Source organism: Oceanicoccus sp. (assembly GCF_029238675.1).
Classification (GTDB): domain Bacteria; phylum Pseudomonadota; class Gammaproteobacteria; order Pseudomonadales; family Dasaniaceae; genus Oceanicoccus.
In genome coordinates this window covers 1-115,343 of the sequence record NZ_JAQWFR010000023.1, presented here as the reverse complement: position 1 = coordinate 115,343, position 115,343 = coordinate 1, and the positions used below count along the sequence as shown (strand labels likewise).

Annotated in this window: 104 protein-coding genes, 6 tRNA genes, 1 other RNA gene and 1 pseudogene; 41 read left to right on the top strand and 71 right to left on the bottom strand. The window is 46.5% G+C overall.

Annotated features, from left to right (window positions below):
* Positions 1–241 precede the first annotated feature (241 nt).
* A complete protein-coding gene (gene cspD / locus P8H32_RS07900; RefSeq protein ID WP_301089087.1) occupies positions 242–514 on the top strand; it encodes a cold shock domain-containing protein CspD in 273 nt (90 codons plus the stop codon).
* A 111-nt stretch (positions 515–625) separates the two neighbouring features.
* Here the strand turns inward: cspD and icd are convergent, their stop codons facing one another.
* Positions 626–1,888: an NADP-dependent isocitrate dehydrogenase gene (gene icd, locus P8H32_RS07895; protein ID WP_297292724.1), complete on the bottom strand. Its 1,263-nt coding sequence runs from the start codon at positions 1,886–1,888 to the stop codon at positions 626–628.
* Between the two features lie 113 nt (positions 1,889–2,001).
* Complete coding sequence (locus tag P8H32_RS07890) at positions 2,002–4,257, bottom strand: NADP-dependent isocitrate dehydrogenase (protein WP_301089085.1); 2,256 nt, start codon at positions 4,255–4,257, stop codon at positions 2,002–2,004.
* A gap of 165 nt (positions 4,258–4,422) precedes the next feature.
* Here P8H32_RS07890 and P8H32_RS07885 point away from each other — a divergent pair, with 165 nt between their 5' ends.
* The 6 genes from P8H32_RS07885 to P8H32_RS07860 all read left to right on the top strand — a co-directional run bounded on the left by P8H32_RS07885 (position 4,423) and on the right by P8H32_RS07860 (position 9,961).
* Positions 4,423–5,022: a pseudouridine synthase gene (locus tag P8H32_RS07885; protein WP_297292726.1), complete on the top strand. Its 600-nt coding sequence runs from the start codon at positions 4,423–4,425 to the stop codon at positions 5,020–5,022.
* A gap of 33 nt (positions 5,023–5,055) precedes the next feature.
* Positions 5,056–5,496, top strand: a complete 441-nt coding sequence (locus tag P8H32_RS07880; RefSeq protein ID WP_297292727.1) for an NUDIX hydrolase — start codon at positions 5,056–5,058, stop codon at positions 5,494–5,496.
* A gap of 12 nt (positions 5,497–5,508) precedes the next feature.
* A complete protein-coding gene (mnmA, locus tag P8H32_RS07875; RefSeq protein ID WP_301089083.1) occupies positions 5,509–6,654 on the top strand; it encodes a tRNA 2-thiouridine(34) synthase MnmA in 1,146 nt (381 codons plus the stop codon).
* Between the two features lie 10 nt (positions 6,655–6,664).
* Positions 6,665–7,291, top strand: a complete 627-nt coding sequence (gene hflD, locus P8H32_RS07870; protein WP_297292729.1) for a high frequency lysogenization protein HflD — start codon at positions 6,665–6,667, stop codon at positions 7,289–7,291.
* A 118-nt stretch (positions 7,292–7,409) separates the two neighbouring features.
* Complete coding sequence (gene purB, locus P8H32_RS07865; protein WP_301089082.1) at positions 7,410–8,774, top strand: adenylosuccinate lyase; 1,365 nt, start codon at positions 7,410–7,412, stop codon at positions 8,772–8,774.
* Positions 8,775–8,806: 32 nt separating this feature from the next.
* Complete coding sequence (locus tag P8H32_RS07860) at positions 8,807–9,961, top strand: cupin domain-containing protein (protein ID WP_297292731.1); 1,155 nt, start codon at positions 8,807–8,809, stop codon at positions 9,959–9,961.
* Here the strand turns inward: P8H32_RS07860 and P8H32_RS07855 are convergent.
* Entirely contained in the window at positions 9,958–10,269 is a 312-nt protein-coding gene (locus P8H32_RS07855; protein WP_297292732.1) for a Rieske (2Fe-2S) protein, read from the bottom strand. The genes P8H32_RS07860 and P8H32_RS07855 overlap by 4 nt on opposite strands.
* Before the next feature lie 158 nt (positions 10,270–10,427).
* Here P8H32_RS07855 and P8H32_RS07850 point away from each other — a divergent pair, with 158 nt between their 5' ends.
* From P8H32_RS07850 to P8H32_RS07825, 6 genes are all read left to right on the top strand, one after another.
* Positions 10,428–11,609, top strand: a complete 1,182-nt coding sequence (locus P8H32_RS07850) for a patatin-like phospholipase family protein (RefSeq protein WP_297292733.1) — start codon at positions 10,428–10,430, stop codon at positions 11,607–11,609.
* A 363-nt stretch (positions 11,610–11,972) separates the two neighbouring features.
* Positions 11,973–12,440 carry a YfiR family protein gene (locus P8H32_RS07845; protein WP_301089079.1) on the top strand — a complete coding sequence of 156 codons (468 nt, stop codon included), beginning with the start codon at positions 11,973–11,975 and terminating at the stop codon, positions 12,438–12,440.
* A 15-nt stretch (positions 12,441–12,455) separates the two neighbouring features.
* Positions 12,456–14,900, top strand: a complete 2,445-nt coding sequence (locus P8H32_RS07840; protein ID WP_301089078.1) for an EAL domain-containing protein — start codon at positions 12,456–12,458, stop codon at positions 14,898–14,900.
* Between the two features lie 33 nt (positions 14,901–14,933).
* Positions 14,934–15,860, top strand: coding sequence for a ribosome biogenesis GTPase YlqF (gene ylqF, locus P8H32_RS07835; RefSeq protein ID WP_301089076.1), 927 nt, complete (start codon positions 14,934–14,936; stop codon positions 15,858–15,860).
* A gap of 195 nt (positions 15,861–16,055) precedes the next feature.
* Positions 16,056–18,386, top strand: coding sequence for a hypothetical protein (locus P8H32_RS07830; protein WP_301089074.1), 2,331 nt, complete (start codon positions 16,056–16,058; stop codon positions 18,384–18,386).
* Positions 18,387–18,536: 150 nt separating this feature from the next.
* The gene (locus P8H32_RS07825) at positions 18,537–18,800 is read left to right on the top strand and encodes a hypothetical protein (protein ID WP_297292850.1); all 264 of its coding nucleotides are present in this window, start codon (positions 18,537–18,539) and stop codon (positions 18,798–18,800) included.
* A 48-nt stretch (positions 18,801–18,848) separates the two neighbouring features.
* On the opposite strand, the gene ffs is transcribed toward P8H32_RS07825, so the two are convergent.
* From ffs to P8H32_RS07790, 6 genes and pseudogenes are all read right to left on the bottom strand, one after another.
* An RNA gene (gene ffs, locus P8H32_RS07820) (signal recognition particle sRNA small type) lies at positions 18,849–18,945 on the bottom strand.
* Between the two features lie 187 nt (positions 18,946–19,132).
* Entirely contained in the window at positions 19,133–19,741 is a 609-nt protein-coding gene (locus P8H32_RS07815) for a DUF4136 domain-containing protein (protein ID WP_297292851.1), read from the bottom strand.
* Between the two features lie 57 nt (positions 19,742–19,798).
* Entirely contained in the window at positions 19,799–20,410 is a 612-nt protein-coding gene (locus tag P8H32_RS07810; RefSeq protein WP_301089073.1) for a PDZ domain-containing protein, read from the bottom strand.
* Between the two features lie 3 nt (positions 20,411–20,413).
* Positions 20,414–20,914 (bottom strand): annotated as a pseudogene (locus tag P8H32_RS11155) (trypsin-like peptidase domain-containing protein); the annotation flags it as partial.
* A 379-nt stretch (positions 20,915–21,293) separates the two neighbouring features.
* The gene (locus tag P8H32_RS07795; RefSeq protein WP_297292609.1) at positions 21,294–21,923 is read right to left on the bottom strand and encodes a TetR/AcrR family transcriptional regulator; all 630 of its coding nucleotides are present in this window, start codon (positions 21,921–21,923) and stop codon (positions 21,294–21,296) included.
* A 106-nt stretch (positions 21,924–22,029) separates the two neighbouring features.
* Positions 22,030–22,674: an MBL fold metallo-hydrolase gene (locus P8H32_RS07790; RefSeq protein WP_301089069.1), complete on the bottom strand. Its 645-nt coding sequence runs from the start codon at positions 22,672–22,674 to the stop codon at positions 22,030–22,032.
* A gap of 218 nt (positions 22,675–22,892) precedes the next feature.
* Between P8H32_RS07790 and P8H32_RS07785 the strand changes: the two genes are divergently transcribed.
* From P8H32_RS07785 to P8H32_RS07765, 5 genes are all read left to right on the top strand, one after another.
* Positions 22,893–22,978, top strand: a tRNA-Ser gene (locus P8H32_RS07785).
* A gap of 235 nt (positions 22,979–23,213) precedes the next feature.
* Positions 23,214–23,288: transfer RNA gene (locus P8H32_RS07780), tRNA-Gly, on the top strand.
* 19 nt (positions 23,289–23,307) lie between these two features.
* Positions 23,308–23,381 (top strand) — tRNA-Cys (locus P8H32_RS07775).
* A gap of 73 nt (positions 23,382–23,454) precedes the next feature.
* A tRNA-Leu gene (locus P8H32_RS07770) sits at positions 23,455–23,541 on the top strand.
* 227 nt (positions 23,542–23,768) lie between these two features.
* Positions 23,769–24,353, top strand: coding sequence for a VPLPA-CTERM sorting domain-containing protein (locus P8H32_RS07765; protein ID WP_301089067.1), 585 nt, complete (start codon positions 23,769–23,771; stop codon positions 24,351–24,353).
* A 27-nt stretch (positions 24,354–24,380) separates the two neighbouring features.
* Here the strand turns inward: P8H32_RS07765 and P8H32_RS07760 are convergent, their stop codons facing one another.
* The 3 genes from P8H32_RS07760 to P8H32_RS07750 form a co-directional block, all read right to left on the bottom strand.
* Positions 24,381–24,839 (bottom strand): hypothetical protein, encoded by a 459-nt coding sequence (locus tag P8H32_RS07760; protein ID WP_301089066.1) that lies wholly within the window; start codon positions 24,837–24,839, stop codon positions 24,381–24,383.
* On the bottom strand, positions 24,839–25,561 hold the full coding sequence (locus P8H32_RS07755) for a matrixin family metalloprotease (protein ID WP_301089064.1): 723 nt from the start codon (positions 25,559–25,561) through the stop codon (positions 24,839–24,841). Before P8H32_RS07755 ends, P8H32_RS07760 begins: the two co-directional genes overlap by 1 nt.
* A 246-nt stretch (positions 25,562–25,807) precedes the next feature.
* Entirely contained in the window at positions 25,808–25,930 is a 123-nt protein-coding gene (locus tag P8H32_RS07750; protein WP_301089117.1) for a hypothetical protein, read from the bottom strand.
* A 483-nt stretch (positions 25,931–26,413) separates the two neighbouring features.
* Here P8H32_RS07750 and P8H32_RS07745 point away from each other — a divergent pair, with 483 nt between their 5' ends.
* Positions 26,414–27,862, top strand: a complete 1,449-nt coding sequence (locus P8H32_RS07745; protein WP_301089062.1) for a coniferyl aldehyde dehydrogenase — start codon at positions 26,414–26,416, stop codon at positions 27,860–27,862.
* Between the two features lie 20 nt (positions 27,863–27,882).
* Here the strand turns inward: P8H32_RS07745 and P8H32_RS07740 are convergent, their stop codons facing one another.
* The 6 genes from P8H32_RS07740 to P8H32_RS07715 all read right to left on the bottom strand — a co-directional run bounded on the left by P8H32_RS07740 (position 27,883) and on the right by P8H32_RS07715 (position 34,223).
* Complete coding sequence (locus P8H32_RS07740; RefSeq protein ID WP_297293090.1) at positions 27,883–28,653, bottom strand: 3-hydroxyacyl-CoA dehydrogenase; 771 nt, start codon at positions 28,651–28,653, stop codon at positions 27,883–27,885.
* A 4-nt stretch (positions 28,654–28,657) separates the two neighbouring features.
* Positions 28,658–29,554 carry a 3-hydroxyisobutyrate dehydrogenase gene (gene mmsB, locus P8H32_RS07735; RefSeq protein ID WP_301089060.1) on the bottom strand — a complete coding sequence of 299 codons (897 nt, stop codon included), beginning with the start codon at positions 29,552–29,554 and terminating at the stop codon, positions 28,658–28,660.
* A gap of 39 nt (positions 29,555–29,593) precedes the next feature.
* Complete coding sequence (locus P8H32_RS07730) at positions 29,594–30,706, bottom strand: enoyl-CoA hydratase/isomerase family protein (protein WP_297293088.1); 1,113 nt, start codon at positions 30,704–30,706, stop codon at positions 29,594–29,596.
* Between the two features lie 138 nt (positions 30,707–30,844).
* A complete protein-coding gene (locus P8H32_RS07725) occupies positions 30,845–31,621 on the bottom strand; it encodes an enoyl-CoA hydratase (RefSeq protein WP_297293087.1) in 777 nt (258 codons plus the stop codon).
* Positions 31,618–32,778, bottom strand: coding sequence for an acyl-CoA dehydrogenase family protein (locus P8H32_RS07720; protein ID WP_301089059.1), 1,161 nt, complete (start codon positions 32,776–32,778; stop codon positions 31,618–31,620). Before P8H32_RS07720 ends, P8H32_RS07725 begins: the two co-directional genes overlap by 4 nt.
* Before the next feature lie 35 nt (positions 32,779–32,813).
* Positions 32,814–34,223, bottom strand: coding sequence for an aldehyde dehydrogenase family protein (locus P8H32_RS07715; protein WP_301089057.1), 1,410 nt, complete (start codon positions 34,221–34,223; stop codon positions 32,814–32,816).
* A gap of 236 nt (positions 34,224–34,459) precedes the next feature.
* On the opposite strand from P8H32_RS07715, the gene P8H32_RS07710 reads away from it, so the two are divergent.
* Together P8H32_RS07710 and gspD (P8H32_RS07705) are read left to right on the top strand one after the other, a co-directional pair.
* Positions 34,460–35,281, top strand: coding sequence for an AraC family transcriptional regulator (locus tag P8H32_RS07710; RefSeq protein ID WP_297293084.1), 822 nt, complete (start codon positions 34,460–34,462; stop codon positions 35,279–35,281).
* An 86-nt stretch (positions 35,282–35,367) separates the two neighbouring features.
* The gene (gspD, locus tag P8H32_RS07705; RefSeq protein WP_301089054.1) at positions 35,368–37,263 is read left to right on the top strand and encodes a type II secretion system secretin GspD; all 1,896 of its coding nucleotides are present in this window, start codon (positions 35,368–35,370) and stop codon (positions 37,261–37,263) included.
* Positions 37,264–37,436: 173 nt separating this feature from the next.
* Here the strand turns inward: gspD (P8H32_RS07705) and P8H32_RS07700 are convergent, their stop codons facing one another.
* Genes P8H32_RS07700 through gspE form a run of 11 tightly spaced genes read right to left on the bottom strand, consistent with a single transcriptional unit; the run spans position 37,437 to position 46,470 of the window.
* Positions 37,437–37,964 (bottom strand): general secretion pathway protein GspB, encoded by a 528-nt coding sequence (locus tag P8H32_RS07700; protein ID WP_297293082.1) that lies wholly within the window; start codon positions 37,962–37,964, stop codon positions 37,437–37,439.
* Entirely contained in the window at positions 37,965–38,939 is a 975-nt protein-coding gene (locus P8H32_RS07695) for an AAA family ATPase (protein ID WP_301089052.1), read from the bottom strand. It lies immediately after the preceding gene.
* A gap of 24 nt (positions 38,940–38,963) precedes the next feature.
* Complete coding sequence (gspM, locus tag P8H32_RS07690; protein WP_297293080.1) at positions 38,964–39,470, bottom strand: type II secretion system protein M; 507 nt, start codon at positions 39,468–39,470, stop codon at positions 38,964–38,966.
* A complete protein-coding gene (gene gspL, locus P8H32_RS07685; protein WP_301089049.1) occupies positions 39,470–40,756 on the bottom strand; it encodes a type II secretion system protein GspL in 1,287 nt (428 codons plus the stop codon). Before gspL ends, gspM begins: the two co-directional genes overlap by 1 nt.
* A 3-nt stretch (positions 40,757–40,759) precedes the next feature.
* Positions 40,760–41,701, bottom strand: a complete 942-nt coding sequence (gene gspK / locus P8H32_RS07680) for a type II secretion system minor pseudopilin GspK (protein WP_297293078.1) — start codon at positions 41,699–41,701, stop codon at positions 40,760–40,762.
* Positions 41,698–42,354: a type II secretion system minor pseudopilin GspJ gene (gene gspJ, locus P8H32_RS07675; protein WP_297293077.1), complete on the bottom strand. Its 657-nt coding sequence runs from the start codon at positions 42,352–42,354 to the stop codon at positions 41,698–41,700. Before gspJ ends, gspK begins: the two co-directional genes overlap by 4 nt.
* The gene (gene gspI / locus P8H32_RS07670) at positions 42,354–42,725 is read right to left on the bottom strand and encodes a type II secretion system minor pseudopilin GspI (RefSeq protein ID WP_297293076.1); all 372 of its coding nucleotides are present in this window, start codon (positions 42,723–42,725) and stop codon (positions 42,354–42,356) included. The genes gspJ and gspI overlap by 1 nt, the downstream gene beginning before the upstream one ends.
* Positions 42,722–43,282: a type II secretion system minor pseudopilin GspH gene (gene gspH / locus P8H32_RS07665; protein WP_301089045.1), complete on the bottom strand. Its 561-nt coding sequence runs from the start codon at positions 43,280–43,282 to the stop codon at positions 42,722–42,724. Before gspH ends, gspI begins: the two co-directional genes overlap by 4 nt.
* Positions 43,260–43,706 (bottom strand): type II secretion system major pseudopilin GspG, encoded by a 447-nt coding sequence (gene gspG / locus P8H32_RS07660; protein WP_297293074.1) that lies wholly within the window; start codon positions 43,704–43,706, stop codon positions 43,260–43,262. The genes gspH and gspG overlap by 23 nt, the downstream gene beginning before the upstream one ends.
* A 19-nt stretch (positions 43,707–43,725) precedes the next feature.
* Positions 43,726–44,970, bottom strand: a complete 1,245-nt coding sequence (gene gspF, locus P8H32_RS07655) for a type II secretion system inner membrane protein GspF (RefSeq protein WP_301089043.1) — start codon at positions 44,968–44,970, stop codon at positions 43,726–43,728.
* 6 nt (positions 44,971–44,976) lie between these two features.
* The gene (gspE, locus tag P8H32_RS07650) at positions 44,977–46,470 is read right to left on the bottom strand and encodes a type II secretion system ATPase GspE (RefSeq protein WP_301089041.1); all 1,494 of its coding nucleotides are present in this window, start codon (positions 46,468–46,470) and stop codon (positions 44,977–44,979) included.
* A gap of 137 nt (positions 46,471–46,607) precedes the next feature.
* Here gspE and P8H32_RS07645 point away from each other — a divergent pair, with 137 nt between their 5' ends.
* The 4 genes from P8H32_RS07645 to P8H32_RS07630 all read left to right on the top strand — a co-directional run bounded on the left by P8H32_RS07645 (position 46,608) and on the right by P8H32_RS07630 (position 50,970).
* Positions 46,608–47,324 carry a type II secretion system protein N gene (locus P8H32_RS07645; RefSeq protein ID WP_301089038.1) on the top strand — a complete coding sequence of 239 codons (717 nt, stop codon included), beginning with the start codon at positions 46,608–46,610 and terminating at the stop codon, positions 47,322–47,324.
* A 93-nt stretch (positions 47,325–47,417) separates the two neighbouring features.
* On the top strand, positions 47,418–49,238 hold the full coding sequence (gspD, locus tag P8H32_RS07640) for a type II secretion system secretin GspD (RefSeq protein ID WP_301089113.1): 1,821 nt from the start codon (positions 47,418–47,420) through the stop codon (positions 49,236–49,238).
* A gap of 273 nt (positions 49,239–49,511) precedes the next feature.
* Positions 49,512–50,489 (top strand): slipin family protein, encoded by a 978-nt coding sequence (locus P8H32_RS07635; RefSeq protein WP_297292161.1) that lies wholly within the window; start codon positions 49,512–49,514, stop codon positions 50,487–50,489.
* A gap of 10 nt (positions 50,490–50,499) precedes the next feature.
* Positions 50,500–50,970 carry an NfeD family protein gene (locus P8H32_RS07630; protein ID WP_297292162.1) on the top strand — a complete coding sequence of 157 codons (471 nt, stop codon included), beginning with the start codon at positions 50,500–50,502 and terminating at the stop codon, positions 50,968–50,970.
* Positions 50,971–51,008: 38 nt separating this feature from the next.
* On the opposite strand, the gene nqrM is transcribed toward P8H32_RS07630, so the two are convergent.
* The 9 genes from nqrM to P8H32_RS07585 all read right to left on the bottom strand — a co-directional run bounded on the left by nqrM (position 51,009) and on the right by P8H32_RS07585 (position 60,186).
* The gene (gene nqrM / locus P8H32_RS07625) at positions 51,009–51,245 is read right to left on the bottom strand and encodes a (Na+)-NQR maturation NqrM (protein WP_301089035.1); all 237 of its coding nucleotides are present in this window, start codon (positions 51,243–51,245) and stop codon (positions 51,009–51,011) included.
* Between the two features lie 112 nt (positions 51,246–51,357).
* On the bottom strand, positions 51,358–52,395 hold the full coding sequence (locus P8H32_RS07620; RefSeq protein ID WP_297292164.1) for an FAD:protein FMN transferase: 1,038 nt from the start codon (positions 52,393–52,395) through the stop codon (positions 51,358–51,360).
* Positions 52,396–52,421: 26 nt separating this feature from the next.
* Positions 52,422–53,639, bottom strand: a complete 1,218-nt coding sequence (gene nqrF, locus P8H32_RS07615; protein WP_297292165.1) for an NADH:ubiquinone reductase (Na(+)-transporting) subunit F — start codon at positions 53,637–53,639, stop codon at positions 52,422–52,424.
* Positions 53,640–53,652: 13 nt separating this feature from the next.
* Entirely contained in the window at positions 53,653–54,267 is a 615-nt protein-coding gene (gene nqrE / locus P8H32_RS07610) for an NADH:ubiquinone reductase (Na(+)-transporting) subunit E (protein ID WP_297292166.1), read from the bottom strand.
* The gene (locus P8H32_RS07605; protein WP_297292167.1) at positions 54,267–54,932 is read right to left on the bottom strand and encodes an NADH:ubiquinone reductase (Na(+)-transporting) subunit D; all 666 of its coding nucleotides are present in this window, start codon (positions 54,930–54,932) and stop codon (positions 54,267–54,269) included. Before P8H32_RS07605 ends, nqrE begins: the two co-directional genes overlap by 1 nt.
* Positions 54,932–55,708, bottom strand: a complete 777-nt coding sequence (locus tag P8H32_RS07600; RefSeq protein WP_297292168.1) for a Na(+)-translocating NADH-quinone reductase subunit C — start codon at positions 55,706–55,708, stop codon at positions 54,932–54,934. Before P8H32_RS07600 ends, P8H32_RS07605 begins: the two co-directional genes overlap by 1 nt.
* Positions 55,701–56,915 carry an NADH:ubiquinone reductase (Na(+)-transporting) subunit B gene (locus tag P8H32_RS07595; protein ID WP_297292169.1) on the bottom strand — a complete coding sequence of 405 codons (1,215 nt, stop codon included), beginning with the start codon at positions 56,913–56,915 and terminating at the stop codon, positions 55,701–55,703. The genes P8H32_RS07600 and P8H32_RS07595 overlap by 8 nt, the downstream gene beginning before the upstream one ends.
* 2 nt (positions 56,916–56,917) lie before the next feature.
* A complete protein-coding gene (locus tag P8H32_RS07590) occupies positions 56,918–58,246 on the bottom strand; it encodes a Na(+)-translocating NADH-quinone reductase subunit A (protein ID WP_297292170.1) in 1,329 nt (442 codons plus the stop codon).
* Between the two features lie 476 nt (positions 58,247–58,722).
* Positions 58,723–60,186 carry a glyceraldehyde-3-phosphate dehydrogenase gene (locus P8H32_RS07585; RefSeq protein WP_297292171.1) on the bottom strand — a complete coding sequence of 488 codons (1,464 nt, stop codon included), beginning with the start codon at positions 60,184–60,186 and terminating at the stop codon, positions 58,723–58,725.
* A gap of 273 nt (positions 60,187–60,459) precedes the next feature.
* On the opposite strand from P8H32_RS07585, the gene mfd reads away from it, so the two are divergent.
* Both mfd and P8H32_RS07575 read left to right on the top strand, forming a co-directional pair.
* Positions 60,460–63,924, top strand: coding sequence for a transcription-repair coupling factor (gene mfd / locus P8H32_RS07580; RefSeq protein ID WP_301089029.1), 3,465 nt, complete (start codon positions 60,460–60,462; stop codon positions 63,922–63,924).
* 47 nt (positions 63,925–63,971) lie between these two features.
* The gene (locus P8H32_RS07575) at positions 63,972–64,997 is read left to right on the top strand and encodes a CsiV family protein (RefSeq protein ID WP_301089026.1); all 1,026 of its coding nucleotides are present in this window, start codon (positions 63,972–63,974) and stop codon (positions 64,995–64,997) included.
* Here the strand turns inward: P8H32_RS07575 and P8H32_RS07570 are convergent.
* Together P8H32_RS07570 and P8H32_RS07565 are read right to left on the bottom strand one after the other, a co-directional pair.
* The gene (locus tag P8H32_RS07570; protein ID WP_297292174.1) at positions 64,957–65,688 is read right to left on the bottom strand and encodes an S-methyl-5'-thioinosine phosphorylase; all 732 of its coding nucleotides are present in this window, start codon (positions 65,686–65,688) and stop codon (positions 64,957–64,959) included. The two genes, P8H32_RS07575 and P8H32_RS07570, sit on opposite strands and share 41 nt — an antisense overlap.
* Position 65,689: 1 nt before the next feature.
* The gene (locus tag P8H32_RS07565) at positions 65,690–66,781 is read right to left on the bottom strand and encodes a mechanosensitive ion channel family protein (RefSeq protein WP_297292176.1); all 1,092 of its coding nucleotides are present in this window, start codon (positions 66,779–66,781) and stop codon (positions 65,690–65,692) included.
* Between the two features lie 410 nt (positions 66,782–67,191).
* Here P8H32_RS07565 and P8H32_RS07560 point away from each other — a divergent pair, with 410 nt between their 5' ends.
* Positions 67,192–67,512: a DUF6763 family protein gene (locus tag P8H32_RS07560; protein WP_297292175.1), complete on the top strand. Its 321-nt coding sequence runs from the start codon at positions 67,192–67,194 to the stop codon at positions 67,510–67,512.
* Between the two features lie 225 nt (positions 67,513–67,737).
* On the opposite strand, the gene P8H32_RS07555 is transcribed toward P8H32_RS07560, so the two are convergent.
* The gene (locus P8H32_RS07555; protein WP_301089024.1) at positions 67,738–67,947 is read right to left on the bottom strand and encodes a cold-shock protein; all 210 of its coding nucleotides are present in this window, start codon (positions 67,945–67,947) and stop codon (positions 67,738–67,740) included.
* 353 nt (positions 67,948–68,300) lie between these two features.
* The gene (gene nfuA, locus P8H32_RS07550; RefSeq protein WP_297292037.1) at positions 68,301–68,918 is read right to left on the bottom strand and encodes a Fe-S biogenesis protein NfuA; all 618 of its coding nucleotides are present in this window, start codon (positions 68,916–68,918) and stop codon (positions 68,301–68,303) included.
* Positions 68,919–69,164: 246 nt separating this feature from the next.
* Between nfuA and metH the strand changes: the two genes are divergently transcribed.
* The 4 genes from metH (at position 69,165) to P8H32_RS07530 (ending at position 76,742) form a co-directional block, all read left to right on the top strand.
* Positions 69,165–72,854, top strand: a complete 3,690-nt coding sequence (gene metH, locus P8H32_RS07545) for a methionine synthase (RefSeq protein WP_301089021.1) — start codon at positions 69,165–69,167, stop codon at positions 72,852–72,854.
* 434 nt (positions 72,855–73,288) lie between these two features.
* Positions 73,289–74,947, top strand: coding sequence for a nitrite/sulfite reductase (locus tag P8H32_RS07540; RefSeq protein WP_297292035.1), 1,659 nt, complete (start codon positions 73,289–73,291; stop codon positions 74,945–74,947).
* Positions 74,937–75,419, top strand: coding sequence for a DUF934 domain-containing protein (locus P8H32_RS07535; protein WP_297292034.1), 483 nt, complete (start codon positions 74,937–74,939; stop codon positions 75,417–75,419). The genes P8H32_RS07540 and P8H32_RS07535 overlap by 11 nt, the downstream gene beginning before the upstream one ends.
* A 153-nt stretch (positions 75,420–75,572) precedes the next feature.
* Positions 75,573–76,742, top strand: a complete 1,170-nt coding sequence (locus tag P8H32_RS07530) for a cation:proton antiporter (RefSeq protein ID WP_297292033.1) — start codon at positions 75,573–75,575, stop codon at positions 76,740–76,742.
* A 180-nt stretch (positions 76,743–76,922) separates the two neighbouring features.
* Here P8H32_RS07530 and P8H32_RS07525 read toward each other — a convergent pair whose 3' ends face one another.
* Both P8H32_RS07525 and P8H32_RS07520 read right to left on the bottom strand, forming a co-directional pair.
* Positions 76,923–77,852 carry an FAD-binding protein gene (locus P8H32_RS07525; protein ID WP_297291077.1) on the bottom strand — a complete coding sequence of 310 codons (930 nt, stop codon included), beginning with the start codon at positions 77,850–77,852 and terminating at the stop codon, positions 76,923–76,925.
* The gene (locus P8H32_RS07520; RefSeq protein ID WP_297291078.1) at positions 77,852–78,601 is read right to left on the bottom strand and encodes an electron transfer flavoprotein subunit beta/FixA family protein; all 750 of its coding nucleotides are present in this window, start codon (positions 78,599–78,601) and stop codon (positions 77,852–77,854) included. The genes P8H32_RS07525 and P8H32_RS07520 overlap by 1 nt, the downstream gene beginning before the upstream one ends.
* A gap of 351 nt (positions 78,602–78,952) precedes the next feature.
* On the opposite strand from P8H32_RS07520, the gene P8H32_RS07515 reads away from it, so the two are divergent.
* Complete coding sequence (locus P8H32_RS07515; RefSeq protein ID WP_297291079.1) at positions 78,953–80,593, top strand: electron transfer flavoprotein-ubiquinone oxidoreductase; 1,641 nt, start codon at positions 78,953–78,955, stop codon at positions 80,591–80,593.
* A 126-nt stretch (positions 80,594–80,719) separates the two neighbouring features.
* Here the strand turns inward: P8H32_RS07515 and P8H32_RS07510 are convergent, their stop codons facing one another.
* The 12 genes from P8H32_RS07510 to P8H32_RS07455 all read right to left on the bottom strand — a co-directional run bounded on the left by P8H32_RS07510 (position 80,720) and on the right by P8H32_RS07455 (position 94,848).
* The gene (locus P8H32_RS07510; RefSeq protein ID WP_297291080.1) at positions 80,720–81,262 is read right to left on the bottom strand and encodes a DUF1285 domain-containing protein; all 543 of its coding nucleotides are present in this window, start codon (positions 81,260–81,262) and stop codon (positions 80,720–80,722) included.
* A 17-nt stretch (positions 81,263–81,279) separates the two neighbouring features.
* Positions 81,280–81,870, bottom strand: a complete 591-nt coding sequence (locus tag P8H32_RS07505) for a hypothetical protein (protein WP_297291081.1) — start codon at positions 81,868–81,870, stop codon at positions 81,280–81,282.
* A gap of 130 nt (positions 81,871–82,000) precedes the next feature.
* Complete coding sequence (locus P8H32_RS07500; RefSeq protein ID WP_301089015.1) at positions 82,001–83,182, bottom strand: phosphoglycerate dehydrogenase; 1,182 nt, start codon at positions 83,180–83,182, stop codon at positions 82,001–82,003.
* Between the two features lie 44 nt (positions 83,183–83,226).
* The gene (locus P8H32_RS07495; protein WP_301089013.1) at positions 83,227–85,107 is read right to left on the bottom strand and encodes a SurA N-terminal domain-containing protein; all 1,881 of its coding nucleotides are present in this window, start codon (positions 85,105–85,107) and stop codon (positions 83,227–83,229) included.
* Between the two features lie 158 nt (positions 85,108–85,265).
* Complete coding sequence (locus P8H32_RS07490; RefSeq protein ID WP_085759730.1) at positions 85,266–85,538, bottom strand: HU family DNA-binding protein; 273 nt, start codon at positions 85,536–85,538, stop codon at positions 85,266–85,268.
* A 203-nt stretch (positions 85,539–85,741) separates the two neighbouring features.
* Positions 85,742–88,156 carry an endopeptidase La gene (gene lon, locus P8H32_RS07485; RefSeq protein WP_301089112.1) on the bottom strand — a complete coding sequence of 805 codons (2,415 nt, stop codon included), beginning with the start codon at positions 88,154–88,156 and terminating at the stop codon, positions 85,742–85,744.
* Between the two features lie 276 nt (positions 88,157–88,432).
* A complete protein-coding gene (gene clpX, locus P8H32_RS07480; protein ID WP_297291085.1) occupies positions 88,433–89,728 on the bottom strand; it encodes an ATP-dependent Clp protease ATP-binding subunit ClpX in 1,296 nt (431 codons plus the stop codon).
* A gap of 164 nt (positions 89,729–89,892) precedes the next feature.
* Positions 89,893–90,537 (bottom strand): ATP-dependent Clp endopeptidase proteolytic subunit ClpP, encoded by a 645-nt coding sequence (gene clpP, locus P8H32_RS07475; protein WP_297291086.1) that lies wholly within the window; start codon positions 90,535–90,537, stop codon positions 89,893–89,895.
* 136 nt (positions 90,538–90,673) lie between these two features.
* Positions 90,674–92,005: a trigger factor gene (gene tig / locus P8H32_RS07470; protein ID WP_301089008.1), complete on the bottom strand. Its 1,332-nt coding sequence runs from the start codon at positions 92,003–92,005 to the stop codon at positions 90,674–90,676.
* Between the two features lie 82 nt (positions 92,006–92,087).
* Positions 92,088–92,172, bottom strand: a tRNA-Leu gene (locus tag P8H32_RS07465).
* 191 nt (positions 92,173–92,363) lie between these two features.
* Positions 92,364–93,749 carry a hypothetical protein gene (locus P8H32_RS07460; protein WP_301089005.1) on the bottom strand — a complete coding sequence of 462 codons (1,386 nt, stop codon included), beginning with the start codon at positions 93,747–93,749 and terminating at the stop codon, positions 92,364–92,366.
* A 31-nt stretch (positions 93,750–93,780) separates the two neighbouring features.
* Positions 93,781–94,848: a beta-N-acetylglucosaminidase domain-containing protein gene (locus P8H32_RS07455; protein WP_297291089.1), complete on the bottom strand. Its 1,068-nt coding sequence runs from the start codon at positions 94,846–94,848 to the stop codon at positions 93,781–93,783.
* 166 nt (positions 94,849–95,014) lie between these two features.
* Between P8H32_RS07455 and P8H32_RS07450 the strand changes: the two genes are divergently transcribed.
* On the top strand, positions 95,015–95,791 hold the full coding sequence (locus tag P8H32_RS07450; protein ID WP_301089003.1) for an ion channel: 777 nt from the start codon (positions 95,015–95,017) through the stop codon (positions 95,789–95,791).
* A gap of 31 nt (positions 95,792–95,822) precedes the next feature.
* Here P8H32_RS07450 and P8H32_RS07445 read toward each other — a convergent pair whose 3' ends face one another.
* From P8H32_RS07445 to P8H32_RS07385, 13 genes are all read right to left on the bottom strand, one after another.
* The gene (locus P8H32_RS07445) at positions 95,823–96,596 is read right to left on the bottom strand and encodes a TatD family hydrolase (RefSeq protein ID WP_297291107.1); all 774 of its coding nucleotides are present in this window, start codon (positions 96,594–96,596) and stop codon (positions 95,823–95,825) included.
* Positions 96,597–96,715: 119 nt separating this feature from the next.
* Positions 96,716–97,075, bottom strand: coding sequence for a PilZ domain-containing protein (locus P8H32_RS07440; RefSeq protein ID WP_297291091.1), 360 nt, complete (start codon positions 97,073–97,075; stop codon positions 96,716–96,718).
* Between the two features lie 95 nt (positions 97,076–97,170).
* Positions 97,171–98,160 (bottom strand): DNA polymerase III subunit delta', encoded by a 990-nt coding sequence (locus P8H32_RS07435; RefSeq protein ID WP_297291092.1) that lies wholly within the window; start codon positions 98,158–98,160, stop codon positions 97,171–97,173.
* Positions 98,160–98,801: a dTMP kinase gene (gene tmk / locus P8H32_RS07430; RefSeq protein ID WP_297291093.1), complete on the bottom strand. Its 642-nt coding sequence runs from the start codon at positions 98,799–98,801 to the stop codon at positions 98,160–98,162. The genes P8H32_RS07435 and tmk overlap by 1 nt, the downstream gene beginning before the upstream one ends.
* Positions 98,802–98,813: 12 nt before the next feature.
* Positions 98,814–99,875, bottom strand: a complete 1,062-nt coding sequence (gene mltG, locus P8H32_RS07425; protein ID WP_297291094.1) for an endolytic transglycosylase MltG — start codon at positions 99,873–99,875, stop codon at positions 98,814–98,816.
* Positions 99,868–100,704, bottom strand: coding sequence for an aminodeoxychorismate lyase (pabC, locus tag P8H32_RS07420; RefSeq protein ID WP_301089002.1), 837 nt, complete (start codon positions 100,702–100,704; stop codon positions 99,868–99,870). Before pabC ends, mltG begins: the two co-directional genes overlap by 8 nt.
* Before the next feature lie 10 nt (positions 100,705–100,714).
* Positions 100,715–101,956, bottom strand: coding sequence for a beta-ketoacyl-ACP synthase II (gene fabF / locus P8H32_RS07415; RefSeq protein WP_301089000.1), 1,242 nt, complete (start codon positions 101,954–101,956; stop codon positions 100,715–100,717).
* A gap of 168 nt (positions 101,957–102,124) precedes the next feature.
* Positions 102,125–102,361 carry an acyl carrier protein gene (gene acpP / locus P8H32_RS07410; RefSeq protein ID WP_297291108.1) on the bottom strand — a complete coding sequence of 79 codons (237 nt, stop codon included), beginning with the start codon at positions 102,359–102,361 and terminating at the stop codon, positions 102,125–102,127.
* A 229-nt stretch (positions 102,362–102,590) separates the two neighbouring features.
* On the bottom strand, positions 102,591–103,328 hold the full coding sequence (fabG, locus tag P8H32_RS07405; protein WP_297291097.1) for a 3-oxoacyl-ACP reductase FabG: 738 nt from the start codon (positions 103,326–103,328) through the stop codon (positions 102,591–102,593).
* 16 nt (positions 103,329–103,344) lie between these two features.
* Positions 103,345–104,274 carry an ACP S-malonyltransferase gene (gene fabD / locus P8H32_RS07400; RefSeq protein ID WP_297291098.1) on the bottom strand — a complete coding sequence of 310 codons (930 nt, stop codon included), beginning with the start codon at positions 104,272–104,274 and terminating at the stop codon, positions 103,345–103,347.
* 141 nt (positions 104,275–104,415) lie between these two features.
* Positions 104,416–105,426, bottom strand: coding sequence for a phosphate acyltransferase PlsX (plsX, locus tag P8H32_RS07395; protein WP_301088999.1), 1,011 nt, complete (start codon positions 105,424–105,426; stop codon positions 104,416–104,418).
* A gap of 22 nt (positions 105,427–105,448) precedes the next feature.
* Positions 105,449–105,631 carry a 50S ribosomal protein L32 gene (gene rpmF / locus P8H32_RS07390; protein WP_297291100.1) on the bottom strand — a complete coding sequence of 61 codons (183 nt, stop codon included), beginning with the start codon at positions 105,629–105,631 and terminating at the stop codon, positions 105,449–105,451.
* A gap of 44 nt (positions 105,632–105,675) precedes the next feature.
* Positions 105,676–106,233, bottom strand: a complete 558-nt coding sequence (locus P8H32_RS07385) for a YceD family protein (RefSeq protein ID WP_297291101.1) — start codon at positions 106,231–106,233, stop codon at positions 105,676–105,678.
* Between the two features lie 146 nt (positions 106,234–106,379).
* On the opposite strand from P8H32_RS07385, the gene P8H32_RS07380 reads away from it, so the two are divergent.
* Positions 106,380–106,958: a nucleoside triphosphate pyrophosphatase gene (locus tag P8H32_RS07380; protein WP_297291102.1), complete on the top strand. Its 579-nt coding sequence runs from the start codon at positions 106,380–106,382 to the stop codon at positions 106,956–106,958.
* Position 106,959: 1 nt separating this feature from the next.
* Here the strand turns inward: P8H32_RS07380 and P8H32_RS07375 are convergent, their stop codons facing one another.
* Positions 106,960–107,592 carry an HAD-IA family hydrolase gene (locus P8H32_RS07375; protein WP_297291103.1) on the bottom strand — a complete coding sequence of 211 codons (633 nt, stop codon included), beginning with the start codon at positions 107,590–107,592 and terminating at the stop codon, positions 106,960–106,962.
* A gap of 5 nt (positions 107,593–107,597) precedes the next feature.
* Positions 107,598–108,587, bottom strand: coding sequence for a 23S rRNA pseudouridine(955/2504/2580) synthase RluC (gene rluC, locus P8H32_RS07370; protein ID WP_297291104.1), 990 nt, complete (start codon positions 108,585–108,587; stop codon positions 107,598–107,600).
* 798 nt (positions 108,588–109,385) lie between these two features.
* Between rluC and rne the strand changes: the two genes are divergently transcribed.
* From rne to P8H32_RS07345, 6 genes are all read left to right on the top strand, one after another.
* A complete protein-coding gene (rne, locus tag P8H32_RS07365; protein ID WP_301088996.1) occupies positions 109,386–112,028 on the top strand; it encodes a ribonuclease E in 2,643 nt (880 codons plus the stop codon).
* A gap of 192 nt (positions 112,029–112,220) precedes the next feature.
* A tRNA-Ser gene (locus P8H32_RS07360) sits at positions 112,221–112,308 on the top strand.
* Positions 112,309–112,354: 46 nt separating this feature from the next.
* On the top strand, positions 112,355–112,666 hold the full coding sequence (locus P8H32_RS11150) for a DUF6538 domain-containing protein (RefSeq protein ID WP_367279176.1): 312 nt from the start codon (positions 112,355–112,357) through the stop codon (positions 112,664–112,666).
* 70 nt (positions 112,667–112,736) lie between these two features.
* Complete coding sequence (locus P8H32_RS07355) at positions 112,737–113,180, top strand: VPLPA-CTERM sorting domain-containing protein (RefSeq protein ID WP_301088994.1); 444 nt, start codon at positions 112,737–112,739, stop codon at positions 113,178–113,180.
* 111 nt (positions 113,181–113,291) lie between these two features.
* Positions 113,292–113,966 carry a VPLPA-CTERM sorting domain-containing protein gene (locus P8H32_RS07350; protein ID WP_301088993.1) on the top strand — a complete coding sequence of 225 codons (675 nt, stop codon included), beginning with the start codon at positions 113,292–113,294 and terminating at the stop codon, positions 113,964–113,966.
* A gap of 556 nt (positions 113,967–114,522) precedes the next feature.
* Positions 114,523–115,212 carry a Bax inhibitor-1/YccA family protein gene (locus P8H32_RS07345; protein WP_297292924.1) on the top strand — a complete coding sequence of 230 codons (690 nt, stop codon included), beginning with the start codon at positions 114,523–114,525 and terminating at the stop codon, positions 115,210–115,212.
* The last annotated feature ends 131 nt before the right edge of the window (positions 115,213–115,343 follow it).

Below are 115,343 nucleotides of genomic sequence, written 5' to 3'. Positions count from 1 at the left end.
GTGTTTACCCATATTCCTACCTTTAAGCACAACAATTACCAAATTAATTGCCCTTATTTTAACTCTATTGGCTATATATCAGCCACAATGCTTGACTATTGGTTAAAAAATGTTAAAAAAGTGACGTTCTATTAGAACTATCAAGGGGGTGTTGGCTAACGTTTTGCGATAACAAACCGTTAAACAACATGATGATATGTAAATATGCCCGTGTACGGGCAATAATAAAAGGACCTTTGCTATGCAAACCGGAATAGTGAAGTGGTTCAACAACGCTAAAGGCTTTGGTTTTATTCTTCCTGAGGGGGGTGGTGCAGATATTTTTGCTCATTACTCTTCTATTGAAATGGGTGGATATAAAACATTGAAAGCTGGTCAAGCTGTATCCTATGAGACTGTGAACGGCCCTAAAGGCCTTCATGCGACCAATATACAAGCTGCCGACTCTGCCAGCGATGCTGAATCTACTGAAGTTACCAAAGCTGTAACAGAAAAGCAGTTAAGCACTGATTAATCGATAACGTACCAGCTCTGTGTATTTCTACAGGCTAAACCGAGAATATCGATTTTTGCACTGGGGCAGTGAAATACGCAAGCTGGTGATTTATTCTGCCGCTATCAACACCTATGCTGAAGGCATTTTGTCGATAATTACATCCCCAAACTCAGAACATTTCAATAAAGTCGCCCCTTCCATCAAGCGCTCAAAATCATAAGTGACCTTTTTAGCCTGTATAGCACCGTTCATACCCTCGATAATTAAGTCAGCCGCTTCATTCCAGCCCAAGTGACGGAGCATCATTTCAGCCGATAGAATTAATGAACCTGGGTTAACCTTATCTTGCCCGGCATATTTAGGGGCTGTACCGTGGGTTGCCTCAAATAAGGCGATGCTGTCACTCAGGTTTGCGCCAGGGGCAATACCAATACCACCCACCTGGGCCGCCAACGCGTCGGAGAGGTAGTCACCGTTAAGGTTCAAAGTAGCAATCACACTATACTCATCAGGGCGCAGCAATACCTGTTGCAGCATGGCATCGGCAATCACATCCTTGATAATAATCTCTTTGCCAGTCACAGGGTTATTAAGACGCATCCAGGGACCACCATCTAACAGCTCGGCACCAAATTCTTCCTCAGCCAACTGGTAGCCCCAATCTTTAAAGGCCCCCTCGGTAAACTTCATAATATTGCCTTTATGAACCAGGGTCAGTGACGGCAAATCCTGGTCAATGGTGTACTGTATGGCTTTGCGTACCAACCGCTGGGTACCCTCTTTAGAGACAGGTTTAATACCGATGCCGCAATTATCAGGGAAGCGAATTTTACTTACACCCATTTCCGCCTGAAGGTACTGAATAATCTTGCTGGCTTGATCCGTGCCAGCCTTCCATTCTATACCTGCATAAATATCTTCGGAGTTTTCACGGAAGATCACCATGTTAGTTTTACCAGGTTCTTTGACGGGAGAAGGCACACCCTCAAACCAACGTACCGGACGCAGGCAGGTATATAAATCCAACTCCTGGCGCAACGCAACATTTAACGAGCGGAAGCCGCCGCCTACCGGTGTGGTTAGTGGGCCTTTGATACCAACGGAATACTCTTTAATAGCATCCAGGGTTTCAGCGGGAAACCAATCGCCGTCATACATTTCGGCGGCTTTCTCACCGGTGAATATTTCCATCCAGCTGATTTTTCTGTTGCCGCCGTAAGACTTTGCCACTGCGGCATCCACGACCTTAATCATCACCGGGCTGATATCAACACCGATACCATCACCTTCAATAAAAGGAATGATGGGCTGATCGGGAACAATTAAAGAACCATCACTATTTACTGAAATTTTCTCCCCTTGTGCGGGAACCTCTATAAATTGGTAAGACATCAGAATCTCCTTTGATAAGTCTGGGAAGTAAGAGATGGAAGTATACTGCCACCTTTATACAGTTAATCAGCACAAACTAAAAGAGCCAGCATAGTGACAGCCCTTTTTTCATTTCAACTAACTAGTCGATTAATACCTGAATAATTGATATTTTCTAACGCATCGTTAAAGGTTGCACTTGGGCGCATAGCTTTTTCAGCCAGGGCATCATCTGGGCGATAGTATGCACCCAGTTCAATAGCTGCACCTTGGGCCGCATTTAACTCTTCAACAATGGCCATTTCATTGCTTGCCAGAATGTTAAATAGAGCTGCAAAAGACCCTTGCAATTGCGCATCATCGGTTTGCTCTGCCAGGGCTTCTGCCCAGTAAAGCGCAAGGTAAAAATGACTACCGCGATTATCTAATTCACCAACCTTGCGAGAGGGCGACTTGTTATTTTGCAATAACTTTGCAGTCGCATCGTCCAGGGTTTTGGCTAGAATTTTAGCTTTTGCGTTATCAGTTTTATCGGCAAGGTCTTCAAGCGAGACGGCCAAAGCCAAAAACTCACCCAGGGAATCCCAGCGTAAGTGCCCTTCTTCCTCAAACTGCTGAACATGTTTAGGGGCAGAACCACCCGCACCGGTTTCAAATAAACCACCACCATTCATCAAGGGAACAATAGATAACATTTTTGCACTGGTACCAAGTTCCATAATGGGGAAAAGGTCAGTCAGGTAATCACGCAGTACGTTGCCGGTAACAGAAATGGTATCTTGACCGAGAATCAAGCGCTCCATGGTATAGCGAATAGCAGAAACAGGATCCATAATCTTAATCACCAGACCATCGGTATTATGATCTGGCAAATACTGCTCAACCTTTTCAATCAACTGAACGTCATGGGCGCGAGCAGTATCTAACCAGAACACTGCCGGTGTATCCGTCGCTCTTGCGCGGTTAACAGCCAGTTTAATCCAGTCTTGAATTGGGCCGTCTTTCGCCTGGCACATTCTCCAGATATCGCCCTCTTCACATTTATGCTGCATAAGCACTGTGTCGTTATTATCTACAATGCGAACAGTACCGTCGCAAGGAAGCTCAAAAGTTTTATCGTGAGAACCATATTCTTCCGCTTTCTTAGCCATTAAACCAACATTGGGAACACTGCCCATAGTGGTTGGATCAAAAGCGCCATGGGTTTTACAGAAATTAATCATTTCCTGATAGAAACGTGCGTAAGTACTTTCAGGAATAACCGCTTTAGTATCATGCAGCTTGCCATCAGGGCCCCACATTTTACCGGAGTCACGAATCATAGCGGGCATAGACGCATCGACAATGACGTCACTGGGTACGTGCAGGTTTGAAATGCCCTTATCAGAATTCACCATCGCTATTGCAGGGCGATCCAGATAACAGGCCTGAATATCGCGCTCAACTTCTGTGCGCCGGGAAGAAGGCAGCTGTTCGATTTTTTCATACACATTACCCAGGCCGCTATTCGCATTTACACCCAGCTCAGCAAAGGTGTCGGCATGTTTTTCAAACAACTCTTTGTAATATACTTTTACCGCATGACCAAATACGATGGGGTGTGAAACCTTCATCATGGTAGCTTTTACGTGCAGTGAGAAAAGCACATCGGTATTTTTAGCGTCTTCAATCTGCTCTTCAAAAAACTGGCAGAGTGCTTTTTTACTCATAAACATGCTGTCGATAACTTCACCGGTCAGCAGAGAGGTTTTCTCTTTCAAAACGGTGGTTTCACCCGCTTTGCTCACCATCTCGATTCTTACATCACAAGGCTTTTCAATAACCACTGACTGTTCACTGGAATAAAAATCACCACCGCGCATATGAGCAACGTGAGTTTTAGAAGCCTGGCTCCAGGCACCCATTTTATGGGGGTTGTTTTTTGCAAACTGTTTTACTGATGGCGGCGCCCGACGGTCAGAGTTACCTTCACGCAATACAGGATTAACCGCGCTGCCTAACACATTGGCATAGCGAGCCTTAATCTCTTTCTCTGCATCGGTCTGTGGCTCTTCAGGGTAATCAGGTACCGCAAAACCCTGACCCTGTAATTCGGCAATAGCCGCCTTAAGCTGGGGGGTTGAAGCACTGATATTCGGTAATTTAATAATATTGGCGTCTGGCTTGAGGGTTAGTTCACCCAATTCAGCCAAGGCATCAGGTATCTTCTGTTCATCACTGAGATTTTCAGGAAAGTTAGCGATAATGCGACCAGAAAGGGAAATGTCTTTTTTCTCAATTACAATATCAGCGGCTTTGGTGAAGGCATTGACGATAGGCAATAATGAATAAGTTGCTAGTGCTGGTGCTTCATCGGTCTTTGTATAAATTATCTTCGATCTTTCTGACATACTATATTCCCGGAATTCAATGAGAATGAGGCAATGAAAGCTTATGCTTGCTTCTTCTTATTAGTCCGCCCCGGTTTTGCGGGCGCGATTATAACAACAAGCAGGAACTTTCGATAGATGATAATATCGTTTAAAACAATCACTTAGCTTAATATCGATCAATAAATGGCCAAAATCATCCTTCTTAACAAACCTTTTAATGTACTTTGCCAGTTTACCGACAAAGAAGGACGCCCCACTCTTGCTGATTTTGTAGATACCAACGGCGTCTATCCCGCCGGTCGACTTGATTATGATTCTGAGGGCCTGGTAGTCCTCACTGATAATGGCAAGTTGCAACACCAGATCAGCCATCCTGACGCCAAAAGCAGCAAAACCTATTGGGTCCAGGTAGAGGGAACCCCCAATCACGTGGACCTTGAGCCCTTGCATAAAGGCATACAACTGAAAGACGGCCTCTGCAGACCCGCTAAAGCCACCCTGATCAAAGAACCAGATATCTGGCCACGTAACCCGCCTGTTAGAGAAAGGGCCTCCATCCCCACCACCTGGCTTGAACTCACTATCAGTGAAGGCCGCAATCGTCAGGTCAGGCGCATGACCGCCGCTATTGGCTTCCCCACTCTGCGGCTGATAAGAGCCACAGTGGGAGACTGGTCCATTGACAATCTAAAGCCCGGCGAATCCAAACAACTGACTATTCATACCCCTGCAAACAATTCACAGCGACCCAGACGTTCAACTCGAGGCAATAGAAGGCTATAATCGCGCATCAGCAATTGGTAACCAGGAATAAAGATGGAATGGCAGCCCCACGTCACCGTGGCTACAGTAGTAGAAAAAGACGGCAAGTATTTATTAGTAGAGGAACGCTGCAACGGCGAACTGGTTTTTAACCAGCCTGCGGGACATTTAGACCCCAACGAAACCCTTGAAGAAGCGGCCGTACGCGAAACCTTCGAAGAAACCGGCTGGCATGTGAAATTAAAAGGCGTGGTAGGTGTTGCTCTTTATACCTCGCCCCACAATCAGGTGACCTATCACCGCACTACCTTTTATGCCACTGCCGAGGAACACGACCCACAGCAGACCCTGGATGATGGTATCCAACAGGCGGTATGGATGAGCTATGAAGAAATGCAAGCCAACAGTGAGCGCATGCGCTCGCACCTGGTTATCCAAAGCATTGAACAGTATCAGCAAGGACATCGCTACCCTATTAACCTCGTGTTTGGTTAAGAGGCTACCCCATTGTCTATAGACTTTAACGCCCCCCTCACAAAAGTCATTGTCGGCATGTCCGGCGGCGTTGACTCGTCTGTATCAGCCCTGCTATTGCAACAACAGGGCTATCAGGTCGAGGGCTTGTTTATGAAAAACTGGGACGAAGATGACGGCACTGAATACTGTACCGCCAAAGATGACCTTGCTGATGCTCAAGCCGTTTCCGACAAACTCGGTATACATTTACATACAGCCAATTTTGCCGCCGAATACTGGGACAATGTTTTTGAGCATTTTCTTGAAGAATATAAAGCAGGCAGAACCCCCAACCCCGACATTCTCTGCAACCGGGAAATTAAATTTAAAGCCTTTTTGGATTATGCGCTGGTATTAGGCGCAGACTTTATTGCAACGGGGCACTATGTCCGCAAACAGCAACAAGGTGATATCGCAAAGCTGGTCAAAGGTCTGGATAACAACAAAGACCAAAGCTATTTCCTGCATGCGGTTAGCGGTAAAGAAATTGCCAAAACACTATTCCCCGTAGGTGAACTGGAAAAACCGGAAGTACGACATATCGCCGAGCAGCACGACCTGATCACCCATAACAAAAAAGATAGCACCGGTATTTGTTTTATCGGCGAGCGACGCTTTAAAGATTTTTTACAGCAATACCTGCCGGCACAACCCGGTGAGATAGAAGATATTGATGGCAATCCTATGGGCCAGCATAGCGGCCTGATGTATCACACCATCGGACAACGTCAGGGCTTAGGTATTGGCGGCGTTAAAGGCGCCGGGGATCAACCCTGGTATGTGGTTGATAAAGACCTGCAGCGTAATGTATTAATTATTGCCCAAGGCAGCCAGCATCCTTGTCTGTTTAAACAAGCGATGTCAGTCAGTAGTATTCACTGGATAGACGGTAACGAGCCAGAACTGCCTTACCGCTGTATGGCCAAGGTACGCTACCGCCAGCAAGACCAAGCCTGTGAAATTATCCGCCAGGACAATGCTTACCAAGTGATATTCGACAAACCCCAGCGGGCCATTACACCGGGGCAATCCGCCGTATTTTATGATGACGAAATCTGCCTGGGCGGCGGCGTTATAGAGCAGGCTTATAACCTGGATCACATTCAAACACCCTCACAGAAACAGCATAATCTTTAGGTCACTATCTTTGGCAATAGACTCCATCACTTCGCAAACTCTCGCTTTAGCAGGCGTCGTACAAACAGCTTATCTAGTAGACCAAATAGCTCGAACAGGCACTGCACCGGCTGAAAGTATCAACCCCTCGCTCAATAGCCTGTTCGCCTTTGATGCTAATAGTACTGAAGCTGTTTACAGCGGTATTCATGGCGTCAAGCTAGGCCTGCAGGTACTAACCGATATCCTTAATGGCGACAAACGCCAGCAATACCGCACGATTATTCGCTACACATTAGGCATGCTCTACCTTCAAAAGAAGTTATCAGCCAATGATGAGCTGTTAAATATTATGCGCAGCCGGCTTGAACATACCTCCATAAAAGCCGAGCACTTTAGTAACAACCCCGCCTCTATCGCCAAAAGTATTGCAGCGATTTACCAGGACACCTTAAGCACCTATAAATTCAGGATCCAGATCAGCGGTAGCATGCAGCAACTGCAAAATAGCCAGAACGCCGATACAATCAGGGCGCTACTCTTAGCCGGCATTCGTAGCGCTGTGCTGTGGCGGCAAACCGGTGGCAGGCGCTGGAAATTAATGCTCAATAGACGCCAACTATTGAATAGCGCCAGAGAGTTACTCAGTACTTTTTAATCAGCATTGATAGACACTGAAATTATAGACACTGAAATTAGCGCTCAAATCATGTATGATTGCGCCCCTTTTCAGGCAATCCCATAATAGACAACCTTTAACAGACACGAGAATTTTCATGGATTTATCAGCACTAACCGCTATCTCTCCTATCGATGGCCGCTATGGCAGTAAAACAGCCTCATTGCGTGGCGTTTTCAGTGAGTTTGGTTTAATTAAAAACCGTGTATTAGTTGAAGTGCGCTGGCTGCAATGCCTGGCTGCACATCCTGGCATTAGCGAAGTTCCCGCTTTTAGTGATAAAGCTAACGCCCTGCTAAACAGCATTACTGACAACTTTTCTGAAGCGGACGCGCTAGCGATCAAAGAAATCGAAAGCACCACTAACCATGATGTTAAGGCTGTTGAGTATTTCCTGAAAAAAGCTGTTGCCGGCAACGAAGAAGTTAATGCTGTCAGTGAGTTTATTCACTTTGCCTGCACCTCTGAAGATATTAACAATCTGTCCCACGCCCTAATGCTTAAAGAAGGCCGCGAGATTATTCTTGAGTCGATGAACGACCTGATTAATAAAATGGTGGAACTAAGCAGCGACTATGCATCTACCCCTATGCTGTCACGCACCCACGGCCAAACCGCCAGCCCATCCACAATGGGTAAAGAATTTGCCAATGTAGTCGCTCGCCTGCGTCGCCAGGTTCAGCAAATCGAGAAGATAGAGTTGCTCGGTAAAATCAACGGTGCAGTAGGTAACTACAACGCTCACCTCTCCGCATACCCGGATATAGACTGGCAGGCCAATGCGCAAACTTTTGTTGAAAGCCTGGGCATCAACTGGAACCCCTACACCACACAAATTGAACCCCACGATTATATTGCCGAATTATTCGATGGTTTTGCCCGCTTCAATACCATCCTGATTGATTTGGACCGTGATATCTGGGCGTATATTTCCATGGGCTTTTTCAAACAGCGCGTTATTGCAGGTGAGGTAGGCTCCTCCACCATGCCCCATAAAGTTAACCCCATTGACTTCGAAAACTCAGAAGGTAATTTAGGTTTGGCCAATGCGGTATTTTCCCATATGGCCACCAAACTACCCGTTTCACGCTGGCAGCGTGACCTGACTGACTCAACGGTATTGCGCAATATGGGTGTTGGTATTGGTTATAGCCTTATTGCTTATGCGGCCACCCTGAAAGGCCTGGGTAAATTGCAAATTAACCCTGACCGCTTAGCAGAAGATCTGGACAATAGTTGGGAAGTTCTGGCAGAACCTATCCAAACCGTTATGCGTCGTTACAATATTGAAGAGCCCTATGAGAAACTCAAAGCGTTAACTCGCGGCCAAACCATTAACCGCGAAACACTGGATGTATTTATTGATACTCTGGATATTCCGGAAGAGGCAAAAGAAAGTCTTAGAAAACTTTCTCCAGACACCTATATCGGCAACGCTATTGCGCAGGCAAAAGACCTATAACCCCCCCACACGTCGTCCCCGCGCAGGCGGGAATGACGAGGTATGAGGAGATAATCGTTATTAATAACTTCGATGCAGACGACTTTCTTCAACATTATTGGCAGCAAAAACCTTTACTGATCAGGCAAGCGATTCCTGATATACAGTCGCCATTATCACCGGACGAACTTGCCGGCCTGGCTTGCGAAGAGGAAGTGGAGTCCAGAATAGTTGTCAATAGAAATGGCAATTACGAGCTGGCACACGGACCTTTTGATGAAGATGTATTTACCTCACTACCTGATAAGGACTGGACCCTACTGGTACAGGCAGTGGATCATTATGATCCAGATGTAGCCAAACTGTTAGATTATTTTAGATTTATTCCCAACTGGCGCATAGACGACATCATGGTGAGTTATGCGCCTGTAAACGGTGGTATTCCAGCTCATGTCGATAACTACGATGTATTCCTGTTACAGGGAGCTGGCACCCGTCAATGGCAGCTGGGCCCCAAATCCGATCATAAAAGCCAAATACAAGATAACGAACAGCTGCGTTTATTGTTAGATTTTCAGGTCGAAGAGGAATGGGTATTAAACCCGGGTGATATGCTTTATGTGCCACCGGGTTATGGTCATAGAGGCACCTCCCTCGACAATGACTGCATGACCTACTCTATCGGTTTTAGAGCGCCCAGCTATAGCGAAATGCTATCGGATTTTTGTGATCATCAAATAAGTCTGCTCAATGAACAAGACCGCTATAGTGACCCACAATTAAAACGGCAACAACACCCCGGTGAAATTACTGACGCAACCATAGAAAAAATTCAGTCACTACTCAAACATTTTACTGAAGATAAACAAGCTATCGCTGAATGGTTTGGTCGCTTTATGACTAGCGAGAAATACCCTGAAGATAATGACAGGTCATATGAAATCAATAATTACAGTGAACAACTGTTACAGCATGAGTACCTTTATCGGGACAATAGCTCCAGGTTCGCCTATACCCAAAGCAATGGCAGTGCAACACTTTATGTTAATGGCGAAGCCTATAACAGCTCATTAGAAACAGCATTACTGCTTGCCAATAACGATCACTACCCTACCCCGGCACTGCCTACAGACACACAAAGCATTAAGCTGATCCAACAACTTATTCGTCAAGGCAGCCTCTATATAGAAGAGACGCCAGCCAATTAAAGCACCACACCGACCTCAGTCCCCTGATAGATCAACTCATAGGTTTTAAGACCACGGCATGGCTCTTCAGTCGCAGCTATTAAATCACCGCTGGCAATATCAAACTGGTAGCCATGCAGTGAACAACGCAAACTCGAACCAACGATATCTGACTCGGATATAGGATGACCACGGTGGGGACAGGTACTTTCCAGTAAATAACGCTCGCCATCCACTTGCAATAAAATCAAATTATATTGATCAATTTTAAAAACCTTGCGATAGCTGTCGTGGAGGTTGATCAGTTTATCCAGTGAATAAAAACGCATAGCGAAAATCCGGCCCTATCAGTAATCATCAACAATGACTGTACGAAAGCTGGAAAATAAGCAATATGCCGTTAAACTGCAAGTACCATATAAAAAATACAGTAATAACTACACCTAAGAAACCATACCTCAGAAACCATACCTAAGAACCCATACCTATGAATCAAACCAAAGAAGACTCCGGCAGCACACCGCTGGTTGCCAATACCGGTACGGCGTTAATCATGCCCGGTGGCGGCGCTCGGGCCGCTTATCAAGTCGGTGTACTGAAAGCACTTGCAGAAATCACCCGTGACCAATACGACCACCCTTTCCCCATTTTCTGTGGAACTTCCGCCGGCGCACTGAATGCTGTGGCCATTGCCAGTAGAGAGCAAACCTTCCACCAGAGTTGTGCCTGGCTGGAACAACTCTGGTTATCACTAGGCACAGAACATGTCTATCGCAGTGACTGGTCAGGCATTTTTCGTAATGCCTGGCGGCTTCTGGCATCGTTATTTAATTCCGGTATCGCCATTGGTCGCCCTGTAGCGCTGTTGGATAATGCCCCTTTAAAACAATTTCTAAGGGATAAAATAGATTTCTCAGGTATTGGCCGCAACATCAAAGATGGCAAACTCTCTGCAGTATGTGTAACCGCCATGAACTATACCGAAACAGTCTCAGTGAGCTTTTACCAGGGCGGGCCCGAGAATGCAGACTGGCAGCGCTGGCGTCGGCAAGGCATTCCAACCCCCTTGCAATTACGGCATTTACTGGCATCAACGGCCATCCCCACTATTTTCCCACCACAACGCATTGGTCGAAACTACTATGGCGACGGTGCCTTAAGACAACTAGCCCCCATTAGCCCTGCTCTGCATCTGGGTGCAAAAAAAGTATTAATTATCAGCACCACAGGCCACAAACGAAATTACGACCGACCCTATAGTCGTATCCACTCCCCGGCCTTTGGCCAGGTCATCGGGCACCTGCTAAATAGCGCCTTTGTGGATAGCCTGGAAACCGATATTGAGTTGCTGGAACAAATGAACCAATTACTGAATATTAGTAACAGTGAGATCACTAATCAGGAAGGCAGGACCTTACGCCCTGTTGATATTCATGTTATTTCACCTTCAGAAGATATTGACGCCCTGGCCGACGAACACTTTAAAGAGCTACCCACTAGTATTAAAACATTTTTAAGGGTTAGCGGCGGTGGCGCCAGTAGCGGCGGCGTCAATATTTCAAGCTATTTACTATTTACGCCTAAGTTCTGCCAGCACCTCATTAACCTGGGTTACAAGGACGGCAAAGATCAGGCGGAAAAGATTTTAGAATTTATAACTAAAGAGTAAATTTTTAAGGTCATATCATTTTTTATGGGATCTTAGAAAGAGTGAAATATTGTTCATTTATAGCAAGAAACCAAGCAAATAAGTCAGAGTTAGCTAAACTTAGTTTTTTATAATGACTAAAAGCTACCTGAACGCATTATGCGCTCAATAAACGAGTAATGCCGACCAATACGATAAGCCTTAATTGCTTGTTACTTTATCTACCGGATAAAACTATGTATTTTGGCAGCTATCGCCAGTAACTTATTGAATTATAATGAATAATAGCTATGGACAGGTATAGGCACTCAAGACATCATGTATAAGCCAAGCACATTCATAACCTGCTATCTATACTTGGTGGCATTTATACCGACATCCGCTTTGGCAAGTGATGATGTCGTCTCCCGAGAATACAAAATCAAGGCTGCCTATCTCTACAACCTGATCAAATTTATAAACTGGCCAGCTTCCAAATTATTATCATCTACCACCACTAATATCTGCGTCTATCGCGCCAATCCCTTTGATGGCCACCTTAATAAGCTATCCTCAAGAAAGGCCAAAGGTCGCGAAATAACAATCAACTATCTTAAGGCCGACGACGACAGGTCAAATTGTCATATACTCTTTATCCCTAATGCTCACGCCGATGAGATCCAGCTGATCGAACAAAGTGATCAATCCATATTGACTGTAGGAGAAAACCAATCATTCCTCACCGATGGCGGCCTTATCAGCCTTGTGGTTGCCAATAACAATGTTCAATTCCAGATCAATCTGACCAAGGCAAAACAGCTTGGCTTTGAGATCAGTGGCAATTTGCTTGAAATTGCCAAAATAGTTACATAAGCAGAACCGATAACCATGCCTATTTCTTCGCAGTCATTCAGGGATTTACCTATAGCAAAAAAGCTGACACTGTTTTGTGTCATTATTAGCCTGGTCAGTTTGGTTGTAGCTATGATTGCTATCATTTTTTACGATCGCTACAACTTTGAAGAGATTCTAAAAAATGAATTAGTAGTACTGGCCTCGGTAATCGGCAACCGAAGTTCAGCTGCTATCGTCTTTGATGACCTGGAACTCGCTAACAACAACCTTAAGAGCCTCTCGCTTCAAAAAGCTGTTGTTGCTGCCTGCATTTACAAAGTGGATGACAACGCGCTGGAACCCGGCGCTACCACACGCCTGGCAACCTACCCCAACGATGCCGTTAACTGCCCCAACTATGCGCCCACCAACGCGCTCCTGATAGACTCAGCAAACCATCAATATGTTGAGCTGGTCCAGCCTATCTTGTTGGACAGCAGCATCATCGGCTATATCTATCTACGATCCAACACCGAAGAACTACAAGACCGGCAAACCAACTATGTTTACGTGATGATTATCGCGTCCATGTTTGCTGTGTTTATTGCATTTTGGCTATCGAAAATTTTTTCACGCTGGATATCAGGCCCACTCCATGCCTTGGGATTAACTGCACAATCCATAGCGGAAGAAGAAGACTATTCACGCCGAGCAAACAAACAACACAATGATGAAGTGGGCCGCGTAGTAGATTCGTTTAACCTTATGCTAGATGTTATAGAACAGGAAGATGTCGAACTGCGGGAGAGTGAAGAAAAATTTCGCTTAATTAGCGCCTCATCCAAAGTGGGTATCTTCCAACTGGATACCGAAGGCAATACTGTCTACGCCAATGATGAGCTGTCACATATAACCGGACTTTCCAATAACGCGATAATCGAAAATAGCTGGCTATCTGTGATTCACAAAGATGATAAGGCACTGATAGAGAATAGCTGGCGCTCAATGCTCTCCAACAATCAGGCCATCAATATCAACTGCCGCTTGCAAAATGGCACCATTAAGTGGATTAGTGGCCACGTAGGCCTACTCACCAGTAACGATGCAGAAGTACTGGGGTATCTGGGCACTATCAACGATATTACTGAGATCAAAAATGCCCAGGTTCAACTTGAGCAAATGGCTTTCTACGACACTCTGACAGGCCTGGCCAATCGACGTTTATTTAGAAATCGCCTGGAACATGTGATTAGCAACCTAAAACGTGAAGGTCATTGCCTTGGGCTTATATTGCTTGACCTCGATAATTTTAAAAATGTTAATGACTCGTTAGGCCATGACTCTGGTGATGCCCTACTCACCATAATCGCCGAACGACTACAGCAGTGTGTACGCGCCAGCGACACCGTTGCCAGATTGGGTGGCGATGAGTTCGCTATTATTTTACCGGGTATCAGCAGTTCGCTGGCGGCATCCCAGGTTGCCAAGAAAATTATTGAGACCTTAAAGTCCTCTATTACACTTAACGAAACCGAGATCAGAATTACCGCCAGCGCCGGCATAGCCATGGCACCTGAAAATAGCGATACTGCAGAAGACTTGATCAAAAACGCCGACCTTGCACTCTACCGGGCAAAAGACCAGGGTCGTAACAATTACCAGTTCTTTACTTCAGAAATGAATACCCAGCTGATCAACCACCTACAGTTAATTCAGGATTTACGCCTGGCTCTGGATGCCAGAGAGTTCCACCTGGTATACCAGCCGCAAATTAATATAACAGACGGCCGCCTAACGGGTTTTGAAGCCTTAATACGCTGGCAGAACCAGGAGCGCGGCTTTGTAAGCCCCCTGGAATTCATTCCTGCCGCAGAAGAGACGGGGCTTATTATTCCGCTGGGGCGCTGGGTTATCTCTGAGGCCTGCCAACAACTTCGTTCAATGTGTGATAGCGGCTTAATCGATGAAGATGTCGTCATGACGGTCAACCTGTCGGTGCTCCAATTCCAGGACGATGAACTTATCCACTTCATCCAGTCCAACCTTAAACGCTACCAGCTAAAGCCCGGCCAGTTTGAAGTTGAACTTACTGAAACCGTATTAATGGAAAACCTTGAAGATGCATTGAAAAAATTGGAAGCATTGAAAGCCCTGGGCATATTAATCTCCATTGACGACTTTGGTACCGGTTACTCCTCACTGGGCTACTTAAAACGACTGCCCGTTAATATTGTCAAAGTTGATCGTTCTTTTGTTATGGATATCCCGGCTGATAAAGAAGATATGGAAATAACTGCCGCGGTTATCGCCATGGCTCATAAGTTAAACTATGAAGTGGTAGCCGAAGGTGTAGAAACCGAAGAGCAACTGCAATTCCTGGAATCCTGTGGTTGCGATTATGGCCAGGGGTATTACTTCAGCCGTCCATTGCCATCATCAGAATTGGAACAGTTTTGCGATGAATTTAATCTTGATAATATACGCAGAGCTTCTGCTTGATAATACCCACACAATAACAATGAGAAAGTCACAATGAGTATTCAATGGTTTCCCGGCCATATGAACAAGGCACGCAAGCAGGTTGAAGAAATCCTGCCGCAAATCCACCTTATTATTGAGGTGCTAGACGCCAGAATTCCCTTTAGCAGCGAAAACCCCATGATCGCAAAACTGCGTGGTGACAAGCCCTGCATCAAAGTCCTCACCAAGAGTGACCTGGCCGACCCCGTGATGACCCAACAATGGATTGACTATCTGGATAAGAAAAAAGGTGTTAAAGCCCTTGCACTAACCACTGAGCAACCTGAAAAAACCCAGGGCCTTATCGACCTCTGCCGTAAAATGCTGCCAGGAAAAGACCAAGGGCACAACGATATTCATGTGATGATAATGGGGATTCCCAATGTTGGGAAATCAACTCTGATAAACACCCTGGCTGGCAAAACTATAGCTAAAACCGGTAATGAGCCCGCTGTTACCAAAGGTCAGCAGCGCATTAATCTTAGAAATGGCATTATGCTATTTGATACCCCGGGAATGCTTTGGCCCAAGGTAGAAAGTGAAAAAGGCAGCTATCGGCTGGCTACAACAGGGGCTATTAAAGATACTGCCATGAGCTATGATGATGTGGCTTTTTTTGCAGCTGATTTTTTGCTTAAGCACTACCCTTCATTACTAATGGCTCGCTATCAGTTGGACGAACTCCCTACGACTGAACTGGATTTTTTAGAATTAATCGGGAAAAAACGTGGCTGCTTACGAGCTGGGGGAAAAGTCGATCTTGAAAAAATATCAACCATTCTGCTGAATGAATTAAGATCGGGAACCCTGGGCCGCATTACACTGGAAAACCCGGAAGAAACCGAGCGTGAAACGGTTATTGTCAAACAACTTATCGCGGAAAAAGAGGCCAAAAAAGCGGCCAGAAAGAAAAATCGAAAAAAAGGCAAGTCCTCTTAAGGCTTAGCGCAAACCAGCTTCCTGCCATATATGTAGCAAAATCAATCCTTTGTGACGCACAACACAAACCCCATCGAACCAGCTCTCACAAAAGCGCATAACCCTCAAAACATCATACTTAAAAACAACATAAACAGGGATTCATTGCTATATTTAAAGGAGCCTAATTGGATCAAGTGCTGACTATTTATAATCATGAGCGACAAGCAAAAACCAAAGCCCAAAGCCGTAACGTCAAAGGGCTATGAAGAGAATAGCGAAGATAAACAAGGCTTGTTAGAAGCGGCTGCCTCAGTGCCCATCAAAGATTACTCAGACTATGAAATTACCATAGAAACCAAAGACGAATACGCTGACGCCCTCTTTGTCGATGAGAGTGCATTAGATTCAGCTTTAAACCAAGCTGAAGACGAAAGAAATGATCCGCAAGCTGTTAACCGCAAAGAAGCTGAGATTGCAGAGCCTAAGATTGAAAAAGCCGAAGTCATCACCACCAGAGACTTTTCCAAGCTGCTAAGCGAGCAATCAGTGGCGGGGACATTTAGCCCCAGTGAAACAGAAAGCCCCAAAAAGCTGGGCATTATCAATAACAGGCTTAACGACTCCCCTGCCCGTAAAACCATTAGCGAGACCGATAAATCAAAGGTCTTTGAGCAGACTCTGGAACAGATTGTAGTAACCATTGCTCAAGAGGAAGCACATGCCGAAGGTGAAACAGAAACGGCTTTACAGCCAAAGCCGATGTCCGATATGGATGGCAGCAAGCTTTCCATTATCACAGCAACATTAAAAGCCAAGGGTAAGGCCCTATCGCAAAAGGTTCTGGCTAAAATGGATCAATCCAAAGCCGAGCTCGACGAATACCTTGGGCGCACTTTACCTGAAAGAAAACTGGCTCTGGAATTTATTCTGCCAAGCTTAAAAAGCAAAAAAGACTGCGGCAACACAATCACTCCAAAAAAAGTTGAAAAACTTTTTAATACCAAAGGCAAACCCCTTAGCAACCTTTTTGCCAAAGCTGAACAAGACCTTGCCAAGCTTTCCAAAACCCCCTTATCCAATAGCAAACGCTTAGCGCTACTCGACAGCTATTTCCCAGCACTTAGCGAGAAGGCCAAATCCCTTATCGCAATGATCGAACGCAAACCTTCCATTTATGATGATGAGAAACGAGCTTCTATGGTAGACGGCTCACTCAATAGCCTCAAACACTTAATTACCGGTTATAAACAGATCTATGCCGACCTTTATGAATCCGCTAATGTGGTTTATGGCCCGCAACGCAAACTGGCCAATCAAGTCGCCTTTACATTAATTGACTGCCTGACCATGGAGCAACTATTGTCTGTTGCATTACACGCACGAGTTTCAGCTGCCTCAATAAAAACAGTTAATAAACTTTACCACGTACTATCTCACTATGAACCCCAGCAGCTCACCATTAAGCGACATGCCTACTCCTTAGCTAAAACAACAACGATTAATCGATTATTCACTCACTACCAGTTATTTGGCGTACTGGATTACCTAAGCATTTCCACAGCTCAACAGCGATTAATGCATGCTTACCTAAACCAGCATTATGCACTGATCCGCACAATACCATTAGCCATCAGCTCGCGCTTACCGGCTATAACTCCTTCTCAACAGCTACTCGCTATTAAACATGACACCAGTACTACAGCCCTATTTATAAGTAACGAGACCGAGCTTCAAGCGAAATCCGACACTGTTTATATTTTCATCCAGGCCTTTTTCAACCGAGTGAAAAAAGACTATGTTGAAGCACTGAAATTGCGAATGAATCGTCGCAACAAGCATAGCTCACCAGCTTTAGCAGATAGCCCTATTGAAAACACACTGCCTATGCTGAGTGCACTTAATCTCAGTATTAGAAACATAGAATCCGGCATCACTAGACCAAGTTATACCCTTTATAGAGCTATTGACCTTAAAGCCTATAGCGGCATAGACGATATCATCGGCTATAACCACTATGCGTATGCGCTACAACAAAAAGGGCCTCTGCAACCGGGCCAACCTGTCGGCAACTTGCCGGAAAAACCCACCGCCAGTAAAAGCACCTGGCAGTGCGCAATGGAAGACGATAAGGCTATCCACTTACAAACCATCGAATGCAAATTAGGCGTACCCATGGATATAGGCCGCCTTGTGCAATTTATTAAAACAATAAAGACTGCAAGCGAGGATGACAAAAAAGAAACAACAACAGATGAAAGCGTTCTAGCCGTCATCACAAGCATTGAAAGAACGTCACAGAGTAAGATTCTGGTAATCGCTAAAATTATTAGCAGAGAATTTACCGCTGCAGCAATCCAGGACAAATATCCGCATGCACTGATCGCTAAAGCCAACCATCAATCAATATTAATCAGCCATCATCAAGCTGACTACTGGAATGACAACATAACCAGCATAACTTTTCCCGATCAAAGCAATGCTTATATTGCAATAGCAGGCTTAAGTTGTGCCACCAACAATATACAACTGTTTCATTTAAAGTAAGTTTAAAAATACAACCCTACCTGATCACAAACATCGCGTGACAGGCCCCACACAAATAAAAATAAACTTTGCCAAGCCGGTTTATGACTAGGGGGCAGTATATTTTATATGCATAATCACTACCCCTAACACGGATCAAAGGAGCGTCTTATGAAACTTATTTTCTCTCAAAACAGTATTTTTCATCTTTATAGATTGGGCTTGGTGGTAACAGGGATAACAAAAAAGAAATATCGCTTAAGAAATGGCGAAGAAATGAAATCCCTGATTCGTTATTGCAATCGTTCCGATAACACCAGCATTTGCAGGCAGTACGATGCATTTTTGCATTCACTGGAACCTGAGATGTTAACTGAAATTGAAATGCTAACCGGCAGCTTGTTGAAAGAGACCAAAACGCGTTTAGTGGGTTAAATCTTATTTAGCTTGAGCATCGTAAACAGAGGGGAAATTGGGTGGCAGTCCAACCAGCCACATCCCGGCACACGTTTTGATAACTACCGTTGCTCCCTTCCGGGCCTGGCGGGGTTTGCTACCTAACGTTGCGAGAGGACCGGAAGGACCACCATAACATCTTTGAAACATCATCTTAATGGCTCAAGGCTAGAGCCCTGCTTCAAAGGCCGCGTATTGTGCTTAAATTTAGCGGCCCTTGCAAGCGCATTTTTTGCATCATCGGTCAATAAATCGCCAGCCTATCAACTTCTTACCAACCGCCTATCAACCGCCTATCAACTACCTATCAACTACATGGCAGGCTGTGGAGGAAACTTTGCCAATATCGCAGCAACCATTTCATCCACGTAGGTATCTCGTTCCTGGGGAGTTCCATTATTGAGCCGTTTACCGGCGACACCACGCCAAATAAGCTCTGTACTGGCAGGCTCAATCACGTCCAGCATAAAGGTGCCCTGCTTATATTGGCGCACTGTAATATCACGCCCAAAGCCAGCACCATAACCGTAACAGCCTCTCCAGCAGGAAGGATAATAACCATAGTTACTGTGAAAACTATTTACGCTAAGTTTGGTTTCTGCGCTGACATGGTAAGTAATAAAAAAGTCTGCGCCTTTTTCACCTTCGGCTTTTACAAAGCCCAGAGCTGCTAACTTACCTTCTACCGCTCGACGAACCCGCTTATTCATCAAGTCATTATCAACCAGGGGGTCGATAACTAGTTTTTGCTTTGGCTCCATCCAGGCGTAAGTACTTAAACGGTTAAAATCACGCTCTGTGTCATAATCTGCACTGACTGAAACTCCAGTACAGGCAGTTAAGCTGACCATCGCTAACAGCAGCGCTGGGAGCATGGCTAATTTGACCAATCGAGCTTTAACTCCAGAAAATCTATTCATAATGTCACCTCTAAAATCCTTCTTTCTGTACCGGGTTAACTTATAACTTCAAACTATCTATTGCAAGACAAGATAAAAAGCAGCATTACCTCGCCGGATACGCAATACCAAACGGCGATCAGAAAGGCTGGCAGCCTTTTCTAAATCCGCCAGACTGGAAACCACTCGACGATTAGCGGATAAAATAACATCACCCTGGCGTAAACCTGAGGATGCAATGGTAGAGCCCTGCTTAATATTTACCACCTCAATACCACCTTGCCTGGCCAGTTGTAATGTAGCGCCTTCTAAAAAGGGATGTATGGCATCACTGATTGCCTGCCGCCCTACCACTTTACCCACTCTGGCCTTAACAACTTTACTTTTACCATCGCGTAACACCGTCAGCATTAAACTCTCATCAATGCGGCGGCGGCCAATTTCATTGCGCAACTGCGCACTGGTTTCAACTGCTTTACTATCAACACTGACAACAATATCCCCCGGCAATAGTCCCGCCTTCTCCGCCGCTGATTCTGACTGCACCTGCGCAATAAGAACACCCCGCTGCTGCTTATCAATATCAAACGCTTCAGCAAGGTCGTGAGTCAGATCCTGAATAATAATGCCCAACTGCCCTCTTCTCACTTCGCCATATTCTAAAATCTGGTCGACACTGGCTTTCGCCATATTAGTTGGGATGGCAAAACCAATACCTACATTGCCACCAGCAGGTGCCAGGATTGCTGTGTTAATACCAATCAGTTCGCCCCTTAAATTAATCAGGGCACCACCAGAATTTCCGGGATTAATTGACGCATCGGTTTGGATAAAGTTTTAATAACCCTCAATACCCAAGCCACTTCTACCCAGGGCACTGACCACGCCGGAGGTGACGGTCTGTCCCAAGCCAAAAGGATTGCCGATAGCAATAACAAAGTCACCTACCTGCAATTGCTCTGAGTCAGCAATTACCAGCTGGGTCAGATGCTCAAACTCCTCTAACTTGAGCACTGCTATATCCACTTCAGGGTCTGAGCCGATTAAGCTGGCCTTATAGCTACGACCGTCTTCAAGACCCACGTAGATTTCATCGGCGCCATCTACCACATGATGATTAGTCACTACGGTGCCCTTCTTTGCATCAATGATCACACCGGAACCCGCGCTTTGAGTGCGCCGCTTTTGGGGCATCTGTTGGCCTTTGGGTATATTAAAGAAGCGCCTGAAAAAGGGATCATTGAGCAGAGGATTTTGGCGCATAGTGCGGGTGGTATAAGTCGAGATATTGACTACTGAGGGGTTAACATTTTTTAGTAAGGGTGCCAGGCTGGGTAACTGCCTGCCCTCGCTATCGGTGGCGGGTAGTACCGCCCAGCTAGCGGGTGCTAGCAGCGACATTACACAAACCAAACAAAAGCGTTGGAACAACACTCGGCTCATTCAACTCTCCTTTCTAATTAACTAATCAATCAACAAATGCTAAACAACGTCCGTTAGATACTTTTTCAAGGGTTTTACTCCCCAAAGTTATACAATTTATTCTTCAATAGAAAAGCAGAAATAGAAAGGGCTAAACAGGGGCCTTCAACATAACAACCATGGCGCGGGTGCAGCGGCGTAGATAGCCACCAATATTAACCAGTTTGGGTTTAAGCAGAGTTTCTACCGTTAAACCGGTAAGAAATACATGGGTAGAGGTTAATACTTCAGATAGGGCCCTATCATCCAATTGACACTCGGGGAAAATCTGGCGAATTCGCCGGCGCTGTTCCACCGCCTGATGTTCGGTAAGCTCAACCAGAGAGACAATCTCACGCTGGCTACGGGTCGCCATCAGGATTTCAATAGTCGCTAAATAAAGTTTACTTTGATAGTGACGCCAGGACATAACTACAAACAGATTAACACGGCTTTCAAGCTTGCCCGACAACAGAGCATCGTCAGCAACCAGCAACAAAAACTCTTGATGACAACGCTGCAATACAATCTCAAATAAATGAGCCTTGGTACTAAAGTGATATTGCACCGTACCGACGGAAACTTTAGCCCGTTCGGCGATCCGACGATTGGTGGCGGCAACAAAACCTTCCTCGGTAATCACCTCAACCAACGCATCAATAATTTCCTCGCGAACACAGCTTCCAGTAACCTTGGCGGCCTGCTTGATTGAAACAACATTATTACTTTGACTATCACTCATAAGTAATCAGATAGGTGCCCTGTAAAATAATTTACGCCTAAATAGGTAAAGCCAGATCATCGCCGAAACTGTTAAATAAGTCTACCGGTACCGCTAACCCCAGCTGTTAACCGAAGCGTGTATCAGCCACAAAGGCATTGGTCTGGCGTTCCTGCCCAAAGGTAGAGGTTGGGCCGTGGCCGGGGATAAATGAGACATCATCACCCAGAGGCCAGAGCTTTTCCCGTATTGAATAAATCAAATCCTCGTGATTGCCTTTTGGAAAGTCCGTTCTGCCAATAGAACCCTGGAATAACACATCGCCGACAATGGCCAGCTTAACCCCAGGGTGAAATAACACCACATGGCCAGGTGTATGGCCGGGGCAATGCTTTACCTGCAAGGTTTGATTACCAAACTTTACTGTATCCCCCTCTACCAGCCAGCGATCTGGTTCAAAGGCATCAGCGTGGGGGAAACCGGACATCTCACACCACTCTGGCAACTTATCTATCCAAAAGCGATCATCCTCATGGGGCCCTTCAATAATAACCCCGTATTTCTGACGGACATCATCCGCAATCGCGCAGTGATCCATATGGCCGTGGGTTAAGAACACCTTTTCCAGCTCTACATCCAACTGTTCCAGGGCATTTTCAATCTTCTCCAGATCACCGCCGGGGTCAACCACGGCAGCTTTCCTGGTCTCTTCACAAACTAAAATGGAGCAATTTTGTTGATAGGCGGTTACGGGGACAATGGCACACTTCATGAAGATACTCTTTTGATTTGCTTGATTTGCTTGATTTGCTTGACTCGAATGCTGGCGTTAAATTTGGACGCTGAGAATACCATACCCAGCAAATAGACAGCAAAAAGGCGTTTAAAAACAGCCAACTAAAATAAGGATTTAGTTGCCTTCAAACCTATTCTCCAGTACATTAGCGCCCCTCTTAATTCGGTGCCTGTCATCGGTTAAGCAGCCCTACTGGTGAGGTGTCCGAGTGGCTGAAGGAGCACGCCTGGAAAGTGTGTATACGCAAGTATCGAGAGTTCGAATCTCTCTCTCACCGCCATATTCAATAAAAGCCCGGCCTCTGCGCCGGGCTTTTTTGTATCCGGGCACGTTTGCGACACCTCTTCTGTCTTTCCCAGCTTAAAAACTGACCGAAAACAAAGGCTTAAACAAGTATTTTCACCAGAAGCACAGGCTTTTCTTGACTCTAAAAGCATTAGCATTAGAATAGGCGCTCTTTTTGGCAGCCACTGGTTTGAACAATCATGCCCTGTCTTAGAAGAGCTAGAAATAGTGCGGGAATAGCTCAGTGGTAGAGCTCCTCGTTGCCAACGAGGTGGTCGGGAGTTCGAATCTCCTTTCCCGCTCCATTTTTAACGGCAAGCTTAAGGCGCGGTGGCAGAGTGGTCATGCAGCTGACTGCAACTCAGTGTACGCCGGTTCGATTCCGACCCGCGCCTCCATTGCTTGCTAAATGAAAGAAGGTATAAGGATAACCAGCACGGCTACCACCGTGGGTAAACAACCTCTCGATATGCCCGGGTGGTGGAATTGGTAGACACAGGAGACTTAAAATCTCCCGACTTCACGGTCGTGCCGGTTCAAGTCCGGCCCCGGGCACCAAAACTTTTCTTTTAAAACTCATTATTCAAAGATTATTGTCAACTTATAGTCGAGGTAATGTGCTGAGATACATCTAATCACCCAGATACTTGAGCCATAGTAAAACCCCGACCCAGTTGAACAGGCTTTATACAAAATGTACACTTAACCTGTAAATAAAAATCAACGCCACTCCTCAAGATGGTGTAAAGAATAAAAACCATAAAAAAGACCCTGGAGAAGAAGGAATGAATACCTATCTATTACGTTTACTAGCATCAGCGTTGCTGATCACCTCTCTTATTACAAAGGCATATGCCCTCACCTTCGATCAAAGTGATAATTCTAACTGGGATAGCTGGATTATAGAGAACGAAACTGTTTCCTGGTGCGGCATGAACTGCACGGCCTTCACCACTAATGATGACATTATGTGGATGGACAAAAATAGCGTTCAGGGTGGTGGAAACCAAAACATGGGCAACGGCAATGATACTCTCGGTTTATTCACTGCTTGGATACCAAACCCTAATACCACTTTAAACGTCAATGGTGACTCAGGGGATGACCTTGTTTTTATCAATAAAAATCGAGGTAATTATTCTCTTAATAACTTTGTTGTCAATGGATCACTTATTTCTACTCAAATAACCGCCGCTAGTAGTAATAAAGGCAATATTGTTGTCAATAATATTGAAGCGTTATGCTTTGCCGATGGTTGTTATGGGAGTGTGCCTGTCATGCCCAGTCCAGTCCCTCTCCCGGCAGGGATTTATCTCTTTATATCGGGATTTGCCGGTTTAGCTGTAGCTAGGTTAAAAAGAAGCAAATAAATAGCAGCATTGTGCTGGACAGGCGTGCTATTTTTGAAGTTTATCCATAATCAAAGCCGCCTTGTCCCCGGTCATAAAACGCTGGGGACTATATGCTTGATAGATATGTTTCAATTGAGAGTCTTGCGCTTTTTGTAATAGCCATAGCCCCGCCATACCTGGCTTGAGCTTAAGTTGATCGCTGATAATAAGATTAGGGTTAGATCGTAAAATAAATACCAATGGTCCAGACTGGCCTTTAACAGTTGCGTTGACATCAATAACACCTAAATACAGTATGCGTCCATCAACAACGATTTTTTGCTGACCAATATACTCACCGTTAATAATAAGATCAGATGAGTCAATTAAAGACTCAGGGCTCATCTCAACAACTGATGCTTTTGAAAAAGTGCCAGACAACACAAGAAATGCGTATAGCCATAAAAACAAAAACCACTTAAGCGTGTGCTCAAGTGATTTTATTTTGCCAGAATATATAGTCATTAATTGCAACGAATTTTACGCTTTAATAGCAGCAATAAACCCGACGCAAAGAAAACGGCGCTGGGAGGCAGCGGTACAGGCGATGGGTTGGCTCCATAGAGGTACTGGATGCCAGCAATATCATCATCACTCAAGCCACTAAAGCTACTACTTGGGTTGAAAGCGGCCTTCATGACACTACCATTGACATTAGAATGATACAGACCAAGGGTATGACCAATTTCATGCAAAGCAATACTGTAGATATCCACGCCGGCACTGCCAATAGTCCAGTTTTCGGCCGAGTCAAAATGGACTTCTGTAGCGTACCATACCGGGGACATTACATAGGCTGAGCCTACAGCATGAGCCAGAACGTTATAATTGCCATCAATAGCTTTCGCCCCCAATCGTATATTGCCCTTGCCACTAATAAAAGGACCTACATCGGTTTCAGTCGACTGCGTAAAAGTTAAATCCGCTACTGCTGCCCAGGTATCAAAAGCCCGATCAATTTCTTCAATAAATCCAGCAGGCATCGAAGGGATCAGGGAGGAGCAGCTACCTCCATCAAGACAAGTATCGTCCAGCATTAAGCTCCATGAGACATTTGCTCCGGTACCAACAGTGCTACTGCCCCATTTGACAGGATTGCCACCTGAAGTTATCAAAGCGTAAGACCAGGCGGAATTAGCCAGCAACAAAGAAAATACAGCAAAGCTTAAGTATTTGATTATTTTCATAATTAAACTCTCCATTCCCAAAGCGGCTCAATGGTGCATTGGAATATGCATAATATCGAAGCGGCGTTATTCGTGAGAGTTAAAACAGGCATGCCCACTAGGGCTAGAGTTATCTTCAGCATGAGGGAGTGCTCCATATAATTATAATAGTTATGCTGTTTTATTTTTATACAGGTAGGATGGCATCAATTAATGCCGGTGTGAATAGGTTTTTCGTAAAAAGTTTCGATAAGCCGGCAATGGCTTTTAATTGGCGCCGCGCAAGCCTTCAAGCACAATGCGAATCTTCTCTTCAGATGAGTATTTTTTACGGGTATGGCGGCGTATATCTCGTACCGTCTTTTCAGCACTGCGTTTCTTTGTCATCATTAAGTCCTCTTAGGGTTAACGATGAACGAAAAGTATCTCTTAGGCAATCAGGCTATTTGGTCCACATGGTGCTGACGGGGTACACCCAAGCAGACAATGGCGTAGACAATTTGTGCCTCTTGACGGTAGCCCTGAGGACGCTAAAGTAGTGATGTTGCTTGTGTACAGGGTGTCATTGGTGCCTTTAGTAGGAGTCTTCACTGGCCCCGGGCACCAATAAAATCAAGTAAGCACTTTGGTTATAATTTAATCCTCTTACCACCATCAAGACTAGACAATCCCTTTATTATCAATAACCTATATAGCTATTCTAGAATTAACCTTAGTTAAACTTTCAAGCATTTTAAACACGCCCAACCTAAAAGGCTAATACCGAACAACCTATTTGGCATAAGTGTTATCTGGTATAGTCGCCTCACGAGCTGTAGCACTCAAAATAAAATGATCGAACCAAATTGATCGAAAAAACCTGAGAAACGAAATATGAATGCGGTAAATGACCCAGCGGTCAAAATTAGCCAAGCAATGAATACTGTACTCGATAAACAGAAGCAGGCATTTATTGATGAAGGCGCGGTCAGCCTGGCAACCCGTGTCGACCGCATGGACCGATCGATTGCACAACTGGTGAAATATACCGATAAATTAGCAGAAGCCATGAACAGTGACTTCGGTCACCGCTCACCCGAGTTCAGCAGAATGTTTGATGTGGCAGCTGGCGTAAGTCCCATGCAACATGCAAAGAAACATGTAAAGCAATGGATGCGCACTGAGAAAAGAAAAACCATGTTTCCGCTTAATTTCCTGGGTGCCAGGTCACGTGTTGAATATCAGCCACTGGGGACCATCGGTATTATCAGCCCATGGAACTTTCCCGTTAACTTAACCTTTGCACCTTTAGCCAATGCTTTTAGCGCCGGCAACCGCGCCATGATTAAACCTTCAGAGTTCACTCCCGCAACCTCTGAGGTAATGAAAGAAATGATTGAAGAAGTTTATGACGAAAGTGAAGTTGCTGTATTTACCGGCGGCCCTGAAGTTGGGCAAGCCTTTAGTGGTTTAGCTTTTGATCATTTGATCTTTACCGGTGCTACTTCTGTTGCACGCCATGTTATGTCAGCAGCTGCCAAAAACCTGGTCCCCCTAACACTTGAGCTTGGCGGTAAATCACCGGTCGTTATTGGCCGCGATGCGGATTTAAAGCTCACTTGCGATCGTCTTATGTGGGGCAAGGTCACCAACGCCGGCCAAATCTGTTTGGCACCGGACTACTGCTACCTCCCAGAAGAAAAACTGGACCAGATAATTGAAGGCTTTAAAGCCTCGGTGGCTGCCATGGTTCCCACTCTGCTGGACAATAAAGATTTCACATCGATTATTAATGAGCGTCATTACTCACGCCTGCAAAGTTATATTGCAGACGCTAAAGCAAAAGGCGCCACCATTATTGAAATCAACCCGGCTAACGAATCATTTGAGGGGCAGCCACACCATAAAATGCCACCTACACTGATTCTTAATGCACCGGATGATGCACTATGCATGCAGGAAGAAATTTTTGGCCCGTTATTACCGGTTAGAACTTATAAAGACTTCAAAGATTCTGTTGCCTTTATTAATAAGCAGCCCCGTGCTTTAGCCCTTTATTATTTTGGTTTTAACGCGCAAGAAGAGCGCTATGTACTTGACCATACCGTTACCGGTGGTGTCACCATTAATGATGTATTAATGCATGTAACACAAGAAGACCTACCCTTTGGTGGTGTTGGCCCAAGTGGCATGGGCTGCTATCACGGCTTTGATGGCTTTAAAGCCTTCAGCCACGCCAAGGCGATTTACAGCCAGCCGAAGATTGACCTCGCCGGTATGACGGGCATGGCTCCGCCCTATAATAAGAAAACCGAAAAAACCATAAAGATGATGCTGAAATAATTGGCTGGCGCGGTGTTCTCTTAACGAGGCTGCATCCGAATACCACCATCCATACGAATACATTCGCCGTTAATATAATCATTCTCAATAATGCTGGCGGCCAGCTGGGCAACCTCTTGCGGACGACCTAAACGCTTTGGATACAAGACACTGCTACTTAGTGCATCAATAGACTCCTGTGGAAAGCCTTGAAATAGCGGTGTATCAATTAAGCCGGGGGCAATGGCATTAACACGAATACCGTAGCCAGAAAGATCGCGGGCAATCGGTAAGGTCATACCAACCACCCCACCCTTGCTGGCACTATAGGCTGCCTGGCCGATTTGACCTTCATAGGCTGCAACAGATGCGGTATTAATAATAACGCCGCGGTTGCCATCTTCGTTGAGAGGTTCGTTCTTTGCCATTTGCTCGGCGGCCAAACGCAGCACATTAAAAGTACCTACCAGGTTAACATTGATTACTAAACTAAAAGTATCCAATGGGAATGGACCTTTTTTACCCAAGGTTTTTGCCGCAGGGCCAATGCCAGCACAATTAACACAGATATGAATCGCACCAAAGGTTGCCATTACATGATCAATACCCTGTTGGACTGAGGCTTCATCCACCACATTCACAGATTGATAGATAACCTTATCACCCAGTTCAGCGGCCAATGCACTACCCGCTTCTTCGTTTAAATCGAAGATAGCCGCTTTGCCCCCCTGGGACACCAGCTTTTCAATAGTTGCACGACCTAAACCTGATGCACCACCGGTGACGATAGCAACTTTGCCTGAAATATCCATGGTCTTACCTCGTTAATGATTTTCCTAATGACTCGATAATACTGGAGAAGTCTTTGCCGCCATTACCCTGTGATTGATGCGCGGTATAAAGGCTTCTGGCTAAAGCTCCCATTGGCGTTGCGGATTGAGTTTGCACCGCAGTATCCATGGCCAAACCTAAATCCTTACACATCAGGTCAACCATAAAACCAGGGTTAAAATCGTTGCTGGCGGGCGCTGTTGCCATCACACCGGGGTAAGGATTGTAAACTTCCAAGGTCCAGTTACGACCGGAGCTGGCCAACATAATTTCGGACAGTTTGGCAGCATCAAGGCCGTTATCGGTACCCAGGCGCAGCGCCTCAGAAGTACCCACCATTAATACCGACAACAACATATTGTTACAGACTTTAGCCACCTGCCCTGCACCGTGATCACCGGCGTGGAAAATATTTTTACCCATAGCGGCTAAAACAGGCTTCGCTTTGGCAAACGATGCTTCGGAGCCACCACACATAAAGGCGAGCGTACCCGCCGCTGCGGCTGCAACACCACCTGAAACCGGTGTATCCATAACGGCTATATTTTTTTCATTAGCGGCGGCAGCCACTTTGCGTGCCGTTGCTGCATCAATGGTGCTGGAGTCTAACAATAGTGCATCTGGCTTTACCGCACCCAGCAAACCATTGTCGCCCATATACACTCTTTCAACATGCTTACCTGCTGGCAACATAGTCACCACCACATCAGCATCCCCCGCCGCGGCTGCGGCCGTATCCGCTGAACTAGCGCCGGTATCAGCTAATTGTTTTACCGCCGCTGGTACTAAATCAAACACAGTCACTTTATGGCCGGCCTTAAGCAGGTTGGCCGCCATGGGACCACCCATATTACCCAGACCGATAAATGCAATTTTAGACATCGCTGTTCTCCATTAATCTGGCGTGATCAACATTAATTTCTATAGGTTTGCCAATGGATTGGTATCCCAGGGTGGCGTAATCATTTGTTCAAGCAGGCTTGAGGGGACATCGTTAACGGTATCAAACAACCAACGAGGCTGTTGGTCCTTATCAATCAACAAGGCACGGACACCCTCGGCAAACTCAGGATGACGAACGATATTGGTGCCCAGTATTAATTCAAACTGAAACACTTCTGCCAGAGTCATAGATTTAGCCTGTTGTAGTGCCTGATAAATATTACAAGCGCTTAGCGCAGAACCGTGAGCCAGCGCTGCAGCACCTTTATTCAGCCACTTATCATCACTCTGGTAGTTTTTAATAGCATCGACAATATCTGATAAATTATCGTAATCCGTCAGCTGCTGGATAATATCGAAGTGAGGCTCGATATTGGCTGCCGGCTTAGCAGCTTCACTGTCAGCGGACACAGCACTCAATAAAGTATCAATAGCGGCAGAATTACTCTCACTATTGGCACTCCAATCCAGGGCCAGTAATTGTTGAATAACAGACTCTTTACGTTCGTGTTCTACAAAGTGATCGCCATAACCTACAAACAGGCAATCTGTAGCATTCATCGAACCTGCAGTTAAAGCCAGGTACAAACCCGTGCGACCCGGAGCACGATTTAAAAACCAGCTACCCCCCACATCGGGGAATAAGGCGATGGTAATTTCTGGCATAGCCATTCGAGTTTTTTCAGTCACTATGCGGTGACGGCAGCCAGCCATTAAACCCAGACCACCTCCCATCACGATGCCGTGTCCCCAGCAGAGCATGGGTTTTTTATAGTCGTGAATCAGGTAATCCAATGCATACTCACGCCCAAAAAAATCTTCAGCGTATTGGCATGGGCCGCCGGGATTTTCTACCGCTGAGCGATAGAGTTTTTGCACGTCGCCGCCGGCACAAAAAGCTTTTTGGCCGGCGCCCTGCAACATCACTGCTACAATCTGGTCATCGTCTTGCCATTGCAGTAACTGGGCAGAGAGCAGGTCGACCATTTCGATGCTAAGGGAGTTTAGGGTTTTCTCTTCATTTAATGTAGCTACGGCAAATTGCTTGCCATTGGCTGTAGGTAGTGTTTCAAATAAAACGGGTGAAATCATGGTCTTTCCTGTGATCTTGCGTTTGTCATAGATAGAAGAAAAAGGGGGATGTTAATCCACTGCTGTCTCATAGTTTTTTACAAGCTGGCAACTAGATTGTCATTCCCACCTGCGCGGGAATGACGGGGTTTATTCGCCCTAGCGGTTTTTCCACTCAGGTTTGCGCTTTTCAACAAAGGCACTGACGCCTTCTTTTTGGTCTTCGCTATCCCACAGTTTTACAAACTGTTCACGCTCAATGGGGAATGCACTATTTAACGGCTGTGAACGGGCTGCCATAATTAACTCTTTACAGTAACGGACTGAGGTTGGGCTTTGTCCTTCAACTTTAGCTGCCAGCTCCAGCGCTTTTTCAACGACTGTACCGCTTCCCACAATCTCCGAGATCAGGCCAATGTCTAAAGCCTTATCGGTTTTAAGACGCTCGCCTAACAAAATCATACGCTTAGCCCATTGCTCGCCCACCAACCATGAAAGATGCTGGCTACCTAAACCACAAGGTAACAAGCCAACGGCAGCTTCAGGCAAAGCCATCTGGGCGTGTGCATCAGCAATACGCACATCACAAGCCAAAGCCACTTCCAAACCACCACCCATGGCATAGCCATTGATCGCAGCGATAGAAACACCGTTATAGTTGGTTAGTGTTTCAAAAGAACGACCAAAGGCATTGGAAAAATCAAAGGACTTGGCTTTATCGTTATGATCAAAGCGGTTTAAGTCAGCACCAGCAGAAAAGAACTTATCGCCGTTACCGGTAATGACCAGTGCATAATTATCTTTGTCGGCATTAAGGTCTTCAACAATATCAATCAGCTCTAACAGACTTTCTGGCGTCCATGTATGGGCTGGTGGATTGTTTAGTGTTAATAAAGCGATATGGCCTTTCTTTTCTAAAATTAATGCATCACTCATCGGATAATCTCCAGGGCACCTTCTATTAGTAAACGGCGAGAAATAATCACCCGCATGATTTCGTTAGTTCCTTCCAGAATTTGGTGCACGCGGTTATCGCGCACATAACGCTCCAGCGGATATTCTTTGATATAACCGTAACCGCCATGCAGTTGCAGGGCATCGTTACAAATAGTAAAGCAGACATCGGTAGCAAAGCGCTTGGCCATAGCACAGTATGTGGTGGCATCACTTTCTTTGTTATCCAGTTTAAAGGCAGCAAGTCTTACCATTTGGCGGGCAGCCACCAATTCTGTGGCCATATCGGCTAATTTAAATTGGGTATTCTGGAAACCGGCAATTGACTGACCAAACTGTTTGCGCTCCTGGCTATAAGCGGTAGCAGCTTCTAATGCAGCCTGGGCGGTACCGATAGAACAAGTAGCAATATTGATACGGCCACCGTCCAGACCTTCCATTGCAATATTAAAGCCCTGCCCTTCAACACCTAACAGGTTGGCTGCAGGTACACGGACATTATCAAAACTGATGGCCCGAGTTGGCTGGGAGTTCCAACCCATTTTTTCTTCTTTCTTGCCGTATTCAATACCGGGCAAGTCTGCAGGGATGGCAAAGGCTGAAATACCTTTTGGACCCTCATCTCCTGTCCGTAGCATAACCACCAGAACATCGGTCGCACCGGCACCAGAGATAAAAATTTTGCTGCCGTTAACAATATAGCTATCACCATCACGTTTGGCGGTACTCCGTAAAGAAGCGGCATCGGAACCCGAACCGGGCTCAGTCAAACAATAGGAGGCCAGTTTCTCACCGGGCACCAAATCCGGACACCACTGCTCAACAATCCCGGGCTGGCCATAGCGGGCAATCATATTAGTGGCCATATTATGTATTGTTAAAAAGGCGGCTGTAGAAGTACAACCCCTGGCCAACTCTTCAACAATAACACTGGTATCCAAACGCCCAAGGCCAAGGCCTCCAGCTTCTTCCGGGGTATAAATCCCCATAAAACCCAATTCACCGGCTTGCTTGAGTGCGTCTTTGGGAAACACATGTTCAGCATCCCACTGCGCTGCATTGGGTGCAAATACGCCCTCGGCAAATGAGCGAGCGGCGCTCTGGAAGGTAAGTTGATCTTCGCTTAAGTTAAAATCCATGGTTTAGCGACTCCATCTAAAATGAACATTAGGGGTTATTTTAGTTTGTCGATCACTGAGCCAAATAACTCTTCATCCACAGGCAATACTTTGGTGGTAGCCAAAGGCCTGGAAATCCAGGTTACGTTGATCAGATCTTGCCAGGTAATATTATTATTGGTGCTATTGTTGCCCCATGAGCCACAGCCCAATGAGAAGGTTTGGCGCATACCATTCCACAAGTTACCACTGTTTGATGGCGCCTGTGGCTGGTTAACCATAACGCGGGAGGTTTTGGTGTTAAGGCCAAACTTCAGGATATTTTCGTCGCTATTAGAGTAGATACCACAAGAGTGACCCTGCCCCTGATAAGCCTGTATTTTATTGGTTAAGGCAATAGCTCCATCAATATCTTTAACTTTGTAAAACGCCATGGTGACGGACATTTTCTCACCCGAGAAAGGGTGATCTTTACCGGCACCGGTTTCCGGAACAATGAGGAAGGTTTTGTCTTCTGCTACATCAAAACCCGCCATACTCGCCAAATTAGTTGCTGGCTGCGCAACGATACGTGGCGCAATATGCCCGTCTTCCCAGATGGTGTTTTGCAGTTTTGCTTTTTCATCTGCAGAAACAATATAACCACCTTCCGCTTGCAGCTTCTCTAGCATCTGGTCATAGACGGACTCTAATACAATAACGGAGTTATCTGAGGAACAGGAAGCCGCTAAATCCAAAGTTTTAGAAATACGAATTTTTTCTGCCGCTTCATCAAGGTCAGCCGTATCGTCAACGGTGATACAGGCATTACCCGCACCTACACCCAAAGCCGGAGTACCACTTGAGTAAGCCGCTTTCACCATCGGTGCACCACCGGTGGCCAATACGCGGTCACACTGTTTCATTAATTCGTCAGTAGTTTCCAGCGCAGGTGTTTCAATGGCGATCACCAGGTCTTCAGGCGCACCCATCTTTTTAAGTGCTTCACGCATCAGATCACAGATCATTTTATTGGTCAGTTTTGAACGCGGGTGTGGCGCGATAATAATGGAGTTACGACCTTTAACTGCAGAGATTGCTTTGATGACTGGCGTCGCTTCAGGATTAGTACAGGGGGTTAAGGCACCCACAACACCTATCGGCTTGGCGATTTTGACCAGGTTGCGCTCTTTATCTTCTTCAATAACACCCACTGATTTATCATCAATAATGTCATATAAGGCAGAACGGGTTTTGCGATTAATCTTAAGGAATTTACCTTCGTAGTTACCCAGCTGAGTTTCATCAATAGTAAATTGGGCAATCTTTTCAGACACCTCTTGTTGGGCGACAGACCACACCATGGCCGTGATCAACTCATTCACCTGCTGCTGAGTGTAGTTTTCAATTTGAGCTTGTGCGGCGCGTGAACGGGCTATTAATGCAGCTACTTCTGCTTGTGGATCAATAGTCTGGTCGGTAGTCATAATCGGTGTTCCTTAAAAGTTCAACAGGGCTCCCTTGGCGAAAGCAAAGGTAGCACAGCTAAGGAAAGGCAAGAATTGATTTAATTGCGGAAATAATGGACTATATTGCGATGTTAAGATCCAATGAAACTAGCAACAAAAAAACTTTAACCCTTAAATATCAATAACTTAAGATGACCATCACTTCACAATGGCCACTCTCTCGGGACGGAATCAGGTTTATAGTACCTGAATTTATGGTGAATTCCCTCGCCGGTCACCCGCTTACCCGGGATTGCTACCCTGTAGCGATGGGTTACTACCCCAACGCCTTTGGGCACCGCATGGAAAGGGAGCAACACCAGGACCATCTGTTGATCTACTGTACCGATGGCGAAGGCACGGTTGATGCGGGCGATACAACGCTCACCATTCAAGCCGGTGATATTCTGGTGCTACCCAAAGGCACCGCCCACCAATACCAGGCCAGGCCCAATACGCCCTGGAGTATTTACTGGATACACTTTGCCGGCCAGTTAAGCCATCTGTTTTTAGAACCCCTTATCAATGAAGAGCAAACACTAACGGTATTAAGTCCCGGCGCCCATACCAAAATCGTTAGCGACTTTGAAACTCTGTTAGAGGTGCGCCAGACAGGCTATAACCAGCGCAATTTTATCCATGCCAGTAACCTGCTTAAGCAATTGCTGAGTTATCTTAGTGCCAGCCACCCTAAAACTAAAACCCGTGAAGGGCTTCACTTTGATTTGGATGCAGTGCATGCCTTGATGCAGGAGAAATTACACGGGCAGCTGGCACTGGAAGAGCTGGCCGAGAAGGTTAACTTATCCAAGTACCACTTCTCGAGTAAGTACAAGGCAATTACCGGCCAGTCCCCTATCCAACATTTTATCCATCTTAAAATGGAGCACGCCTGTTTTTTGCTGGATATATCCGGCAATAATATTAAGGCGATTAGCCGTAACCTGGGTTATGAAGACAGCTATTATTTTTCGCGTTTATTTAAAAAAATTATTGGCGTGTCACCCCGCCAATACCGGCAACTAAAACGAGGCTAAGCGACTGATAAACCAACAAAAAACTTAGCTAAAACTGAAGACTGAACTACACTAACAGCTACGCAACAACAGAAACCGTCACCAGCATGACCGACAGCCATAGCATCCGCTTTAAAACACTGCTCAGGGTATTAACCCTGCTAACGGCGCTGTCAGTAATACTCCCCCTACAGGCACAACAGTCACAACAGTCACAACAGGCCGAACAAGAATTACTGACCATCAATATGCGCGATGCCGATATTGGTGCTGTGATTCAATGGATTGCTGAACAAACTAATAAAAAGATTGTTGTAGACCCAAGGGTCAAAGGCAAAGTCACCGTATTAGCTAACCAGGCGATGAATGCCGAGCAAGCTTATCAAGTCTTTTTAACCACGCTGGATGTCTATGGCTACGCCGCCTCAGAGTCCGGGGGGATTTTGCGGATATACCCTGCCGCACTCAACAAAAATGCACCGCGGGATTTGATCGCCAATTTTGACCAGCTTGGCGGCGGCGAACAGATTATTTATATCTTCCAGGCCAGGCAGGTTTCTGCCATCAAACTGGTTGAATTATTAAAACCGCTGTTACCCGCCACTGGCCATATTGCCGCCTACCCTGAAAGCAACAGCCTGATTATTGCCGACGAGTCCGCCAATGTGAAAAGACTGGTGACCATGGTCAAGCAAATTGATCAGACCGGAGATTTTGATATTGAAGTGATTAAACTCAATCATGCCGATGCCCGAAATGTTGTCGGCTTAGTGTTATCGTTAACGCAAAGCGCAGCGTCTCCCAGTTTTTCAATTACCAGCGATGAACGCTCTAACAGTTTGTTAATGACGGGCGACCCCGCCACCCGCAATCGCGTCAGCCAACTGATTAAGCAATTAGATAAACCCATCACCGATAGCGGCAATACAAGGGTGGTTTACTTACACTATCTGGATGCCGCCGAGTTACTGCCTATTCTGCGCGGCATGGCCACGGCTATGGCAGAGGATAATAAAAATGCGGAAGCTAATAGTTCTATCAGCATTGAAGCCAGCGAGAGCTCCAATGCCTTAATTATGACCGCCCCACCCTATATTCTGGAAATGATGGCCGATGTGATTGCCCAGGTCGACATCCGCCGAGCGCAGGTGTTAGTGGAAGCGATTATTGTTGAGGTCAGCAAAGACTTCTCACAAACACTGGGTGTTGAATGGAATACCAGCCTTAACCGTGATGACGGCGTCGAGGCTATTACCAATTTTGGTCTGAAGTCTGCCGACGAAGATGGCGTGCTATCGCTGATAGGCTCGGGATTAAATCTGGGGTTTTATCGCAATGGCAGTTTACGCGCCCTGGTGCAGGCGGTAGCCAATGAGAATGATGCCAATATATTATCAACGCCCTCTATTATGACCCTGGACAATCAAGAGGCTGAAATTTTAGTCGGCTCAAACGTGCCGTTGATTACCGGTCAAAGTACCGGTTCCTCCTCAAGCACCAACGATCCATTTACTACAATTGAGCGAGAAGATATTGGCCTGAGTTTAAAAATCACTCCGCAAATTAATAGTGGTGATGCCATTACACTGGATGTGTTACAGGAAATTGAAACGATCTCAGAAACCAGCGCAAACACCAATGATATTGTCACCAATAAGCGCAGCATTAAAACCAAAGTGATTGTTGAAGACGATAATATTCTGGTGCTTGGTGGTTTAATTTCTGACGATGTTCAACAAATTGTCAGCAAGGTGCCTATTCTGGGTGACATGCCTTTGCTAGGCGCTTTATTTAGGACCACCACAGATAAGGTGATCAAAAAAAACCTGATGGTATTTATCCACCCGGTAATTTTAGATTCTGACGAAGTGGCTATAGAGCTTAGCCAAAAGAATTATAATTTGATGCAGGACTTACAGAAGAAATATAACAGTGGGGATTTTTCTGCAGAGGATGTTAATCTTTCTGACTTTATTGAGTACACACCTCGCAATAAACAATAAGCCTTTTTTAAGGAGCGTCATTCCGCCCCTTTCCTGTCATTCCCGCGAACCTGTCATTCCCGCAAACCTGTCATTCCCGCGAAGGCGGGAATCCAGCCTGCATGCTCATGCTGTTATTTCCGCTAAAGCGGAAATCGACAGCGCTGGGTTCCCGCCTTCGCGGGAATGACGGGTTACCAGTTCTCTACCACGTTAATAGCAAACCGGTGTTGGCCCTGCCATTGTAAAACCACACCCTGCGGGGTGATAGACTCAAGCAATAAACCTTCAGATACATTATCCCCTTCACGAACTCTACGCTTGTTAATAATGATCGTGCGCCTTGCAGGATTATCAGAATAAACATGAAAGGAAAAAGTCAGGGCAGGAATCGCCTGCTGCACAGGGTCAGGCAACTCAGAAAACTCAGCGATATAGCTGGAGAGTTCTATCTGGGGAGTAACATCCGTTACAAGTTGTGGCTCAACAATAGCTGGTACCGCCGCCACCGGTTCTGCGTCCGGAATCGGTTTATTATAAAAATACCAACCCCCTGCCAACACCATAGCCCCTGTAATTAACAGCAATAACACAATCAGTACACTGCGTTTACCAGCATGTTTATTAATCAGGTGAGGACGATGTACCGTCTGCAGGCTGGGCCCATTATTTTGCTGGCGCTCCTGCTCTGACTTTTTTAAGGCATCTAAAATATACGACATCTAACCCTCTTGCGAACCTCGAATAATAGAACCACTGGCACTTGGGGCTTGTATGACGTCATCCGGTGTCGATTCAGCAGGTTTATAACTTTTAAAAAACACCGATGTAGAAACAATCACAGCAGCCATAACCAGGGAAAACCATATTGGCTTCCAATTAAAACCCTGCTCAGCAGGAAAAACTTCTTTAGCGGCATTGGCAACAATTTTAGCGCTAGCCTGGTCTTGATTGCTGGAATAAACCCCCAACAGAGTACGGTCGCAAATTAAATTGATTAAACGGGGCACACCTTTACTCAATTGGTAGATTTTATTAATCGCCGGTGCAGGGAATAATTCCGAGCGACATCCCGCCACTGAGAGGCGGTGCTCGATATATTGAATAACTTCAGGCTTGGATAAGGGCGAAAGATGATAGCGAGCGGTAACCCGCTGCGCTAGCTGGCGCAACTCAGACTTAGCCAATAAATCATTGAGTTCCGGCTGCCCCAGCAAGACTAACTGCAACAACTTTTTCTCATTAGTTTCAAGATTGGTCAATAAGCGCAATTGCTCTAACACATCGACTGACAGGTTTTGCGCTTCATCAATAATTAAAATGGTATTGCGGCCATCCGCATGGGCATCCAGCAAATAGTGATTTAGCACGTCGATAAGGTCTTTACTGGTCATGCCCCTGTCATAATCAATACCCAGGTCATTAAATATAGATTGCAGGAGTTGGTTAATACTTTGTCTGGGGTTAATAATAAAAGCGACATCCGCATTATCCGGTACCTGCTGTAACAGGCAGCGGGATATGGTGGTTTTACCGGTACCGACTTCACCGGTAAGTAGCACAAAACCACCCTGGTCCCCCACGCCGTATATTAAGTGCGCCAAAGCTTCGCGATGCTTATCGCTTAAAAATAAATAACGGGGATCTGGCGCTATCGAAAACGGCGCTTCGGTAAGCCCAAAGTACTGCTGGTACATCAGCTAAAATCCTTATTCATTGCATTACCCTTGCAGAACCAAACGTACGTTCACCAAACCCTTTTCTTGCTGGCGCTCAACGGTAATTTCATTAACGCTAATACCGTATTTTTTATCCAGTCGCTCAAGCCACATAATCAGGTTATTAAACGATACATTTTCTAACCATAAACTTAAGCCCGAGTCGCCCACAGGTTGGTAGCGCTTAAAACTGAGTTGATAAGATTTAGACGTGCTATTGGCAATGCCCAATAATGACTGCCCCGGATCGCGCTTAGCCCGCTGCTGACTAGCTGCTGCAAAGGCGCCTTTATTGGCTTGCATCCAATGATAGGACTCCAGGCTGCTGCGATAGTGTTGCTGCGCATCCTGCTGGTATTGATTGGCGGGCAATAATAAACCGTAGATAACAAAGATAACGCCAAAAAAAAGCGCCAAACCTTTAATCGCCAACTGGTCACGGGGAGAAAAAGCGGCAAAGCGCTGTTCCAGTTGCTGATAGAGGGCACTGCTTTTTACTGAAGCCAACATTATAAACTCCTGATCACAAGGCGACCCATTACTCGGTCGTCTTGCTCGGTAGCGGAATTAATATCAACCTCTAAGCCGGACTGGGCCAAACTTTGTTTTAACTGATCCAATTGATCTAAGGATTTGCTTTGTACCTGAAATTGCAAATCACCGCGACCACTTTCATAACGCATCTGCTCTACGGTTAGAGCCGCATTGTTAGCATTTGAAAGCTGGCCTGCTGTTTCTGACAGCAGCGGTAAGAAATTACTGCCAGTAGTTGTTGATGTGCGCTGCAAATGATTCTGCATTTGTTTTTTGGGGCTTACTACCCGGCGCTCGTTGGGGAATATTTCTTTATATAAATTTACTGCGTCCGCATCCAGTTGCACAGCTTTATTATCAAAATACCAACCGCTAGTTAGGGCAAACACTAAATAAACAACACCGCTAATTGCCGCCACGGAAGCTGCTAAAGACCATGACTGCGACGCGCTGCTGTTACCGGATTTAATCGCATAGCCGCCCTGTAATAAATTTAACGGAGGAATGGTCTGGTGAGCAGCGCTGTTAGCCAATATATCCGTAACACTTTCCTGGTAGCCGATGGCTTTTAATTCGTAATCACTGCACTCAGTCTGGATATACTCCGTTATCTCAGTAAGGGATTCGGGTTCTTCAGAGGAGTGCATCAAAACAATATTAGGCCGCAGCAAAACATCATCCGCATGTTCGTGCTGCTGCAATACACTGGCAAAAAACCATTTAAAATCTTCCGCCTGAATAACCATACCTGCATAAGCACCACTGCGTACCATAACGCGGTCATCATCCAGCAATAGCGCTATGCTGTTTTCCTGGTAAGGAAGGCATAGACTATCAACCACAATTTGGGATGCCGTTATAGCGCAGGAATGCAGTTGGTCCAGCCAGTTAATTAATAGCTGGTGCTCAACCACCGCAACGTCAATTTTTGGGGAGGTGGCAGAGAAATTGTCGGGGATAGCAATATGGACATTTTCAATATCATCAGCAATCAACTCCTCGACCATAAACGGCAAGGCTTGTTTGATTTGACGCATTTGACGGGAAGGTATTGAGGTGCTGGTTAGCAATAAGGATTCAGCGGGAACAATCACTGTAACGGTGTAACTGACAGAATGATTAGCGACGACTTCATTAAGACTTTGCAGTGATGAAGTATCACTGGCCACCGAGCGGCCAACGGAATCATATAAATCCCAATCAAGCTCTGACGCCCCCGTTAAGGTGCTTTCGAGTAGCCGTATGATCAGTTGATCGCTCATAACCTATTCAATGCCCTGCTGGCGTTTAAGCAGCGTTATACTGCCATCATTATTATTGCGGTAAACCTGGCTACGAATAATACTAATACGCTGGTCGTAGACGGCAGTTACTTTAATTTCAAAAAATTCACTGGCGGTCTTAAGCTGGTTGCGGGCAATCGATAAAGATCCGATATCCCCACTACTCACCCACTCATTCACCGTGCTATACCCACCTCGCTGCTGGATAGCCATAATATCGACAGCGCTATCATCACTAAGTGCTTCTACCATTTTAGCAGCTAGGGTATTGATATTGTATTTTGTGGTGCCTATTTGTTGATCTTTCACTTGATGGGGCAAGGCAACCACATAATCTTTCAACCGAATATAGTCTTCAAAACGCATATCCGTTAATAAACGCAGTTCTGAACGGTCAGCAAGCGGCTGGTTGGCGGTTAAGTAATTCAGGGGTTGGTAGCTTTCATCCTCGGCACCGCCAATAGTAGCTACCGTATTGCTATCTAACCAATCCACTAACGCGGGAGCATAATCGGTTGAAATATCCAGCGCCTCTAACAAACGGCTAAAGTCTGTTAATGCCTGATTGTTAACACGACCGTTGGCCGCCACTACATTATTAAGATTAAAACGCCCTTGCAGGTCACTAATTTCAATGGTCATTTCGCCGTTATCAATATCAAAGATTTGACTAATATCAGACCAGTTGTCGCTGAATTGATCGGATGATGGGTCTTCATCATAATCCCGGAAAAGTATCTGGCGCGCGTACTGCTCCCCGGCCAGTGCATAGTGGTAGGCCTGTTTACTATTGATTAGGTTAGCGGTTTTGCGAATATCACGGTAATTTCTGGAAGCCACTTCGCTGGTGATAATGGCTGCCAAAGCAAAGACCAGCAAGACAGTAATCAGGGCTACTCCCTGTTGATGCTTGACGCTGTTCATTGCAGCACCGGGTACAGGCGACTGAGTTGATCACCATCGTCATTAAGCAAGCTTATTTCGATGGCCAGCGGCACAACTGGATCCGCTTTCTGTTCAGGCAGAGGCCATTGCTGGTGACGCCCCTCTTCGCTAAGCACCGCTACTGTTAAACGGCTGACATCAGCTAATAAGACTTGAACAATGACCGGTGCATCTTCTTCGCGGTCCAGCGCCGACCAAATATGCCGACGTAAATAACTGCGGTCATCACGATAGTATTGGCTATCTCTATTGGAGGACTTAGGGTGTGGGCCAATATCGTAGGCAATACGCTGCATAGAACTGCGGGGCAACATCAGCGGGTTTTTGCGGCCACCGCGAGTAAACTCCAAGGGGTATAGCTCTTGGTTAACCAGTAAAAATTCGGCCCTATCAACTGTCGTATTTCTGATCGAGCGATCTAACACCTGCTGTAAATCGCGATCAATAATAGCCAGGGCTTTTTGCCGCTCGGCCAGCAACTGGGAATAAACCTCACTCACTTGCTGGCTTTGAATTGTTGCGTTTAATACTCGGTATGAGGCCACCCCAATCAGCGAGAAAATACTTAAGGCGATCAACACCTCTAATAATGTCAGGCCGCGCTGCGTTTGTTTAAGACCGGCAAACATCATCAATGTTTACCTCGATAACCAATTAATAAAGCCAATGGTGCATCAAACTGCTGGTCTTGAGTAACTATAACTTCTATTTTTCGTAGCCAGGGGTCTGAAGTTTGAGTCACTTCGGTGGTGACCTGCCACTGTTGTTCGCCCAACTCTACTAAAGTGGTTCGACTTCCCGGACTGGGCCAATCCGGTGCTGCCTGCATTACAGCCAGTTGATTGTCGGCAACGACCATGGCGGAGGTTTTAAGGTGTAGCTGTTCTAATTGGCTAAGGCTTTGACCAGACTGGCTAATAACAGCCAATGAAGAAATAGCCAATATGGCCAGTGCAATAAGCACTTCCAATAAGGTGAAACCGGCCAGCTGTTTGCGTATCACAGTCGTTCAACCCCCGAAACACCATCGCTAGCCAATCTAACGCTATTGGTCAGCTCTGAATGGGATAAGGTGATAATAAAGGGAGTCATTTCGCCGCTGGATAATAATAGCAGTAAAGGCTCGGGACCTTGTTGCTTACCCAGGGATTGAAGTCTTTCTACTTGACGCTCGAACTCAGTGTCATTAGCCCCCTGCAAACTGACCTGCAGGCTTATATTGGGATCAAGGGGATGAAAGGCCAGCAATTTTTCTACTGAGGGCAACCAGGCCAGGCTTTCGGTATCCAGTCTTAAAAACTGGTAGCCCGGTGTTTCATCCGTAGTATCTGTCCCCATCGCTAATGAAAACTCCACCCCTTGCATCACCGCTTCATCAGCTACCATTTGCAAACTGGTTTGTAAGCGACGGGCTTCCCTGTCTAACAATTTCTGTGAGTTGTCACCGATGGAAACCGCCAGCATGGATGCCATCACAGAGATAACAACCAGCACCAGCATCATTTCAATCAGGGTAAAACCCCGAGGCCGGCTGATATCAATTACCGATATCAGCATCATAACCCTCGCCGCCTTCGCGACCATCGGCACCGAGTGAATAGATATCAAAAGCGCCCGTTGAACCCGGGCTAATATATTGATACTCAGTACCCCACGGGTCGACGGGTAATTTACCTTTTTTTAAATAACCTGCCGAATTCCATTTTCTGGGTACTGGCGAGGTATTGGGCTTTTCCACCAAAGCCTGTAAACCCTGATCGGTGGAAGGAAAGATTTGGTTATCTAATTTATACATTTCTAACGCTTGTTCTATGGTGGCAATATCGGTTTGCGCCGCCGTCACTTTTGCCTCGTCGACTCGGCCCAAAATATTAGGGGCCACCAGACCAATCAACACACTGATAATGACGACAACCACCATAATTTCTATCAAGGTAAAACCTTGCTGCCTACGATTGAATGTTTTGCTCACTGAGTTTGTCATTGTTTTTACCACGGCTTAGTTATATCAATTGGTTGAGATCAAAAATGGGCTGCAAGATAGCAACCACAATAATAAGTACTGCACCGCCCATCAATAACAGCATGGCCGGCTCAAAAATACCGATTAAAGTTGTCACCAAATCATCCAGCTCACGCTGTTGGTTTTCGGCTACTCGCTCTAACATGGCATCTAAGTCACCACTGGATTCACCACTGGCTATCATATGAATCATTATCGGGGGAAAGTAACCATTTTGTTCCAGGGACTGATGCAAACTACCCCCTTCCCTGACTTGCTGTGTCGCTTCGGTCACTGCCTGCTGCAAAAAACTATTCTCTATCACTTCTGCAGAAATTTTCATGGCATCCACCAGTGGCACACCGCTGCTGGTAAGAATGCTTAAGGTACTGGTATAGCGGGCGGTATTAGTGCCGCGGGAAAAACGGCCGGTTAATGGTAAACCCAGCAAGCGGCGATCCCAGTGAATTTTTAAGGCTTTGTTTTGCAGTGCATAACGCAAGCCACTAACGGCAAGAATCAGTAAAACAATCACCAGCAAACCATAGCTAACAATAAAATCACTTAGGCTGATCAGAGCCTGGGTTAACACCGGCAAGGCTTGCCCCTGGCCAATAAACACTTCAACCACATCGGGTACAACAAAGGCCATTAAACCCGATACGATAGCGATGGACATCACCAACAAAATCAGCGGATATAACATAGCCAGTTTGGTTTTCTGGCGGGACTGATAGGTGTTCTCGGTATAATCCGCCAAGCGACTAAGCACTAAATCCAAATGACCGGCATGCTCACCGGCAGAGACGGTTGCCCGGTACAAAACAGGAAAGGCTCGAGGGAAGTCTGCCATGCTGTCTGCCAGGGAATGACCTTCCATCACCTTGGAGCGCACAGCCAGCACAACACCTTTTAGTTTATCGCTTTCAGACTGCTGTGAAATGGCTGTTAAGGCCTCTTCCAAAGGCATTGATGACTGAATCAGTGTAGCCAGTTGACGAGTAATGGTGGCCAGCTCACCGACTTTTATTGATGGGCCGCGATTAAATAACGAAGGGGTTGCATAAGCCTCACCGACGTTGGCTCCATCATTGCTCGCAGTTTTTAACTGGGCGCTGTCAACCTGTAAAGGCGCCAGACCCCGGTCACGCAGTATCTGGCGAACCTGACGCGGGGTATCGGCCTCGATAACCCCTTTTTGCTCGTTGCCATTATCGTCCAGTGCCGCGTAGGAAAATGAAGCCATAACCCTTTAATCCTCCAGGGTGACGCGCAATACTTCTTCAACGGTAGTCACACCCTCAAGAACCCTGGCTCGGCCATCGGCTCGAATACTTTGCATACTTTTAATCCGCATAGCCTTAACCACATCTTCCTCAGCTTCTTCGTTATGAATTAACTGACGGATTTGCTCATCCACAATTAATAATTCATAAATACCCGTTCTGCCTTTATAACCTTGGTAATTGCAGCTTTCACAACCTACCGACGTATAAATTTTGCTTTCTGGCTCTAGTAGATCCCCCAGAAACTCTCGGTCCAACATGGTTGGGAAATGTTCTTCTTTGCAGTCTTCACAAAGCACTCGCACTAAACGCTGGGCCATAACGCCAATCAAGCTAGTGGCAAGCAGAAAAGGTTCTACACCCATATCGCGCAGTCGGGTAATGGCTCCCACCGCGGTATTGGTGTGCAAGGTGGATAGCACCAGATGCCCTGTCAAACTCGCTTGCACGGCAATTTCTGCGGTTTCCGAATCGCGAATCTCCCCGACCATCACTACGTCGGGGTCCTGACGTAACATGGCACGCAGGCCACGGGCAAAGGTCATATCCGCTTTTGGGTTAACCTGGGTTTGACCCACGCCTTCGAGGTTATATTCGATGGGGTCTTCAACGGTTAAAATATTGCGGGAGCTATGATTAATTTCTGACAAGCCAGCATAGAGGGTGGTGGTTTTACCGGAACCGGTTGGGCCAGTGACTAGAATAATGCCATGAGGGCGATTTAATAAGTCATTAAATTGCTGGTCTCGCAAGCGCGGCATACCCAGCGAATTTAAACTTAAACGTCCTGCCTGTTTCTCTAACAGACGAAGTACAACGCGCTCAGCGGTATTAGAGGGCATGGTTGACACACGCACATCAATTTCACGGCCGGCAATTTTCAGGGAGATACGGCCATCCTGCGGTACGCGCTTTTCAGCAATATCCAGCTTGGCCATTACTTTGATACGGGAAATCAACAGTGGTGCCAATTCTCTGCGGGGCTCTACTACTTCACGTAACACGCCATCTACCCGGAAACGTATTAATAAGCGCTTTTCAAAGGTTTCAATATGAATATCTGAAGCACCCTCTTTTACCGCCTCTGACAAAACCGCATTGATCAGGCGAATAATTGGCGCATCCCCCTCCTGCTCCATCAAATCTTCTGTTTCTTGCACGGCATTGGCCAGGCTGGCCAAATCCATCTCTTCACCCAGGTTTTCGACCATTTGCATGGCCTCTGAGGAATCTCGTTCATAGGCTGCGGCTAACAGTTGGTCAAAGGTATCAGTTTCAATCTGCTGGCAAGCAAAGCCAGACTGCAGAAAGCGGCGAACCTCTGCGTATAAAGTCGGGCTGATATTGTTCTGGTGGCAAAGTATTGGGCTGGATTGGTCATCCTGAATCTGCAAAAACACGCCATGGCGCTTGGCAAAACCAAAGGGCAAATTGCGCAGCTTAGCGGCGGGGATTTCCATAGAGTTCTCATTTCAAAGCAATACTTACCAAGAATAATAGATATCCAGCTAAATTCCACTAAGTTTGACGCCTAAGTTCTTGTTCCTGCGCTATAATTTAACCAGCTTCACATTCTTAACCGGAATCGCCAAATACCGTGCCAAACCCATTTTACGACAAAGTTCGCCAACAGCTCGAAGACCTCAGTGCTTCGTCGGTAAATCGCTATGCCGCGCTGTTGATTGCAGGCACGCTATTGCTGGTTTTGGCCGTGGAGAGCAACGGCCTGCTGGCGACACTGAACTACCAACCCGCCATCAGCTCGACCGCAAAACCAACGGCATCCAACCAACAATCCAATTATCAGGCCAGCAGTATTACCAATAGCTATTTATTTGGTCGATTGGAAGGTGGCCAGTTTATTAACCAGGCCAATATCCCCGTTACCCGCATGCAACTGATACTGCGTGGTGCCTTTACCTCATCCAACCCACAGCAAGCCAGCGCCATTATTGAGGGACCGGATGGCCAGACTCGGTCTTATAAAACAGGCAGCAGGATTTACGGCCAGGCCAGCTTGCAGCAGGTATTGGGTGATCGTGTTGTTTTATCCCGAAATGGCCAGCTGGAAACTTTGTATTTCCCGCAACCTGACAGCAGCACAGCAACAACATCCAGCGACAATAATTTCTCTGCTGACGCTGTTCCGGACGATATCAAACAACTGGTGCAAGACACGATGAGCGCAGAAGAGATTCAAGCCACCAGCCAACAATTAAAAAGCTCGGCTATGACACCCGCACAAAGACAGGAACTTATTCGCAAACGCTTGCAGGAATTACGCAACCGCTCCAAAGCCGGCCAGCAACAATAGACCAGCAACAATAGCCAAAGGATAACAACGCTGATGAGTGTACAGGCAATAACAATAAAGTCCCTTTTAAGGCAAGTTATCACTGTGCTAGTTATGCTGGGCTGCTTGCTCCAGGCACCGCTATATGCCGCTGAAAAAGTCACTATGAATATGCGCGATGCAGATATTCGCGCCCTGATTCAATGGGTGGCAGATAACACCGGCAAAAATATTGTTGTACACCGCGCAGTTCAGGGCAATGTCACCGTCTTATCTCCCCAACCGCTAACTACCGACGAAGCCTACCAGGTATTTTTATCCGTGCTTCAGGTACAAGGCTATGCCGTTATTGAAACCCCGGAAGCCTTAAAAATTGTACCCAAGGCATTGGCCACCAAAAGCGGCTTACCCGCCGCAGGTAGCAGCGCGAATGCCGATATGGTGGTAAGCCTGATCAATATTGACAATGTATCTGCCCAGAAGATGGCTGGGGTTTTGCGCCCATTACTAAGCGCCGAGGCGGTTATAACACCCTACCCGGCAACCAATTCCCTGGTCATCGCCGATAACGCCACCAGCATTGAATCGGCCAAGCGTATTATTAAGCAGCTGGATAAATCTTCTGACAACACCATTGAGCTGATCACCCTGAAACATGCTGATGCCAAGAGTGTTTTACAAAGCCTTAGCTCACTGATACCCATAACGGGCAATGACGCCATGGAGATTGCTATTTCTATGGATGAACGTTCTAACAGCATGTTAATGGCGGGAGACCCCACCAGGCGCAAACAGTTTAAACAACTGATTGCACAACTGGACACCCCCCTAAATGGTCAGGGCAATACCCGGGTTATTTATTTGCATTATGTCGATGCCGACGAGATATTACCTATTCTGAAAAGCCTGGCACTAAGTATTCAGGCCACGCAAAAAGACGAAAGCAATACCATCAGTATTGATAGCAGCGAAAGCGCTAATGCTTTAATCATTAATGCTCCGCCGGCCATGCTAAATACCATGAAGGATGTTATCCAGAAGCTGGATATCCGCCGTGCCCAAGTCATGGTGGAAGCTTTAATCGTTGAGGTCAGTGGCGATATTGCCAATGATGTAGGCGTGAGCTGGATAACCAACCCGGACCAGGAATTTATTGGGGCGGTTAATACCCTGGGGGATTTACCGCTGGCAAACCCCGGCGGCGATAACAGCCCGCTGGCCTTTGCACCGGGCCAGGGTTTTACCTTTGGGTATTTTAATGACGGTGATTTACAGGCTGCTATACGAGCCTTAAACGCCACACAAAATGCCAATATCCTATCTACTCCAACCATTGTCGCTATCGATAATGAAGAAGCCTCATTACTAGTGGGGCAAAATGTACCGTTTAAAACCGGGCAATCGACCAGCTCCGCTTCTTCTACTAACGACCCCTTTACCACGATAGAAAGACAGGATATTGGTATTTCTTTAGTCGTTACCCCAAGAATTAACCAAGGGGATTCAATTACTTTAGATATACAACAAAAAACAGAAAACATTGCACCGTCCATTGACGTTGCCTCGGATATTATTACCAATAAACGCGAGATCTTAACCAAGGCGCTAATTAAGGATGACCAAATATTAGTGTTAGGCGGTTTAATTAGTGAAGAGGAATCAGAGATTCAGGAAAAAGTCCCTTTTCTTGGCGACCTGCCCCTGATTGGAAAGCTGTTTAGTAGTACGGGTAAAACCAATAGTAAAAAGAACTTAATGGTGTTTATTCACCCTACCATTTTAAAAGATGATGCGCAGATCACCGAAATCACCCAGCGTCGTTATAACTTTATGCGAGGCTTGCAGGAGCAGGTAAAAAGTAAAGAATGGAAAGTTGACCCGGATGACTCAGCGGTGATGGAAGATTTTAATACCTTCACTCCCGTCAACAACTAACCCTACCCAATACCTTGGCGCCCCTAGCGACAAAAGCCATCAGCATTACACAAGAAGGATTATCCCAGACAGCAATACGCGAAGGCGGGAATAACAGTATAGGCATACGATCTGGGTTCCCGCCTTCGCGGGAATGACGTTACTTTGCGGGAATGACGTTACTTTGCGGGAATGGCGATTCAAAAAAACACTTGTTCCAGCCCTACCGATACCCTACATTAGTCCCAACGCGATAAGTATCCGTAAAAACTAAATTGCTAAAGGAACAACTCGATGGATTTTGCTGCAAGTTTAATTTCAAGCCCACTGGTTTGGGTCACTGTTATAGTGCTTTTTACCTTAAAGAAAGGCATTTATTTTGTCCCACAAAACCGTGGCTATGTTATCTATACCCTCGGTAAATACGATAAAACCTTAGGCGCCGGCCTTAACTTTATTATCCCCTTTGTGCAAAGCGTCGCCGCTGACCGCAACCTCAAAGAGCAATCGCTGGATATAGCTTCGCAATCCGCTATCACCAAAGACAATATCTCGCTGGATATCGATGGCATTCTATTTATGAAAGTCACCGATGCCGGTGCGGCCACCAACAATGTTACTGACTATAAAATGGCTGTTACGCAATTGGCCATGACCACTATGCGTAATGCGATTGGCTCAATGGAACTGGATGAGTGCTTCCAAAGCCGGGATACCATTAATGCCACCATCCTTGCGGCTATGACTGAAGCCACCCAGCCCTGGGGTGTAATGGTGACTCGCTATGAGATTAAGGATATTTCTCCACCGCAGTCTATTCGCGAAGATATGGAAAAACAAATGACTGCGGAGCGTGAAAAGCGCTCTGTAATTCTTACTGCTGAAGGTGTAAAAACTGCAGCCATTACTGAAGCCGAAGGCCAAAAACAAGCCCGCGTTCTCGATGCAGAAGCGGCCAAGATGGAACAAGTACTAGCCGCCGAAGCAGATAAAGAAGCCCAGGTATTGGAAGCCACGGGTAAAGCAGAAGCTATCAGGCTAGTTGCCATAGCGGAAGCAGAGGCTCTTGAAAAAGTGGGCCAGGCGGCCGCTACTAATGAAGGTCAAAAGGCAGTGGTTTTAAGCATTGCTCAAGATGCTATTGCCGCGCATAAAGCAATCGCAGACCAAAGTACACTGGTGCTTTCTGACGGTAAGACTGGCGATAATATTTCGAATACAGTGGCTCAAGCCATTGCCGTTTCAAATGCTATTAATCATCCACAAGTTTAAGAGTTAGCCAATGGATATTGTTCAATACTTTTTAGACGATCATGCCCGCCTGCTGTTTTTGTTATCGGGTATTAGCTTTGCTATCGAACTGACAATTATGGGGCTTGGTGGCCCGTTACTGTTTTTTGCTATTGCGACTTTTATCACTGGTATTTTAGTCAGCGCCGGAGTGATTACCGGCTGGGAAAGTGAAATTTTAGTGGTGGGCGTCTTAACCGCTGTTATCGCGATTACACTTTGGAAGCCCTTAAAGAACCTGCAAAACAATGGCGGTGGCCCCGATACCAGCAGCGATATGATTGGGCAGAATGTCGCCTCCTCCAGTGAGATTACCCGCCATGGCGGCACAATTCGTTATTCCGGGATTGATTGGAATGCCCGACTGGATGCAGAGTGTTCAGTGGATAATATTGCTGAGGGGGAGCGGTGTTTGATTACTGCTGTCGATGGCAATGTAATGATTGTCCTGCCTGCCAATTAGATACCCTGTCATTCCCGCCTTCGCGGGAATGACGGTGCCTACTGCCTGGAGGGCTCTGACATGGCATCGTAGGCCAATTCAGCCTTGCCAATAACAGCAACTTCTTTTTGCCACTGCTTCTCATCACCGCCGCATACCATACAGGACTCTTTCATACCCAAGGCACTAAGCCCGCCACAGGAGCCCTTAATAGGCTTGTTAGACAGAATCACGCCCACCGCCATAATGGTAACGATGATTAACATCAGTCCAAATGCGAGAAGTATTGTAGCCATATCAACAAACCTTAATTAAATGCTTAGGGTAATCACTAATGCCGCCATTTTACGCCAGAGCTGTGCTTGTGGCCAACCCTGTTCCCAGCCCTGCTCCCAGCCCTGCTCATAGTTATTGCAGATAGGGTTTAAAGGCTTCGCTATATTGGGCTGCAAAGCCCTGCTCGGTTTTCACCAGCATATAGATAGCCAAGCCCTGCTGCTCAGCCAGTTGCAATGCCTTCTCAGGCCCCAGTACATTTAAGGCCGTGGCCAAACCATCTGCGTAGGCGGAAGAATCCGCGATTACCGTGATAGACGCCAGAGAATGATCAGTAGGATAACCCGTGGTTGGATCGATCGTATGGGAATAACGCTTGCCGTCTTGCTCAAAGTAATTGCGATAGTCACCGGATGTTGCTATTGAAACACCACTGACCTGCACGGCCTTATTCGACTGGCCAAAGGCATTGGCATCAGGCTGCTCTATGGCTATACGCCAGGGCGTACCGCGAGGACTATTACCCGCCAACCTCAACTCGCCACCGATCTCTACCATAAAATCAGTATAACCCGCATAAAGTAATAGCTCAGCGACTTTATCCACACCATAGCCTTTGGCAATAGCCGAGAGATCAAGAATAACCGGCTTGGTTTTGCGGATACTATTATCGTCCAAAGCCAACTCAATCGCCTGGAAACCACTTTGTTCTAACAGCGCTTTAATGTTGCCAGCATCCGGTACGGTTGATGGCATATCCAAACCGTCAGGGCCAAAGCCCCATAGATTAACCAGCGGCCCAACGGTAATATCAAAAGCACCACCAGTCAGCCAGCTTAGCTCCATACTCATCACCAAAATATCAAACAGATTAGCACTGACATTAACCCATTCACCGACCAGAGCCCGGTTAAATTTAGACAGCTCTGAATCATCTTGATAGGTCGACATCTGCTGATTGATTAACAATAACTGTTGATCAATCGCCTGCTGTAACTCCTGTTGATTGCTTTTGATACCTTCTCTTTCAAGCACGGTAATATGATAGGTAGTGCCCATGGTTGAGCCGGCCAGGGTAAAATGCTCTTTACCAGAGTCACCGCAACCCGCTATAAACACAAACAAAAAGAGCAGCGAAGCTGCTCTTTGGTATTGGATGAATAGATTCATAATTTAAGTGCAGTCATAGATAGTACTTAAAATTCATCCAACATAATATTTTCATCTTCCACACCCAGGCTGTGCAGCATATTGATAATCGCTGAATTCATCATTGGTGGACCACACATATAGAACTCACAATCTTCAGGCGCCGAATGTTCACCCAGGTAATTGTCATGTACAACATTGTGAATAAAGCCTGTCATGCCCGTCCAGTTATCTTCTGGCTGCGCATCACTTAATGCCAGGTGCCAGTTAAAATTTGGAAACTCTTTGGCCAAGGCATCAAATTCATCAGCGTAAAATACTTCACGCAATGAACGCGCACCATACCAGAATGAAACTTTACGGTGGGTACCAATACGCTTAAGTTGGTCGAAGATATGTGAACGCATAGGTGCCATACCTGCACCACCGCCAATAAATACCATTTCTGTTTCATTTTCTTTGGCAAAGAACTCACCGAACGGACCGAATACTGTTACCTTATCACCTGGCTTCAGGCTAAATACCCAGGATGACATTTGACCTGCTGGCAGACTGAGGTTATTTGGCGGAGGCGTTGCACAACGGATATTAAACTTAACAATACCCTTCTCTTCCGGGTAGTTAGCCATTGAGTAAGCACGGATAATCGGCTCATCAACTTTTGATTCAACATCAAAGAAACCAAAACGTTCCCAATCACCTTTGTACTCTTCACCCACATCAAAGTCGCTATATTTAACATGATGAGCCGGAGCTTCAAGCTGCACATAACCACCCGCGCGAAATTCTACACTTTCACCTTCGGGTAACTTCAGGGTTAGCTCTTTAATAAAAGTCGCAACATTGGGATTACTTTCAACGGTACATTCCCACTGCTTAATACCAAACACTTCTTCTGGTACTTCAATTTTCATATCCTGCTTAACTGGAGCCTGGCAGGATAAACGCCAGCCTTCGCGAGATTCGCGAGGGGTAAAGTGCGGCTCTTCCGTTGGCAGCATAGAACCACCACCGTCATTAACAATACACTTACACTGCGCACAACTACCGCCACCGCCACAGGCCGAAGCCAGGAAGATATCGTTAGAAGCCAGAGTTTGCAGTAATTTATCACCCGCCGGAACGGAGATAGTTTTCTGGCCATTAATTTCAATATTGACGTTACCTGAACTCACCATACGAGCACGGGCGAATAAAATCACTGCCACCAAAGTGATGACGACGACTGTAAACATGCCTACGCCGAGGACAATTACCTGATTCATACTAATGCGCCTCTTATAGATCAATGCCGCCGAAGGACATAAAGCCTAACGACATCAAACCAACAGTAATAAACGTAATACCCAGGCCTTGCAAGCCATCCGGTACATCGCTGTATTTCATTTTTTCGCGGATACCAGCCAGCAAGATAATAGCTAATGCCCAGCCCACACCGGAGCCAAGACCAAACACTACTGATTCACCGAAACCGTAGTCACGCTCAACCATAAAGAGTGAAGCCCCCATGATTGCACAGTTAACCGTGATTAACGGTAGAAATACACCCAAAGCGTTATAAAGAGCCGGTACAAATTTGTCCAGGAACATTTCCAGGATCTGTACCAGCGCTGCGATAACACCGATATAACTCAATAAGCCAAGGAAGCTTAAATCAACCGTGGCAAAATCCGGGCTTAACCAAACTAATGCACCTTCTTTTAAAAAGTAGGTGTAGATCATGTAGTTAACCGGTACGGTAATACCCAGTACCACGATAACTGCTATACCCAGACCAATCGCCGCCTGCATTTTTTTGGACAATGCTAATAAAGTACACATGCCCAGGAAGAAGGCCAGCGCCATATTGTCAATAAAGACAGAGCGCACAAATAAACTTAGTAACTCTTCCATTACATTGCCTCCTGCGCGTTAGTGGTATTCGAAGTAATCTTAAACTCCGACTCTTCCACTTGCTCTTTCTTCCAGGAGCGTAGTGCCCAAATGAACAGACCGATCAAGAAGAAGGCACTAGGCGGCAACAGTAATAAACCGTTAGGCTGATACCAACCGCCATCATTAACCAGCGGCAGAATTTCAATACCCATCAACTTACCTGAACCAAACAACTCACGCACAATCGCAATAGCAATCAAAATGGCTGAGTAACCTAAACCGTTACCAACGCCATCAAAAAAGCTCGGTAGCGGCGGGTTCTTCATCGCAAAGGCTTCAGCACGTCCCATCACGATACAGTTAGTTATAATCAAACCAACAAAAACTGACAACTGTTTGCTGATTTCATAGAAATAAGCCTTTAACACCTGGTCAACCACGATTACTAATGACGCGATAATCACCATCTGTACAATAATGCGGATGCTATTGGGGATTACGTTACGGATAATCGAAATAGCGGTGTTAGAACAAGCACACACCACGATAACCGACATACACATAACCAAGGTAACTTTTAAACTTGAAGTTACCGCCAAGGCAGAACAAATACCCAGCACCTGTAAAGCTATCGGGTTATTTTTAAAAATGGGATCGACTAGCGAATCCTTAACTGTAGACATTATCCTGCCTCCCCTGAACGTAAATTACTGAGGAATTTCTGAAAACCTTTCTCACCCAACCAGAAGTGCACCAGGTTAGTAACACCGCGACTGGTTAAGGTAGCACCGGCCAGACCATCAACTTCGTAGTCCGCATTGGCGCTGCCAGGTGTGACTGAGCCTTTAATCAAACCGACTTCCACTTCGCCGTTTTGGTAAACTTTTTTACCCGGCCATAGTGATTTCCACTTAGGGTTATCGATTTCTCCACCCAACCCCGGTGTTTCGCCATGCTCGGAAAAACCTAAACCGGCGATAGTATTGCCATCGTTTTCCAGCGCGATAAAACCGCGCATGGTTGACCAAAGACCATAACCGCGAACAGGAAGGATAATTTTCTGTAGTTCACCTTTAGATAACACCAGATAGACCATGGAATAGTTTTCACGACGTGAAATCTTGGCCAGGTCATCTTCGCCACTTAAAGCTTCAGACAGCGAATTATCTTTAACCGCACGACGCTGGTCATAGGTGGCAACATCAACCACATCGGTATAGCGACCGGTTTCCAGATCCACTACTCTAGCGGTAATCAGGCGATTGTATTGATCTTCAATACTTTCATCTTTGTTAAGCATGCCGGCCGCAGCAAGGATATTGCTGTAACGGTCAAGCTTTTTATTGGCGTCCTGCTGGTCTTTTAATAGTACCGCGGCACTGGATACCACCAGCGAACAGACAATACATAGAACCAGCGCAACGATAATCGTCTTGGAGGTAGTTTCTTTATTAGCCACGGGCGAGCCTCCGTTTAATGTTAGCTTGCACCACAAAGTGGTCGATCACAGGAGAGAATAAGTTGGCAAATAGAATCGCCAGCATCATACCTTCTGGGAATGCAGGGTTTACCACACGAATCAGTACCACCATCACACCGATCAATGCACCAAACCACCATTTACCGGCATTGGTCATTGAGGATGATACGGGGTCGGTCGCCATAAAGATCATACCGAAGGCAAAACCACCAACGGTTAAGTGCCAGTACCAGGGCATGGCAAACATCGGGTTGCTATCGGAACCGAGTAGATTCAATAGGGACGATAAGGCAACCATTCCAATCATAACGCCGCTAACAATTCGCCATGAAGCAATACGCGTCCAAAGCAGAACCGCACCACCTAACAGAATCGCCAGGACAGAGGTTTCACCCATGGAACCAGCTTCAAAGCCTGCAAACGAATCCCACCAGGTTAATGAGTTTTGCAGGGCCACAACGCCATCGCTAGCTACAACCGATAAGGCCGTTGCACCGGTGTAACCATCAACCGCAGTCCATACTGCATCACCAGACATAGAAGCCGGGTAGGCAAAGAACAGGAATGCACGGCCGGTTAATGCCGGGTTAAGGAAGTTTTTACCGGTACCACCGAAAACTTCTTTACCGATAACCACACCAAAGGTGATACCCAGCGCAACCTGCCATAGGGGAATCGACGGCGGGCAAATCAAGGCAAATAAGATAGAGGTAACAAAGAAACCCTCGTTAACTTCGTGGCCACGTTTCATGGCAAATAGGACTTCCCAGAAGCCACCTACAATAAAGGTAACCGCATAAACGGGAACGAAGTACCAAAGACCATACCAGAAGTTATCCCACATGCTCGCAGGATCATTACCGGCAAAGGCTGAGATCAGGCCAACACGCCAGTCATCAGTCATTACCAGGCCGGTTTCGGCAAGAATAGTATTAGCCTGGAAACCAATATTCCACATACCAAAGAACATGGCTGGGAAAACACATAACCATACGGTGATCATAATGCGCTTTAGATCAACACCGTCACGGACGTGGGCTGTGGTTTTAGTAGTATGACCAGGAGAGTAGAAAATGGTATCTGCCGCTTCATACAGCGCAAACCAGTTTTCGTATTTACCGCCTTTATGGAAGTGCGGCTCCATATCGTCGAGTACTTTCCGCAATGCGGGGAATTTGACCGCCATGATTAACCCTCCTTCTCTATGCGAGTGAGGTTATCGCGGAGTATTGGGCCATACTCATACTTACCTGAGCAGACATAAGTACACAGCGCCAGGTCTTCCTCATCTAATTCTAAACAACCCAGGTCTTGCGCCATGGCGGTATCGCCAACGATTAGTGAACGCAATAATTGGGTAGGCAAAATATCTAGTGGCATGATTTTCTCGTAGCTACCTACGGGAACCATAGCTCTTTCACTGCCGTTAGTGCTGGTAGTGAAATCTAACAATTTGCTTTTGGTAAACTGGGAGATATAGATGGCAAGGTTTGAGTGCCTGGCAACGCCCGGTGACATCCAACCCATAAATTCACGCTCATCACCTTCCAGTAGTACGCTAACCTGTTGATGGTATCGGCCAAGATAAGCCACGGCACCGCGAGCTGTACGACCGCCTAAAACAGAACCGGAAATCACACGGTTGTTCTCAGGCTTAACTTTACCAGCGGTTAACTCTTGCAGATTGGCACCTAAACGCGTTCTCACTAACTCAGGCTTATCAACCTGCGGACCCGCTAATGCCACCACACGCTCAACCGATAGTTTGCCCTCAGCAAATAGCTTGCCGATGGCGATAACATCCTGATAACCGATAGACCAGGCGATTTTATTGGCGCTGACCGGGTTCAGGTAATGCATATGAGTACCAGCAAGCCCTGCTGGATGTGGGCCGGCAAACTCAACGGCCTCCACTTTGGCAGCACCGGTTGAGATATTGGCGCCTGGGGCTGTACTAACAAAGACCTTATCACTCAGCTTGCTCAATGCGTTTAAACCACCTTCGAAGGCCGCCACCTGCTCAGCGATAATCACTGAAGGGTCAGCCGCTAGTGGGTGGGTATCAATGGCAGTAACGAAGATCGCAGCCGCTGTTGAATCGGGTGCGGGTACGCGACTGTAAGGACGGGTGCGCAAGGCTGTCCACTGTCCTGAGTTAACCAGAGTATCGACAACCTGCTGTCGATCCATGGCATTAACATCGCCTGACGCAAAGGTTTCAAACTCGTCCTCTTCCACATCGATTACAACCGACTGGAATACACGCTTATCACCTCGGTTAATGGCCGATACGATACCGGTAGCAGGTGATGTATATTTCACACCCTCGGTTTTCTTATCGGTGAATAGTAGTTGACCGGTCTTGACGCGATCTCCAACTTGCACGGACATTGTGGGCTTCATGCCTACATAGTCAAAACCGACTAAAGCAACAGAGCGTGTTTTCGCCCCCTCACTAATAACCTGTACTGGTGCACCGGAGATAGGCAAGTCCAAACCACGACTGATCTTAATCATAGATATGCCTGACACTTGATAGTTAAAAAACTTGTAATATTAAGGATCTGACTCAACAGGAGAACAAATTCCATGGCTAAGGATAGACCGGAATCGTACTTTTTTCGTTGATATTTCGGCCCCGCAAGGACATGCCCTTAAAAATGGCGCAAGTATAAAGATCTGGGGGCACAAATGCCATAGCTAGTGGCCGCATTGGGTTGATTTAAAAGGCATTTTTTGTGGGTTCGGAGGCGATTTGGAGCAATTTCATTATTCAGGGGGGAAATGGTGGCAGGTTTACCTCTCATTCCACCGTCGTTCCCGCGCAGGCGGGAATCCAGCACTGTAGATTTCCGCAGCCTGCCGTCGAGTGCTTTAGTCGGGGGCGGAAATAACGGCATAAACATGCAGTCTGGATCCCCGCCCGCGCGGGGATGACGAAAACTACCAGACACAAAAAAGCCGCCCAAAGGCGGCTTTCTACTAAGCAACACTTAGTTTTCTTTAGGAAATACCCGATACTCAACACCAGCCATCTGCTCAAGTACACGGTGAACCTGGCAGCTATAGCCAAACTCATTATCGTACCAGCAGTACATAATGACCTGGTTACCATTCACAATGGTAGCAACTGAATCGTAGATACAAGCTTCGCGAGAGCCAACCAAATCACTGGATACCACTTCAGGAGAGTTTGAATAAGCCACTTGCTTACGCAGGGGTGAATGCAGTGAAACATTACGCATATATTCATTCACTTCTTCAACTGTGGTCTCTTTCTCCAGGGTCAGCTTCAAAATAGCCATAGAGACATTTGGAGTAGGAACGCGGATAGCATTACCGGTTAGCTTACCCTGCATAACAGGCAATACCTTGGCAACAGCCTTGGCAGCACCGGTCGAGGTAATAACCATATTCAATGGCGCGCTACGACCACGACGGTCAGCCTTGTGATAGTTATCAATCAGGTTCTGGTCATTGGTGTAAGCATGGATGGTTTCAATATGGCCAGAAGTAATACCAAACTTGTCATTCATTGCCTGCAATGGCGGAGAAATAGCATTGGTGGTACAGCTAGCCGCTGAAATAATACGGTCTTCATCACGAATCACGTCATTGTTAATGCCGTAAACGATATTCGGTACATCAGAACCAGGAGCAGTCAAAATAACCTTTGAAGCACCTGGACGCAGGTGACGAGATAGGCCCTCTGCATCTTTAAAGATACCGGTATTATCAATAACGATGGCATCATTGATACCGTGCTCGGTGTAATCTACCTCTTCCGGTGAACCGGCATAAATCACTTTAATTTCATTACCATTGGCAACAAAAGAGCTGCGCTCTTCATCAACACGGATGGTGCCATTGAATGGCCCGTGAACCGAGTCGCGACGCAATAAACTGGCACGCTTAACCAAATCATTCTTGGCGCCACCCTGACGAACAACAATCGCTTTAAGGCGCAAATTGTCACCACCACCGGTTTTCTCAATTAACAGGCGAGCCATTAAGCGGCCGATACGGCCAAAACCATAAAGCACCACATCGCGAGGCTCTGGGGCTGGCGTAGTATCGTTGATTAATTCAGCCACTTCTTCACGGACAAACTCTTCAACACTAACACCCTTGGCTTTTGCAGTCTCTTCATATTTAACCGCAATGCGGCCAGCATCAATATGGGCAATACCCAGATTTAGCTCAGCCAAAACTTTGATCACAGGAAAAGTTTCATACTCAGAAAGCTCATTACCCTCAACCTGACGCACAGCGCGGTGAGCCTTCATAATATCCAACACGGAGAGATTGACCAGATTTTGACCATAAACATAGGTCTTAACGCTATTACGGTAAAGCTTACCCACCAAAGGAATCATGCCTTCGGCTAAAGCTTCACGCTCTTTCCAATCACCAAAATAGTCATCGGGACGGCTACGGGTGCTGTTATCAGTGCTCACTGTTGGATACCTTCCATTAAGTATTGATGGGCAAGCAAAATTGGGCCTGCCAAAAAAGCGCGTATTATGTTCATTCACCCCGCTAAGTTCAACCGCTAGCGTGCTTTTTCGAGACAAATTGCCCGAATAAATCACTCCCGATGACTACATTAGCCGGACTTCAGCCACAATCGTTATGAGAGCCTAATAAATTGAAGCAAATCAACACTGTAAATAACACGCTGTCACGCTACAATAAGCGCCCTCGAAATGCAGCCTTAATCACAAGTATCTATGAGTCAAAACTCCTTATTCTCTCCCTCTGTCAGCAACAAAGCCGGTGACCGCCAGCGTTGGGGCAGCCTGTTTGGCAGCGCACCCAGTTTGGCCATTGCCAGTGCGGCCCATCAATCCGAGCGGTTAACCGTTCTAGTCTGTAATGACACGGCCAGCGCCCTGCGCTTTGAGCAGGAATTAAGCTTTTATGGCAGTGAGCTGGAAGTTGTGCACTTTCCCGATTGGGAAACCCTGCCCTACGATACCTTTTCGCCACATCAGGATATTATTTCTGAACGCTTAAATACCCTGCATCGCTTATCACAGATGAACAACGGTATTCTGGTGGTGCCGGTGTCGACCCTAATGCACCGATTATTGCCCAGCGACTACCTGAATGCCCATAGCCTGGTGATTGAGGTCGGCCAGCGGTTTGATATAGAAGCCATGCGTTTAAAACTGGAAGGCAATGGCTACCGCTGTGTGAATACGGTCTATGAACATGGTGAGTTTGCCCTGCGTGGCTCGATTATGGATATCTTTCCAATGGGTAGCAGCATGCCCTTCCGGGTTGACCTGTTTGGCGACGAAGTAGATACCCTGCGTACCTTTGACCCCGAGAACCAGCGTACCGTTGAGCAAATAAAATCAGTAAACCTGCTACCGGGTAAAGAATTCCCCCTGGACGAAACGGGCATCAAACGCTTTCGCAATCAATGGCATGAGCAGTTTGATGTCGACCACCGTCGCTGCTCTATCTATCAGGACGTTAGTGAAGGTATTGCTCCCGCCGGTATCGAATATTATCTACCGCTGTTTTTTGAAAACACCAGCACGCTATTTGATTTTTTACCCAAGGATAGCCTGATCGTTAACCTTGAAGGCCTGGAAGGTGCCGCCGACCAATTTTGGCGAGACCTGCATACGCGCTATGAAGATCGCAATATTGATGCGCAGCGCCCACTACTCAGCCCACAGCAATTATTTATTCCTAATGATCAATTATTTGCTGCCTTAAAGCATTACCCCCGCATTGTTATGCACCGTGATGTACTGGAAGAAAAAGTAGGCCATCATAATTTTGACTGCCAACCCCCTGCTTTTCTAAACATCGATAGCCAGGCAGAAAACCCATTAAAAGATGTCGAAGCACTCATTAATAAAAGCAATGCCCGGATTTTATTCTGTGCAGAAAGTGCGGGACGTCGGGAAAGCTTATTAGATTTATTAAATCGCCATAGCATCAAACCAGAAAACTGCGACAGTTGGCAGGCATTTATTGACAGCAATGAAAGACTGGCGATAACCATTGGGCCACTGGAAGCCGGTTTGCAACTTAGCGACACCATAGTTATCGCCGAGCCACAACTGTTTGGCCAGCGAGTGATGCAAAGCCGCCGCCGTCGTAAAACACAAGATAATAGCGACGCTGTTATTAAAAACCTGACCGAGTTACGCATTGGCGCACCGGTAGTTCATCTCGATCATGGCGTAGGTCGTTATCGCGGACTGCAAGAAATTGGGGTTGAGGGTGAAACCGCAGAATTTTTAACCCTGGAATATGCGGACGGAGCAAAACTCTATGTCCCCGTTTCATCACTGCATTTAATCAGCCGCTATAGCGGTGCCGATGAAGAACACGCCCCACTACATCGCCTTGGCAGTGACCAATGGTCAAAAGCCAAACGCAAAGCCGCTGAAAAAATTCGTGATGTTGCAGCCGAGTTGTTGGATATCTACGCACGCCGTGCAGCACGCCCCGGCGAAGCCTTAGCCAACCCCAAACAGGCCTATGAAAAATTTGCCGCAGGCTTTCCCTTTGAAGAAACACCGGACCAGGAAACCGCTATTGCCGCAGTCCTCTCTGATTTGCAAGCACCAACAGCCACTGACCGCCTGGTTTGTGGAGATGTTGGCTTTGGTAAAACCGAAGTGGCTATGCGGGCCGCCTTTGTGGCCGTACATAACAGCAAACAAGTGGCAATTTTAGTACCTACCACCCTGCTCGCCCAACAGCATTACGAATCCTTTAAAGACCGCTTTGCTGACTGGCCAGTAACAGTAGAAGTGCTGTCGCGTTTTCGCAGCAATAAAGAGGCCGAGGAAGTTCTGGCAAAAGTTAAAGCAGGCAAAGTCGATATTTTAATTGGCACCCACAAACTACTGCAGGGCGATGTTAAATATCATAACTTAGGCTTATTGATAATCGACGAAGAACATCGTTTTGGTGTTAGGCAAAAAGAGAAACTAAAATCCCTACGCTCCGAGGTTGATATACTGACCTTAACTGCCACACCGATCCCACGCACCTTAAATATGGCTATGTCCGGTATGCGGGACTTATCGATTATCGCCACCCCACCTGCCCGTCGTTTATCGGTAAAAACCTTTGTAAGGCAAACAGACAAAGGCATTATCAAAGAAGCTATGTTGCGTGAAATTTTACGCGGTGGGCAGGTGTATTATCTGCACAATGAAGTAAAAAATATTGAGCAAACCGCCAGGGAGCTGCAAGAACTGGTACCCGAGCTACGTATAGGTATTGGCCATGGCCAAATGCCTGAGCGACAGCTGGAGCAAGTGATGTCGGATTTTTATCACAAACGATTTAATGTCTTACTATGTACCACCATTATTGAAACGGGTATTGATGTACCCAACGCCAATACCATTATTATTGATCGCGCCGATAAATTTGGCCTGGCGCAATTACACCAACTGCGGGGTCGTGTTGGTCGCTCACATCACCAGGCTTATGCCTACCTGTTAACACCGGGCATAAAAAATATGACCAAAGATGCCGAGAAACGACTGGATGCGATTAGCCAGGCAGAGGACCTGGGGTCCGGCTTTACCCTCGCCACCCACGACCTTGAAATTCGCGGTGCCGGTGAATTATTAGGGGATGACCAAAGCGGTCAAATCCATAGCATTGGCTTTACCCTCTATATGGAAATGCTGGAACGTGCTGTTAACGCTATCAAGGAAGGCAAAGAAACCAATATTGAAGATGCCTTTAAACCGGGCAGCGAAGTCAACCTGAGGTTGCCCGCTTTAATTCCCGACGATTATTTACCGGACGTACATACCCGCTTGATTTTATACAAACGCATCGCCAATGCCGAAACCAATAACGACTTACGCGAACTGCAAGTTGAAATGATTGACCGCTTTGGCCTACTACCTGACCCGGTAAAAAACCTGTTCAGGGCCACTGAACTTAAGTTACGGGCGCAAGCCATCGGCATTGCCAAAGTAGAAGGCTCTGCAGTCGGCGGCAAACTGGAATTTGCAGAAGACACCCAGGTAGAACCTATAGCATTGGTCCAACTGGTACAAAGCCAACCCGCCACTTATCAACTAGCCGGGGCCACGGCACTAAAATTTAGCGAATCACTGGAAGAAACCGAACAACGATTTGATTTTATTGATAAGCTACTGGATAAACTCACACCCGATACTTTAAAGAAGGCTGTAGCTTGAAACACGGATCAGCACAGAGAGTAACCCTAAAGAGAACAACACTGATAATGAAATCATTAGCCTTTACATTACTGACCGCTGTCCTGATGAGCAATAATGCCGTGTTTGCCCAAGACAGCAAAAACAGGGCAACAGAGGCAAAGTGGTACCAGATTGAGGTATTTATTTTTGCCTATCAGGAAGCTGCCGAAAGTAATACTGAAGTCTGGCCAAAGGAACTGGGTTTAAAATACCCCCAGCGTATTGTCGAACTAAAAAAAGCTGCGCAAACCGAAGTGCTGCTCAACGACTGGTCCGGGAATAATATAGAAACTGCCGAAGAAACCACAGTAGAAAACACAGCAGAAACGACAGCAGAAACCATAATAGAAGCGACAGCACAGGCTCCGTTACCTGAACCACTCTTAGTCACCTTACAAGAACAACCCTTCACCCTATTAGCTCAAGAGCAACTCAGCTTTACCGAGATAAAACAAAAACTATTGCGGCAAAAAGACCTGCGTCAGTTATTTCATGGCGCCTGGCGTCAACCCATCGGCAAACGCAATGATTCTGAAAGCTTGTTGATACGCGGGGGGGATCAATTTGATAATCATTTCGAATTGGAAGGGTCAATTAGCCTGGGACTAGAGCGCTATTTACATATCACCACCGACTTATGGCTGAGTACTTTCGTTAGCAATGCCAGCCGCATGGAAAACCCATGGCCAGTACTCCCCAAAGCACCCATTGCCTCCAGCGCCAATGCCGGAGTGGCGCAGACTAACAAAACAACGGAAGATATTTTTAACCAGACAAACGCCGGCACAAGCTCAGGGACTATTTTTATTAACAATAACGATATGGAAAATCCGTTTCTTGATTTAGCGGGCAATCAATTCGCCGTTGACCAGACAGTGACAATGCGTCAGTCACGCAGAATGCGCAGTAATGAGCTGCACTATATTGATCACCCATTAATGGGTCTGCTGGTAAGAATTACACCCTATGAATTTCCCGAATCTACGGAAGAAGAACCTATGGAAGCGGAGCTCAGTGCAGCTCAGCCGGTGCAGCCGTTAGCAACGCCCTAACCTTTACCATTCCCGTATCGACTACACGGTGGATATCATCCATAGTGATTAAGGTATCGCTGCGCCCCGCTGCCGGGTTAACCACCAAACACAGACTGGCATAGTCCAACTCCAACTCCCTGGCCAAAGCAGCCTCAGGCATTGCGGTCATGCCGACAATATCACAGCCATCCCTATCCATACGATTGATTTCAGCGGCGGTTTCCAAACGCGGACCTTGAGTAACGCCGTAAACGGCTTTGTCTAACAGCGGCAATGAACAATGGGCGGCGGCATTGCTGAGAGCTGTACGCAAACGCTGTGAAAATGGGTAACTAAAATCTATATGTTCCAGCTTATCATCAGCGCCATCGTAAAGAGTGTGTTGGCGATCATAGGTGTAATCAATTAATTGGTCCGGGCATACCAAAGCCCCGGCCGCCATAGATGGGGTGATACCACCTACCGCATTCACGGCCAGTATTTGGCTGACGCCCAACTGCTTAAGCGCCCAGAGGTTGGCGCGATAATTAATCTGATGAGGTGCAATGGAATGGGGATTGCCGTGGCGGGCTAAAAAACAGACCTGATGCCCTTCAATCTCCGATTGAATAATAGCCGCCGAAGTATAGCCATAGTGATTATGCCGCTCACCGACTTCCTCACCCTGACTGAATTCATTTAGGCCAGTTCCGCCAATAATAGCCAGCATCTTAAACTACCGGGCCTGTTTGGCTATCAGGGGAATTAACCGCAACACCATCCGGAATATGGACGGTGGAGGTTGGGAAAGCCACATCGGCATTATGTTTAAAAATAATATCCAGGATTTCCAGTAAAACTCGCTGCTTCACCTGATGGTATTTAACCCAGTCGGTGGTTTTGGTAAAGGTGTAGATAAAGAAATCCAACGACGAAGGAGCAAAGCTATTGAAATTAACAATAATGGTTTGATTCTGGTCGATCTCTTCGTGGTGCCTAAGCAACTCGGTGACATCAGTGACTATGACTTTCATCTTGTCAGCATCTTCATAGCGAATACCAATGGTTTCATAGATACGACGATTAAGCATTCGGGAGGGGTTTTCAACCGAAATATGGCTAAAGGTAGCATTGGGGATATAAAGCGGGCGTTTGCTAAAGGTACGAATGCAGGTCTGCCGCCAGCCGATATGCTCAACCGTACCTTCTATTTCCTGGTCCGGCGAGCGAATCCAGTCCCCTACTGCGAAGGGTCTATCCAAATAAATCATTAAACCGCCAAAGAAGTTAGCCAGTAAATCTTTAGCGGCAAAACCTACCGCTATGCCTCCTACGCCACCGAAAGCCAGCACCCCTGAAATGCTATAACCCAGCGTTTGCAATATCACCAGGGCAACGGTAATGACCACAGCAGCCCTCACCAACTTACCGAGGGCCAACACTGTGGTGGCATCAACAGGCTCTGAGGCATACTCGTCGGACATTAAACGGGTTTCAACTTGCTTGATTAAACGAATTAAAAACCAGGCCAGCAGTAACACAACCGCTAGTTCACGCACTGGGCCAAGTGTGCTAAAAACAAAAGCGTCTGACTCAACCACCAGGATTTCTAACACCCAACTAAAACCAACCATCCACACCAACCAACCTGTCGGTGCGCGGGCAGCTTCCAGTAAAGCATCATCCCACAGCGTGTGAGTTTTCTTTAATTGCTGCTCCAACTTACGTAAAAACAAGCTCAGGACATAGCGCGCCAGCAGTGTGAGTAAAACCAGGGTAAACACTTCCCATAACCATGGATACTCAGTCAGATTGACATCCATAATGGTTGATTCTGTTGCTGGAGATGAAGCTGATGTATTCATAAGTTGTCACACTGTCCAATTTTGTATTGGGATGCTGTATTGAGGTGTTGCGCTGGAGCCGAATAAACATTAGCCGAGAGCAACCCACTGATTTTTAATCGAAAAAACTATAGATATAAGCAAAAAATTTATACAAATTTATTTCGTTTAAACTAATTTTTATAGTAAAAGCCTATAAGAAACTCTTTATAGAACATCGTCCTCCAATTTACAAATCATAAGCCATTGAATCTCATTAGGTTTCCCTGAAGAGGGGATTACTGATGGCTTTTAGGGCTTAATACCACCCAATAAATCAACTATGGACAGCGACGTTTTACATGATACTTTGAACCATAAGCATAAGCACGATAACCAGAGGGCGTGAAATGAAAAGTACTTCTCCTCAAGTTGGCAACTGGTATAAGGAAATTCAGCAAGGCCTGATCTTTGAAGTCGTCGCAGTAGATGAAAATACCCGAACAATAGAAACTCAGCTTATCGATGGTGCCGTGACGGAATATGACCTTGAAAACTGGAATGAAATGCTACTTGAAGAAGTCGAAGAACCGGAAGATTGGCGCAATGCTTATGAGTTAAGCAGCGAAGACTTCCTTAACCCCGATGATACGATTTACCCCGAGGACTGGAATGGCCCGGTTAGCATGATAGAAACCGATATCGTTAACGGTATGCTGGACGAGCTTTAGAACAGGCATTTCTTCAGGCACAAAAAAACCGCGACAAACGCGGCTTTTAGCCCTACTCACATTCGTGAACAAAGCAGGGTATAACGGATTAACAATAACCCGTCATCAGGAATAAAGTGCAGATAATATTACTAGAACTTTATTCCCAAGCAATTTCAGTGTACCTAAAACTTACAACCTACAACCTACAACCTATTACCTATAAAACTTGTAGAGGTGCTTGTTTTATAAAGGTACTACGTTCTCAGCTTGTGGGCCTTTTTGACCCTGAGTTACTGTGAACTCAACTTTCTGGCCTTCAGCTAAAGTTTTGAAACCGTCAGCACTGATCGCACTGAAGTGTACAAACACATCAGGGCCAGACTCTTGCTCGATAAAACCAAAACCTTTGCTTTCGTTGAACCACTTAACAGTGCCAGTAGTTTGATTAGACATATCTTAATCCTATTTTACATTTAGCTATTAGCTAATTTTAACATTCAATATTTAGCCCATACACACGGAGGCATGCAGAGCAATCTAGCTGGGAAATTTGGTGTTGATTATGAAGAACAGGACGAACTACTGCAGATGGAGCATCGTAATGATTGAACATAAAACAAGCCGTATTTTCAAGCTGCGTAGATTGTAACCACTTTATTAGGCCCGTCAATCACTTTATACATTTTTTTTCTACAAGGTAAATACTGAAAAATCAGTACCTTAGAGACAGGAACAGGGAAGAGTTTGTTAGAAATGTTAAAAAAAGGCCGCGATATTGGCAGCCCTTGGAATATAACCGCAATCAATTACTTGAAATAAGCGTGTGAACGGTCCGTATGGTCGGTCATATCCATCACTGCACTTAGCTCGGGAACCTGTTCTAACAAGTTCTTTTCAACACCATCTTTTAGCGTGGATTCCACCATGCCACAACCCTGGCAACCGCCACCGAACTGCAATATGGCAATATTTTCGTCAGTGACTTCCAACAGGGATACTTCCCCACCATGGGCAGCCAGTGAAGGGTTTACTTCATTAAACAGCACATAGTTAATACGATCTTCTATCGGGCTATCGGCATTAACCTTAGGTAGCTTGGCATTGGGAGCCTTAATCGTTAATTGGCCACCCATACGGTCTTTGGCGTAATCAACAAAGGCATCCTCAAGAAATGGAATGCTGCGAGCTTCAAACCTTGCTGTGAACTTTTCAAAGCTAACCAGAGTATCTTCTTCATCCAGGTCGGCCTCCCGACAATAGGCAATACAAGTCTCTGCTGTTGGTGTACCGGGGGCATTAACAAACATGCGAATACCCAATACATCGTCTTCCTGACCTTCCAATAACTCAGCCAGATAATCCTGGGCCGACTCGGTGATAGTCATCTTTAATTCTGTTGCTGCCTGTTCGGCTACTTCTGACATGAGCGATAAGCCTCTGACTCAATGATTTCTTTAATCCAACGCCCCAAAAAACTATATCAAAATATTTCAATATAGTTTAAGATGCGGCCTTTCCGCACCCCGGCTGACTTTTATAAGCAAGTTAGTCAGCTATTATACTGTGATTGCAGGGGTATAGAGAAGCAACTAAGTAAGTTAATTAACTATTCACTGCCAGAATCCCTTTAATTTATAAGGGCTTACAGACTTTTAGCGAACAGGCTACACATGACAGCAAGAGATACACGCATTGCCAACCTCAAGCAGGCCCTGAAAGACCGCATCTTAATTATAGATGGGGCCATGGGCAGCATGATTCAATCCTACGGGCTTGAAGAAGCAGATTATCGAGGTGATCGACTGGCTAATTATGATGTGGATATTAAGGGCAATAACGACCTACTCTCGATAACCCAACCGCATATCATTGAAGAAATTCATACCGCCTACCTGGATTCAGGCGCCGATATTATTGAAACCAATAGCTTCAACGCCACCCGTGTAGCCCAGGGTGACTACAAACTTGAAGACTATGCCTATGAGATTAATGTAGAAGCAGCCAAGGTTGCCCGCGCTGCCGCCGATAAAGCCACCGAAACAACACCGAATAAACCACGGTTTGTGGCCGGAGTACTTGGGCCAACCCCGAGGACTGCTTCCATATCCCCCGACGTTAACGACCCCGGTGCGCGTAATATTAACTTCGATCAACTGGCCGATGATTATTACCAGTCCACTAAAGGTTTAATCGAAGGCGATGTCGATCTAATTATGATCGAAACCATTTTTGATACGCTCAATGCTAAAGCTGCTATCTATGCCGTTAAGCGTTGCTTTAGAGATTTAGGGATTGAATTACCCATTATGATTTCGGTGACCTTCCCCGATATTAGTGGCCGCGTATTATCAGGACAAAGCCCTGAAGCTTTTTGGAATGCTATCGCCCACGCCAAGCCATTAATTGTGGGGACCAACTGTGGTCGTCGTTTTAAAGAAATACGCCCCTTTGTTGAGGAGTTAGCTAACGCCGCTGACTGTTATTTCAGCGGTCACTTTAATGCCGGCCTGCCTAACGCTTTTGGTGAGTACGATGAAACACCAGAAGATATGCAGCAAGATTTAAAAGGTTTTGCTGATCGTGGCTTTTTAAATTTGGTCGGTGGTTGCTGCGGTACTACCCCCGACCATATTAAAGCTATTGCAACCATTGCACTGGATTCCAAACCCAGAGAATTACGCACGCCCTCTCCTGCCTGTCGTTTAAGTGGCTTAGAGCCATTTACCATTAGCGCAGACTCTTTGTTTGTAAACGTCGGTGAGCGTTGTAACGTTACCGGTTCAGCAAAGTTTAAACGTCTTATTATTGATGGTGACTACGATACCGCCCTTGATGTAGCCCGCGAGCAAGTTGAAAACGGCGCGCAGGTTATCGACATCAATATGGATGAAGGCATGTTAGATGCTGAAAAAGCCATGGTGACGTTTTTAAACCTGATTGCTTCCGAGCCGGATATTTCTCGCGTACCCATTATGGTCGATTCCTCTAAATGGGAAATTATTGAGTCAGGCTTAAAGTGCATTCAAGGTAAAGCCGTGGTGAACTCCATCAGCCTTAAAGAAGGCGAAGCGGAGTTTATTGAAAAAGCCCAGCTATGTCTGGACTATGGCGCTGCCGTTGTCGTTATGGCCTTTGATGAAGAAGGTCAGGCGGATACGCTCGCCCGTAAAAATGAAATCTGCGAGCGCTCTTATAAAATACTGGTCGATGTTGTAGGCCTACCGCCACAGGATATTATTTTCGACCCGAATATTTTTGCAGTGGCTACCGGTATCGAAGAGCACAACAACTATGCCGTGGATTTTATTGAAGCCTGCCGCTTTATTAAAGAGAACTTACCCCATGCGATGATTTCTGGTGGCGTTAGTAACGTATCGTTCTCTTTTCGCGGTAATAACCCGGTACGCGAAGCGATTCACTCGGTGTTTTTATATCACGCAATCAAAGCCGGTTTGGATATGGGTATTGTCAATGCCGGCCAGCTTGCCGTGTATGACGACTTGCCTGCCGAACTTAAAGAAGCCGTTGAAGATGTAATTCTAAACCGCCGCGACGATAGCACCGAAAGATTGCTGGATATTGCCGGTGATTACGCTGGTGATGGCGCTAAGAAGCAAGTTGAAAACCTTGAGTGGCGTGACTACCCCGTTGAAAAACGTATTGAGCACGCCCTGGTTAAAGGTATCACCACCTATATTATTGAAGACGCCGAAGAAGCCCGCGTTAATGCCGAGCGCCCTATCGAGGTGATTGAAGGCCCCTTGATGGACGGCATGAATGTCGTTGGTGATTTATTCGGTGACGGTAAAATGTTTTTACCGCAGGTGGTAAAAAGTGCCCGCGTTATGAAGCAAGCGGTAGCGCACTTACAGCCTTTTATCGAAGAAGAAAAAAATGATGGCGCCACCAGCAATGGTAAAATTATTATGGCCACCGTTAAAGGTGACGTACACGATATTGGTAAAAATATTGTGGGTGTTGTCTTGCAGTGTAATAACTATGAGGTGGTTGACCTTGGGGTAATGGTTGCCTGCGATGAAATCCTTCGCGTCGCCAAAGAAGAAAATGCCGACATTATTGGTCTTAGTGGCTTGATTACCCCTTCGCTGGATGAAATGGTTCATGTCGCCAGGGAAATGAAGGACCAGGGCTTTTCAATCCCCTTAATGATCGGTGGTGCCACCACCTCTAAAGCGCATACTGCGGTTAAAATTGAACCGCAGTATGATCAGGCCCCTATTATCTATGTTCCCGATGCTTCTCGAAGTGTGTCGGTGGCCAGTGCTCTGCTCAGCGAAAAGCTGTATGAAAGTTTTTGGCAGGAACGCAAAGAGGAATATGCTGTAGTACGTGAGCGGGTTAAAAACCGTCAGCCTAAAGCCAAGCCTCTAACTTATGAAGCGGCAAAAGCGAATGCGCCAAAAATTGAGTGGGATAATTACACACCACCAAAACCCAGCTTTCTGGGCACCAGGGTTTTTGATGACTATCCGCTAGCGGATCTAGTAGACACTATTGATTGGACGCCGTTTTTTATCAGCTGGGATTTAGCCGGTAAATACCCAAAAATTCTCGATGATAAAGTGGTTGGTGAAGCGGCTCGCACCTTATTTGATGATGCGCAGAAGATGCTGAAAAAACTGATCGACGAGAAATTATTGACCGCTAAAGCGGTTATTGGTTTCTGGCCAGCTAACCAAGTCAATAGCGATGATATCGAGGTGCTTACTGGTGATGATCAACCCACCACCCTGCACCATATTCGCCAACAAACTGCCAAGCCTAATCGCAAGCCGAATTTCAGCCTGGCTGACTTTATTGCACCCAAGAGTACAGGCCTTGAGGACTATATTGGTGGCTTTGTTGTTACCGCAGGTATTGGCGCGGAAGAATTAGCTCGGCAATATGAAGCAGCGGATGATGATTATAGTGCGATTATGGTAAAAGCGCTGGCTGACCGTCTGGCGGAATCTTTTGCTGAACATATGCACTTACGAGTTCGTAAAGAGATCTGGGGCTATGCTGGCGACGAAGCGCTAAGCAATGAAGAATTGATTAAAGAGCGTTACCACGGTATTCGTCCTGCACCTGGCTATCCTGCCTGCCCCGACCATACTGAAAAAGGTACTCTATTTAAGCTGTTATCCGCAGAAGAGAATATCGGTGTTGAACTCACCGAACATTACGCCATGACACCAGCTGCTGCTGTCAGTGGTTTTTACTACTCTCACCCTGAGTCCAGTTATTTTGCTACGGGCAAAATCAGTAAAGACCAAGTAGATAGCCTGGCAGAACGTAAGGGAATGACAGAAAAGGAACTGGAACGCTGGTTATCACCTGTGTTGGACTATGACCTATAACCCATGATCGCCAGGCATTAGAAGTGTGACCAAGGCGCCCAATCGAGCGCCTTATATCGACCGTTAAATGGGCATTCCACTCAACCAAAATACAACGGTACCGACTACAAGGGCAATCACTGCGGTGGCTGCAAAGGCATCGTTTAGGCCATCATTATGCTTCTCTTGATCTGACATACTGCTTGTTCCTCATCAGGTATTACTAGTTGGGGGTATTTTTTCTGGGCGGCATTATAGCAGTATCTCTTTAAATCAAAAGGGGGGATTTGATCGCCTACACCAGTCATTCCCGCGATGGTGGGAATGACTGTGCTTCAAACCCAATATAGCAAGCAATTACAGAAACTTATCTCGCCCAACGGCATCAAATTTAGTACAATCCCGCGTCATTTTTAACCGATTACAGCTTTTAACCTAATTACAGCAAGGCTCCAATGTATATATACGACGAACACGATCAGCGCTTGGTAGACGAACGGGTAAACCAGTATCGCGGCCAGACAGAGCGTTACCTGGCCGGTGAAATCACCGATGAGCAATTCCTGCCCTTACGCCTGCAAAACGGCCTGTATGTGCAGCGTTTAGCCCCTATGTTGCGTATTGCTATTCCTTACGGCACCTTCAACAGCACCCAGATGCGTAAACTGGCCCACATCAGCCGCCACTATGACAAAGGCTATGGCCATTTCAGTACCCGCCAGAATCTGCAGTTAAACTGGCCCAAGCTGGAAGAAGTACCCGATATCCTGGAAGAACTGGCCTCAGTACAGATGCATGCTATCCAAACCAGTGGCAACTGTATCCGCAACACCACCACCGACCAATTTGCCGGTGCTGCTGCCGATGAGCTGGAAGATCCACGCCCTTACTGTGAGATTATCCGCGAGTGGTCTACCTTCCACCCTGAATTTGCCTTTTTACCCCGTAAATTTAAAATCGCCGTGTGTGCTTCTGAGGCTGATCGCGCTGCAACACAAATGCATGATATCGGTATTGAGGTCGTTCATAACGCTGAAGGCGAAACTGGTTTCCGCGTATTAGTTGGTGGCGGTCTGGGCCGGACTCCGGTGATTGCTACCGAGATTGTTGATTTCTTACCCAAGCAACATTTAATCACTTATCTGGAAGCCATCTTGCGGGTCTATAACCAGCTTGGTCGCCGCGATAACAAATACAAAGCCAGAATCAAGATTTTGGTTCGCGCTATGGGTATTGAAGCCTTCCGCGAAAAAGTTGAGCAAGAGTGGGCAACCATCAAAGACGGCCCTTCTACTTTAACGGAAGCCGAATTTGATCGAGCCAAGTCCTTTTTCCATTCACCGGATTACGCCAGCATTGATGATAATGCTGCCGAAGCTTCCCTTGCGGAACAAGCTGCGCAGAACCCAGCCTTTGCTAACTGGTTAAAGCGCAATGTCGATGCCCATCAAGCACCTGGTTATGCGATGGTTACCTTATCGCTAAAAGCTACAGGTTATGCCCCTGGAGATTTAACCGACCAGCAAATGGAAGCGGTTGCCGATATGGCAGACCAGTTCTCTTTCGGTGAAATTCGTGCCAGTCATCAGCAAAACCTGATTTTGGCCCATGTGCGTAAAGATCAACTGCTAGCGGTTTTCGAGCAGGCCCAGGCACAGAATTTTGCGACAGCAAATATTAACTACCTGACCGATATGATTTGCTGCCCCGGCGGTGATTTCTGTGCCTTGGCTAATGCCAAGTCGCTACCTGTATCCGAAGCTATTCAACGCAAATTTGATGATTTGGATTATCTCTATGACTTAGGTCCTATTGACCTGAATATATCGGGCTGTATGAATGCCTGTGGTCACCACCATATTGGCCATATTGGTATATTGGGTGTGGATAAAAAAGGCCAGGAGTTTTTCCAAATTTCATTGGGTGGTAGCCAGGATAAAGATGCCTCGCTAGCAAAAATCCTTGGCCCTTCTTTCTCTTCTGCTGACGTTCCTGATGTTGTCGAAAAAATTCTCGATATTTATGTAACTCTACGCACTGAAGAAGAAAGTTTCCTCGACACTTATCGACGTGTCGGCATTGATCCGTTTAAGGAGAAAGTCTATGCCAAATAAAATTATTAAAGACGGTGCTGTTACCGATGACAACTGGCAAGTTCTGGATGCGCAAGCCACTGAAGTTCCTGAAGGTGCTGTTATTGTTCCGCTATCTTTATGGAACGGACAGAAAGATACTTTGGCCCAGCGCGGTCAATTAGGAGTTTGGTTGAACAGCGATGAATCGCCACAGCTGATTGCCGACAGCCTTGATAACTTTGACGTTGTTGCCATTAACTTCCCGGCCTTTGCCGATGGTCGCGGCTTTACCTATGGCCGTGAACTGCGCCAGCAACATAATTACCAAGGCGAAGTCAGGGCTATTGGTGAATTTATTCGCGACCAATTGTACTTTCTTAATCGCTGTGGCTTTAATGCCTTTGCCCTCGATGGTGTTGACCTTGATAAAGCCCTGGATAGCTTTGCTGATTTTAGTGACGCTTACCAGGCTGCGATTGACCAGCCAGAGCCTTTGTTTAAAAGACGTTAGTCGTTCCCGCGAAGGCGGGAACCCAGAGTACATCCAAAACCACTGGATTCCCGCCTACGCGGAAATGACAGATTAAAGAGGTCACTATTAAGTGGCCTTTTTATTGGTTTAACGTAATAATCCTGTAAAGACAATAATTGGCTAACAATCATCATGGACCCCAACAGCATTACCTTTGCTTTTTTCCTGATATTCTCAGGTGCCGCCGTGCTTGCCTCGGTTGCCCTCTATACCCGCCAACCCATGTTAATTGCTTATATCGCTTTAGGTGCATTAATCGGCCCCTATGGTATGGGCTATGTGACCGACTTAAAATTATTATCTGATATCGCTCATTTCGGTATTATTTTCTTATTGTTTTTGCTTGGCCTGGATATGCAACCCCAAGCCTTGATCTCCACTATGAAAAAAGCATCCTGGGTGGCCATGATCAGCTCTGTTGCTTTTGCAGCTATTGGCTATGGGGTAGCCTGGAGCTTTAGCTTCACCCATACGGAATCGGTTATTGTCGGCGCGGCAATGATGTTTTCCAGTACTATTATTGGTATCAAATTATTACCCACCACCGTACTCCATCACCGACATATGGGCGAGATGATGATTGGCCTATTATTAATTCAGGATGTTATCGCTATCTTTGTGCTGTTAATTTTACTCAGCGGCGACGTCGGTGAATTTGATTTAATGCTACTAGGTAAAACCGTTATCGCCCTACCTTTGTTTATTTTGTTTGCGATCGGTTTTGTTAAATATATTTTGCTAAAACTGATTCAAACTTTTGACCGTTTTCATGAGTATATTTTTCTACTCGCCATTGGCTGGTGTTTAGGAATGGCAGAAGCCGCTCATATGGTTGGGCTATCCGCTGAAATTGGCGCGTTTATCGCCGGTATTTCTTTGGCAACCAGCCCAATATCACAATATATAGCGGTCAACTTGAAACCGTTGAGAGATTTCTTTTTAGTACTGTTCTTTTTCTCGCTGGGTGCACGTTTTGACTTAAGCTTGCTGGGTAGTATTTTATTACCAGCTGCTATTTTGGCCCTATTAATTATTGGTTTAAAACCAGTTATCTATTACGGCCTGTTACGCAATGTTAGCGAGAGAAAACCACTGGCCTGGGATATCGGTTTTCGGTTGGGGCAAATCAGTGAGTTCTCGTTATTGATTGCTTATGTAGCCACCGGAGCTTCACTAATTGGCAAAGAAGCCTCCCACCTGATTCAGGCTACAGCCATTATCACCTTTGTTATTTCATCTTATATCGTAATCTTTAATTGTATGACACCGATTGCGGTTTCGGATAAATTACGGCGGGATTAATCCTACACTCCGTCATTCCCGCGCAGGCGGGAATCCAGCCTGCATGCTTATGCTGTTATTTCCGCCAAAGCGGAAATCTACAGCACTGGATTCCCGCCTGCGCGGGAATGACGGCGGCGTATTTTTTAGGGGCATAAAAAAACCCGGCTAAAGCCGGGTTTTTTTGAATCTAAATTCAGCTTACAGAGCAGAATCCAATTCAGGCACCGCATCAAACAAATCAGCTACCAAACCGTAGTCAGCAACCTGGAAGATAGGAGCATCTTCGTCTTTGTTAATCGCAACAATGATTTTACTGTCTTTCATACCAGCCAAGTGCTGGATGGCACCGGAGATACCTACAGCAATATACAAATCAGGTGCAACAATTTTACCCGTTTGACCTACCTGCATATCGTTAGGAACAAAACCAGCATCAACAGCAGCACGAGATGCACCAACAGCAGCACCCAGTTTGTCCGCAACAGATTCCAGCAGAGCGAAGTTCTCACCACTTTGCATACCGCGACCACCAGAGACGATAACACCTGCAGCGGTTAATTCAGGACGGTCGCTAACAGCAACTTCTTCACCAACAAAGCTTGAAGTACCTGCATCATGGGCAGAAGCAACAGTTTCAACCGCCGCAGAACCACCTTCAGCCGCCGCAGCGTCAAACGCAGTACCACGCACAGTAATTACTTTAGTGGCATCGGCAGATTGAACAGTAGCAATAATATTGCCAGCATAGATTGGACGCTTGAATGTATCCGCGCTTTCAACAGCAATGATGTCAGAGATTTGAGCAACATCTAATAAAGCAGCAATGCGAGGAGCAACGTTTTTGCCAGTAGTTGTTGCAGGAGCCAATACATAGCCATAATCAGCAGCTAACTCCACAACCAACGGCGCAACATTTTCAGCCAACTGGTTAGCATAGGCAGCATTATCAGCTACCAATACTTTAGTAACACCAGCAATTTTTGCAGCAGCTTCACCGGCAGCAGCACAATCAGAGCCTGCAACCAGTAAAGTGATATCACCGCCAATGGCAGCAGCCGCAGTGACTACATTTAATGTCGTTTCTTTGATAGAAGCATTATCGTGTTCAGCTAAAATTAAAATACTCATTAGATCACCTTCGCTTCATTTTTCAGTTTATCAACCAGCACTTCGACTGACTCAACCTTGATACCCGCTGAACGCTCTGCAGGTGGCTCAACTTTAACGGTGGTCAGACGAGGGGCAATATCAACACCCAGTTCGTCTGGTGTCATTACATCCAATGGCTTTCTCTTTGCCTTCATAATATTGGGCAGAGAAGCATAGCGAGGTTCGTTTAAACGAAGATCGGTAGTGATAATCGCTGGCAAATTTAAAGCTACTGTTTGTAAACCACCGTCAATCTCACGGGTTACATTCACTTTACCATCGGCAACCTCAATTTCAGAGGCAAAAGTACCTTGAGGCAAGCCGGCCAGGGCGGCTAGCATTTGGCCAGTCTGGTTGTTGTCACCATCGATAGACTGCTTACCCAGAAGAACAATGTCTGGCTGCTCTTTGTCGACAATCGCTTTTAGCAGTTTGGCAACAGCCAGAGGCTGTAATTCTGCATCGGTTTCAACCTGAATACCACGATCGGCACCCAGGGCTAGAGAAGTGCGAATCTGCTCCTGGCAAGATTTGTCACCCAGGGACACAGCGATGATTTCAGTAACGGTGCCCGCTTCTTTTAAACGAACAGCTTCTTCAACTGCAATCTCGCAGAATGGATTGATAGCCATTTTTACATTATTCAGATCAGCGCCAGTGCCATCAGCTTTGGCACGCACTTTTACATAAGCGTCAGCAACACGCTTAACAGGAACAAGAACCTTCATAAGATTCTCCGTTTTGAAGTCACAAAATTTGGCTACTCGCCGTTAAAACCATAGAGGTATCGAGTAGCCCCGAAAAAACGCGCGTATGTTGACGCTTAAAGGCCTGCAGGTCAATAACTTTTTATAACAACCAAACATACATAAACTACCAAACTGTCGTTTATAAAAGTCTATTTAGCCGGTGAATTAACTACATTCACACCTCTTATACAATCCCTCCAAAATCTCTACCATTTGCTTCCTATGGCTAATGGCACTTTTATAAATGAATATATATACTTACCGCCCTTCGAGCGCCTGAACTGAAACCTTTACGCGCTACCCTATTTGACGAGTATGAGGACTATTGTTGTGGAACGTGAATCTATGGAATTCGACGTTGTTATCGTCGGTGCTGGCCCTGCTGGACTATCAGCTGCTTGCCGCATTCGCCAGTTAAGCGAAGACATTACAGTCTGTGTGGTAGAGAAAGGCGCTGAAGTTGGCGCACATATTCTTTCTGGCGCGGTTATGGACCCCAAGGCCATAACCGAGCTTTTTCCTGATTGGAAAGAGCGCGGCGCCCCTCTCAATGTTCCTGTCACCGAAGACAAGGTGATGCTAATGAACAATCAGTCCAGCGCTATTAGCGTTCCGCTGATGTTTGCCCCCGGTTTCCACAATGATGGCAATTATGTCATTAGCCTGGCTAATGTTTGCCGCTGGCTGGCAGAACAAGCAGAGGCCATGGGTGTAGAAATTTACCCGGGTTTTGCCGCCGCAGAAGTCCTGTATAACGACGATGGCAGCGTCAAAGGTATTGCCACCGGTGATATGGGCGTTGCCGCTGATGGCAGCCATAAAGACGCTTATATGCCGGGCATGGAACTCCATGCCAAGTACACGGTATTTTCTGAAGGTTGTCGCGGTCACTTGGGCAAGCAACTGATCGAGAAATTTAATCTTGATGAAGGCTGTGACCCTCAACACTACGGCATCGGCTTTAAAGAAATCTGGGAAATCGACGAATCCAAACATCAAGCCGGACTGGTTATTCACACCACTGGCTGGCCCGCTTCTAAAGGCACAGCCTCAGGTAGCTACTTATATCACGCGGAAGGCAATCAAATTGCTATCGGCTATGTGGTGCCATTAAGTTATACAAACCCGCATGTCTCTCCATTTGACGAATTCCAACAATGGAAGCAACACGACAAAATCAAGAGCTATTTGGAAGGCGGTACTCGTATTTCTTATGGTGCGAGAGCACTTATTAAAGGTGGCCCACAGTCTCGACCTAAAATGAGCTTCCCGGGTGGTTTATTAATCGGTGATGATGCCGGTACCTTAAACTTTGCCAGAATCAAAGGCAGCCATACCGCCATGAAGTCAGGTATGTTGGCCGCTGATACGCTGCATGCTGCATTAACCGCAGACAATGCTATTAGTGGTGCTGACCTGGTTGATTATGCTAACCGCTTTGATTCTTCGTGGCTTAATGATGAATTACAGAAATGGCGCAACTTCGGCCCATTGCTGCATAAGTTTGGCGGCATGGTGGGTGCGGCACTGGCCTTTATCGACCAGGGTATTTTCCAGGGCAAACTGCCATTTACCCTTCGCGATAAAACCCCGGATTACCAGACGCTTAAACCTGCCTCTGAGATGCCAAAAATTGAATACCCAAAACCTGATGGTGTTATCAGCTTTGATAAGTTGTCTTCTGTATTTCTATCGAACACTAACCATGAAGAAGATCAGCCCTGCCACTTAACACTCAAGGATGCTGATATACCGCTGATGAAAAACCTGCCCATGTACGATGAACCCGCTCAGCGTTACTGCCCTGCCGGTGTTTATGAAATCGTAGAAGAAGCCAATGGCGACAAGCGCTTCCAGATTAATGGCCAGAACTGCGTGCACTGTAAGACCTGCGATATTAAAGATCCGTCACAAAATATTGTTTGGGTAACCCCTGAAGGATTGGGCGGACCGAATTATCCGAACATGTAACACACCTCGTCATTCCCGCGAAGGCGGGAATCCAGTGCTGTAGATTTACGCTTCGGCGGAAATCTACAGCATGAGCACGCAGTCTGGGCCCCCGCCTTCGCGAGGGCGACAACTTGGTTTTTATGGTTAATCAGCACCCAAGTGAAATTCAGAACCCTCGCTCATAACAAAAAAACGCCCCTGCTTTTCCAGGGCAAACTCTGCCAAGCGATAAAAAACAGCGCGATTGAGCTTAGCTGTTAGTTGTTGATCCAACTCTATAACTGGAGCGGATTCAGCAGAAGAAGTCATTAAAGGGTATTTTTCACTGAGGGTATATTGGTCATCCACATTAGTGGTAAAAATAATACGTTGATCAGCTTCCCCGGCATTAACAACATCCATATCCACAATAATAAGTGCAGTTTGCTCAACCTGGATGCGCCATTTTTCAACTGGGGTTAATAGGTAATAATCACCGTCGTCCTCGCGGCGCAAGATAGTGGAAAATAATTTAACCAGGGCGCGTCGCTTAATCAGCGAGCCATCGTGAAACCAGTCACCATTGGACTTGATCACTATATCAATATCACCACTCAACTCAGGATTCCAAAGATGCAGCGGGGGCTTTCCTGTTTGACCTTTGAGGTGCTGCTCGATACTTTCTATATTACCCGAACCATTCTTCATTATTACCTCAATTGAAGCTAATTGCCCACTGGCGAATCTGTCAGTATTTGACCAACATAAGCAATGGGGCTAGCCAATAGCTCTGGTATTTCGTTACCCCAAAAATTTAAGTTGGAGGTCTCGGCGGTCAATAGGATTTTATCGACGGTTGTTTCGCTAATTACATCAACAACAGTAAGTATTAATTTCATACGACTATAGTTGGTGGTTGGTTCAGTTTCTTCAGGTTCTATAATGGCGTTATTCTCAACCACCTCTACATAGACCAGAAAGTTGTTGCCATGGATTTTGGTTAAGGCTATCGCAGCATCGATAGTATCTTTAGAATCACCACCGGTGACACTTTTGAAATGAGGCGCCAAGCCCTTGGCAATGACTTCACTCAACAAAATCACGTCGACCTTTTCAACATCATCACAGATAACACTGATTTGATTATTTGTGGTGATTACCCGGTTATGCCATCGACTTACTTCAAACTGATTAATCACACCTATTTTTCTGGAGTAGTGTTCCGTTCGTTCAGCAATATAAGATGACTGACAGGCCTGCAATAACGCAGCGATAGCCAAGACCATACCGAGTTTAAGTATACGTAGCGATATCATAAACCACCCTTTCTTGCTCATAGATTGATTATAGAAGCCAAACAGTAGAGCCACCCACCCCGGTTTGTCAACAGACACAAAAAAGGGCTCTCGAAAGAACCCTTTAATAATTAGCCTGGGTCTTTTAAGACTAACCAATTAAACGAACATTTACGACACCTTCAATGGCACGCATTTGCTGCAACACATTTTCCGATGGTGCAGCATCAACATCAATCAGGTTGTAGGCAATTTCGTCACGGCTCTTATTAAGCATATCGACTACATTGATATTTTCATCAGCGAAAATAGACAGAATGCTGCCTAAAATTTTGGGTACATTGCGATTACTGATCGACAGGCGAACACTTTCACAGCCTGGAGTACGCTCAAGATTTAGCGGCGGAAAGTTAACAGAGTTTTTAATATTGCCATTCTCAAGGAAGTCCTTAAGTTGGTTGGCCGCCATTACGGCACAGTTCTCTTCCGCCTCATCGGTACTGGCACCGATATGTGGAGTCAATACAGCACCTCTAACACCAATCAATGACGGCGACGGGAAATCAGCAATATATTTAGCTAATCTGCCTGACTCCAGGGCTTCAACCACGGATGGGGTATCAACAATTTCTTCGCGGGCGAAGTTTAATAAAATTGCACCTTCTTTTAGGTTTGAGAGCAGGTCGCTATTAATCATACCGCGAGTGGCATCAAGAACCGGCAAATGCAAAGTAATATAATCAGAACGAGAGACCAAAGAGGCAATATTATCGACCTTTTTGATATCGCTGGATAGACGCCAGGCTGCATCAACCGACAAGGCCGGATCATAACCGGCAACCTGCATACCTAAACTTAAAGCCGTATCAGCAACCATTGAGCCGATAGCACCCAGACCAATAACACCTAAAGTTTTACCCGCTAATTCGTTACCTTTAAAACGCTTTTTCTCTTTCTCCAGCAGCTTGCTCATTTCAGCACCGTCGGTCATATCTGACAAGGTATCAACATAGTCGATACCTTCCAAAATACCGCGGGAACCCAGGGTCAGAGCAGAAACAATTAATTCTTTTACAGCATTAGCATTGGCACCAGGGGTATTAAAAACCGGAATACCCTGGTCAGTACAATGTTCAACAGGAATATTATTATAACCTGCACCAGCGCGGCCTATACCCAACACTGAGGCGGGAATATCTTCAGGCTTGAGTTTATGGCTTCTTAATAAAACAGCATCCGGGGTTGAAAATTCGCTGGCGATTTCATAGTTATCACGGGGAAGTCTATCCAGGCCTTTAACGGATATCTGGTTTAAAGTGAGCACCTTGTACACGTCTAACAACTCCTAAAATAAAATATAATTTATGCTAATCAAACTTATAAAATAGTGATTTCTGCGTTTTCTCTCAGCATATTTAAAAAGCCGCTGATACTGCGCGCACTCGAATTACGCTCTAGCTCTGACTTCAAACCACGCTGTTCGGCAATGGAAAATTGCTTCCAACTGCCATCTTCTACCTCTTCTAATTGCACCACAGCTACATCACCATTCGACAAGCTCAACGCCTTATTAACAACAGCACCATCACTTACCGCCGGCATAGCGAATACCGCTGATAATAAACCGGGGTCAACAGCAACATTATTGCGGTTAATATTTTGCTGAACCTGCCATTCATAATCGCCGGCTTTGGCGACCGCCTCCAAAGCACTACCAGCAGACAGTGCCGCAAGGGAATCTTCAGCTAATTTAAGGGCAAGCTCGGTGGATCGCGTTGCGGATAACTGAGCTACGATACCTGCCTTAACATCGCTTAAAGGCTTGGCTGCGGGCGGCTGGTGCTCAAGTACATTGACAACGATAAAGTGGTCCGTAGCAAGCTCCAGTACTTCACTGTTGTTGCCGTCTTCCAGCACATCGGTACTGAACGCAGCTGCGAGTACTTGAGTATTTGCCAAGGTGCCGGTGGCACTGGCGCGACCAATAAGTGCAGATTGCTTAACGTCGACTGAGAGTTCCTTAGCGGGTGATGAAAGGCCCTCTGAGTTAAATACCAGGTCACGCAGGTTTTCTACTGCCTTGATAAAATCAGCCTCAGCTGCGGCCAGCTGAATACGTTGAGCGAGTATTGGTTTACGGTCGTCAAAGGAAGGCTTATCGCCCTGTTTGATTTCGGTAGCCTTGATTAAGTGGAAACCGGCATCTGTTAACACCGGTGCGGACACCTGATCAACATCCAATTCAGCCAAGGCTGTTTCAAACTCTTCAGGAAAGGTATCACCCTGAGTATAACCCAGGTCACCACCATTACGCGCAGAACCCCGGTCATCAGAAAACTCTGTAGCCAGCGCGCCAAAGTCATCTCCATTATCCAACTTTTTCATCAATGATTCGATTATGGCTCGGGCCTCAGCTTCATCCCGGTCATCACTAAGCTCAATAAGGATGTGGGATACCCTGCGCTCTTCCTGAGAGTTAAATGACTCGATATCCTCTGCATAGGCACGCTGCAGATCTTCATCAGATACAGGCTTAAAAAAGTCCTGTTGTTTTAATTCAATATACTCAAGTTTTACCTGGTCTTCTGACTGGAAGCTGTCGATATTGGCGTCGTAGTAGGCTTGTACTTCTGCATCAGTCACTTGAACCTGTGCAGCAACTTTAGCTTTAGGCAGAATAAAATAACGGAAGCTTCTTTGCTGACCAACGATACTGGCAACCTGTTCTAACTCAGCCTCAGTGACAAAAGCAGAACCGGCAATACCAGCATTAAGCTGGCTACTCGCCATTTCATCAGACATCATTTGCTTAAAATAACTGGGGGTATAACCATTGCTACGCAAGATGTTTTGATACAGCTGGGGAGAAAACTGACCATTTTCCTGAAACTGGCTCATATTAACTATGGCCTGATCAATGGCGGTTGCCGATACCACTACAGACTCGTCACTAGCCGCTTGCATTAATAAGTGCTGCTGAATTAAGCGTTCCAGTACCGGGCCACGCAATAACTCATCTGTCAGCAATGAGGGGTCAGCATTTTCACCCATACGGTTAAGCAGCCGACGGCGCTCCAGATTCATCGCCTGGTCTAATTCCATTAAAGTAATGTCTTCACCATTAACAGTGGCGACGTTGGCAGGCCCACCACCACCCACCAGGCTATCAATACCAAATAGAGCAAACGGTATGATGATCAAACCAATAATAAATTTGGCCACTAACCCCTGGCTATTATTACGAATATTTTGCAGCATTTGAGCCCCCGCAGAGCGTTTCCTTTAACCAAAAAAAGCGCATCGATAGATGCGCCTTTTTGAAAATTTAAATATTGACTTCAAACTAGTAATTACTGTCGCTATTTTTACTATTGTTTCAATCAGCCTGTCCACAAAACGGCAGGCTAAAAATAGAATTAATTGACAGCGTCTTTCAGGGCTTTACCCGCTTTAAAACCAGGTACTTTAGCCGCTTTAATCTGGATTTCTGCACCCGTTTGAGGGTTGCGACCTGTACGAGCTGCACGATCTTTTACCGAGAAAGTACCAAAACCCACTAATACAACCTGGTCATCTTCTTTTAATGCGCCAGTAATGGTATCAACCATAGCATCCAGCGCACGGCCAGCAGCAGCTTTAGGTAAATCGGCAGACGCCGCAATTGCTTCAATCAACTCAGATTTGTTCACACTTATCCCCTTTTAAGAATATACGCTTTTAGGTTTTCACTGGTTATCTAATTACAGCCTGCATAGTCTGTATTGTGCGATAACAAAAACTAAAGCCAAAAATTTGGTTTCCGTTTTATTATTTCTAATAATTCGGCTTTAATTAATGCAGGACGCAATTTATACCAATTGCGCCCATGACGGTCAAGCTGAAAAGCTATTATTTAATGGGCCTTTACCTGACTTTTCCCGCCCTTTTTTCCTTTTTCTTTTATTAGCCCGGAATTATCCCCAGACTTGCTTAAAAACTCATCATCCGATAGCGGCTTTGGCATGGTTTCAAGCGCAACTTCTAAGACTTCATCAATCCACTTAACCGGTTTAATCACCAAATCGGCTTTAATATTATCGGGGATTTCTTTCAGGTCCCGGCTATTTTCATCGGGGATAATAACAGTCTTGATTCCGCCCCTGTGAGCAGCCAGTAACTTCTCTTTTAAACCGCCGATAGGTAAAACCTGGCCACGCAAGGTGATCTCGCCAGTCATAGCCACATCAGAATTAACCGGAATACCCGTCAATACCGAAACCAGGGCTGTGCACATACCGATACCGGCACTGGGGCCATCTTTCGGTGTTGCACCCTCTGGCACGTGGATATGCAGGTCATGCTCATCGTGGTATCTGGCAGGAATACCCAGCAGCTGGGAACGGCTGCGAACAACGGTGGTCGCTGCCTGAATAGACTCTTGCATCACATCGCCCAGGGAGCCGGTTTTGACCTGGCGTCCTTTACCGGTGACGGATACGGCTTCTATAGTCAGTAATTCACCACCCACCTGAGTCCAGGCCAGACCGGTAACCTGACCGATTTGACTGGCTTCCTCAGCCTTACCGTAGCTGAATTTACGCACACCACTGTAATGCTCTAAATCATCAGGCCCTATAGTAATGGGGGCTTCTTTTTCTGCCAGTGAAAACTCTTTAACCACTTTACGGCAAAGCTTGGCCACCTCACGCTCGAGGTTTCTCACCCCCGCCTCACGGGTGTAATAACGCACCAGGTCACGGATGGCTTCTTCAGTAATGGTTAGCTCGGTTTCTTTGACACCATTGTTTTTCATCGCCTTGGGTTTTAGGTAACGCTGGGCGATATTGACCTTCTCGTCCTCGGTATAGCCGGGAATACGAATCACTTCCATACGATCCAACAGTGGCGCAGGAATATTCATGGAGTTGGAGGTACAGATAAACATCACATCAGAAAGATCGTAATCGACTTCCAAATAGTGGTCGTTAAAACTGTTGTTCTGTTCGGGGTCTAACACTTCCAGTAAGGCTGAGGCTGGGTCGCCGCGATTGTCCATACCCATTTTGTCGATCTCATCAAGCAGGAATAAGGGATTTTTTACTTCAACCTTAGAGAGCTTCTGCAAGATCTTGCCGGGCATTGAACCAATATAGGTACGACGGTGGCCACGAATTTCAGCTTCATCACGAACGCCACCCAAGGCCATGCGCACAAATTTACGGTTAGTAGAACGGGCAATAGACTCACCCAAGGAGGTTTTACCCACCCCCGGTGGCCCCACTAAACATAGAACCGGCCCTTTGATCTTTTTAACGCGCTTTTGCACCGCGAGGTATTCCAGAATGCGCTCTTTAACCTCTTCCAGACCGTAGTGATCATCTTCAAGGATTTTGGAGGCGCGCTTAAGGTCATGCTTTACTTTGGAGCGCTTCTTCCAAGGCACGTTGACCATCCAGTCGATATAACTGCGGACTACGGAAGCTTCGGCAGACATCGGTGACATCATTTTCAGTTTATTAAGCTCGGCACTGGCCTTTTCTTCGGCCTCTTTGCTCATACCGCTTTCTTTAATTTTGTTTTGCAGGTCTTCGAGTTCGTTAGGGGCCTCATCCATATCGCCCAGTTCTTTCTGAATCGCTTTCATTTGCTCATTCAGGTAGTACTCGCGCTGGCTTTTCTCCATCTGCTTCTTAACACGGCCACGGATGCGTTTTTCAACCTGGAACAGATCAATTTCGGCTTCCATCAAGCCCATCAAGTGGTCGATACGCTCGTTGACATCAGCCACTTCCAGAATGGCCTGTTTTTGCTCCAACTCAAGGGACATATGGGCAGCAATGGTATCTGCCAGGCGGCCTGGCTCATCAATACCGGATACAGAGTTCAATACTTCAGAAGGGACTTTTTTACTCAGGTTTACGTATTTATCAAACTGGCCCATCGTTGCCTGAACCAGAGCTTCAGCATCCGCCTCAGAAAGCGGCTCGGGCTCATCGGCAACGGTAACTGCTGTATAAAAGCTTTCAGTGGCATTAACCGTCTCCAGTTTCGCTCTATAACCCCCTTCAACCAGCACCTTTACGGTACCGTCAGGCAGCTTAAGTAATTGCAACACCGTTGAAACGGTGCCTACCCGGTAAATATCTTTTTCACTGGGATCATCAACAGAGGCATTTTTCTGGGCGACCAACAGGATTTGTTTATCTTTGGCCATCGCATCCTCAAGCGCCTCAATGGAGCGCTCCCGGCCAACAAACAAGGGGATAACCATATGTGGGTAAACCACAACATCTCTTAATGGCAACAATGGTAATTCAATGGATTCCATAGTTTCGCCGATGTTCTCGCTCATAAGGGTTCACCCAGTATTTGTAGTTTTTGATGTGAGGGAAGTTCGTCTAATCCAGTAATAATAGGCGGTTCTGGCAGTTAATCCAGAGCCCGCCGGCCTATGTTTGGGCAGAGAATCCATCTTAAGGTTTAATGGGGGCCATAACCACTAATTACAAGGGAGATAAGTTTTATTTTATTTGGCTATGAAAATGGTCTTCAGCAGGCACAAAAAAGGACCAGTTAAGGCCCTTTTAGCGTCTAACATCCCTTATTACTCGTCGGGGGAGGCAGACTTTAGCGGTTCCTGTTCAGGGGTTTTGTAAACCAGCAATGGCTCGGACTCATCTTTGATCACAGACTCGTCGATAACCACCTTAGACACCGTATCTTCTGATGGGATCTTATACATAGTTTCCAGCAGTACTGACTCAAGAATAGAACGCAGACCACGAGCACCAGTCTTACGCTCCATTGCCTTCTCAGCGATAGCGCGGACGCCATCTTCACGGAAGTCTACTTCTACGGACTCCATCTCAAACAATTTAGCATACTGCTTGGTCAGCGAGTTCTTAGGCTCAGTCAGGATACTAATCAGGGCATCAACATCCAGCTCTTCAAGCGTGGCAATAACCGGTAAACGACCAACAAATTCAGGGATAAGACCGTAGCGAACCAGATCTTCCGGCTCTAAATCAGCCAATACCTGACCGACATTCCTAGTCTCATCCTTGCTTTTCACTTCGGCACTAAAGCCTATACCGCCCTTCTCGGAACGGTCGCGAATCACTTTATCCAGACCTGCAAAAGCACCGCCACAAATAAACAGAATATTGGAGGTATCAACTTGTAAAAATTCTTGTTGCGGATGCTTACGACCACCTTGAGGTGGTACAGAAGCAACGGTGCCCTCAATCAGCTTCAATAGGGCCTGCTGTACACCTTCGCCGGATACATCACGAGTAATAGAGGGGTTATCCGACTTGCGTGAAATCTTGTCGATCTCATCGATATAGACAATACCCATCTGGGCTTTATCAACATCGTAATCACATTTCTGCAGCAGTTTTTGAATAATATTCTCGACGTCTTCGCCCACATAACCGGCTTCGGTTAAAGTGGTGGCGTCAGCAATGGTAAAGGGCACATCCAACAGGCGAGCCAGAGTCTCTGCCAGTAAGGTTTTACCGCTACCGGTGGGTCCAACCAGCAAGATATTACTCTTACCTAGCTCAACCTCGTCTTTTTTGGGCTCACCACAGCGCAAGCGCTTGTAGTGGTTATAGACCGCAACCGCCAGAACCTTTTTGGCCTGTTTCTGGCCAATAACGTATTCGTCGAGAATTTCTTTGATTTCAACAGGAGTAGGAAGACGATCCTGGGTGGTTTCTCCGGCGCTTTCCTGTACTTCTTCACGAATGATGTCGTTACACAGATCGACACATTCATCGCAGATAAAGACAGAGGGCCCTGCAATCAGCTTACGGACTTCATGCTGACTTTTGCCACAAAACGAGCAATAAAGCAGCTTGCCGCCGTCATCACCGGTCTCTTTTGTATTGTCACTCATTAAAACTTTACCCTTTCTAGCCTTTCTAGCTTTTCACAAGCCCTTGTGGACTCTTTTTTAAAACATTGTTTCGTAAATTCTGGCTGTTTCCAGTACTAAAGATGCTGTCTTTTAGACGATTTTGCAAGCCCTGACAGCCAAATTTAATTATTTACAAAGCAGGCTTAGCCCTCGGCACTGTGTCTGCGCTCTATAACCTCGTCAACCAGGCCGTATTCTTTAGAGGCCTCTGCGTTCATAAAGTTGTCTCGCTCGGTGTCACGGGCAATAGTTTCGAAGTCCTGGCCAGTATGGTGAGCCATCAACTGGTTTAGGCGCTCGCGGATAATCAGGATTTCTTTGGCCTGGATATCAATATCCGTGGCCTGACCCTGGGCTCCACCGCTTGGCTGGTGAATCATGGTGCGAGCATTAGGCAGGATAAAGCGTTTGCCTTTGGCCCCACCTGTTAGCAGGAAGGCACCCATGCTGGCAGCCTGGCCAATACACATGGTACTGACATCGGGCTTGATAAACTGCATGGTGTCGTAAATCGACAGGCCGGCAGTTACTGAACCACCGGGTGAATTAATATACAGGTGAATATCTTTGTCAGGGTTTTCTGACTCCAGGAATAACATCTGGGCAACAATAAGATTAGCCATATTGTCTTCTACTGGGCCAACCATAAATATGACCCGCTCTTTTAATAAACGCGAGTATATATCATAGGAACGCTCACCTTTAGCAGTCTGCTCCACAACCATAGGAACTAAACCCAGGTTGTTAATTTCTTGCGGATTAATACCGTGATGATCAAATCTGGACATTCTATTATCGCTCTTCCGTTTTTATCAAGATGTGTGGTTTGCTGAACTTAATATCTGAACTTATGGCTGCCATAAACAAGCAAGCGACTAAAGTATAGTCGCTTGTTGTCAATTTGTTGCTAAATGATTGAAGATGTTACTCTTCGCCCGTTTCCGGCGGCGCCTCTGGCGCCATCACTTCGTCATAGCTGCAAGCTTTCTCAGTGACTGTGGCTTGGTCCATCAATTTCTCAACCACTGAATCTTCCAACACCATAGATTGAACTTCCTGTAATTGCTGCTGGTTGTTGTAGTAGTAGTTAATCACTTCTTCGGGATCTTCGTAAGTGGCTGCGAAACCTTCAATGGTTTCTTTCACTTTATCCGGGTCTGCGGTTAAATCCTCTGAACTGATATATTCATTCAATACCAGGCCTAAACGTACACGACGATCAGCTTGCTCGGTAAACATATCGTCGGGCAGTAATGAATCAACATCCAATGAAGCGGCCTGGCCGCCAAACTGCTGAACCATCTGCTGCTTTAATGCGGTGATTTCCTGCTTGATTAAAGCCTGTGGAAGCTGCAAATCATCATGAGCTGCTACCAATGCATCCATTACCTGATTTTTTACTTTGCCTTTGGTGGCGTTTTCCAATTCACGCTTCATGTTGCCAGCAACATCTTCACGGAATTTTTCTTCACCGCCTTCTTTAACACCAAACTTTTCAAAAAGTTCATCATTCAGTTCGGCCAGCTTTTTCTCAGCAACAGAATTAACGGTTACAGTAAATTCAACAGCTGCCCCTTTGAGTTCTTCTGCCTGATAGTCTTCGGGGAATGTCAGGGATATAACTTTTTCTTCACCCGCTTTCATGCCAGCGATGCCATCTTCAAAACCTGGGATCATTCGATTTGAACCCAACTCTAAAGGAGAGTTATCAGCTGTACCGCCCTCGAAGGCTTCGCCATCTTTGGTACCCACATAGTTGATATTAACCTGATCGCCCTCTGCAGCAACGCGATCTACTTCTTCCCAGGTAGACTGCTGTTCACGCAGAGTTTCAATCATTTTGCTCACGTCCTCATCGCCCACTTCGGCAACGGGCTTTTCTACGGTCATCGAGCTGTAATCTTTAGTTTCGATCTCAGGGAAGATCTCAAAGGTAGCAACATATTCAAGGTCACTACCCGCTTCAATGTTCTTTGGCTCTATAGAAGGCATGCCAGCTGGTTGTATATTTTCCTGCGCAATCGCTTCACTAAAGCTCTGGTTCATTACTTCTTGCATGACTTCCTGACGAACGCCGGCGCCAAAACGCTGCTTCATCACTTTCATCGGGACTTTGCCAGGACGGAAGCCATCTAGACGAACGGTTTTGGATGCTTTTTGCAGACGGACATTAACTTCGTTATCAACGCGCTCAGCGGGAACACCCACTGTCAATTTGCGTTCTAAGCCTGACGTTGTTTGTATTGAAACTTGCATGAGATTCCTCTAGCCCCTGCTAGCGTCTTATTAAGTGCGTCTTGAGGGGTAATGATCACTGAAAAGTGGTGTTAACAATAAATGGTGCGGACGGAGAGACTCGAACTCTCACACATTGCTGCACCAGAACCTAAATCTGGCGTGTCTACCAATTCCACCACGTCCGCATACCGAAAACGGTATATGCCCAGTTTTTAAACAACTTGAGCTAAATCTACTAAGTAATTGAAATGTATCGCTAATCGATAAGATTTACCTAACTAGCCTCAATCACAGGGGCCGTGATTCTGCCACAATGCGGAGGCCGGTTCAACAGTCTTATAGGCGGGTTTCTACAACATTCTGGCTATTTGTCGGATTAATTGGGGTAGGCCAGCAAAAAGGTGATTTTTTCTGGTGAAGTATTCATCAATTGGACTTTAGAAATCGCCTTGGGCAGCAAAACCGCGCTTTCCGGATTTAGAGCTTTTTCCCATACCAGCAAGCCTTCGTCGATAGCCATCAACAGGCCATAGCTGCCTGCAGGTGGCAGCGTATAGTCAACGCCCGCCTCAAGGGTAATTCTTTGCACCTGAAAGTCGTTAAAATCGACAATACGCTCAACGCTTACGCCATTGGTGTTATAAAGAGCCAAATGGGGATCTTGCTGACCCGGTTCCAGAGACATAAGCTCTACCGCACTCTCAGTATCCCAGTGCTGCTGGGTTAGTACCTTTTGGGCGAAAGCAAGGATTAGCCGCTCGTAGACCGGGGTTTGGAATTCTACGGTTCTAACACCATGCTGTAATGAGTGAGGCGTTAAACAGGGCACCTTGACCACATCCCCTACTGATAGCGGCAAGGTCTGGGTAAAAGAGTCCATTTCAGCGCGCAGGGCTCTCTCCTGCCCAGCCAAATCTGCAGGGACCTTTGATAACCATTGGGACAGAACCGTTGCAGGGACTGGCTCGTTTAAACCATAGCCATCCGCTGTTCGCAGGGTATCGATCAAGCCATCGACTTCACGGCGACAAGTCTCATAGCTTTTGACCGCTGCAGCAAAACCTGCACGAAAGTCAGTATCTGAAGCGAAGAGCTGGCGCTTATCCTGATTAAAACCAAATTTAATCCCCCCCTCACCCGCTGGCCATGCTACGTCATCAATATGAGTAACAACATAAACCTCACGCTTTTCCTGATGCAGCTCAAAGTACAGGTCGCCCAATACCTCTTCAGGTAATGGGTCCAGAATTTTTAATAATATCAGGGAGCGTTGCTGGCCTCCGCACAAGCGCTGTGGCAGCGCTGACAAAATATAGGGCAATAAAGTCTGGCTGGCGCCATAACCCACCGCCGCTACACCCCGCTCTTCTATTCCCGTATACCAAATCTCTTGCCCCCAGGGCTTGGGTATATTCAGGCTCAGCAAAGGCAATGGTTTGTCAGGCGATAACACAGGTAAAGACTGGGCGTTGCACCACTGGGAAAAGACAAAACCCTGTTCGGGCTTCTCGCTTCCCAGTGTGTCGATCAGGTTCTGGTTAAATTCTGTGACAGTAAACTCAATATCAACGCTATCTTCCCACACACCCAGGCTGTAAATAGCCAACAGGCGGACAACTGGCTGACCTTCAAGCCAGTACTGTTCAAAAGGGTAGTTTACCAACAGCAAGGACGCTTTTTCGCCGACTAGCTGCTTAATATGGTTATCGACAATAGACTCAGGGTTTGTCTTCTCGGTGTCGACTAGGGTGTAAATAGGCATAGAGTGTTTTCAATCATTATTAGTTGGAGGGCTATCCAGTTAAGCAATCAGGGTCAAAACGGTAGCCACCGCCTAGCCAGTCAGCCACTTCTTCAGCTACAGGGTGCCTGATGGACTGATAGCGGCGACGCTTTTCCTGTAGCTGACTTTCTGACAGGCTCGACAAGCCTTCATCCTGAAACAAATCAATATCACCGGCAAGTAACGCGGCCAACTCATTATTCTCTAACGATGCCAGGCTCTGCTCAAGGGCAAGACGGGGATTATACGCAGCCTGTTGCCGATATACAGCTTGCAGGGTCTGTAAAGGAAGTTGCGACAGGCAAGGCTGGTTCATTGGATTTACCAGATGGCCCTGACACCAATCTGCCATCTCAAAATGACGGCCGGTGTAAGGGCGAATATGCAGGTGATCACTGGTAAGCCTGCCATCATTGACGGGGTAGTTATCCCAAATCACCGGTTTGCGCTGCAACCGGTCCGCCACAGGCTCGATCTCTTCAGCGGTATATTGTGAAGAGATTACCCGCTCACCCGTCCAGAACACGCCCACATCATCGGGCAGCCCTGCACCTAATTGCTCAAGGTAGCCCACTGGCATGGAACCGAATACCTGTTCCAACACAGGGTCTGATGAATAGTAAGTGGGACACACAATATACTGTGACGCAGTACTCGCCTCGATAATATCCGAGGTAATTTCAAGCTGCCTGGCCGCCAGGCCATCAATATCGCCACGAATATCATCAAACAGAATACAAAGCAGGTCCGGGGATAACTCATTAAGGCACTTAACCTTCTCAACGAGCTGACGTTTATCACTGGCTGTATAAGACTCACCTAACCCCAGGGGAGAAAGCCCCAAACCCCAGCGCAATTGATGAGAGTGATAATGGCTGGACAGACCACTTAACTCATCCAACACTGATTGCTGGTGGGTTTCGCGCCAACGCCCTCTTAAGAAAGCATCGCCTTTCGGTGCATAGATATAGCAGTCATAACCATACTGCTTTAAAAACAGGGCGTAATCCTTCCTGATCTGCCAGGACCACTGGCGACCATAAAAGCCCTCTATCACACCGTAAAAAAACTCGCCCATAGGACATTCTTCATTTGCCGATCACGGCTCATGGTACACAAGCCCCCTAAACATTAAAACCGCTGCCTAATCAGTAACATGCTTTAACTAGCCGACAAGCCACTCGAACTGCACTATGCTAGGATTTAAGCTAACGACAAACCAGGCTGCTACTGGGCACCCCCATATGACTGATAAACGCTTTCACGACTGGATTGGATTAAGCGGTGTAGATGACAGCGAGAATGCCGCCGCTAAACAATGGGCCAAACGTCTTGAGATTCCCTTGATACTGGTCGCTTTGTGGATTGTTGTCGCCTGGTACTGGGAGTCAAAGAATCAGGCAGCTGCTTATAGTGAATTGCTCGATTGGTGCATTTGGGGGTTTTTCGTTATCGAAACCAGCCTGCTTACCCTACTCGTCAATGACAAAGCATTCTATTTAAAAAACAACTGGCTCAATCTGGTTATTATTGTATGTGGCATTCCTGTGATATGGCTACAGAGTCCTTATATTGTCGCTCTACGCTCATTGCGTCTGCTGATCTTTATCAGCCTGGTGCTGCAGTTATCCACTAGTCTCAGGGTTATTCTTTCCAGAAACCACCTTGGAGCTACACTTTTTGTCAGCACCCTGTTTATTATTGTTGCAGGCTATTTAATCGCCGGAGTGGACCCGAGTATTACCAGCCCCGCTGATGGCATTTGGTGGGCCTGGGTAACGGCAACCACTGTGGGCTATGGCGATATAGTTCCAAGCAGCCCAACGGGCAGGATACTGGGGGGCTTTCTTATTTTACTTGGGATTGGTCTGCTCTCTATGATCACCGCTAATATTTCTGTATTTTTTATCTCTAAAGCCGGGAAGAACAATAACGAGGAACGACTTGCCAGCATGGAAGAAAAGCTGGATCGGATTGAGCGTTTGCTGACGGCAACAGACAGTAAAAAAAATAAAAAATGAGTCACTTTCAGTGTATTCCGAATCTTTTTTCTTAACGGCTAAAGAATAACTTGTCGAAATTAGTTGAGGTAATTTCTGCAACCTCTTCTACCGCCAAGCCTCTAAGTTCTGCAATACACTCAGCAACCTCTACCACATATTTGGGTTCATTTTTTTTACCTCTATAAGGCATGGGCGCCAAATAGGGAGAGTCGGTTTCAATCAAGATGCGGTCCAGCGGTACTTTCTTAGCCACTTCACGTAATGCTGCTGCATTTTTGAAAGTGACAATGCCTGAAAACGAGATATAGTAATTTTCATCCAAAGCCTGCGACGCCATTTCCCAGCTCTCAGTAAAACAGTGCAATACACCCGCCACTGCGCTATCACCATGTTGGCGGATTATCGATATCGTATCGTCACGGGCATCGCGGGTATGTACTATTACGGGCTTTCCCAACTCGCTGGATAGCTTTAGGTGTAAGGCAAAGCTCTCACGCTGCAGCTCGGCGCTTTCCTTGGTGTAGTAATAATCCAATCCTGTCTCGCCAATAGCCACAACCTCTGGCGACAGGGCCAAAGTTCGCAATTCATCAATATTGACCAGACTGTCATTCACATCCATAGGGTGTACACCTACCGAGGCATTGATACCTTCGTAGCGGCTCGCTATATCAACAACGGCTTTAGCATTACCCATATCTATGCCTATGCACAGCATTCGGTCAACGCCCCGACTTTTGGCTGCGTCAATCGCCGCAGTGAGGTCTCCGTCATAGGGTGTCAGGTCCAGACGGTCTAAATGGCAATGGGAATCTACAAACATCATTTTCTCAGTGGTAGTGTTTTCTCAATGGGTTTTGTCATTCCCGTTTTCCGTCATTCCCGCGAAGGCGGGAATAACGAAAAGTTTAAGGCAATGGCGTGCTTTGGGAGAATGGAGGGTTACATCGTATGTGTCGGCCTGTCAGACTCTAAAGAGCCAGCCAAATAATTTTCAATTTTATTATTAGCCGTTTCATCCTGACCATTAAACTGCACACCGATTCCTGCCGCTCTATTACCTTGGGCACCGCGAGGAGTCACCCAAACAACCTTACCGGCCACAGGGATTTTTTCCGGCTCATCCATTAAGTTCAACAACATAAAGACCTCATCATGGATTTTGTACGGCTTATTGGTGGGAATAAACAAACCACCATTAACCAGAAACGGCATATAGGCAGCGTAAAGCACGGCCTTATCTTTAATAGTCAGGGAAAGTATGCCATTTCTTGCACCTTGTGGCGCACTAGCCGTATTCATTCCAGTGTCAAACTCCGTTGAAACTCATTATTTGTTAAACCAAGTGAGTTAAGAATAGTCCCTTAGTGGCTGATTCACCATCTTTAAAGAGCGCTCTAATTGTAAAATTTTTCACAACTTTCCAGCAACAATTCTTCCAGAGCCAGCTGGCGATTGGGGTTTGCCCCCCTATTAAGACTGTTAGTTAGCTGGTTAACGCTATCTAACAGCTTAAATAAATTCTGCGGCTCAGTCTTGGCCGCAAGCTGCTGCCAGGCATCGCTGATATCCGCGGTACCTGCAACGCGTCCCGAGATCAGGCGAGAGAGCTGCCTTGAAAGCCAGGCCAGAATATCGCCCAATTCATGATCCAGCCATTTTTCCGCCAGGCTAAGGGCTGAGATGCGCCCGGATACCAGAGCCAAATAATCTTTATTTAATTGCTGTAGCCGTTCCAGCCCCTCGTTTTCCAGTAATTCCAGAGCCGCCAGGGGACGGCCTGCTGCTTCGTATAACAATTCGTCAACCGATGTATGTGAAGGCACCAGGGTATTTAACCAGGCCAAACTCTGCTCTGCTGACGGCAGTGGAAAGTTAACTGTTTGGCAGCGGGAGCGGATGGTTGGGAGCAACTGGCTTGGGGCATCGGTCAGCAGTAATAACAACGTATTAGCCGTCGGTTCTTCAAGGCTCTTTAACAAGGCATTGGCCGAGTTAATATTCATCGCTTCAGCAGGCGAAAGCACACAAATTTTATAGCCTCCCTGCTGCGCTGTTTGCCCAAGGGCTTCAACCAGGCCACGAACCTGGTCGATTTTGATTTGCCTGGCTTTCTCTTCCGGGGCCACCCACTTTAGGTCCGGGTGTGTACCGGCCAAATTGAAACCACATTGACGGCACTGGCCACAGGCCATTCCCTGACTGGGCGACTCACACATAAAGTACTGGGCCAGGGCCAGGGCAAAGCGCTGCTTGCCTACACCGTTGGGGCCAGCCAATAACAAGGCATGGGGCAGTTTCTTATTTTGAAATAAGTCATCGATGCGCTGCCATTGCTGCTCCTGCCAGGGAAGCTTGATGGTGATTGCACTCTCTGCATGATCCATTAAGCCTTACCTTTTGCAATCATTTCATCAATAACCGTTGATAGAGATTCCTGTACCCTATCCAGAGTCTGGCTGGCATCAACCACTCTGTAGCGGCTGGCATGTTTTTCTGACATGGCCAAATAGGCTTCCCGAACACTTTCAAAAAAAACTTTCTGCTCTTGTTCAAACCGATCCAGCGCTCCCCGCTGGCTGGCGCGAGACATCCCAACCTCAACCGGAGCATCAAGCAGCACGGTGAAATCTGGTCTTAAGTCACCTTGTACCCATTGCTCAAGGTCGGCGATCTTGGCCATAGGTATACCACGACCACCGCCTTGATAGGCAAAAGTCGCATCGGTAAAACGGTCGCAGACTACCCATTCACCCCTAGCCAGTGCAGGCTCAATCACTTCGGCAATATGTTGGGCGCGAGCCGCGAACATAAGCAGTAACTCGGTATTTTCTGCAACACCTTCTTCCCTGGGGGTTAACAACAACTGGCGAATATCTTCAGCCAGTGGTGTGCCGCCAGGTTCGCGGGTCAGGATAAAGGGAATAGCCTGCTGCTTTAGGCGCCGGGCAATAAAATCAATATTGGTGGACTTCCCTACGCCTTCACCACCTTCGATGGTAATAAATAAACCTCTATTCGATGACAAGCCTATCTCCGGTTAACCTGCGTTATTTTTTGGGGGCGCGGATGAATAGTTTTTTCTGCGCTGTTCTATCTGGTATTTCCTAACGGCCTTTTGGTGCTCTTCCAGTGTATCTGAAAAGTAATGGCTGCCATCACCCTTGGCCACAAAATAAAGTGAGGTGCCGTCTTTAGGATGCAGGGCTGCCATTATCGCTTCAGCACCCGCCAGGGCAATCGGTGTTGGCGTTAGCCCTGGGTGACGGTAAGTATTATAAAGATTGCTGGCATCTTTTAAATGCCGGCTGCGCAGGTTGCCATCAAAGCTGGCACCTAAGCCATAAATAATAGTGGGGTCCGTCTGCAGACGCATTCGTTTTTGCAAGCGGCGCACAAACACTCCGGCAATCTCAGGGCGCTCATTGGCCACACCGGTTTCTTTTTCAATCAGTGACGCCATAATCAGCGCCTCATAAGACGTTTTATAAGGTAAGTTATTCGCTCTTTTTTCCCACTGTGCTGCCAGAAAATCTTGCAACTGGGTATAGGATTGGCGCAACAGTTCCACATCCGTGGTATCGCTGTGGTAACGGTAAGTATCCGGGAACAGCAAACCTTCAAGCCGCTCATAGGGAACCTCAATACCGAGGTCAGATGCCTGAATCGTTGTAGCATCACTGGCAATCGTTTGTTTAAGTTTCGGCTGCGAACGTAGCGCGGCTAATACCTGGGTAAGATTCCAGCCCTCAACCAAAGTAAGCTGATAGTAACGTACATCCCCCTGCTCCAGTTTATCCAACAGGGTTAACGGTGTTAAACCTTCATCGAGCCAGTAATCACCCGCTTTAATGACTTGGCCGCGCGCACTTAAGCGGCTATAGGCAATCAACCAACGCGGCGATGTTAGCAAGCCTTTATTAGACAGGCTATAAGCCATTGCATTTAGTGAGCCGCCTTTTGCCAGCGTATATTCCACACCACCTTGTGGAATGGGTAGCGGGGTCGTTAAATAACGCTGCATTTGCATATAAGCCAGGCTCAACACCACAACCGCAGCCAGCACTAAAAAGACAAGCACCTTGCTTAGCATCTTAGGCATTGATATGACTCGCTTGCAGCAAGGCCTGTTGCAATGATCGAGTGATAGTACCAATATTTTTTGTGTGACAACCTATAGCTACTACCGGCACAACCCCCATCAAACTATTACAGATAAAAACTTCCGCAGCCTGATAAATATCCTCCATGGTCAAATCAGCAGTAGTAGCATTTAACTTTAGCTCTGGAGCTAGTTGATGAATAACCACCTGGCGCATCACACCGTCGACACCACAGCGGTGCAGGTTTGGTGTTAACAGAGTGTTGTCTTTAACCATAAAAATATTCGACATAGTGCCTTCAACTAAACGGCCATCAGCATCTAACATAAAACCTTCGGCAATAGCACTATCACTCCACTCACCGCGGGCAAGCACATTCTCCAGGCGCGATAAATGTTTGATGCCTGCCAATTGAGGATTAATACCCAGCCTGGTATTGCAAAGCCTAACGGCTATACCTTGTTTATGTTCAGCGGTGTAATCGTTAGTCACAGGCTCAACCGAAAGTATTCGGTTAGAAGCTGCACTGGCATCGGGCTTATAGCCTCTACCCTTTGACTCTCTTGTAACAATAATCTTTAAGACCGTGTTTTTACCAGCAACTGACGGCAGAAGTTTTTCTATATCGCGCTCTATAGCCTGCAAGTCACAGTGAATACCGAGACGTGAACAACCCTGTTGCAGTCGCTGTATATGAAGAGACAAAAACTCCGGACTACCCTGATTTATTTTTATTGTCTCAAAAAGGCCGTCACCATAGGCAAGACCTCTATCGTTAATATCAATAGATGTCGAAAAACTACCATTAACCAGCGCATTAATAGGCATAGGCAATCATCTAGTCACATTTGCCAAACAGCAAACTGCCATTCGTTCCACCAAAACCAAAGGAATTGGATAAGGCATAATTAATAGTCATTTCCTGTGCTGTGTGCGGTACATAATTGAGGTTACAACCTTCGTCAGGATTATCTAAATTAATCGTTGGCGGAGCTACCTGGTCACGAATGGCCAACACGGAAAAAACTGCCTCAACCGCACCGGCAGCACCCAACAAATGACCGATCATAGATTTAGTTGAACTCACTGCCACGCTATTGGCCGCATCACCCAATACTGACTCTACCGCTTTGCTTTCTGCTACATCACCAGCCTGGGTGGAAGTACCGTGTGCATTAATATAATTTAACTGTTCGGGATTAATTCCCGCATCCTGAATCGCATTGCGCATGGACGAGGCAGCACCCCGACCATCTTCCGGGGGTGATGTCATATGATAAGCATCACCGCTCATACCAAAACCTACCAACTCGGCATAAATAGTAGCGCCGCGAGCCCTGGCCGCTTCATACTCTTCCAGCACCAGCATACCGGCACCATCAGACAATACAAAACCATCGCGGTCTTTATCCCAGGGGCGGCTAGCCCGCTGCGGATCATCATTGCGGGTTGATAAGGCGCGGGCGGCTGCAAAGCCACCCAACCCCAAAGGCGTAGAAGACATTTCAGAACCACCGGCCACCATTGCATCAGCATCGCCATAGGCAATAACGCGGGCAGCATGACCAATATTATGGGTACCTGTGGTACAGGCCGTGGTAATTGCAAAGTTGGGACCTTGCAAACCATATTTAATGGAAAGGTTGCCCGCCACCATATTAATCACAGTACCGGGAACAAAAAACGGGGATATTTTTCTGGGGCCGCTATTAATCAGCTTTTGATAATTTTCTTCAATATAACTAACGCCACCGATACCAGAACCGATAGCCACACCAATACGACCGGCATTTTCTTCGGTGACCTGCAGGCCAGAATCTTCAATCGCCTGAATACCCGCTGCCATTCCATATTGAATAAAGGCGTCCATTTTACGGGCGTCTTTGGCACTCATATATTCAGTAACGTCAAAACCCTTTACCGAACCGCCAAAGCGTGTGCTGTAGGCAGAGACATCAAACTGTTCCAGTGGACCGATGCCGCTTTCACCATTAACGATATTTTGCCAACTGGTTTTTACATCATTCCCCACTGGCGTTATTAAACCCAAACCAGTGACTACAACTCTTCGTTTTGACACTACTGCCTCCTATGCGACTGTGCGGTACAAAAGACCACTAACGATAATACTTATTTAACCACTAAGAGCGACCTGTGACAAAAACCGGATAACAAAAAGCCGCTCTATTAAAAATAGAACGGCTTTTTAAAAGGTTTAGCTCTTATCTCTGCAACGCAGATGAAGGGGTTAACCCAGGTTTTTGTTGATGTAGTCGACAGCCAACTGAACAGTAGTAATTTGCTCGGCTTCTTCATCAGGAATTTCAGTTTCGAATTCTTCTTCCAGAGCCATTACCAATTCAACGGTGTCTAGTGAATCTGCACCCAGATCATCTACAAAAGAGGCTGAGGTCTGTACTTCGTCTTCTTTAACACCTAGTTGCTCTGCAACAATTTTCTTTACGCGTTCTTCAATGCTGCTCATGGTCGTAATCGACTCCTGTTGTGTAGCTATAAATAGCTCTATAGATTGTTCAATATTGTTTAAGCTTTCATCCACAAAAACCAAATCATAGTGAGTAAAACTTATCATAGGTATTACTATTGATTTTCGGCGGGCATTTTACTCGATTTTATCCGCTGTGTACCACGGTTTTCTAAAAAACCTTGATTAAATCTATTGAAAAAAATAAAAATCCATATATTTCAAAAGCTTAACCCATATACATGCCGCCATTAACATGGATGGTCTCACCGGTAATATAGCCTCCAGCGTCACTGGCAAGGAAACCAACCACCCCCGCGATCTCTTCTGGCTGCCCCAGACGGGACAAAGGGATCTGCGAAAGCATCAGGTTTTTATTCTCATCAGGCAGCTCTTTAGTCATATCGGTATCGATAAAACCCGGTGCTACTGAGTTAACGGTAATGCTGCGGGCGCCTAATTCTTTAGCCAGTGAGCGGGAGAAACCCTCCATACCGGCCTTAGTGGCGGCATAGTTGGACTGACCGGCATTCCCCATAGAACCCACAACTGAGCTGATATTAATAATCCGGCCCCAGCGCGCTTTCGACATACCGCGAACACAGGCCTTTGAAAGACGGAAAATGGAGGTCAAATTAGTGGCCATCACATTATCCCACTCGTCTTCCTTCATTCTCATCAGCAGGTTGTCTCCGGTGATGCCTGCATTGTTAACCAACACGGTAGGTGCAGCGTATTTATCAGCAATAGCCTTTAATACCGACGCCACTGAATCCGCATCCGAAACATTAAGCATCATACCTTCGCCAGCAACACCCGCCTCCGTCATATAGGCACTGATTTTTTCTGCACCACTTTCTGTGGTCGCAGTACCAACAACGGTAAAACCGTCAGCACCTAACTGTTTTGCAATGGCTTGACCGATACCGCGACTTGCCCCTGTCACTAATGCAACTTTATCCGACATTTTTATCTCCAATAATTTATTTAAATTCTGCTATGGCTTTTTCTAAACCGGCGGGGTCTTCAATACTAAAACTGGTTAATGAGCGGTCGATACGACGACTTAAACCGCCCAGCACTTTGCCCGGGCCACACTCAAGAGTATTACTAATACCGGCTGACGCCATAGTCTGGATACAGCTAGTCCATTTAACCGGGCTATAAATTTGTTCAACTAATAAGGCTTTGATTTTTTCCGGGTCGGTTTCAGTCTGTGCATGCACATTATGAACGACTGGAATTACCGGAGCGCTTACAGCTAACTCAGCCACTTTTTCCGCCAGCTTTTCGCCAGCTGGACGCATCAACGAGGTATGGAAAGGTGCGCTTACAGGAAGTGGCATCGCTCTTTTTGCGCCAGCTTCTTTTAATAACTCAATCGCTTGATCTACCGCGGCTACTTTACCGGCAATAACCACCTGGCCTGGCGAGTTAAAGTTAACCGCCTCTGCACCGCTTTGCTGGCAGATATCAATAATCACTTCATCATCAAGACCCAACACAGCTGCCATAGCGCCTTCACCAACTGGCACAGCTGTTTGCATAAACTGACCGCGATCACGTACCAGGGTTACTGCATCTGAAAAAGCTAAACTACCGGCACAGACCAAAGCAGAAAACTCACCCAAACTATGACCGGCCATCATGGCTGGCTGCGCACCACCCTGCTGTCCCCAAACACGCCATAGTGCAACACTGGAAGTTAACAAAATGGGCTGAGTTCTTTCGGTAAGGTTTAATTGTTCCTGTTCACCGTTTTGAATCATATCCCACAGGTCATAACCCAGGGCATCTGATGCTTCGGCAAAGGTTTCTTTAACTACAGTATGCTGCTCGGCAATCTGCGCTAACATACCGACTTTTTGAGAGCCCTGACCGGGAAAGACAAAGGCAAGTGTTTGATCACTCATCGATTATTTATCCTTTCTTAAAAACAAAAAACACCCGTCGTCCCCGCGAAGGCAGGGACCCAGACTGCATACTTATGCTGTTATTTCCGCTAAAGCGGAAATCAACAGCACTGGGTCCCCGCCTTCGCGGGGATGACGGACTTAATTCTCTGATAAAGCAGCCAATTGCTGGTCAATCATATCCAGCATATTGCTACTGACTTCCAACCGTGCCTGCTCAATCGCATGTACAAAACCTTTTACATTGCTGCTGCCATGACTCTTAACCACTACACCCTGCAAGCCTAAAAAACTGGCGCCATTATACTGTTCAGGATCCAGTTTTTGATAAATTCTTTTCAGTACCGGCAAAGCAAAAAAACCGGCAAGGCGACTTAGCAAGCTCGCTTTAAAACTGTCATTTAAAATCGCTGAAATATAACCAGCGGTACCCTCGCAGGCTTTTAAGGCCACATTACCAACAAAACCGTCAGCAACAATCACATCGGCATTGGCGGCAAACAAACCATCACCTTCTATAAAACCGATATAGTTTAGTTGCTGATTGGCCTGAATCAATGTATCGGCCAATTTTACTTGTTCATTACCCTTAATCGCTTCTTCGCCAATATTAAGCAGCGCTACTCGCGGACGCTCAATGCCGTCTACCGCACAAGCCAAAGCAGAACCCATCACCGCAAATTGATGCAAGTGCTGTGCACTACTGTCCACATTGGCGCCAAGATCTAATAAATAGCTATGACCAGTGGTCGAGGGAACAGCGGAACAAATTGCCGGGCGATCAATACCCGGCAAGGTTTTTAGTACGTAACAACCCATCGCCATTAACGCACCAGTATTGCCCGCACTCACCACCGCGTCCACTTGCTTTTGCTGTAACAAATCTATTGCCAGCCGCATTGAGGATTGAGATTTCTTTCTTAGGGCGTGGGAAGGCTTGTCTGACATTTCGACAACATCAGGGGCATGTACAATCGTTAAGCGACTGCGTTCAGCATTGGGTAAAGCGGATTCGATAGCAGACTGGTCACCCACAAGTGTGAGATCAATATCGGAAAATTGGGAAAGGGATATTACAGCGGCGGGGATAGAAACGCGGAGACCGAAGTCCCCGCCCATACAATCAATAGCTATGCGTATGCGCGAAGCCATTTAAAGGTACTTAAAGCTGTGATTACTCGTCGTCTTGAGTATCAACAACCTTCTTGCCACGGTAGAAACCGTCAGCTGATACGTGGTGACGACGATGGGTTTCACCGCTGGCTGGATCAACCGACAAGGTTGGTCCGGTTAGCGAATCGTGTGAACGACGCTGACCGCGACGTGAACGGGTTACTTTACTCTTTTGTACGGCCATGGCCCTAACTCCTCTTACTCTTTCTTAGTGATTGCATCACGCAATTACTTATCGAATTTTAACTGTTCTAAAACCTGGAAAGGATTATCCTTTTCCTGCTCTGTGCTGGCCTTTTCAACCGCCTCGGCGACCTTCGGGTCAACACTGCTATAACCTATATCCTGCTTGCAGTCTGCCGGTGCGTGATAATTCACATAGGGCAAACTTAATATAAGCTCTTCCGAAACTATGTCCGCAAGATCAACTAATTCTTCACCAACAATTAACGGCTCTAATGACTTGGGTAAACGCTCTGCATCCTCTTCGGACCAGACAATACCCAACTCAAATTGCACATCAACGGCAACTGGCATTGGCTCCAGACAACGTTGGCAGGTCATATTAACGGTACCGGTAATCTGGCCGTCTACCCTGCGCTTGCGCTCTTCATCGATATAGAACTGGAGCTTAACCGCTAATTCGCTGTCTTTACCGCTATCACCCTCAGCCAATAAATCCTCTATACGAGGCAATGATGAAATCGGCGGATTAGCACTGATTTCAGCACCTTTCACCACCAATTTACGGATATCAATCTGGCTTGGCAGGGGGGCGGTCAACATAAGCGCGCAATCATAGGGCTGTAGGCTGGGACTGTCAAAGGAAAATACTGGTAATTACCGATTTTTGTAGGGAAATCAGTGATTTCTACCTATAATCCCACCAATTCACGCCATCTTGCTAACAATCAGGTCAATAGAGCCATTTTATGCTCCCCATCATCCTCGCATCAAGCTCCCCCTACCGCAGGGAATTACTGGGCCGACTGGCCATAGACTTTGGCTGTAGCAGCCCTGATATTGATGAGTCAGCCCTGCCCGATGAATCACCGCAGTCACTAGTAAAAAGGCTGGCGGAACAGAAAGCCCAGGCGGTGGCCGCTGATTACCCGCAACACCTGATTATTGGCTCAGATCAAGTGGCCAGCCTGGAGCAGCGCATTCTCACCAAACCTGGTAATAACGAAAACGCCAAAGCTCAACTGAGTGCTTGTAGCGGTAAAACTGTCACCTTTTATACTGGCCTTAGCCTGCTCAATAGCAAAACCGGGCAACAGCTTAGCTGTGTTGAGCCCTTCTCAGTCAAATTCAGGGTATTAAATGAAGCAACCATCGAACGCTATATCGCCGCAGAGCAACCTTTAGACTGTGCCGGTAGTTTTAAGATGGAAGGGTTGGGGATTAGCTTGTTTGAAAAGCTTAATGGTGATGATCCTAATAGCCTGGTGGGTCTGCCACTAATCAGGCTGATAGATATGCTAAAGACCGAAAGGATTGCTATACCATAGATTAGTGCCAATCTAACAACTGCTCAAAGCGATCAATAATTCGATCTGGCTTATGGGGCAATAGACGCTCAACTGGATGAGCCCCATAACTCACCCCAATACTTTTCATACCGGCATTGGCTGCCATCCCCAAATCAAAATCGGTATCCCCTACCATCACCGCAGAATCCACATCCACTTTTAACTCTGCTAAAAGCTCATTCAGCATTAACGGGTTAGGCTTCGATGCCGTTTCATCAGCGCAACGACTACCATCAAAAAACTCTGTTAATGACATATTGCCCAATACACGATTAAGACCACGGCGACTCTTGCCCGTTGCCACCGCTAACAAATGGCCCTCAGCACGCAACTGCTTCAACACTTCATCCACATTGGGAAAAAAATCACAGGGGTTTTGATCGGCAGCAATAAAATGCCGGGAGTAAGACGCCGTTACCTCGGGAATCATCGCCTCATCGAGGCCGGGGAAAAGCGTCCGCACGGATTCTGGCAGCCCCAAACCAATAATACTTTTGGTCTCTTCAATACTCCGCTCAGGCAGCCCCAAATCGGCAATCGCCTTTTGCATACTGCCGGCAATTTTATCCGTGGAATCTATTAAGGTTCCATCCCAATCAAAAACAAACAACATAAGATTTACTCGGTAGGTAGATTATCCAGTACAGATTGTAATTCGGGGCTTAGGGCTGCGCTGACATTCAAGTCTTTTTCATCTTCAGGCATAGGTACGCGCAAACTGGCCGCATGGAGAAATAAACGCTTTAAACCCTTCTTCTTGAAGTTCTGGCAAGCCTGCTGGTCGCCATATTTATCATCCCCCAACAAAGGGCAGCCAACATGCAGCGCATGAACCCTGATTTGATGGGTGCGACCAGTAATAGGTTTGGCTTCAACCAGCGTTGCCTGGGGATAACGCTCGACAATGGCAAACTCAGTGGTGGATTTTTTCCCCTCGGGGGAGACATTGACCATACGCTCACCGGAACGCAGGGTATTCTTTAATAAAGCTGCAGTCACTATCTTACGACGATTGGGCCAACGGCCAGCCACCAGTGCCAAATAGCGCTTATCCACCTTGCCGGTCCTTAGCTGCTCGTGGAGGTAGCGCAGCATACTGCGCTTTTTGGCAATCATAATGCAGCCCGAGGTATCTCTATCCAAACGATGCACCAACTCCAAAAAGCGTAATTCCGGGCGCATTACCCGCAGTGCCTCTATTAACCCCTGGTTGATACCACTTCCCCCATGCACTGCCAGGCCCGAAGGCTTATTGATCACCATCAAACGATCATCTTCAAACAAGATCGACGACGTTAGCAGCTGATGGAGACTTTCTGACACCCCTTGCCGGGCTTTCTCCTCAGCAACCCGCACTGGTGGAACCCGGATGACATCCCCTTCACAGAGCTTATACTCGGCTTTAACTCGCCCTTTATTGACCCGTACCTCACCCTTGCGGACAATGCGATAAATCTTGGATTTGGGCACGCCTTTCAGGTGCCGCAGCAGGAAATTGTCTATGCGCTGACCCGCATGAGCATCCGTCACCTCGACAAAACTGACCCCATTGCCAGGCTTGTTAACAGGCGGCTTATCAGCCTTATCCGGGTGAAAAAGATCAGTCATTAAATTTCCGCTGTAAGTAATTGATACACATAGTAAATCCTGTTATAGTCCAGCGACATTTTGCTGGGTCAGGTTTCCTCCTCGCTAAGGTTATTGCATTTTATCGGCCAGTTGCCGATCCGATTAACAGGCTTCTTAGTTACTAATCGGGAAGATACCACGTAACCAAACATCAAGTTGCAGGAAATACCGCTAAACCAAATGTTGTTCCGCTACCGCTATTTTTTCTGAAAGATACCAACATTTCAGGGCGACGCGAGATAAAAATTTTATCAGTCCACTTACTTAATACTTGTACTGGAAAACCCGGTACTGATTATAAGAGTTGAAAGTAAGTGAATTAATTAACAATGCAGACGAAATGTCGCAAGCATCGTTTAAACAGTTTTGAATTTGAGACGCAGGTGAAGCGTAAATAAATATCCCGGCTTAAAGCTAAAACCTTAAGCACTAACAGGATGACTAAATTGGTAACACAGCATGGCTTTTGATGAATATGCCCCCTGCTCAACCAACATTACTTCACCAGAACTTTTGCTAAATAGAAACGCCCGCAAAGCTTTGTGGCATGTCATCAACAATGACCAGCCTTTGAAAAGCGCGGCGATTATAGCGAGGTTAGTACTAAATTAAGAGTACTAAGTACCGTTATTACTGCGTATACCGGCCAAAATATGTATTTAATGACGTATTTAATGGCACAGCGGCCATACTAAATAGCACCAGCTCGACGTCCCCTTCCAAGACCGTTACCGGTTATTGCGCAAATCCTCTGCTACTTTAGGATTTGTTTCCACCATGAAAAGAATGCTTATCAATGCAACTCAACCTGAAGAGTTGCGCGTCGGCCTCGTAGACGGTCAGCGCTTATACGATCTGGATATCGAAAACCGCACCCGCGTACAAAAGAAATCAAACGTTTATAAAGGCACTATCACCCGTGTAGAGCCAAGCCTTGAAGCCGCTTTTGTAGACTTCGGTTCAGAACGCCACGGTTTTTTACCACTCAAAGAAATCGCCCGTGAATACTTTTATCGCCAACCGCAAGATGTCGGTGGCCGCTTTAAGATCAAAGACGTAGTTAAAGAAGGTACTGAAGTTATTGTTCAGGTCGACAAAGAAGAACGTGGCAACAAGGGCGCAGCCCTAACCACTTTTGTTAGCCTGGCTGGTCGCTATCTGGTATTGATGCCTAACAACCCTCGCGCTGGCGGTATTTCTCGTCGCATCGAAGGCGATGAGCGTGCAGAACTTAAAGCTGCATTAAACTCCATTACTGTACCTAACGGCATGGGCGCTATTGTCCGTACTGCCGGTGTAGGCCGCAGCGGTGAAGAACTACAGTGGGATTTGGACTATCTGGTACACCTCTGGGAAGCTATCCAAAAGGCTACCGCAGAGCGCAAAGCCCCCTTCCTGCTATTACAGGAAAGCAACGTCATTATCCGCGCTATTCGCGATTACCTGCGTGAAGACATTGACCAGGTGCTGATTGATAATAAGGACGCCTATACCGAAGCCCTGAACTTCGTAACCCAGGTGATGCCCCATTACCAAAATCGTATTCGTCACTATGACGATCCCGTTCCCCTATTTAACCGCTATCAAATCGAAAGCCAGATCGAGACAGCCTTCCAGCGGGAAGTTCAACTACCCTCCGGTGGCTCTATTGTTATCGACCCTACCGAAGCGCTGGTTTCTATTGATATAAACTCCGCTCGCGCCACCAAAGGCGGCAATATCGAAGAAACCGCCCTGCAAACCAACCTTGAAGCAGCCGAGGAAATTGCTCGCCAGCTACGCTTAAGGGATATGGGCGGCCTGGTGGTTATCGACTTTATTGATATGCATGCGGCCAAAAACCAACGCGCTATTGAAAACCGTATGCGTGATGCGCTAAACATCGACCGCGCTCGAGTGCAGGTAGGTCGCATCTCGCGCTTTGGCTTATTAGAAATGTCACGCCAGCGGCTGCGCCCATCACTGGGTGAGACCAGCGCTAAGGTTTGTCCTCGCTGTACTGGCCAGGGCACTATTCGCGATACCAAATCACTGTCACTGTCTATTCTTCGCCTGGTTGAAGAAGCCGCCAGCAAAGACCGCAGCGCAGAGATTCGTGCACTGGTTCCCGTTAACGTGGCCTCGTATCTATTAAACGAAAAACGCCAGCCTATTCACGATATCGAACAACGCACTAAAGTCCGCGTCGTTATCGCCCCCATTCCCCAGTTGGAAACACCGCACTTTGAAGTGCAGCGTTTGCGGGACGATGAGATCGGCAAAGATGTAGAGCTAAGCTATAAGATACAAACCGAGCAACCTGAAGAAGTACTAGGTCAGGAAAAGCCTCCTGCCCCCGTTCAGCAGGCGGCTGTACAGAGTGTTACCCCCCAGGCACCCGCTCCCGCCGCTGCTGCGGAAAAAGCACCGGCGCCAAAAGCTGAAAGCATCGGCCTATTGGCCAAAATCATCAACTTCTTTAGCAGCCCTGCCGAGGAAGAAGAAATTGTTGAACAGAAGAAACCCCAGCGTAAGCGCAATAACCAGCGCGATAACCGCCAGGGCCAGGGTCGCAATCAAAATCGCAATAGAAATCGCAACAGAAACCGTCGTGATGATAACCGTGGAGATCGTGGCGAACGTCAAGAGCGCAATGATCGCAATCGCGTCAGGGACAATAAGCAAGACAAAAAGTCCGATGCTAAAAATGAGCCGCGGGAAGCTTCTGACTCTAACGGTAGCAACGAGAATAATGGTGACCGTCCGCAGCGCCGTCCTTCGAATCGCAAACCACGCAATTCAGGTCGTCGTCGTAATCGCGGGCCGCGCAACGCTGAAAACAAAGCAAAAACAAGCAATCAAGACGAAGCTGCTGCTGTTGAAGCACCATTTGAAGCACCAATAGCTAGCGAGCCTGCGGTTGAATTTGCTGTTGAAGCCCAACCAGAAAAAGTCACTGAGACTGCACCAGTTGTAGAAGCTGTTACTGAAACTGTTGTTGAAGCTGTTGTTGAAACTCCAACTGAGACACTCGCTGAACCAGTCACAGCAACTCCCTCACCTGAAGCTGTCACCGAAGACACTGCAGTTGAAGAGGCCGTGGCTGAGCCCGTCGTAGAAACGACTAAGGTAAAAACAACGAAGGTAGAAACAGCGAAAGAAGAAGCTGAAGCGGCGGCTGTTGCAGAACCAGCCCCTGCTCCTGCTCCTGCTCCTGCTCCTATTATTGAGCCTGAACCAGCACCTGCTGTGCAGGAAAAACCGGTAGGCCGTGCCGCCAATGACCCTCGCACCTCGCCGAAGGCTGTCTCTGAAGTCGATATCGCCACAACCCAACTGGATACCTCGCCCAAGGCACCGGCTCCCGCCGCCGCTCCTGATCCGGCGAAGCCAAAAGCTGAGCGAGCCCCTAACGACCCTCGCCTGCAACGTAGCGCGTAAGCATCAATATCAAGCCCAGCTATATGCTGGGCTTTTTTTTACCCAACAGCTAAATGACAGCGGCAATCTGCTGCAAAAACGGTCAAGCCCTTAAAAATCAAATAACGATCATAAAAACAATGGCTTAGTTACGCTTTTAATCCCCGGAAAGCCTTGTCTCAACAGCTAAGCTCTGTATAATTCCGTCCCGTTGGTGGGGTGGCTGAGTGGCCGAAAGCACTGGTCTTGAAAACCAGCGAGGGTAATACCTCCGAGAGTTCGAATCTCTCCCCCACCGCCATTTAAGGTCTTCAAAGTCTCTTAAGTCTCTGTTTGTTAAACAGTTTTTGTTAACTCATGGGGAGCGCCTGACAAAATTGAAGACATTTAAGCATCCAAAATATACCTTCATTAAAAATAATATCTTTTACTTCTCCCGATCAGTTCCTGTTGATCTGAAATGTTTTTATTCGAAGCCTCGTATTGTTCAATCACTAAGAACCAAGTCTGCATCCAGCGCTACTAAAGCCGCTAAAATGCTTTCACATAAGCTTGATGACTATTGGTTAAACCTAAGATTGAAAACAACAGAGGTGCCTGGCTCTCATCTTTTAATTAATGATGGCGATTTTTCTCCCGAATTTAACACCATGACTTAGGTGAGTTTTCTCGTTAATCTACCCCTGAAGGAGGGATGGAGATGATTGGCGCTTAGCTTCAGCGAATTTGATGAATCCCACTAGCCCCTGTTATGCCTATGATGGTAGCTGTGATATGGGTTTTAACAACACCACTGGTGAGCTGGGTCATATGTTTTATAACAACCTCGGTAATCTGGGTCGTTACGATACCAATGGCAACTTCCAATCAGGTTATGGTGTTACAAACAGCAGCTTTACTGATGGTAACAGTGGCGCCAGCGTAAGCATTGTGAACTTACAGAATAGTAGATATTATTGGGACGGCGTGGGGTATGCGCCTACTAATCTTCACGCCCGGGCCTTCTATACCTATCGTGGCTCCCAGGAGGTCGACCTTAAGGATGGTAGTCGCTATAGTTGGGCAGTCCGCGCGGGCGATGTCAGTTCGGTACCTGTTCCTGCGGCGGCGTGGCTGTTTGGCACGGCGTTGTTAGGGCTAGTTGGAGTGAAGCGCAAAAATCAAAACCTATAATAAAGTAATGTGATATATCGCCAAAGCTATCTGTTATCGATAACTCAAGCTTTAGTTATATAGCAAATTTTAAAATACAAAAAATTATAAAATAAAAAAGGAACCTTCCTCATGTTTAAACATACCTTAGCCCTAGTGGGCCTGTCATTAATCACCCTTTCTGCCAATGCTGCCTTGTATGACCGTGGCAATGGTCTTATCTATGATGATGTATTGAATATTACCTGGTTACAGGATGCTAATTATGCATACACCTCTGGTTATGCTGCGGCGAATGCCGTAGGTAGTCCACATTCAGGTTCTACCAATATACAAGCCGATGGCCGAATGGGTTGGGGTGCGGCTAAAACCTGGGCTGATCAGTTAAGTTATGGTGGTTATGATGATTGGCGCCTGGCTTCAGCTGGCAATTCACCAACATATGGTTACGACGTCACCACGGGCGAACTGGGTCATATGTTTTACAACAACTTGGGTAATACGGCAGCTACTTCAATATTGGGCAATGTCAGCTTTACCGATGCAACACTCGGCGGTGGCACTCAGAGTTTCGTGAACGTGCAGTCTGATGCTTACTGGTTAGGTGAGGAGTACGCACCTGATATTGGTCACGCCTTGGCCTTTAATACCAATAACGGCCACCAGCACACCAACGGTAAGTGGTATAGTCACTATAGCTGGGCAGTCCGCGCGGGCGATGTCAGTTCAGTCCCTGTTCCAGCAGCAGCATGGTTGTTTGGCACGGCGTTGTTAGGACTGGCAGGGGTGAAGCGCAAGCATTGCTGATTGGGTGCTTAGCCGCTGTCTTAATCTATTTTCTTATCGAAGCCATTTAATAACAAAGGCCTATGAAAAATGGAGGTGTTTGGGAGGTTGATCTTACGGCAGGCCAATCTACTTATAAATTTTATAGCCCAAACACCAGATATCTAAACGGCATAGCCCCCCTAGACCACCTGCCCAGGGGTTATGGAGGGTTTGATGGCTATGGAGGCTTTGAAGTGGCTTAGAGTAGTCAAAACCGTAGACATTTTTGATTCGTTGACAACCAACCATTCGGGCTGTAACACCAGTAAACACGTTAACACGCAGGGAAAATGGTGCCTAAAGCAGGGGGTGACTTGCTCCCCCACCGCCATTTTCCTTCCCTTTCAGCACCCTTTCTGGTCTTAAATCACGAACCGAACCAAGCCACCAACAGTCCGCATCAACCAGATACTACGATGGAACCCCTTTCGCCAGCTTAAGATACCCACAAAGTCTTGATTTTAAAGAGCATCCAGCTATGATGGGCAGCAGTTAAAGCTATTTAAAAACCCTGTTCACACTATGGAGATATAACATGCGTGACAATCCAGTTTTTTCATCCCAGTCAGGTTCTGCTGATTCGGCACTGTCTACCAATAAGGTACTTCGCAATACCTATATGATGTTGGCCATGACAATGATGGTCAGTGCTATCACCGCAGGTCTATCCATGTGGATGAACGTAGGTTACGGCGCTGGCATGATAATGATGATCGCCGCCATCGTATTAATCTGGTTCGTTCTTCCTAAAGCCGCCAACTCTTCATCCGGTATCTATGTTGTATTTGCCTTTACCGCATTGATGGGCGCAGCCTTGGGGCCAACCCTGAACCGCTACCTCGCTATGTCTAATGGCGGCGAAATTGTGATGCAGGCCCTGGGTGGCACAGCTCTGGTTTTCTTCTCTCTTTCGGGCTATGTATTAACGACTCGTAAAGACTTTAGCTTTATGGGTGGCTTCCTGATGACCGGCTTAGTCGTTCTGGTTATGGTGGCACTGGCCCTGATGGTTGGCTCCATGTTTGGCTTCCATATGCCTGCTGCCTCACTGGCTTTAAGTGCGGGCATTGTGTTGCTGATGTCTGGTTTTATCCTGTTTGATACCAGCCGCATTATTAACGGTGGTGAGACTAACTACCTGATGGCAACGGTTTCCCTCTACCTGAATATCTACAACCTGTTTACCAGTTTGTTACATATCTTAGGTGTGATGAGTGACGACTAAACAGCCCAACTGATTGAAGCAAAGCCTCGATTTTATCGGGGCTTTTGTTTTTAGGATCAAAGCTAAATGCGTTTTTCTCTTATGATACTCGGCGCCCCCTATTCCAGCCAATCGGTTGCTACCGCGCTGCG

Coding starts and splice junctions, on each gene's coding strand:
- P8H32_RS07455 (WP_297291089.1), bottom strand. CDS start 94,848: ATGGGCGAGTTTTTTTACGGTGTGATAGAGGGCTTTTATGGTCGCCAG.
- P8H32_RS07855 (WP_297292732.1), bottom strand. CDS start 10,269: ATGCGTTTTTATTCACTGGATAAACTGATCAACCTCCACGACAGCTAT.
- rluC (WP_297291104.1), bottom strand. CDS start 108,587: ATGACTGATCTTTTTCACCCGGATAAGGCTGATAAGCCGCCTGTTAAC.
- gspL (WP_301089049.1), bottom strand. CDS start 40,756: ATGAGCGATCAACTGATCATACGGCTACTCGAAAGCACCTTAACGGGG.
- gspD (WP_301089054.1), top strand. CDS start 35,368: ATGACCGACAGCCATAGCATCCGCTTTAAAACACTGCTCAGGGTATTA.
- P8H32_RS07495 (WP_301089013.1), bottom strand. CDS start 85,107: ATGCTGCAAAATATTCGTAATAATAGCCAGGGGTTAGTGGCCAAATTT.
- pabC (WP_301089002.1), bottom strand. CDS start 100,704: ATGCCTATTAATGCGCTGGTTAATGGTAGTTTTTCGACATCTATTGAT.
- nqrE (WP_297292166.1), bottom strand. CDS start 54,267: ATGGAAGAGTTACTAAGTTTATTTGTGCGCTCTGTCTTTATTGACAAT.
- P8H32_RS07575 (WP_301089026.1), top strand. CDS start 63,972: ATGAAATCATTAGCCTTTACATTACTGACCGCTGTCCTGATGAGCAAT.
- P8H32_RS07595 (WP_297292169.1), bottom strand. CDS start 56,915: ATGGCGGTCAAATTCCCCGCATTGCGGAAAGTACTCGACGATATGGAG.
- cspD (WP_301089087.1), top strand. CDS start 242: ATGCAAACCGGAATAGTGAAGTGGTTCAACAACGCTAAAGGCTTTGGT.
- P8H32_RS07825 (WP_297292850.1), top strand. CDS start 18,537: ATGAAACTTATTTTCTCTCAAAACAGTATTTTTCATCTTTATAGATTG.
- P8H32_RS07565 (WP_297292176.1), bottom strand. CDS start 66,781: ATGGATGTCAATCTGACTGAGTATCCATGGTTATGGGAAGTGTTTACC.
- P8H32_RS07880 (WP_297292727.1), top strand. CDS start 5,056: ATGGAATGGCAGCCCCACGTCACCGTGGCTACAGTAGTAGAAAAAGAC.
- gspH (WP_301089045.1), bottom strand. CDS start 43,282: ATGATGCTGATATCGGTAATTGATATCAGCCGGCCTCGGGGTTTTACC.
- P8H32_RS07525 (WP_297291077.1), bottom strand. CDS start 77,852: ATGAGTATTTTAATTTTAGCTGAACACGATAATGCTTCTATCAAAGAA.
- P8H32_RS07445 (WP_297291107.1), bottom strand. CDS start 96,596: ATGTTTGTAGATTCCCATTGCCATTTAGACCGTCTGGACCTGACACCC.
- rne (WP_301088996.1), top strand. CDS start 109,386: ATGAAAAGAATGCTTATCAATGCAACTCAACCTGAAGAGTTGCGCGTC.
- P8H32_RS07605 (WP_297292167.1), bottom strand. CDS start 54,932: ATGTCTACAGTTAAGGATTCGCTAGTCGATCCCATTTTTAAAAATAAC.
- rpmF (WP_297291100.1), bottom strand. CDS start 105,631: ATGGCCGTACAAAAGAGTAAAGTAACCCGTTCACGTCGCGGTCAGCGT.
- P8H32_RS07635 (WP_297292161.1), top strand. CDS start 49,512: ATGGATTTTGCTGCAAGTTTAATTTCAAGCCCACTGGTTTGGGTCACT.
- P8H32_RS07830 (WP_301089074.1), top strand. CDS start 16,056: ATGAGCGACAAGCAAAAACCAAAGCCCAAAGCCGTAACGTCAAAGGGC.
- lon (WP_301089112.1), bottom strand. CDS start 88,156: ATGGAATCCATTGAATTACCATTGTTGCCATTAAGAGATGTTGTGGTT.
- P8H32_RS07440 (WP_297291091.1), bottom strand. CDS start 97,075: ATGAATACGGCTAGTGCGCCACAAGGTGCAAGAAATGGCATACTTTCC.
- P8H32_RS07435 (WP_297291092.1), bottom strand. CDS start 98,160: ATGGATCATGCAGAGAGTGCAATCACCATCAAGCTTCCCTGGCAGGAG.
- gspE (WP_301089041.1), bottom strand. CDS start 46,470: ATGGAAATCCCCGCCGCTAAGCTGCGCAATTTGCCCTTTGGTTTTGCC.
- P8H32_RS07350 (WP_301088993.1), top strand. CDS start 113,292: ATGTTTAAACATACCTTAGCCCTAGTGGGCCTGTCATTAATCACCCTT.
- purB (WP_301089082.1), top strand. CDS start 7,410: ATGGATTTATCAGCACTAACCGCTATCTCTCCTATCGATGGCCGCTAT.
- P8H32_RS07815 (WP_297292851.1), bottom strand. CDS start 19,741: ATGAATAGATTTTCTGGAGTTAAAGCTCGATTGGTCAAATTAGCCATG.
- fabG (WP_297291097.1), bottom strand. CDS start 103,328: ATGTCGGATAAAGTTGCATTAGTGACAGGGGCAAGTCGCGGTATCGGT.
- P8H32_RS07450 (WP_301089003.1), top strand. CDS start 95,015: ATGACTGATAAACGCTTTCACGACTGGATTGGATTAAGCGGTGTAGAT.
- P8H32_RS07790 (WP_301089069.1), bottom strand. CDS start 22,674: ATGAAGTGTGCCATTGTCCCCGTAACCGCCTATCAACAAAATTGCTCC.
- P8H32_RS07745 (WP_301089062.1), top strand. CDS start 26,414: ATGAATGCGGTAAATGACCCAGCGGTCAAAATTAGCCAAGCAATGAAT.
- P8H32_RS07560 (WP_297292175.1), top strand. CDS start 67,192: ATGAAAAGTACTTCTCCTCAAGTTGGCAACTGGTATAAGGAAATTCAG.
- P8H32_RS07355 (WP_301088994.1), top strand. CDS start 112,737: ATGAATCCCACTAGCCCCTGTTATGCCTATGATGGTAGCTGTGATATG.
- acpP (WP_297291108.1), bottom strand. CDS start 102,361: ATGAGCAGCATTGAAGAACGCGTAAAGAAAATTGTTGCAGAGCAACTA.
- P8H32_RS07810 (WP_301089073.1), bottom strand. CDS start 20,410: ATGGCGAAAGCCAGTGTCGACCAGATTTTAGAATATGGCGAAGTGAGA.
- P8H32_RS07750 (WP_301089117.1), bottom strand. CDS start 25,930: ATGATGACAAAGAAACGCAGTGCTGAAAAGACGGTACGAGATATACGC.
- P8H32_RS07570 (WP_297292174.1), bottom strand. CDS start 65,688: ATGCTGGCTATTATTGGCGGAACTGGCCTAAATGAATTCAGTCAGGGT.
- mfd (WP_301089029.1), top strand. CDS start 60,460: ATGAGTCAAAACTCCTTATTCTCTCCCTCTGTCAGCAACAAAGCCGGT.
- P8H32_RS07840 (WP_301089078.1), top strand. CDS start 12,456: ATGCCTATTTCTTCGCAGTCATTCAGGGATTTACCTATAGCAAAAAAG.
- P8H32_RS07505 (WP_297291081.1), bottom strand. CDS start 81,870: ATGATATCGCTACGTATACTTAAACTCGGTATGGTCTTGGCTATCGCT.
- P8H32_RS07890 (WP_301089085.1), bottom strand. CDS start 4,257: ATGTCAGAAAGATCGAAGATAATTTATACAAAGACCGATGAAGCACCA.
- clpP (WP_297291086.1), bottom strand. CDS start 90,537: ATGTCCAGATTTGATCATCACGGTATTAATCCGCAAGAAATTAACAAC.
- P8H32_RS07590 (WP_297292170.1), bottom strand. CDS start 58,246: ATGATTAAGATCAGTCGTGGTTTGGACTTGCCTATCTCCGGTGCACCA.
- P8H32_RS07630 (WP_297292162.1), top strand. CDS start 50,500: ATGGATATTGTTCAATACTTTTTAGACGATCATGCCCGCCTGCTGTTT.
- P8H32_RS07540 (WP_297292035.1), top strand. CDS start 73,289: ATGTATATATACGACGAACACGATCAGCGCTTGGTAGACGAACGGGTA.
- gspK (WP_297293078.1), bottom strand. CDS start 41,701: ATGAACAGCGTCAAGCATCAACAGGGAGTAGCCCTGATTACTGTCTTG.
- gspG (WP_297293074.1), bottom strand. CDS start 43,706: ATGACAAACTCAGTGAGCAAAACATTCAATCGTAGGCAGCAAGGTTTT.
- metH (WP_301089021.1), top strand. CDS start 69,165: ATGACAGCAAGAGATACACGCATTGCCAACCTCAAGCAGGCCCTGAAA.
- P8H32_RS07345 (WP_297292924.1), top strand. CDS start 114,523: ATGCGTGACAATCCAGTTTTTTCATCCCAGTCAGGTTCTGCTGATTCG.
- P8H32_RS07715 (WP_301089057.1), bottom strand. CDS start 34,223: ATGACTACCGACCAGACTATTGATCCACAAGCAGAAGTAGCTGCATTA.
- P8H32_RS07530 (WP_297292033.1), top strand. CDS start 75,573: ATGGACCCCAACAGCATTACCTTTGCTTTTTTCCTGATATTCTCAGGT.
- P8H32_RS07730 (WP_297293088.1), bottom strand. CDS start 30,706: ATGATTTCACCCGTTTTATTTGAAACACTACCTACAGCCAATGGCAAG.
- P8H32_RS07850 (WP_297292733.1), top strand. CDS start 10,428: ATGAATCAAACCAAAGAAGACTCCGGCAGCACACCGCTGGTTGCCAAT.
- P8H32_RS07760 (WP_301089066.1), bottom strand. CDS start 24,839: ATGACTATATATTCTGGCAAAATAAAATCACTTGAGCACACGCTTAAG.
- P8H32_RS07695 (WP_301089052.1), bottom strand. CDS start 38,939: ATGTACCAGCAGTACTTTGGGCTTACCGAAGCGCCGTTTTCGATAGCG.
- nqrM (WP_301089035.1), bottom strand. CDS start 51,245: ATGGCTACAATACTTCTCGCATTTGGACTGATGTTAATCATCGTTACC.
- P8H32_RS07720 (WP_301089059.1), bottom strand. CDS start 32,778: ATGGATTTTAACTTAAGCGAAGATCAACTTACCTTCCAGAGCGCCGCT.
- P8H32_RS07510 (WP_297291080.1), bottom strand. CDS start 81,262: ATGAAGAATGGTTCGGGTAATATAGAAAGTATCGAGCAGCACCTCAAA.
- plsX (WP_301088999.1), bottom strand. CDS start 105,426: ATGGCTTCGCGCATACGCATAGCTATTGATTGTATGGGCGGGGACTTC.
- gspJ (WP_297293077.1), bottom strand. CDS start 42,354: ATGATGTTTGCCGGTCTTAAACAAACGCAGCGCGGCCTGACATTATTA.
- P8H32_RS07555 (WP_301089024.1), bottom strand. CDS start 67,947: ATGTCTAATCAAACTACTGGCACTGTTAAGTGGTTCAACGAAAGCAAA.
- P8H32_RS07755 (WP_301089064.1), bottom strand. CDS start 25,561: ATGAAAATAATCAAATACTTAAGCTTTGCTGTATTTTCTTTGTTGCTG.
- P8H32_RS07380 (WP_297291102.1), top strand. CDS start 106,380: ATGCTCCCCATCATCCTCGCATCAAGCTCCCCCTACCGCAGGGAATTA.
- P8H32_RS07460 (WP_301089005.1), bottom strand. CDS start 93,749: ATGCCTATTTACACCCTAGTCGACACCGAGAAGACAAACCCTGAGTCT.
- P8H32_RS07375 (WP_297291103.1), bottom strand. CDS start 107,592: ATGTTGTTTGTTTTTGATTGGGATGGAACCTTAATAGATTCCACGGAT.
- P8H32_RS07385 (WP_297291101.1), bottom strand. CDS start 106,233: ATGTTGACCGCCCCCCTGCCAAGCCAGATTGATATCCGTAAATTGGTG.
- P8H32_RS07860 (WP_297292731.1), top strand. CDS start 8,807: ATGACGAGGTATGAGGAGATAATCGTTATTAATAACTTCGATGCAGAC.
- P8H32_RS07700 (WP_297293082.1), bottom strand. CDS start 37,964: ATGTCGTATATTTTAGATGCCTTAAAAAAGTCAGAGCAGGAGCGCCAG.
- fabD (WP_297291098.1), bottom strand. CDS start 104,274: ATGAGTGATCAAACACTTGCCTTTGTCTTTCCCGGTCAGGGCTCTCAA.
- tig (WP_301089008.1), bottom strand. CDS start 92,005: ATGCAAGTTTCAATACAAACAACGTCAGGCTTAGAACGCAAATTGACA.
- gspD (WP_301089113.1), top strand. CDS start 47,418: ATGCTGGGCTGCTTGCTCCAGGCACCGCTATATGCCGCTGAAAAAGTC.
- P8H32_RS07765 (WP_301089067.1), top strand. CDS start 23,769: ATGAATACCTATCTATTACGTTTACTAGCATCAGCGTTGCTGATCACC.
- P8H32_RS07620 (WP_297292164.1), bottom strand. CDS start 52,395: ATGAATCTATTCATCCAATACCAAAGAGCAGCTTCGCTGCTCTTTTTG.
- nqrF (WP_297292165.1), bottom strand. CDS start 53,639: ATGAATCAGGTAATTGTCCTCGGCGTAGGCATGTTTACAGTCGTCGTC.
- mmsB (WP_301089060.1), bottom strand. CDS start 29,554: ATGTCTAAAATTGCATTTATCGGTCTGGGTAATATGGGTGGTCCCATG.
- P8H32_RS07885 (WP_297292726.1), top strand. CDS start 4,423: ATGGCCAAAATCATCCTTCTTAACAAACCTTTTAATGTACTTTGCCAG.
- P8H32_RS07535 (WP_297292034.1), top strand. CDS start 74,937: ATGCCAAATAAAATTATTAAAGACGGTGCTGTTACCGATGACAACTGG.
- P8H32_RS07725 (WP_297293087.1), bottom strand. CDS start 31,621: ATGAGTGATGCATTAATTTTAGAAAAGAAAGGCCATATCGCTTTATTA.
- nfuA (WP_297292037.1), bottom strand. CDS start 68,918: ATGTCAGAAGTAGCCGAACAGGCAGCAACAGAATTAAAGATGACTATC.
- clpX (WP_297291085.1), bottom strand. CDS start 89,728: ATGAGTGACAATACAAAAGAGACCGGTGATGACGGCGGCAAGCTGCTT.
- ylqF (WP_301089076.1), top strand. CDS start 14,934: ATGAGTATTCAATGGTTTCCCGGCCATATGAACAAGGCACGCAAGCAG.
- mltG (WP_297291094.1), bottom strand. CDS start 99,875: ATGCCTAAGATGCTAAGCAAGGTGCTTGTCTTTTTAGTGCTGGCTGCG.
- P8H32_RS07795 (WP_297292609.1), bottom strand. CDS start 21,923: ATGAGTGATAGTCAAAGTAATAATGTTGTTTCAATCAAGCAGGCCGCC.
- gspF (WP_301089043.1), bottom strand. CDS start 44,970: ATGGCTTCATTTTCCTACGCGGCACTGGACGATAATGGCAACGAGCAA.
- gspM (WP_297293080.1), bottom strand. CDS start 39,470: ATGTTGGCTTCAGTAAAAAGCAGTGCCCTCTATCAGCAACTGGAACAG.
- P8H32_RS07710 (WP_297293084.1), top strand. CDS start 34,460: ATGGTGAATTCCCTCGCCGGTCACCCGCTTACCCGGGATTGCTACCCT.
- P8H32_RS07740 (WP_297293090.1), bottom strand. CDS start 28,653: ATGGATATTTCAGGCAAAGTTGCTATCGTCACCGGTGGTGCATCAGGT.
- icd (WP_297292724.1), bottom strand. CDS start 1,888: ATGTCTTACCAATTTATAGAGGTTCCCGCACAAGGGGAGAAAATTTCA.
- P8H32_RS07520 (WP_297291078.1), bottom strand. CDS start 78,601: ATGAAGGTTCTTGTTCCTGTTAAGCGTGTTGCTGACGCTTATGTAAAA.